The sequence below is a fragment of the Pseudooceanicola nanhaiensis DSM 18065 genome, assembly GCF_000688295.1.
In the GTDB taxonomy this organism is placed as follows: Bacteria; Pseudomonadota; Alphaproteobacteria; order Rhodobacterales; family Rhodobacteraceae; genus Pseudooceanicola; species Pseudooceanicola nanhaiensis.
In genome coordinates, this window is the sequence record NZ_JHZF01000011.1 from 394,130 (window position 1) to 504,271 (window position 110,142).

Consider the following 110,142-nt stretch of genomic DNA (forward strand, 5'->3'; position numbering starts at 1 on the left):
CAGGGACATCTCCTCCTCGGTCCCGCGGGCGCGGATCAGGCAGCGCAGCCGCGAGAGCAGCAGCGCCTCGGGCTGGGTGCGCGCGAAGAGGTCGTCGGCCCCGGCCGCCAGCAGCCGCGAGCGCTTGGACCGGCCCGCGTCCTGCACCATGACGACCAGCATCGATTGCGCGGTGGCGGGCGCCTCGCGCAGGCGGCGGCAGAGGTCCTCGGTTGCGACGTCGGGCAGGGAATCGGACAGCATGATGAGGTCGGGCCGTTCGCGCACGGCGATGTCCAGCGCCTCCTGCCCCGATGCGGCGAGATACGCCTTGGGGAAGGATGACGACAGCTGCACTTTCATAACGATCCTGCTGGTCGCTGCTTCGTCGACCACGAGGATTTTGCCGGTCATCGCGGAGGGGCTTTCGTCTGCTGTGAACGATGGCATCATACTTTATTCGGAATGGTTAAGGATTCCTTTAATTGTGTCAGCCAGAAAGGCCGGAGCGACATGAAACAGGACCATGCGGAGACGATCGCGCTGGAATGCCTCGCCTGGCTGGCGGGAGAGGACGACCTGATGCCGGTCTTCCTGGGATCCTCGGGCGCCACGGAGGCCGATATCCGGGTGCGCGCGGGTGAGTCGGATTTCCTGACCTCCGTGCTGGAGTTCATCACCATGGACGACCAGTGGGTCGTCCGCTGCTGCGACGCGCGGGGCCTGCGCTACGAAGAGCCGATGATGGCCATGGCGCGGCTGCAGGGGGCGGGACGGACGCACTGGACGTGACCTCCCGGGCTCAGAGGCGCTTCAGCGCCTTCTTCTCGGCGTTCATGAGCTTGTCGAGCAGGGACTTGAGCATCGTGTATTCCTCGGACGAGAGCTGGTCCGCCATGGCCGCGGCATTGCGCCGGGCGATCGGCGTTCCGGCCTCGAGCGCCTGCTGACCGGCCTCGGTCAGGCTGACGCGACGGGTGCGGCGGTCGTCCCGGCCCGAGGCGCGGCCGATCAGCCCGTCGGTCTCCATCTGGCGCAGGGCGCGCGAGGTGGCGGTGCGGTCTATGCCCACGAATTGCGCGATCTCGGAGGGCTGGGTCAGGTCCTCGTTGCCGATCGCCAGCAGCACGCACCAGGTGATCCGGGTCAGCCCGAGGCTGCGGAGCCCTTCGTCGAGCCGCCGCTCCTGCTGGCGTGACGCGACCGAAAGGCGATAGCCGAGGGATTCGTGCAGGCGGTAGGGGCTGTCCGTCATGCCGCCATCGCTGCAAGCGGCCGCGCCGATGTCAATCCGGATCGCGCCCCGATGTGGCTTGCGGCGCAACTCTGTCCGGTCCAAGTTGCGCCCGTGCCGCAGGGGCGCGGCGACAGACGGGGGCGTGCATGCAGCTGGACGGGATTCTCTTCGACAAGGACGGCACGCTGTTCGACTTCGCACGCACCTGGAACAGCTGGGCGGGCGAGCTGATCGCCGAGACCTGCCGGGGCGAGCCCGAACGCGCCGAGCGCCTGGCCGCGGCGCTGCGCTACGACCTCGGCGCGCAGGCCTTCCGCCCGGACAGCCCGGTGATCGCGGGCACCAACCGGGAGGCAGCCGAGCTTGCGGTCTCGGCCCTGCCGGAGTGGACCGTCGAGGACATGGAGGTCCATCTGATGGAAAGCGCGGCGCGGCTGGTTCAGGTGCCGGCCACGGATCTCGCGCCGCTTCTGGAGGCGCTCAGGCGCGCGGGGCTGAAGCTGGGCGTGATGACGAACGACACCGAATACGCGGCCCGCGCGCATCTCGACCAGGCGGGCGTGACGGAGTTCTTCGACATGGTCATCGGCTTCGACAGCGGCTACGGCGCCAAGCCCGACCCGGAGCCTCTGCTCGCCTTCGCGACGGCGCAGGGCCTCGCGCCCGAGCGGGTGGCGATGGTGGGCGACAGCACCCACGACCTGATCGCGGGGCGCGCGGCCGGCATGGTCTGCATCGCCGTCCTGACGGGCACCGCACTGGAACACGAGCTTGCGCCCTTCGCCGACCACGTCTTTCCGGACATCGGCCACCTGACCGGCTGGCTCGCCGCCGCCTGAGGGCCTCCGGCCCCGGCCCGTCGGCCCGAAAGCGACAGTTTCCGTCGCTTCTGGTGGCGAAAGCGGCGCGGTCCGTCCGTTCAGTTGAAGCGGCAGACCAGGAGGCCGCGATGACCGAACATCCCAGACGCAGGCGCGGCGGCGGCCGCGCGGGCCATGCCGCCCGCCGGGGTCCGACGGTGATCGAGCAGCGGCCGTGGCAGCTGACCGTCAACCGTGACCGCCCGACCGAGCCGCTGGACGAGGCCGGCATCGAGGCGATCCACGAGACCGCGATGACCATCCTCGAGGAGATCGGCGTCGCCATGCTGAACCCCGAGGCGGTGGCGATCCTCGCCGAGGCCGGCTGCCGGGTCGAGGAGGACGAGATCGTCCATTTCGACCGGCATTTCGTGATGGAGATGGTCGGCAAGGCGCCGTCGCGCTTCACCATCACGCCGCGCAACCCGGACCGGCAGATCGTCGTCGGAGCGGACCGGATCCTCTTCGGCAACGTCTCCTCGCCGCCGAACTACTGGGATCTCGAGCTCGGACGGAAGATCCCCGGCACGCGCGAGCATTGCGCGAACCTGCTGCGGCTGACCCAGTATTTCAACTGCATCCATTTCGCGGGCGGCTACCCGGTCGAGCCGGTCGACGTGCATCCCTCGATCCGCCACCTCGACGTGCTCTTCGACAAGCTCACGCTCACCGACAAGGTGCCGCACGCCTATTCGCTGGGGCCGGAGCGGGTCGAGGACGTGATGGAGATGGTGCGCATCGCCGCCGGGCTCAGCCGCGAGGCGTTCGAGGCCAGCCCGCGGATGTTCACCAACATCAACTCCACCTCGCCGCTCAAGCACGACTGGCCGATGCTGGACGGCTGGATGCGGCTGGCGCGGCGGGGGCAGGGGCTGATCGTCTCGCCCTTCACGCTGGCGGGCGCGATGGCGCCGGTGACGATGGCGGGCGCGGTGGCACAATCGCTGGCCGAGGCGCTGAGCGCCGTCGCGCTGGCGCAATACATCAACCCCGGCGTGCCCTGCGCCATCGGGACCTTCACCTCGAACGTCGACATGAAGTCGGGCGCGCCGGCCTTCGGCACCCCGGAATACATGCGCGCGACGCAGATGACCGGGCAGATGGTGCGCCGCTACGGGCTGCCGATGCGCTCTTCCGGGGCCTGCGCGGCGAACGTGCCGGACGGGCAGGCGATGTGGGAGACGAGCAATTCGCTCTGGGCCGCGGTGCAGTCGGGGACGAACGTCGTCTACCACGCGGCGGGCTGGCTCGAGGGCGGGCTGATCGCGAGCCCCGAGAAGTTCGTCATGGATTGCGAGGTGATCCAGCAGATCCAGCGCTACATGGACCCCGAGACCTTCGCGACGACGCCCGACGACCTCGCGCTCTCGGCGATCCGCGAGGTCCGGCATCAGGGCCATTTCTTCGGCACCCAACACACGCAGGAGCGCTACACCACCGCCTTCTACCAGCCCTTCCTGTCCGACTGGCGCAATTTCGAGGCCTGGCAGGCCGAGGGCGGGATCTGGACCGCCGAACGCGCGCACCATCTCTACAAGCGCATCCTCGCCGAATTCGAGCCGCCGCCGATGGACGACGGCATCCGCCAGGAGCTTGCCGAATTCGTCGAACGGCGCAAGCTGGAGGGCGGCGCGCCCACGGATTTCTGAGCTCGGTCAGGGCTCTGGCAGCGCCCCGCCGACCGCGCTAGGTTCGCCGCAGGCAAGGCAGGGAGCGGGTCATGGACGGTGCGGCGGAAGACGAGAAGGCAGTCACGCTCGACCGGCTGTCGATGGCCGCACTCGGGGCGCTGGCGGGCTTTGCCACCTGGGCGCTGGCGGAGCGGTTCGACGGCACCCGGTTCGCGCTCTTCCTCATCGTCTTCGTGATCGGCGCCTTCGCCGTCTTCTTCGCGCTCTCGGGGCCGGCCCGGCGCCTGCACGCGGGCCTCGCGGCCATCGCGCTGGTGCTGCCCGCCTCGGGGCTGCTGGTCTGGGCGAGCTTCCGCTACGAGGGGGTGGAGGGGTTCCTCGGCAGCCCGCAGGCGATCACCGCCTTCATCGCCATCGTCACGCTCGGCACGCCCTTCACCGCCGCGGCGCTGCGCCGCCCCGGGGGCTGGCGCGACTACGCCGCGCTCTTCGACCTGTCCTGGATGATCGTGGTCCGCTACGGGCTGTCCTGGGCCTTCACCGGCCTGTTCTGGCTGCTGCTCTTCCTGTCGGACGCGCTTCTGGGCATCGTCGGCATCGGCGTCATCGGCGACGTCATCGGGATCGACCCGGTGCCCTTCGCGCTGACCGGCGCGGTGCTGGGAACGGCGCTGGCGGTCATCCACCAGTACCGCAGCTACGTGTCGCCCTTCCTTCTTCTGCGGCTCCTGCGCCTGCTCCTGCCGCCGGTGCTCGCGGTGGTGCTGATCTTCCTGATCGCGCTGCCGGTGCGCGGGCTCTCGGGCCTGTTCGGCGGGCTTTCGGCCGCGGGCACGCTGATGGCGGTTGCGGTGGCGATCCTGACGCTCGTGACCTCGGTCGTCGACCGCGACGAGAGCGCGGCGGCGCGGTCGGGCTTCATGCTGATCAGTGCCCGGATCGCCGCCGCGCTGACCCCGGGGCTGGCCGCGCTGGCGCTGATCGCCGTGTTCCTGCGGGTGGAACAATACGGCTGGACGCCCGACCGGGTGACCGCCGGGCTCGCGGCGCTGGTGCTGGTCCTCTACGGGCTGGCCTATCTCTTCGCCGTGCTGGGTGGGCGTCGCTGGGCCCGGCGCCTGCGCGAGGCGAACCTCTGGATGGCGCTCGTGGTGATCGGGATCTCGGCGCTCTGGCTGACGCCGGTGCTGAACGCGGAGCGAATCTCGACCGAGAGCCAGATCGCGCGCTACGAGAACGGCACGATACCCGCCGAGGACCTGCCGCTCTACGAGATGGCCAACGACTGGGGCCGCGCCGGCAAGGCGGGCCTTGCGGAACTGGCGGCGATGGAGGGCCGCGAGGATGCCGCACAGCTGACGCAGCTCATCGAGAAGGCCCGGAGCGCGCGCTACCGCGAGGAATACCGCCGCGACGTGACCCGGGCGGACCGACCCGAGCGGCTCGACCGGCTCGCGGCATCCCTGCCGATCCGCCCCGAGGGCGCGACGCTCGGCCGCGCGGCGCTGGACGGGCTCGACGAATATTTCGTCGACCGGATCCTGCAGGCCTGCGACCGGAGCCTGCCCGACGGGCGGCCCGGCTGCGTCCTCGTGCGCGATGCCTTCTTCCCGAACGAGACCGACCCGCAGGGGATCCTCCTGCTGCTCGAGGAGGACGGCTCGGTCACGGCGCAATACGTCGCCTTCGACAGCGGCCAGCCGCGCGTGCGCTCGCTCTTCGACGTGGAGGCGAACGTCTGGCCGCAGGTCGACCGCGAGGACCTGATCCGCGTGCTCGACGGCGATTTCACGGTCGGGCCGTCCAGCCTGCGGGCGCTGACCATCGGCGACAAGGAAATCATTCCGGACAATTGAAGGTGTTCGTCCTCCCTTAATCCCGCGCGGCGATGCTGGGGCCAGCGGGTCGGATGGACGGCATGATACACGGATTGTTCAACAAGGCGTTGCAACGCTTTGCCAGCGACACCTACGGCGCGTCGCTCTGGGTGCGGGTCGCGGCGGGCGCGGGCCTGCCGCAACCGGATGTCGAGGCGATGATGCCCGCCGACCAGGCCAGCACCGAAGCGCTGCTGCGCGGTCTGTCGGATGCGCTCGACCGTCCCCGCGACGCGGTGCTCGAAGACGTGGGGATCTACCTCGTCTCGCACCCCTCGAGCGCCGGCATCCGGCGGCTCCTGCGGTTCTGCGGCGCCGGGTTCGAGGAGTTCCTGCATTCGCTCGACGATCTGCCGGACCGCGCGCGGCTGGCGGTGGCCGAACTGGACCTGCCAGCGCTGGAACTGCGCCAATGCGGGCCGGACCGCTACAGCCTCTCCTGCCGGCCGCACATGCGGGGCTTGGGGCACGTCCTCGTCGGCCTGCTGCGCGCCATGGCCGACGATTACGGCGCGCTGGTGACGCTCGAGCACCGCGAGGCCGGGCAGGGGCGCGAGGTGATCGAGATCGCGCTGGTCCTCGCCGCCTTCACCGAGGGGCGCGAGTTCGACCTCGGCGCACGGGCGGGATGATGTCCGCCGCTCCGCCTCCGGCGCTCGACGTGCTCTGCCCGATGCACCTTCGGCTGGGGCCGCGCGGGCATATCCTGCACGCCGGCCCGACGCTGCGCCGTCTGCACGGCGCCCCGCTCGACGGGACGCGGTTTCTCGAAGCGTTCGAACCGCTGCGCCCGCGCGCGCTCGGCGGCATGGAGGATCTGCGCGCCCATGCCGGGGCAAGGCTGCGGTTCCGCCTGCGGTCCGGGCCGCGCACGGTGCTGACCGGGGTGCTCGCGCCGGAGGCGGATGGCGGCGCGCTCGTGAACCTCGGCTTCGGGATCGGCGTCGTGGACGCGGTGCGCGACCACGCGCTGACGACCGCCGATTTCGCGCCCACCGACCTCGCGGTCGAGATGCTCTTCCTCGTCGAGGCGAAGTCGACCGCGATGGAGGCGCTGCGCCAGACATCGCTCCGGTTCAACGGGGCGCGGGTCGCGGCCGAGGCGCAGGCGCTGACCGATCCGGTGACCGGGCTCAGGAACCGGCGCGCGCTGGAACTGGCGCTTGGCCACACCATCGCGGGCGGGCAGGAATTCGCGCTGATGCACCTCGATCTGGATCGGTTCAAGCAGGTCAACGACAGCCATGGCCATGCGGCAGGCGACACCGTGCTGGTCACATTGGCCCGCCGCATGACCGAAGAGCTGCGCGACGACGACACCGTGGCGCGGGTCGGCGGGGATGAATTCGTGCTGATGTTCGACCGCCTCTGCGACCCGGGCCGGCTGGCCGAGATCGCGCAGCGCCTGATCGCGCGTCTGGAAGAGCCGGTGCCGTGGCAGGGGACGGAATGCCGGGTCTCGGCCAGCCTCGGCATCACCATCTCGACCGATTACGCGCGCCCGGACGCCGCCGGGCTGGTGGCCGATGCCGACCATGCTCTCTATGCCGCCAAGCGGGGCGGGCGGGGGCGGTTCATCTTCCACCGGGACCTCGCGCCGCCACCCCACGGCCCCTGAACAGGCCCCCCTCGGCGCGGCCCGAAAGAACCGCGCCACGGTCCATGGACCTCGGCCCCCGCTTCGGTTAAGCCTTGCGCGGCTTCAAAAAGGGCTTGGAAACTATGGCTGAACCGAACACCCCCGATATCGTGTATACCAAGGTGGACGAAGCGCCGGAGCTGGCATCCGCGTCGCTCCTGCCGATCATCCGGACCTTCGCGGCGGCTGCCGGGGTCTCGGTGGGCACCAAGGACATCTCTCTCGCCGGGCGCATCATCGCGACCTTCCCCGAGCATCTGACCGAGGCGCAGCGCCAGCCGGACGACCTGGCCGAGCTGGGCGAACTGGTCAAGACGCCGGAAGCGAACGTCATCAAGCTGCCGAACATCTCGGCCTCGGTCCCGCAGCTCGTCGCCGCGGTGAAGGAGCTCCAGGCGCAGGGCTACGCGCTGCCGGACTACCCCGAGAGCCCCTCGACCGACGAGGAGAAGGCCATCCGCGCCAGGTACGACGGGATCAAGGGTTCGGCCGTGAACCCGGTCCTGCGCGAGGGCAACTCCGACCGCCGCGCCGCGGTGGCGGTGAAGAACTACGCGATGGCCAACCCGCACCGGATGGGCGAGTGGACCTCGGACAGCAAGACCCGCGTCGCCTCGATGTCAAAGGGCGACTTCTTCTCGAACGAGGTTTCGGCCACGCTCGACGGGGCGGCCAAGGCGAAGATCGTGCTGGAGACGGCGGACGGCGAGACCGTGCTGAAAGAGGGTGTTTCCTACCCCGCAGGCACCGTGGTCGACGCGACCTTCATGAGCGCCCGGGCGCTCGACGCCTTCCTCGCGGACGAGATCGAGAAGACCAAGGCGGAAGGCACGCTCTTCTCGCTGCACATGAAGGCCACGATGATGAAGGTCTCCGACCCGATCATCTTCGGCCACGCGGTCAAGGAATGGCTGAAGCCCGTCTTCGAGCAATATGGCGACAAGCTGAAGGAGCTGGGCGTGAACCCCGCCTCCGGCATGGGTGACCTGCTGGAGCGCGTGAAGGGCGAGCCCGAGATCGTGAAGGCGATCGAGGCATGCCGCGACCAGCGCCCGCCGATGTACATGGTGAATTCCGACAAGGGCATCACCAACCTGCACGTGCCCTCCGACGTCATCATCGACGCCTCGATGCCCGCGCTGATCCGCGACGGCGGCAAGGGCTGGGGCCCGGACAACAAGCAGCACGACACCAACTGCGTCATCCCCGACAGCTCCTACGCGCCGGTCTATGACGAGGCGATCGCGTTCTTCAAGGCGAACGGCAAGCTGAACCCGGCCACCGCCGGCACGGTCCAGAACCTCGGGCTGATGGCGCAGAAGGCCGAGGAATACGGCTCCCACCCGACCACCTTCGAGATCCCGGCGGACGGCACCGTGAAGATGGTGCTCGACGACGGCACGGTCCTGCACGAGCACAAGGTGGAGAAGGGCGACATCTGGCGCTCGGCCTCGGCCCGCAAGGCGCCGATCGAGGATTGGGTGAACCTCGCCATCGAGCGGCAGAAGGCCACCGGATTCCGGTCGATCTTCTGGCTGGACGAGACGCGCGCCCATGACGCCGAGCTGATCAAGATGGTGAAGCCGATCCTCGAAGCCAAGGGCGTCGCCGACAAGTTCGAGATCATGGCGCCCCGCGAGGCCACCCGCGCCTCGCTCGAGACGATCACCAAGGGCGAGAACACCATCGCGATCACCGGCAACGTGCTGCGCGACTACCTGACCGACCTCTTCCCGATCCTCGAGCTGGCGACGTCGGCCAAGATGCTCTCGATCGTGAAGCTGATGAACGGCGGCGGGCTGTTCGAGACCGGGGCAGGCGGCTCCGCGCCGAAGCATGTGCAGCAGCTGATGGAGGAAAACCACCTCCGCTGGGATTCGCTGGGCGAGTTCTGCGCGCTTGGCGAAAGCCTCCAGTTCCTGGCCGACGCCCGGAACAACGAGAAGGCGCGCGTGCTGGGCAAGGCCGTGGATGCGGCCACGCAGGGCATCCTCGACCACGACCGCAGCCCGTCCCGCAAGGTGGGTGAGCCCGACAACCGCGACAGCCATTACTGGTTCGCCCGCTACTGGGCGCAGGCGCTGGCCGACCAGTCGGACGACGCCGATCTTGCCGCGCATTTCGCCCCGATCGCCAGGGCGCTGGCCGAAAGCGAGGCGGCGATCACCGGAGAGCTGGCGGCCGTGCAGGGCAGGCCCGCGGACCTCGGCGGCTATTACCACACCGATGCCGACAAGACGGCGGCGGTGATGCGCCCCTCCGAGACGCTGAACGCGATCATCGGCTGAGGCCGGACAGGGAACGCACGGGGAAGGGCGCGGCGCTGGCCGCGCCCTTTTGCGTGAGCGGAAACCGATCAGAAGATCACACGGTTCGGCCAGTCCTCAAAACGGGCGAGCGGGACAGGTCTCAGGACCTTCCTGAACCGGTGGACGCTCGGCTCTGCGCCGGTCGTCGCGACTGGATATTCAGGGGCAATGCCTGGGCCGAGGAAAGGGCGCCGGGCCCTTCGTCACAGCCACGATCGATTGGGAAGAAGTGGCAGCCCGTAGGGGAATCGAACCCCTCTTTCCAGGTTGAAAACCTGGCGTCCTAACCGATAGACGAACGGGCCATCGCCGGGGCGCTGGCTATGTCTCACGGCCCGTGACCGTGTCCCTGCCGGGGGAGTGGCAGCCCGTAGGGGAATCGAACCCCTCTTTCCAGGTTGAAAACCTGGCGTCCTAACCGATAGACGAACGGGCCATCGCCGTGGCGTGAGCGGGGTTCTAGGGAAAGCCTCGGATCACTGCAAGCGGATTTTTTGCCCGCCGTCCAGATTTTCGGCCCCGTCCGGAGGTGACGTCGCGATGCCCCGCGCGGCCCGGTTCCGGCCCCTCAGGACGGGCTCAGCGGCCGTCCGCGGGGGCCGCGTCGTCGAGCCTGAGCTGCACCGACTGGCGCCCGCCCCAATCGTTGATCTCGAGCCGTCCGGCGAGGTGGAAGCGCCGGCCGTTGTGGCCTGCGAGCGCGGGGCCGAGGGGGCCGTCGAAGGCGCCGAAGCTGATCGCGTCGATCCGCGCGCCGAGGCCGTCGCCGAAGGAGACCTTCAGGTGGCTGTCGCCGACCTGTTTCGCGAAGGAGATCGCGACGTCCGGGAAGGCGAAGCGCGGGGCGGGGGCGCCGGCGCCGAAGGGACCGGCATCCTCGATCCGGCGGATCAGCTCGACCGTGGCGCCGCCCGGCATCAGCACCCCGTCGAGCCGCAGGTCCGCCGCGCCGCCAAGGCCCGCGCCCTGTTTCGCCAGGAGCTCGCCCAGCCGGTCCATCGCGGCCTCCAGCCGGTCACGGGCGACGGTGAGCCCGGCCGCCATCTTGTGCCCGCCGCCCTTGATCAGGAGGCCCTCGGCCGCCAGCCGCTGGATGCTGGCGCCAAGGTCGACGCCCGCGACGGACCGGCCCGAGCCCTTGCCCTCGTCCCCGTCCAGCCCGATCACGATCGCGGGGCGGTTGGTCTGCTCCTTCAGCCGCGAGGCGACGATGCCGACGACCCCGGGATGCCAGCCCTCGCCCGCCGCCCAGGCGAGCGGGCCGTCGAGGCCGCGCGCCTCGGCCTGCGCCAGGGCGGCGGCCTGCACCTCGGCCTCGATCGCGCGCCGTTCGGCGTTGAACTGGTCCAGACGTTCGGCCATCGCCTGCGCCTCGTGCGGGTCGGTGGTCGACAGAAGCCGCGCCCCGAGATCGGCGCGCCCGACCCGCCCGCCGGCATTGATCCGGGGGCCGAGCACGTAGCCCAGGTGATAGGACGAGGGCGCCGTCGTCAGCCGCCCGATGTCGGCGAGCGCGGCCAGCCCCGGCCTCTCGCGCCGGGCCATCACCCTCAGCCCCTGCCGCACGAGCGCCCGGTTCACCCCGATCAGCGGCGCCACGTCGGCCACCGTGGCCAGCGCCACGAGGTCGAGCATCCCCATCAGGTCCGGTCCCTTCACGCCGCGCTCGCGGAGCTGGCGGTTCGCCTCCACCAGCATCAGGAAGACCACCGCGGCGGCGCAGAGATGGGCCAGCGCGCCGCTTTCGTCCTGACGGTTCGGGTTCACGCAGGCGACGCAGTCGGGCAGGGTCTCGCCGCCGAGGTGGTGATCGAGGATCACCACGTCGCAGCCCGCCGCCGCCACCGGCTCGTGGCTGAGCGTGCCGCAGTCGACGCAGATGATGAGGTCGTGCTCGGCCCCGAGCGCCTGCATGGCGGGGACGTTGGGTCCATAGCCCTCGTCGATCCGGTCGGGCACGTAGAGTGTCGCCTGGCGCCCCATCTGCCGCAGCCAGTCGAGCAGCAGCGCGGCCGAGGATCCGCCGTCCACGTCGTAATCGGCGAAGATCGCGATCCGCTCGCGCCTCTCGACGGCACGGAGGAAGCGCGCGGCCGCGGTCTCCATGTCCCGGAGCGAGCGGGGATCGGGCAGCAGGTCGCGGAGGGCCGGGGCGAGGTAGGCCTCGCAGCCCGCCGCGTCGATCCCGGCGCGGGCCAGCACCTGGCAGATCGCCCGGTCCATTCCGGTCGCCTGGGTCAGTGCTTCCGAAGCCCGGTCCATCTCGACCGAGGGTCCGAGCCAGCGCCGCCCGTTCAAAGATTGCTCGACCCCGAGATACGCCAATAATCCCTCACACGCGGTCAACGCGCGCGCCCCATGCCCCGATCAAACTGCGGCCACGGACCCGTTCCCGCGCCGTCCCCGGACTTCATCTTTCCATAAATACTCCCGCCGGAGGCTCCCGCCCTCGCCGGAAGCATGCCGTCTCACACTTCCTCGATCCGCAGCGCCACGGGATCGCCTTCGACGACCCCGGTCGCCGCCATTGCCGCGATGGCCTTGTCGAGATCGGCGCGCACGCAGCGGTGCGTGACGATCAGCACCGGCGCGGTCTGCGCCTCGTGATCGTATTGCCGCATCCGGTTGATCGAGATCCCGTGGTTGCCGAGCACGGTCGCCACCTTCGCCAGCGCGCCGGGTTTGTCCTGCAGCTCCATCCGCAGGTAGAACGCCGCGGGCGTGGCCGAGGAGGCGGGCGTCGCATCCACCAGCGAGGCGGCGGGCTGGCCGAAGACCGGCAGCCGGGTGCCGCGCGCGATGTCGCAGATGTCGCCCATCACGGCCGAGGCGGTCGGGCCTTCGCCGGCCCCCGCGCCCCGCAGCACGATCTGGCCGACCGCGTCGCCCTCGACCACCACCATGTTGGTGCCGCCCTCGAGCTGACCGAGCGGCGAGGCGGCGGGCACGAGGCAGGGCGACATGCGCTGTTCGAGCCCGCGGCCGGTCATCCGGGAGACGCCGAGCAGCTTGATCCGGTAGCCCATGTCGGCGGCCTGCCTGATGTCCTCGGTCGTGATCCGGCCGATCCCCTCGAGCTCCATCGCGTCGAAGGCGACGCGGGTGCCGAAGGCGATGGAGGCGAGGATCGCCAGCTTGTGGCCCGCGTCGATGCCGCCCACGTCGAGCTCCGGGTCGGCTTCGAGATAGCCCAGCTGGTTCGCCTCTTCGAAGACGGTCTCGTAGGGCAGGCCCGCCGATTGCATCCGGGTCAGGATGTAGTTGCAGGTGCCGTTCATCACGCCCATGACGCGGGTGAACTCGTTCCCCGCAAGCCCCTCGAGCAGCGTCTTGATCACCGGGATCCCCCCCGCGACGGCGGCCTCGTAGCGGATCTGGCGGCCCTCGGATTCGGCCAGCTCGGCCAGCGCCTGTCCGTTCACGGCCAGCATCGCCTTGTTCGCGGTCACCACGTCCTTGCCGGCCTTCAGCGCGGCCTCGGTCGCGGCCTTGGCGGGGCCGTCCGCGCCGCCCATGAGCTCGACGAAGACGTCGACGTCGTCGCGGGTGGCGAGCGTGACGGGGTCGTCCTCCCAGGCGTAGCCGTCGATCGGGACGCCGCGGTCCTTGCCGCGGGTGCGGGCGGAGACGGCGGTGACGGTGATCTTGCGCCCGGTTCGTGCGGTCAGCATCTCGGCCTGCTTGCGGATGATGCGGAGAACGCCGACGCCGACCGTTCCCAGTCCGGCGATCCCGAGGCGCAGGGGTTCACTCATGGTCTTCTCCATACTCGCGGATTTCCTACCCGGCCCGCTTAGCGCTTTGGCCGGGGCGGCGCAACGCGAAGCCGGATCGGGGAGGTGTCAGCTGCCCGCTGCGGCGGCCTTGCGGCGCAGCGCGTCGCCGCGCGCCTCGAGTGCCGCGGCATCGCCCGGCGCGATCCGGCCCTCGGGCAGAGCGTCGGTCAGCGACGCGGTCGGGGCGAGGTCGGGATAGGGCGCGGCCTGCGCCTCGGCGCTGACGGTCTGCTCGACCGGCGGCAGCTCGGTGCAGGCGGCGGCGGGGATCAGCAGGAGAAGGGCGAGGGTGCGCGGGCTCATGTGTCAGGAATGACGCATCCCGGCGGGGCCGTCCAGCGCGTGTTGTCATGAACGGGTGTTCAGATATCCTTGCGCCATGACCCGCCAGACCCGCATCCGCAGCGCCGAGACCGGCGCCCGCATCCGCGCCGCCGCCCTGCGCCTCTTCGCGCGGGACGGCTATGCGGCCGTGTCGATGCGCCAGATCGCGGGCGAGGTGGGGCTGCAGGTCGGCGCGCTCTACAACCACGTTGCGGACAAGCAGAGCCTGCTGGTCGTGCTGATGCGCGAGCACATGGAGGCGCTGCTGGCCGCGCTGGACGCCGAGGCGCTGCCCGAGGCGCCGGACGCCGCGCTGGAGGGGTTCGTCCGGTTCCACATCCGCTATCACGCGGCGCGGCCGGACGAGGTCTTCATCGCCTATATGGAGCTCAGGAACCTCGGGCCCGAGAACTTCGCCGGGATCGAGGCGCTGCGCCGCCGCTACGAGGACCGGCTGGAGGGCATGCTGGCCCGCGGCGCCGAGGCCGGGATCTTTTCGGTGCGCGATGCGCGGGTGGCCACGATGGCCGTGATCGCGATGCTCACCGGCGTGACGACCTGGTTCCGGCCGGAGGGCCGCCTGAGCCTCGACGAGGTGGAGGCGATCTACGTCGAGATGGCGCGCAAGGCGGTCGGCGCGCGCTGAGGCCCCGCCGTCAGTCCCGATCGTCCGGGGTCGTGTCGGCAACGACGGCGCCGCGCTGGCCCGCGGGCTCCGAGGGTCCAGTCGTCGTGTCGGCGTCGGTCTGGAACTCGAGCTCCGCATCCAGCTCGGCCCCGAGCAGGACGATGAAGGCCGAGAGCCAGAGCCAGGTCATCAGGATGATGACGCCTGCGAGCGCGCCGTAGGTCTCGGTATAGCTGCCGAAATTCCGCACGTAGATCGAGAAGGCCACCGAGAAGAGGATCCAGAGCACCGTCGCCGTGATCGCACCGGGAGAGAGCCAGCGCCATTTCGCGGGCGCCCGGGAGGGGCCGTAGCGGAAGACGACGCCGAGGCCGAAGACGACGAGCAGCGCGAAGATCGGCCAGCGCAGCCAGGTGAGCGCCGTGTCGAGCAGGTCGGGCAGGGGCAGCACCTGCTGGAGGATCGGGATCGCCAGCGTGACCACGACGGCGAGGATGAAACCGAAGATCAGCAGCAGTGTCAGCGCCAGCCCGGTGCCGTAGAAGGCGAGGATCGAACGCGTCTCGTCTTCCTTGTTCGCCGCGTTCAGCCCGTCCATCAGCGTCCGGATCGCGGCGGAGGCCGAGAAGAGCGACAAGGCGAGCGAGAAGACCAGGGCGATGCTGAGCGCGGTGCCGTCGTCCGAGACGACCTGTTCCACCTGATCGGTGATGATGGCGGCGGCTTCTTCGGGCAGGGCCGCGGCGTAGCTGTCGATCACCGATGCCAGCTGGGGCGGTTCGATCGCGAGGCCGGCCAGCATCACCAGCGCGGCGATGGCGGGGAAGATCGCGAACAGTGCGAAGAAGGCGATGCCCGCCGAGATGGTCGAGACGTGGTCCCGCCCGATCGAGGCCCAGACCCGCTTGAGCACGGCAAGCCAGCCCTGTTGCGGAAGGTCGGTGGGCGATTTCGCGTCAGCGCCGGGGCGGGTTTTGGTGGAACTCGTCATGAAGGTCGAAACCCGGACGCAACGGTTTGGTTCCCAAAGGAAAACCGCCGGGCTGGGCCCGGCGGTTCCGTTTTCGATCAATCGGGGCGTGTCAGCTCTTGGCGAGATCGCGCAGCACGTAGTGCAGCACGCCGCCATGCTCGACGTATTCCTTCTCGATCGCAGTATCGATCCGGCACTTCAGCGTGATCTCCTTGGTGGAGCCGTCGCCGTAGGTGATCGTGCAGGGCACCTCGGAGAGCGGCTTCAGATCGCCCTCCAGCCCGGTGATCGAGACGGTCTCGTCGCCCTTCAGCCCCAGCGAGGTGCGGGTGTCGCCGCCCGTGAACTCGAAGGGAATGACGCCCATGCCGACGAGGTTCGAGCGGTGGATGCGCTCGAAGTTCTCGGCGATCACGGCCTTGACGCCCAGAAGTGCCGTGCCCTTCGCGGCCCAGTCGCGGGACGAGCCTGCGCCGTATTGCTCACCGCCGAAGATCACGAGCGGCGTGCCCTGGTCCTGGTAGGCCATGGCCGCGTCGTAGATCGAGGTCTGTTCGCCGTCGGGACCCTTGGTGTAGCCGCCTTCGACCCCGTCCAGCATCTCGTTCTTGATGCGGATGTTGGCGAAGGTGCCGCGCATCATGACCTCGTGGTTGCCGCGGCGCGAGCCGTAGGAGTTGAACTCCCGCACCGGCACCTGGCGTTCGATGAGGTATTTCCCGGCCGGGGTGGTGTCCTTGAAGGACCCGGCGGGCGAGATGTGGTCGGTGGTGATCATGTCGCCGAGGACGGCGAGAACGCGGGCGCCCTCGATATCCTTGATGTCACCGGCCTTGGGCCCCATGCCCTGGAAGTAGGGCGGGTTCTGGATGTAGGTCGAGCTCGGCGGCCAGTCGTAGGTTTCGCCGCCCGAGACGTCCACGGCCTGCCACTTCTCGTCGCCCTTGAAGACGTCGGCGTATTTCGACTGGAACGCCTCGCGGGTGACGACCTTCTCGACCAGCTCGGCGATCTCGGCGTCGGTCGGCCAGATGTCCTTGAGGTAGACGTCCTTGCCGTCCGGCGTCTGCGCGATCGGCGAATTGGCCATGTCGATGTTCATGTCACCGGCGAGCGCATAGGCCACGACCAGCGGCGGCGAGGCGAGGTAGTTCGCGCGCACGTCCGGGCTGATCCGGCCCTCGAAGTTGCGGTTGCCCGACAGGACCGCGGTGGCGATCAGGTCGTGATCGTTGACGGCCTTCGAGATCTCGGCCTGCAGCGGACCGGAGTTGCCGATGCAGGTGGTGCATCCGTAGCCCACGAGGTTGAAGCCGACCGCGTCGAGGTCTTCCTGCAGGCCGGCGGCCTCCAGATATTCCGTGACGACCTGGGAGCCCGGTGCGAGCGAGGTCTTCACCCAGGGCTTGCGGTCGAGGCCGAGCTGGCGCGCCTTGCGGGCGACGAGGCCGGCGCCGATCATCACGTAGGGGTTCGACGTGTTGGTGCAGGAGGTGATCGAGGCGATCACGATCGAGCCGTCGTGGAGCTGGTAGCCCTCGCCTTCGGTCTTCACGAAGCCGCGCTTGTGGTGGCCTTCGTCGCCCGGGATCTCCCGCGGTTCGGGCTGGCCGCCTTCACCTTCCCAGCGGACCTCCTGGTTCTCGGAGGCGTCCTTGCCTTCGCGCTGGCCGCGGACGTACTGGGCGAAGTTTGCCGCCGCCTTGTCGAGGTCGATGTGGTCCTGCGGCCGTTTCGGGCCCGAGATCGCCGGCACAACGGTCGACATGTCGAGCGCGAGCGTGTCGGTGTAGACCGGATCGTAGCCCGGCTCGCGCCACATGCCGTTGGCCTTGGCATAGGCTTCGACCAGGGCGATCGTGTCCTTGTCGCGGCCGGTCTGGGTCAGGTAGCGCAGCGTCTCGTCGTCGATCGGGAAGAAGCCGCAGGTGGCGCCGTATTCGGGCGCCATGTTGGCGATCGTCGCACGCTGGGCGAGCGGCAGGTTGTCGAGGCCTTCGCCGTAGAATTCGACGAACTTGCCGACCACGCCCTTCTCGCGCAGCATCTCGACCACGCGCAGGACGAGGTCGGTGCCGGTGGTGCCTTCGGTCATCGCGCCGGTGAGCTTGAAGCCCACGACCTCGGGGATCAGCATCGAGATCGGCTGGCCGAGCATCGCAGCCTCGGCCTCGATCCCGCCGACGCCCCAGCCGAGCACGGCCGCGCCGTTGACCATCGTCGTGTGGCTGTCGGTGCCCACGAGCGTGTCGGGGTAGGCGACGAGCTCACCGTTCTGGTCCTTGTCGGACCAGACGGTCTTCGAGAGGTATTCGAGGTTCACCTGGTGGCAGATGCCGGTCCCCGGGGGCACGACGCGGAAGTTCTCGAACGCGGTCTGGCCCCATTTCAGGAACTGGTAGCGCTCCATGTTGCGCTCGTATTCGCGGTCCACGTTCATCTGGAAGGCGCGCGGGTTGCCGAATTCGTCGATCATGACCGAGTGGTCGATGACGAGGTCGACGGGCACCAGCGGGTTGATCTTCTTGGCGTCGCCGCCGAGGCCCACGATCCCGTCACGCATCGCGGCGAGGTCGACCACCGCGGGAACGCCGGTGAAGTCCTGCATCAGCACGCGGGCCGGGCGGTAGGCGATCTCGACGGGATTCTTGCCGCCGTTCTTGCCCCAGTCGGAGAAGGCCTTGATGTCGTCCACCGAGACGGTCTTGCCGTCTTCGAAGCGGAGCATGTTCTCCAGCACCACCTTCAGCGCGGCGGGGAGTTTCGAGAACTCGCCCAGCCCGGCCTCTTCGGCGGCGGGAATGGAGTAATAGGAGAAGGTCTTGTCGCCCACCGAGAGCGACTTGCGCGTCTTGGTGGTGTCTTGTCCGACTTGGATGGGCATGGAGTGGCCTCCCTTTCGTAGGAACAGGGGTTGTCGCTGGCCCGCTTCTGCCCCTTTTCGGGACGCCGATCAAGGGGGCGGCGCGGGTTTTGCATACATTTGCATACAGTATCTGGCGTGTCGGGCGCTTTTCGCAGGACGGGCCCGCTCGCCGGGCGCGGGCCGGCCGATCCGCGCAAGTCCGGGCCGGCGCGGGCGTGCGGTGCCGCCTCCGTGCGGGAGGGGCGGGCGGGATCCTCCCTATCTGCGCGGACCCGTTCGGTGCTAGAGGTGGTCCCGAGGCCGAAGGGCGGCGGGGTTCCGCCCCCTCCCGCTCTTGCCCCTGCGGGCCAAGGCGGGGTATGAGCGGTTTCGGAAAATTACGGGGAGAGGCAGCCCATGCGTCGAGTAGTGGTTACGGGACTTGGAATGGTCACGCCCTTGGCAAGCGGAGTCGAGGAAACCTGGTCGCGTCTTCTGGCGGGCCAATCCGGTGCGGGCACCATCACCCGGTTCGATGCGGATCACCTGGCGACGAACTACGCCTGCGAGCTTCCCTTCGGCGACGGCAGCGACGGCACCTTCAATCCCGACGACTGGATGGAGCCGAAAGAGCGCCGCAAGGTCGACGATTTCATCCTCTACGGCATGGCGGCCGCCATCCAGGCGGTGACCGACGCCGGCATCGACGCGATGTCGGAAGAGGACAAGGTCCGGACCGGCGTGATGATCGGCTCGGGCATCGGCGGGCTGAACTCGATCGCCGAGACGGCGGTGCTGATCAAGGAGCGCGGGCCTCGGCGGGTGTCGCCCTTCTTCATCCCCGGCGCGCTGATCAACCTGATCTCGGGCCAGGTGCAGATCCGCTATGGCTTCAAGGGCCCGAACCACGCGGTGGTGACCGCATGCTCGACCGGGGCGCACGCCATCGGCGACGCGGCGCGGCTGATCCAGTGGGGCGATGCGGACGTGATGCTGGCCGGCGGGGCCGAGGCCTCGATCTCGGAAATCGGCATCGCCGGGTTCAACGCCTGCAAGGCGCTCTCGACCAAGCGGCGGGACGATCCCACCAAGGCCTCGCGTCCCTATGACGCGGACCGGGACGGCTTTGTCATGGGCGAGGGCGCGGGCGTCGTGGTGCTGGAGGAATACGAGCACGCCAAGGCGCGCGGCGCGAAGATCTACGGCGAATATCTCGGCTACGGGATGTCGGGCGACGCCTATCACATCACCGCGCCTTCGGAAGACGGCGACGGCGCGTTCCGGTCGATGACCGCCGCACTCGACCGCGCGGGGCTGAAGCCTTCGGATGTGGATTACATCAACGCGCATGGCACCTCGACCATGGCGGACGTCATCGAACTGGCGGCCGTGGAGCGTCTGCTCGGCGAGGCGGCGGGCCAGGCGACCATGTCGTCCACCAAGTCGGCCACCGGGCACCTGCTGGGCGCGGCCGGCGCGATCGAGGCGATCTTCTCGATCCTCGCCCTGCGCGACCAGGTCGCGCCCCCGACCATCAACCTCGACACGCCCGCCGTGGAAACTCCGCTCGACCTCGCGCCGAACAAGAAGGTCGAGCGCAAGATCGACGTGGCGCTGTCCAATTCCTTCGGCTTCGGCGGCACCAACGCGAGCCTCGTGTTCGGAAAGGCCAACTGAATGTGGCGGGCGATCGCCTCCAATGCCCTGACGATGCTGATCGTCGCGGTCTTCCTGCTCGGGGGTCTGATCCTCTGGGGGCAGGAGGAATACCGCAGCGAGGGGCCGCTGTCCGAGGGGATCTGCCTGCGGGTCGCGAGCGGCTCCAACATGTCGCGGGTCAGCCGCGATCTGGAGGAGCAGGGCGCGATCTCGAGCGGGCCGCTGTTCCGCATCGGGGTGGATTACACCGACAAGGCGGGTGACCTGAAGGCGGGGAGCTTCCTTATCCCCGAAGGCGCCTCGATGGAGGAGATCGTCGACATCATCACCCGGGGGGGCGCCAGCACCTGCGGCACCGAGGTGGTCTATCGCATCGGCGTGACCCGCTCGCTGGTGGAGGTCCGCGAGCTCGACCCGGCGACGAACCAGTTCACGGAGACGGCCGAGTTCAACCCCGCCGACACCGAGACCCCGGTGCCCGCCGAATACGAGAAGGTGCGCGAAGAGCCCGACACCCGCTACCGCGTCTCGGTCGCCGAGGGCGTGACGAGCTGGCAGATCGTGGATTCGCTCAAGCGCTTCGACGTGATGTCGGGCGAGGTCTCGGAGGTTCCCGCGGAGGGCGCGCTCGCCCCGGACAGCTACGAGGTCTCCGACGGGGCCGACCGGGCCGAGCTCGTGGCCAAGATGCTGGCCGCGCAGGAGGAGCGCCTCGCCGCCGCATGGGCCGCGCGCAGCGACGACCTGGCCGTCGGGAGCCCGGAGGAGGCGCTGATCCTGGCCTCGATCATCGAGAAGGAGACCGGCGTTCCGGAAGAGCGCGGGCTTGTCGCCAGCGTCTTCACCAACCGCCTGAAGCAGGGCATGCGGCTGCAGACGGACCCGACGGTGATCTACGGCATCACCGAAGGCAAGGGCGTGCTGGGCCGCGGGCTGCGGCAGAGCGAGCTGCGGCGCGAGACGCCCTACAACACCTATGTCATCGACGGGCTGCCGCCGACGCCGATCGCCAACCCGGGGGTCAAGAGCCTCGAGGCGGCGGTGAACCCGCCGGAGAGCGATTACCTGTTCTTCGTGGCCGACGGCACCGGCGGCCATGCCTTCGCCGAGACGCTGGACGAGCACAACGCCAACGTCGCCAAGTGGCGCAAGATCGAGGCGGAGCGGGCGAACCAGTAGGCCGCCCGCCCCGCGTATTCTTAAGAAAAGGTAAAGATACCGGACGGTTACGCCGGGTGGTTAACCTTTGATTTCTTGACTTTGCGCACGGTCCGGAGTATTCATTCGGCCATGCTGGAGGAGATGGGCAAACGGCCCGGGGTTCATACCCCGAGGCCGTTTTTTCATGTCCGTCGTGCGGGGGCCAACCAGCGAGAGGGCGTGGCAATGACAACGGAGACAGAGACCAACTGGCTCGACGAGGAAGTCGGGATCGTGACGGCGCAGCTTCGGGATCTGAAGGCCGAGATGGTGCGGCTGCAGGCGCGGGCGCGGAACGGGGACATGGCGGCGGCCAAGGAGGCGCAGAAGACGGTGGCAGAGGTGCGCACCTTCCTTGCGCGGGCCGCGGAAACGGAGGCGAGACTTGCGGAAATCAACGGAAGACACGGGGGCGCGCGGGGATACGCGCTCGATCTCGACGGGGCCCGGGTTGCGATCCGGTGCCGCCTGGATCGCCTCCGCCGATGTCACGGTGCAGGATGAATTCCTGGATGGTCTGGAGGAGGGAGAGCTCATGGCTCTCCCTTTTCTGTTCGAGTTCTGGGCGCTGGAGCATCAATTGCCGCCCGAAGGGGCGTGGCGGTCCTGGGTGATCCTGGGCGGGCGCGGCGCGGGGAAGACGCGGGCCGGGGCCGAATGGGTGCGGACGCAGGTCGAGGGGGCGCGGCCGGGGGATCCGGGGCTGTGCCGCCGCGTGGCGCTGGTGGCCGAGACGATCGAGCAGGCGCGCGACGTGATGGTCTTCGGGGACAGCGGGATCATGGCCTGTTCCCCGCCCGACCGGCGGCCGGTCTGGGAGGCGACGAAGAAGCGGCTCGTGTGGCCCAATGGGGCGGAGGCGCGGGTCTTTTCGGCGCATGATCCGGAGAGCCTGCGGGGGCCGCAGTTCGACTGCGCCTGGGCCGATGAGCTGGCGAAATGGCGGCGGGGGCAGGATGCCTGGGACATGTTGCAGTTCGCGCTGCGTCTGGGTGAGGACCCGCGGGTCTGCGTGACCACCACGCCGCGGAACGTGCGGGTGCTGAAGATGCTGCTGGAGAGTCCCTCGACCGTGGTGACGAACGCGCCGACCGAGGCCAACCGGGCGAACCTGGCGGATTCGTTCCTCGCGGAGGTGAAGGCGCGCTACGACGGGACCCGGCTGGGGCGGCAGGAGCTGGAGGGGCTCTTGCTCGACGATGTGGAGGGGGCGCTCTGGACGCCCTCGGCGCTGGAGCGCGCCTCGGTCGACATCCTGCCGGAGATGGACCGGGTGGTGGTCGCGGTGGACCCGCCGGTGACGGGGCACAAGGGCTCGGACGAATGCGGGATCGTGGTGGCGGGCGTGACCATGCGCGGGGATGTCCGGGACTGGCGGGCCTATGTGATCGAGGATGCGAGCGTCTCGGCCGCCTCTCCGTCGCAATGGGCGGCGGCGGCGATTGCCGCCTTGCGGCGCCATGGCGGGGAACGGCTGGTGGCGGAGGTGAACCAGGGGGGCGACCTCGTGGAGAGCGTGATCCGGCAGGTCGATCCGATGGTGCCGTTCCGGAAGGTGCATGCGACCCGCGGGAAGGCGGCGCGGGCCGAGCCGGTGGCGGCGCTCTACGAACAGGGGCGGGTGTTCCATGCGCGCGGGCTCGGGGCGCTGGAGGAGCAGATGTGCGCGATGGCCATGGCGGGATACGAGGGGAAGGGGTCGCCCGACCGGCTGGATGCGCTCGTCTGGGCGCTGCACGAGCTGATGATCGTGCCGGGGGGCAACTGGATGCGGCCGCAGGTGCGGGCGCTGTGAGCGGCGCGCAACGGGCAGCGGCCGGTCTGGCGGGGTAGCGTTAACCGGAAGGGGGGATAACCCTCTCCACGCAATCTTCGGATGGCGCAGACGGAGGGAAAGGTGCGGGGGCTTCGGCCCTCGCCCATATCGGGAGAGGCCCATGGGTGTGATCGACTATTTCCGGCGTGAGGCACAGGCGCCCGAGGTGAAGGCGAGCGCGACGGGCAAGGTCGTCGCCTGGCATTCCTCGGGCCGCGTGGCCTGGAGCCCGCGGGACGTCGCCACGCTGACGCGGACGGGGTTCGCGGGCAACCCGGTGGGCTTCCGCGCGGTGAAGATGATCGCCGAGGCCGCGGCCGCCCTGCCGCTGGTGCTGCAGGACGGGGCGCGGCGGTTCGAGACGCACCCGGTGCTGGACCTGGTGCGCGCGCCGAACCCGGTGCAGGGGCGGGCGGAGCTGTTCGAGGCGTTCTACGGTCAGCTCCTGCTGACCGGGAACGGGTATCTCGAGGCGGTCGCGGGCGAGGACGGCGCACCGGTGGAGCTGCATGTGCTGCGGTCGGACCGGATGAGCCTCGTGCCGGGGGCGGACGGCTGGCCGGTGGCCTATGAGTACAGCGTCGGCGGGCGGAAGCATCGCTTCGACGTGAGCGGGGGGCGGCCGCCGGTCTGTCACGTGAAGGCGTTCCACCCGCAGGACGATCATTACGGGCTGAGCCCGTTGCAGGCGGCGGCGCAGGCGGTGGACGTGCACAATTCCGCGTCGCGCTGGTCGAAGGCGCTGCTGGACAATGCGGCGCGGCCCTCTGGCGCCATCGTCTATCGCGGCGCGGAGGGCCAGGGGGTGATGTCCCCGGACCAGTACGACCGGCTGGTGGCGGAGATGGAGAGCCATCACCAGGGCGCGCGGAACGCCGGGCGGCCGATGCTGCTGGAGGGCGGGCTCGACTGGAAGCCGATGGGGTTCTCTCCCTCCGACATGGAGTTCCAGAAGACCAAGGAGGCGGCAGCGCGGGAGATCGCGCTGGCCTTCGGGGTGCCGCCGATGCTCATGGGGATCCCCGGGGAGGCGACCTACGCGAATTACCAGGAGGCGCATCGGGCATTCTATCGCCTGACGGTGCTGCCCTTGGCCGCACGGGTGACGGCGCGGGTGGCGGAGTGGATGTCCGGGTTCGTGGGCGAGGCGCTGGAGCTGAAGCCCGACCTCGACCAGGTTCCCGCGTTGGCGGCGGAGCGGGACGCGCAGTGGAGCCGGGTCTCGGCCGCGGATTTCCTGACGAAGCGCGAGAAGCGGGTCATGCTGGGGCTGCCGGTGGATGAGGCGGATGGGTGAGGCGCGCGCCATAAGCGACTGGGAGGGCGTGCCTTTCGAATGTGCGCCGGGGCTGAGGCTCCAGGCCCATGAACGGCTGAGCGAGGTCCGGCTGGAGGCGCTGACGCGTCGGGTCGACAAGCTCGAGGAGATGGTGGAGCGGCTGGAACGGCGGCTCTGGGTGACGGTCTACGGGGTGGTCGGCGTGATCCTCGCGCAGGCCTTCCAGTCGGTGCTGCTGCCGTGAGGGGGATGGAGATGGAACTGGAACGGAAATACGTGGCGCTCGGGTCGGCGCTGACGGTCACGGACGGGCATGTGATCGAGGGCTATGCCTCGCTCTTCGGGGCGGCGGACCAGGGCGGCGACGTGGTGCAGGCGGGGGCCTATGCCGGTTCGCTGGCGGCGCTGGCGCGCGAGGGGCGGCGGGTGAAGATGCTCTGGCAGCATGACCCGGCGCAGCCCATCGGGGTCTGGGACGAGATCCGGGAGGACGGGCGCGGGCTGCATGTGAAGGGCCGGGTGCTGGAGAGCGTCGCGAAGGGGCGCGAGGCGGTGGCGCTCCTGCAGGCGGGGGCGATCGACGGGCTGTCGATCGGATACCGGACGAAGCGCGCGGTGAAGGATGACGGGGGCCGGCGGCTCCTGACCGAACTGGAGCTTTGGGAGGTGTCGCTGGTGACCTTCCCGATGCTGCCCAGTGCGCGGGTGGCGGCCAAGGGCGATGACCCGGGCGCCGCGATCTGGCGCGAGCTGGCGGCGGGGCTGAGGGCCCTGCGGCTTGACGAGACGGGCCGCTAGGGCTCGGCAAGACACCCATCGAGGGGACAATCCGATGACTTCAACCGAGAGCGCGTCTCGGACCGGGGAGGCTTTGTCCCCGGAGCAGGGCGCGAAGGCCGCGGTGGCCGAGTTCATCCGGGAGTTCAAGGGCTTCCGGGACGACATTCAGACACGACTTGACCAACAGGAGGGCCGCATGAGCACGCTGGACCGCAAATCCCACCGGGCCACGCGCCCTGTCCTGGCCTCGGCCGCCGAGGCGGAGGCGCCGCACCAGAAGGCCTTCGGCGCCTATGTGCGCTCGGGCGAGGATGACGGCCTCCGCGGGCTGGAGCTCGAGGGCAAGGCGATGAGCACCGCGATGGCGGGCGACGGCGGGTATCTCGTCGATCCCGAGACCTCGGGGCGGATCCAGTCGACGCTGTCGGGCGGTGCCTCGATCCGGCAGATCGCCAATGTGGTCACGGTGGAGGCGACCTCCTACGACGTGCTGATCGACCACACCGACGTGGGCTCGGGCTGGTCGGGCGAGACGAGCGTGTCCGAGACCGGGACGCCGACGATCGACCGCATCTCGATCCCGCTCTACGAGCTTTCCGCCCTGCCGAAGATCAGCCAGCGGCTGCTCGACGACAGCGCCTTCGACATCGAGGGTTGGCTGGCGGGCCGGATCGCCGACAAGTTCCTGCGGGCCGAGGCCTCGGCCTTCGTGACGGGCAACGGCTCGGACAAACCCACGGGCTTCCTGACGCACTCCAAGGTGGCCGATGGCGCCTGGGCCTGGGACAGCCTCGGCTACATCGTGACCGGGATGGACGGCGGCTTCGCCTCGGACGCGGGCGACGCGGTGATCGACCTCGTCTACGCGCTCGGCGCGCGGTATCGCGCGAACGGCACCTTCGTGATGAACTCGAAGACCGCGGGTGCGCTGCGCAAGCTGAAGGATGCGGACGGGCGCTACATGTGGTCCGATGGCCTCCAGGCCGGGGAGCCGGCGCGTCTGCTCGGCTATCCGGTTCTGATCGCCGAGGACATGCCCGACATCGCGACGAACAGCTACTCGGTGGCCTTCGGCGATTTCAACGCGGGCTACACCATCGCCGAGCGTCCGGACCTGCGCGTGCTGCGCGATCCGTTCAGCGCCAAGCCGCATGTCCTGTTCTACGCGACCAAGCGCGTCGGCGGCGACGTGAGCGATTTCGCGGCGATCAAGCTGCTGAAATTCGGCACCGCGTAAGCGGGGTCGATGGGGCGGGCCTGACGGCCCGTCCCGGCGCGTGTCACCGACAGGCGTTGTCCAGCTGCTCCCTCCGTCGAGCAACGCGGGTGGCACGCGCCATCCGTCGGGGAGGGTCATCCGGTGAGAGGTCGAGATGCTGAAAGAAGACACTGACATTCCCCTGGCCTCGCTTCCGGTCGAGGCGTTCAAGAGCCACCTCCGGCTGGGCACCGGCTTCGCCTCGGACGTGGTGCAGGACGAGGTGCTGGAGAGCTTCCTGCGCGCGGCCATGGCGGCCGTCGAGGCGCGGACCGGCAAGGCACTGATCGCGCGGGATTTCACCTGGCGGATCGTGGGCTGGCGGCGGGGGGATGTGCAGGTGCTCCCCCTGGGGCCGGTGAGCGCGGTGAGCGCGGTGCGGCGGGTCTATGGCGACGGGAGCGAGGCGGTCGTGGAGGCCGGGCTCTACCGGCTGGTGCAGGATCTGCACGTGCCGCGGATCGAGAGCGCAGGCGCGATGCTGCCGACGATTCCGACGGGTGGGGCGGTGGAGATCGCCTTTACCGCGGGCTTCGGGGCCTGGGACGCGGTGCCCGCGGACCTCAGGCAGGCGGTGATGCTGCTGGCGGCGCATTACTACGAATTCCGGGGCGAGACCGGGCTGGGCGAGGGGTGCATGCCGTTCGGCGTGTCTTCGCTGCTGGCGCGATACCGGAACCTCCGGTTGGGGATGGGGCAATGATGCCGCGTCTGAACCGGAAGCTGGCGCTCGAGGCGCCCGTCAGGGTCGCAGACGGGGCGGGCGGGTTCGTCGAGACCTGGGTGGCGCTCGGCGAGGTCTGGGCCGAGGTCATCGCCCGGTCGGGCCGGGTGCATGACGGCGGCGGGCTGCCGCTGGCGCAGACCAGCTACAAGGTGACCGTGCGCTCGGCCCCCGTGGGATCGGACGCGCGGCCCCTGCCGCAGCAGCGGTTCCGGGAGGGCGCGCGGGTGTTCCGGATCGAGACGGTGGCGGACCGCGACCTCGCGGGGGCCTATCTCACCTGCTTCGTGCGCGAGGAGGCGCTGACATGAGCTACGCGGTATCCTCGGCCTTGCAGAAGGCGGTTTTCACGACGCTCACGGGGGATGCGGCGCTGGCCGCGCTCGTGGGCACGGCGATCTTCGACGCGCCGCCCTCGGGGACGGTGCCGACCACCTACGTGACGCTCGGTCCGGAGGAGGTGCGGGACCTCTCGGACAAGTCGGGACATGGGGCACGGCACGATTTCTCGGTTTCGGTGGTGACCGATGCGGACGGGTTCCAGGCGGCGAAGGACGTGGCGGGCGCCGTGTCGGACGCGCTGATGGCGGGCCTTCCGGCGCTGGAGCGCGGGCGGGTGATCACGCTGAATTTCCTCAAGGCACGCGCCCGGCGCGAGGAGGCGGGACAGATCCGGCGGATCGACCTGACCTTCCGCGCGCGGGTGCATGACGACTGATAGCTAGGAGCAGGCAGATGGCGGCACAGAACGGCAAGGATCTGTTGATCAAGGTGGACATGAACGATGCCGGGTCCTTCGAGACCCTCGCGGGGCTTCGCGCCACGCGGATCTCGTTCAACGCGGAGAGCGTGGACGTGACGAGCCTCGAGAGCCAGGGGGGCTGGCGGGAGCTGCTGGCGGGCGCGGGCGTGCGCTCGGCCGCGATCTCGGGGGCGGGGGTGTTCAAGGACGCCTCGAGCGACGAGCGGGCGCGGCAGATCTTCTTCGACGGGGACTGCCCGGATTTCCAGGTGATCATCCCGGATTTCGGCGTGGTCGAGGGGAAGTTCCAGGTGACGGCGATCGAATACGCGGGCGCGCATGACGGGGAGGCGACCTACGAGATGTCGATGGCGTCGGCCGGCGCGCTGACCTTCACGGCGCTCTGATGGGCAATCCGTATCACGGCGAGGTGGCGCTGGTGCTGAACGGCGAGCGGGTCGTGATGCGGCTGACGCTCGGCGCGCTGGCGGAGCTGGAGGCGACGCTCGGGGAGGACACGCTGGTGGCGCTGGTCGAGCGGTTCGAGAGCGGCTCGTTCTCCTCGCGCGACGTGATGGCCTTGATCGTGGCGGGCCTCAGGGGCGGCGGCTGGCGGGGCCGGGCGGAGGACCTGCTGAGCGCCGAGATCGAGGGCGGGCCGATGGCGGCGGCGCGGGCGGCGGCGGAGCTTCTGGCGCGCGCCTTTGCGGTGCCGGGATGAGCCGGTTCGACTGGCCGGTGCTGATGGCGGCAGGCATCCGCGGGCTGGGGCTCAGGCCGGAGGAGTTCTGGCGGCTGACGCCGGCCGAGCTGCGGCTGATGCTGGGCGAGGGCGGGCAGGGCGCGCCGATGCGGCGGGCGGGGCTGGACGCGCTGCTCGCGGCCTATCCGGACAAGGAGACGGGTGATGGATGAGATCGGGAACCTCGAGGCGCTGGAGACCCAGGCGGAGGCCTTGACGCTGACGCTGGGGGCGAGCGCCGACATGGCGGCGAGCTTCGACGCGGAGTTGCGGCGGGTCCGCGCCTCGATGGGCGAGGCGGGGAAGGATGTCGCGACGCTGGAGCGCGGGTTGAGCCGGGGGCTCAGGCGGGCGTTCGACGGGGTGATGTTCGACGGAATGAAGCTGTCGGATGCGCTCCGGACGATGGCGCGGAGCATGGTGGGCACGGCCTATTCCGCCGCCGCCCGGCCCGTGGCACGGCATTTCGGCGGGCTGATCGCGGGCGGTGTCGGGGCGATGGTGCAGGAGGTTCTGCCCTTCGCGCACGGGGCGCCGTTTTCTCAGGGGCGGGTGATGCCGTTTGCCAATGGCGGGATCGTCAGCGGCCCGGTGCGGTTCCCGATGCGGGGTGGCACGGGGCTCATGGGCGAGGCCGGGCCGGAGGCGATCATGCCGCTGTCACGCGGCCCGGACGGGCGGCTCGGGGTGCGCTCGAAGGGCGGGCGCGCGGTGAGCGTGGTGATGCATGTGCAGACACCCGACGTGCAGGGCTTCCAACGGTCGCAGAGCCAGATCGCGGCGCAGATGGGGCGGGCGCTCTCGCGCGGGCAGCGGAACCGGTAGGAGGCAGCGATGAATTTTCACGAGGTGCGGTTTCCGGCGAGCCTGTCCTTCGGCTCGGTCGGCGGGCCGGAGCGGCGGACGGACGTGGTGACGCTCGCGAACGGGTTCGAGGAGCGGAACACGCCCTGGGCCCATTCGCGCAGGCGCTACGATGCCGGGGTGGCGATGCGCTCGCTCGATGATGTGGAGGCGCTGATCGCCTTCTTCGAGGCGCGGCAGGGGCAGCTCTACGGGTTCCGCTGGAAGGACTGGTCGGATTTCAAATCCTGCCGGGCGACGGCGGAGGTGGCCTTCGACGACCAGGTGATCGCGACCGGGGACGGGGCGACGGACGAATGGCAGCTCGCCAAGCGCTACCGGTCGGGCGAACAGACCTACCTGCGGCCGGTGACGAAGCCGGTGGCGGGGACGGTACGCGTGGGCGTCGGTGGCGACGAGCTGCAGGAGGGGCTGCATTACGAGGTCGACAGCGCGACCGGGCTGATCGTCTTCGCCGAGGTGCCGGCGGAGGGGGACGAGATCACCGCGGGGTTCGAGTTCGACGTGCCGGTGCGCTTCGACACGGACCTGATCCAGGTCTCCGTGGCCTCGTTCCGGGCGGGCGACGTGCCGAGCGTGCCGATCGTGGAGGTGCGGGTATGAGCTTCGATGCGGGGCTGAAGGCGCATCTGGCGACGGGGGCGACCTCGGTCTGCCATGCCTGGCGGATCGCGCGGGGCGACGGGGTGGTGATGGGGTTCACCGACCATGACCGGGAGCTGCGGTTCGATGGCGTTGTGTTCCGCGCCGACAGCGGGCTGAGCGCGCTGGCGCTGCAGCAGGGCACGGGGCTTTCGGTCGACAACACCGAGGCGGTCGGCGCGCTTTCGGACGGGGCGATCCGCGAGACCGACATCGAGGCCGGGCGGTTCGACGGGGCCGAGCTGACGGCGTGGCTGGTGAACTGGGCGGCGGTGGACGAGCGGCAGGTGGTCTTCCGCGGCACGCTGGGCGAGATCCGGCGGGCCGGCGGTGCATTCCGGGCGGAGCTGCGCGGGCTGACGGAGGCGCTGAACCGGCCCGCGGGGCGGGTGTATCAGAAGCCGTGCCCGGCGGTGCTGGGGGATGGGGCCTGCAAGGTGGACCTGTCGCAGCCCGGCTATGTGGCCGAGCGGGCGCTCGAGGCGGTCGAGGACGGGCAGAAATTCACCTTCGACGCGCTGGCCGGGTTCGATTTCGGCTGGTTCCAGCGTGGCCGTCTGACGGTGCTGAGCGGAGCGGCCGCGGGGCTGGTCGGGACGGTGAAGCGGGACCGGTTCCTCGAGGGCGGTCGGGTGGTCGAGCTCTGGGAGCCGCTGCGCGCGCCGATCGTGGCGGGCGACATCGTCCGGCTGGAGGCCGGGTGCGACAAGCGCTTCGAGACCTGCCGACTGAAGTTCGACAACGTGCTGAATTTCCGGGGTTTCCCGGACATCCCCGGCGAGGACTGGCAGATGGCGCTGCCGGTCCGTTCGGGCGAGACATCCGGGGGGAGCCGGCGATGACGGGCGAAAGGATCGCGCATGCGGCGCGCGGCTGGATCGGGACGCCCTACCGGCACCAGGCCTCGGTCAAGGGGGCGGGGACGGATTGCCTCGGACTTCTGAGGGGGGTCTGGCGCGAGGTGCTGGGCGCGGAGCCCGAGCCGGTCCCCGCCTACACCTGCGACTGGGCCGAACCCGGACGCGAGGAGCTTCTGTGGGAGGCGGCGCTGAGGCATCTCGTGGTGAAGCCGCGAGCGGCCGAGGCGCCCGGCGACGTGCTGCTCTTCCGGATGCGGGACGGCGGGGTCGCGAAGCACCTCGGGCTTGCCGGACGTGTCGGGGCGGGGGCGAGCTTCATCCACGCCTATTCCGGGCACGCGGTGGTCGAAAGCCCGCTGAGCCTGCCCTGGCGCCGGCGGATCGTGGCCCGGTTCGCCTTTCCGCCGATTGATTGATCCCGGAGGATTCAGATGGCAACGATCATACTCTCCGCGGTCGGGGCGGCCGTGGGTTCATCCATCGGCGGCTCCGTCGTGGGGCTTTCGACGGCGGCGGTCGGGCGTTTCGCAGGGGCGACGCTGGGGCGGCTCATCGACCAGCGGCTGCTCGGCCAGGGGTCGGACGTGGTCGAGAGCGGGCGGGTCGACCGCTTCCGCCTGACCGGCGCCGGAGAGGGCGACCCGGTGGCGCGGCTCTATGGGCGGATGCGGCTGCCGGGACAGGTGATCTGGGCCTCGCAATTCGAGGAGATCGTGACCGTCTCGGGCGGCGGCAAGGGCGGGCCGCGGGCGCCCGAGACGCGCAGCCATGCCTACCGGGTGAGCCTGGCCGTGGCGCTCTGCGAGGGCGCGATCTCGGGCATCGGGCGGATCTGGGCGGACGGCGTCGAGATCGCGCAGGATACGCTCGGCCTGCGGGTCTACCATGGCACGGAGGATCAGCTGCCCGATCCGAAGATCGAGGCGGTGGAGGGCGCGGGCCGGGCGCCGGCCTACCGCGGCACGGCCTATGTCGTCTTCGAGGACCTGGCGCTTGCGCCCTTCGGCAACCGTGTGCCGCAATTCGCGATCGAGACGATCCGGCCCGCGCCCGCGGACGAGCCCGTCGGGGCCTTCTCGCCCGCGCGGGCGGTGCGGGCGGTCGCGATGCTGCCGGGCTGCGGGGAATACGCGCTGGCCACGACGCCGGTCAGCTTCGACGAGGGCCACGGGCGGGTGCGGATGGCGAATGTCCACACCGCCTCGGGCAAGAGCGATTTCACGACGGCGCTGGACCAGATGGACGCGAGCCTTGTCGCCTGCGAGGGCGTCTCGCTGGTGGTGAGCTGGTTCGGCAATGATCTGCGCTGCGGGGCCTGCGAGGTCCGGCCGCGGGTGGAGCAGACGCTGGCCGACGGACGCGGGATGCCCTGGCAGGTCGCCGGGCTGAGCCGTGCGGCGGCGGGCGAGGTCGGCCGCGACGGGGACGACCGCCCGGTCTATGGCGGCACGCCCGCCGATGCCTCGGTGATCGAGGCGATCCGCGAGCTGAATGCGCGCGGCAAGAGGGTGATGTTCTATCCCTTCGTGCTGATGGAGCAGATGGCGGGCAACGGCCTGCCCGACCCGTGGAGCGCGGCAGGCAACCAGCCGGTCCTGCCGTGGCGCGGGCGGATCACCTGCTCGGTCGCGCCGGGGCGGGAGGGCTCTCCGGACGGGACCGCGACGGCGGCGGCGGAGGTGGCGGCCTTCTTCGGCACGGCGGCGGCCGCGGATTTCAGCCTTGCGGGCGGCGTCGGCTACACCGGCCCGGCGGAGTGGCGATTCCGCCGGTTCATCCTGCATTGCGCGGCGCTCTGCGCGGCGGCGGGCGGAGTGGATGCGTTCTGCATCGGCTCGGAGATGCGGGGGCTCACCCAGGTCCGGGGGCCGGGGAACAGCTTCCCGGCGGTGGCCGCGCTGCGCGATCTGGCGGCGGAGGTCCGCGCGCTGCTGCCGGATGCGAAGATCGGCTATGCCGCGGATTGGAGCGAGTATTTCGGCCATCACCCGCAGGACGGGTCGGGCGATGTGTTCTTCCATCTCGATCCGCTCTGGGCCGACGACACGATCGATTTCGTGGGGATCGACAATTACATGCCGCTGTCGGACTGGCGCGAGGGGGACGATCACGCCGATGCGGCCTGGGGCTCGGTCTACGACCCCGATTACCTGGCCTCGAACGTGGAGGGCGGAGAGGGCTACGCGTGGTATTATCACTCGCCCGAGGCGGAAGCGGCGCAGATCCGCACGCCCATCGAGGATGGGGCCCATGGCGAGGATTGGGTCTTCCGCTACAAGGACGTGCGCAACTGGTGGGCCAATGCGCATCACGACCGGATCGGCGGCGTGCGGCAGGCCGGGGCGACGGACTGGATGCCGGGCATGAAGCCCGTCTGGTTCACGGAACTGGGCTGCCCCGCGGTCGACAAGGGCACCAACCAGCCCAACGTCTTCCACGATCCCAAATCCTCGGAGAGCTTCCTGCCGCGCCATTCGACCGGCCGACGGGACGAGGTGATCCAAGCGCGCTATCTCGAGGTGATGCACCGCTACTGGAGCGATCCGGCGCACAACCCGGTGTCTCCGGTCTATGGCGGCCGGATGCTGGACCTCGACCGGATGCATGTCTGGGCCTGGGATGCGCGACCGTTTCCCGCCTTCCCCAGCACCGAGGAGGCCTGGAGCGACGGGGCGAACTACCGCGTCGGGCACTGGATCACGGGGCGTGCCTCGGGGCGCGGGCTCGATTCGCTGGTCTCGGAGATCTGCCGGGAGGCGGGGCTGGAGGACGTGGACGTCTCGGACCTGCACGGCCATGTCAGCGGCTACGCGGTGGAGGAGGTCGGCGCGGCGCGGGGCGCGCTTCAGCCGCTGATGCTGCGCCATGGTTTCGACGCGGTGGAACGCGACGGCGCGCTGCGCTTCGTGATGCGGGACGGGCGGGCGGATGCGGATCTGGGCGAGGCCGACCTGGCCGTGACCGATGAGCTCGAGGGAAGGATCGAGGAGACCCGCGCCGGGCAGGCCGAGATGGCGGGACGGGTGCGGCTGCGTTTCGTGCAGGCGGATGCGGAATTCGCGGTGGTCGCGGAAGAGGCGGTGATGCCCGACCAGGCGAGCCGCGGCGTGGCGACCTCCGAGATGGCTCTGGCGATGACGCGGGGCGAGGGGCGGCAGGTGCTGGAGCGCTGGCTGACCGAGGCGCGGGTGGCGCGGGACACGGTGCGGCTGGCCCTGCCGCCGTCGCGGCGGGACCTGGGCGCGGGGGACGTCCTGAGGCTTCCGGTGGCGGATGGCGCGGGGCTCTTCCGGGTGGACGGGGTGGAGCAGGCAGCGCATCAGATCGTCGAGGCCGTGCGGATCGAACCCGAGACCTACCGGCCCGTCGACATGGCGGAGGACGAGGTCGCGCTCAGCCGCTTCGTTCCGCCGGTGCCGGTTCTGCCGGTCTTCATGGATCTGCCGCTGATCACCGGCGAGGAGGTGCCGCATGCGCCGCATGTCGCGGTCACGGCGAAGCCCTGGCCGGGGGCCGTGGCGGTTTATGCCGCGGACGAGGACGCGGGCTACCGGCTGAACACCGAGATCACGCGCCGGGCCACCGTCGGGGTGACGGAGTCCGCGCTGGCCGCAGGCCCGGTTGGGCTTGTCGACCGGGGCGAGGGGCTGTCGGTGCGGCTGACCTCGGGCGCGCTGGCTTCGGTCAGCGACCGGGCGCTGCTCGGCGGGGCGAACCTGGCGGCGATCGGGGACGGGACGCCCGGCAACTGGGAGCTCTTCCAGTTCCGCGATGCGGTGATGACGGGGCCGGACACCTGGCTCCTGTCGCAGCGGCTGCGCGGGCAGCTCGGTTCGGACGCGCTGATGCCCGCGCTCTGGCCGGTCGGCAGCCGTTTCGTGCTGCTGGACCGGGCGCCCGAGCAGATCGGGCTGACGCTCGGCCAGCGGAGGCTGGCGCGGCATTACCGCTACGGCCCGGCGCTGCGGCCGGTGGACGATCCGGCCTACGGGCATGCGGTGCTCGCCTTCGACGGCAACGGGCTGAGACCCTATGCGCCGGTGCATCTGCGCGGGGCATGGACGGGGGGCGATCTGTCGGTCGGCTGGATCCGCCGCACCCGGATCGGCGGCGACGGATGGGACGGCGTGGAGGTGCCGCTGGCCGAGGAGGCGGAGCTCTACCTTGTCCGCGTCATGCAGGCGGGCGGGCTGCTGCGCGAGGCCCAGACAGGCGCGCCCGGCTGGGTCTACACGGCGGCGATGCAGGCGGCGGACGGGCTCACGCCGGGACTTTTCGAGGTGCAGGTCGCGCAGGTCTCGGCGCTCTACGGGGCGGGGCCGTTCCGGGGGCTGAGCCTGTCCGCCTGATCGGGGCGCCCATCTCGGCGGGAAATCCCGGCCATCACCGCTTTGCGTTTTCGCCCCGACCGCCTATCTGGTATTCTTGAGCGATCAGCGCGAGGAACGGTCATGGCCGAGACGAGAACCAAACTGGCAAAGCTGGACCCGGTCTGGGCCCGGATCACCCACGAGGCCGAGCAGGCGATCCGCGACGAACCGCTTCTTGGCGGGCTCGTTCATTCCTCCGTGCTGCACCATCCGACGCTGGAACGGGCGCTGGCCTACCGGATCTCGGCCAAGCTCGCGAACCACGAGATGTCGGCGCAGATCCTGCGCGAGATCTGCGACGAGGCCTATGGCAGCGACGTCTGGCTGGCCGATGCGGCCCGGGCCGACATCGCCGCCGTCTTCGACCGCGACCCGGCCTGCCACCGCTTCCTGCAGCCGGTGCTGTTCTTCAAGGGCTTCCAGGCGCTGCAGGCGCATCGCGTGGCGCATTGGCTCTACGGCGAGGGGCGGCACGATCTGGCCTATTACTTCCAGATGCGGGTGAGCGAGATCTTCGGCGTCGACATCCATCCCCATGCCCGCCTGGGCAAGGGGATCATGATCGACCACGCCCATTCCATCGTCATCGGCGAGACGGCGGTGGTGGGCGACAACGTCTCCATGCTGCATTCGGTGACGCTGGGCGGGACCGGCAAGGAGGACGAGGACCGGCATCCCAAGATCGGCAACGGCGTGCTGATCGGGGCCGGGGCGAAGGTGCTGGGGAATATCCACATCGGCCATTGCTCCCGGATCGCGGCGGGTTCGGTGGTGCTGAACGAGGTGCCGCCCTGCAAGACCGTGGCCGGCGTGCCCGCGAAGATCGTGGGCGAGGCCGGGTGCGACCAGCCCTCGGTCAGCATGGACCAGCTGATCGGGATGTGAGGCCGGAAAGGGCCGGAGTTTCGGAGCGCCGCGCGATGGAGATCGCGCGGCGCTTTTGCTTGACGGTGAAGCTGGGAGGGCGGATCGCGCCCGGCGTCGAGGGCAGCGTCCGCTTCTGTCCGGCGCGGGTCTACCGCGTGCCCGCGGGGCGCACGTCCGGCAGGGTGATGTTCGCCACCTGCTCGGCGATCGGATCGACCGAGAGCGGATGCGTCTCCTTGTCGTAATCGGCCGGGTCGCGCATCTTCTGCCACTTGCCGTCGACGTAGAGCTCGAGCCCCGAGAACCGCGCCTTGTAGCCCATCTTGGGCGAGCCCGGCACCCAGTAGCCGAGATAGACGTAAGGCAGCCCCGCCTCGCGCGCGATCTCGACATGGTCGAGGATCAGGTAGGTCCCGAGGCTGTCCTTCTGCCGGGTCGGATCGTAGAAGGAATAGACCATCGACAGCCCGTCATCGAGCACGTCGGTCAGGGCCACGGCGATCAACCCCTCCTCGGGGTGCTGGTATTCGACGACGCGCGACCGGATCGGGGTCTCCTCGATCATGGCGGCGAATTCGAAGACGTCCATGTCGGCCATCCCGCCATCCGCGTGCCGGCTGTCGAGGTAGTCGCGGAAGAGGTCGTACTGCTCTTCGGTCGCCCAGGGCGAGGTCGCGGTCCGTTTCAGCGCGGCATTGCGGTTGACCGTGCGGCGCTGGCTGCGGGAGGGCGCGAAGTCCTTGACCGAGATCCGGGCCGAGAGGCAGGCCGCGCAATCGGCGCAGGAAGGCCGGTAGAGCACGTTCTGCGAGCGCCGGAAGCCCTGCTTGGACAGGCAGTCGTTGAGCCGACCCGCACTGTCGCCCTGCAATGCCGTGAACAGCTTCCGTTCCATCCGCCCCTCGAGATAGGGGCAGGGCTGCGGAGCCGTCACGTAGAATTGCGGGGCGAGCGGTAGGGTGTGGCGCATGAACTAAGGTCGGCTGAATTGCAGGACGGACGATAACAGCGACAAACCTGCACGCCAAGCCAAGAGTTCCCCTGCGCAAGCTCCCGGCCCGAAGTCGCCTGTTGCGGCGGGCTGCCGGCGCGGAGGGAGACGGGCGAGAAGGCCGGATTCCCCCGGCGCCGAGGTCGGTGACGATGTGGCCGCCCGCGGGGCGCTCCCTTCACGGCAAAAGCCTGCAACGCGGGGCTGCAGGCTTCACCCGGAAAGCGAGGCCGCGGGTCAGCCCGCGCGGTTCACCGCGGTGGTGCCGAGCAGGTAGTCGCTGACACCCTGGCCGCGGTAGGAGGTCGCCATCAGCACCATGGAGACGAACTGCACGAGGAAGAAGGCCATCGAGAGCGAATAGCCGAGCGTGTGCATGAAGGCCGTGCCGCCGTCGAGCCTTTCACCGTCGAGGCGGCGCAGCTCGATCGACATCAGCCGCATGCCCCAGGTCGAGGATCCGCCCGCGAGCGTCGCCCAGCGATAGAGGAAGCCCGTGACCAGCATCAGGAGCGGGAAGAAGAACAGGCCGGTGAAGGCGGTGAAGGGCAGGATCAGCAGGCAGAGCAGCAGGATGAGGAGCGCGTCCACCACCCAGGCGAGGAAGCGCTTGACCGGCACGCCCGCGTAGAATTCGGGCTGGGCGTCGGGGTCGGGCAGGCTCAGGGCGTCGTAATACATCGTCGTCGTCTCGGGTCCGGTGGGGTCCATGAGGAACCGGCCCCCGGGGATCGGGGGCCGGGCGAGGGAAGGGCTCAGGCCTCTTCGCGATCGTCCTGGGGCTCGCGCTCGGCACGGCGGGCGCGGTCCTCCATGAACTGGTCGAACTCGGCCTTATCCTTGGCGTCGCGCAGGCGCTGCAGGAAGGATTCGAAGGCTTCCTGTTCCTGTTCGAGGCGCTGCAGCGTCTCGGCCTTGTAGGCGTCGAAGGCGTGGTTGCCGCTCGATCTCATCGCGGCATAGCCCGAACGGCGCATTTCGTGACGGTGGCCGCGGCGGCGGCTGCAGGATTTCGAGAACATCCGTTTGCTCCAGATCATGTAGGCGAGAAGGGCGAGGCCGACGGGCCAGACAAAGATGAAGCCAAGGATCATCAGTGCGATCCAGGCACCCTTGCCCTTGTCGTCGAGCCAGGCCTCGGCTTTGGCCAGCCAGCCCATCGGGCGTTCGTAGGTCTGGGCCGTTGCAGTGGCGGGGGTCATCGTGTGTCTCTCCGTGTTCGTGTGGATGTGAATGTCTTTCACATTATCGAAGATGGAGGTCGCGCGCCCCTCTCGCAAGGGGTCATGTGAAAGTTTTTAACATGCGGCCGGTTCAGGCAGTGAAATCAGCCGTTTGCGCGCCGGTCAGCCGGGGCAGCTCCGCCGGGTCGAGGGCGAAGACGTGGTGCGGCGTGCCGGCGGCGGCCCAGATGACGTCGAATTCCATCAGGCGCGGGTCGAGGAAGGCGCGGATCGGGGTCAGGTGCCCGACAGGCGCGACGCCGCCGATCGCAAAGCCCGTCTGCGCCCGGATCAGCGCCGCGTCCGCCTTGCCGAGCGGCTCTCCGGCGATGGCGCTGGCCTTGAGGTCGTCCACCCGGTTGCCGCCCGCGGTCAGAAACAGGATGGCCGCGCCGCTTTCCTCGCCGCGGAAGATGATCGACTTGGCGATCTGGTCCAGCTCGCAGCCGACCCCGTCGGCCGCCATCTGCGCGGTCTTGGCCTCTGTCAGCTCGACGATCTCCGCCTCGATCCCCGCCGCTTCCAGCGCGCGGATCACCCGGGTCTTGCTCTTGCTCATCCTGCCCTCCGGCTGCCGTGATGCGCGGTTTGTGCCAGCCTGCGTGCGGATTGACCAGACCGGGCGCGGGGATATGGTGCGCGCATGACAATCGCCTCACGCATGACCCGCAGCCCGCGCCCCTTCGACCCTGACCGGGGGAGGGAGGCGCTGGAGCATCTGCCGGACCTCACCGGCCCGGCCGCGGACCTTGTCCGGGGCGCGGCCGGCTGCAGCCCCTACCTCTGCGGCCTGATCGGCAAGGAGGCGGGCTGGCTCGCCGGGGCGCTGGACGATCCGGAGGCCGCCTTCGACGCCGAGATGGCGCGGATCGGCGCGCTCGAGGAGGATCTCGCGCCGGAGCTGCGGCGCGGCAAGCGGCGCGTGGCCCTGCTGGCGGGGCTGGCCGATCTGGGCGGGGTCTGGCCGCTGGAGGAGGTCACCGGCCGGCTGACCGATTTCGCCGATCTCGCCGTCGCCCGCGCGATGCGGGCCGCGCTGGCCCACGAGCTGCGGCGCGGCAAGCTGCCGGGCATGGGCGAGGACGCGCTCGAGACCGGGGCGGGCATGGTGGCCTTCGCCATGGGCAAGATGGGGGCGGGCGAGCTCAACTATTCGTCCGACATCGACCTGATCGTGCTCTTCGACGAGACCCGCTTCGACGCGGACGCCTTCCTCGAGGCGCGGCCCGCCTATATCCGGGCGACCCGGAAATGGGCGGCGACGCTCTCGGATCTGACCGGGGAGGGCTATGTCTTCCGCACCGACCTCCGGCTGCGTCCCGATCCCTCCGTCACGCCCGTCTGCCTCGGGATGGAGGCGGCGGAGCGGTATTACGAGAGCCTCGGCCGGACCTGGGAGCGCGCGGCCTGGATCAAGGCCAGGCCCTGCGCGGGCGACATCGCGGGGGGCGAACGCTTCCGGGCGGAACTGCGTCCCTTCGTCTGGCGCCGCCACCTCGATTACGCGGCGATCCAGGACGCCCATGACATGCGGCGCAAGATCCGCGATCACAAGGGGCTGCATGGCCGGATCGAGCTGCCGGGCTTCGATCTCAAGCAGGGCGAGGGCGGCATCCGCGCGATCGAGTTCTTCGCGCAGTTCCACCAGATCGTGGCGGGCGGCCGCGACCCGGACCTGCGGGTGCGCGGCACGGTGCCCGCGCTCGAGGTGCTCTCGGCCAAGGGCTGGATCCCCGGCGAGCTGGCCGCCACCCTGACCGATGCCTACCGCGCGCATCGCGAGGTCGAGCACCGGGTGCAGATGGTGAACGACGCGCAGACCCACGCCCTGCCGCAATCGGAAGAGGGCTTTGACCGTCTCGCCTGCTTCATGGACCGCGACGCGGCGGAGCTGCGGGCCGAGATCCGCGCCCGGCTGGAAGAGGTGCGCGACCTCACCGACGGGTTCTTCGCCCGCGACGATCGCGACCGCCCCGAGCCGGTGCCGGAGCCCGAGGTCGCCTTCGACGCCTCGGTCACCTCGCGCTGGCATTCCTACCCGGCGCTGCGGTCCGAACGCGCCCGGGTGATCTTCGACCGGCTCCGGCCCGAGATGCTCTCGCGCCTGTCGCGCGCCGCGAAACCCGAGGAGGCGCTGGTCGCCTTCGACCGGTTCCTCGCCGGGCTTCCGGCGGGCGTGCAGCTCTTCTCGCTCTTCGAGGCCAACCCGCAGCTGATCGACCTGCTGGGCGACATCGTCGGCACCGCGCCCGAACTGGCGAGTTACCTCGGCCGCAACGCCGGGGTCTTCGACGCGGTGATCGGGGGGGATTTCTTCGCGAAATGGCCGGGGGGCGAGGCGCTTTGCAAGGACCTCGCCGGCGTCCTGCAAACCGAGGCGGATTACGAGACCAGGCTCGACGCCGCACGGCGCTGGCAGAAGGACTGGCATTTCCGCATCGGCGTGCACCACCTGCGCGGGCTGATCGACGCCAGGACGGCCGGCGCGGAATATGCCGAGCTGGCCGAGGCGGTCCTGCGGGTGATCTTCCCCGTCGTCGCCACCGAATTCGCCCGCAAGCACGGCGATCTGCCGGGTCGCGGCGCGGTGGTGCTGGGCATGGGCTCTCTCGGCGCCGGGCGGCTCAACGCGCGGTCCGACCTGGACCTGATCGTGATCTACGACGCGGGCGAGGCCGAGCAGTCGGACGGCCGGCGGCCCCTCAATGTGCGGACCTATTACGCACGGCTGACGCAGGCGCTGGTGACGGCGCTCAGCGCGCAGATGTCGGAAGGCCGCCTCTACGAGGCCGACATGCGGCTGCGCCCCTCGGGCAACCAGGGGCCGGTCGCGACCTCGTGGCCTGCCTTCCGCAACTACCAGTCCGAACAGGCCTGGGTCTGGGAGCACCTTGCCATGACGCGCGCCCGGATCGTGGCCGAGGTCGGCGCCGAGGGCGCGGCGCTCGGGCATGATGTAACGTCGTTCCGGGACGCGCTGCAGGAACGGGGCCGCGACAAGGATGAGATCCTGAGCGCCGTGGCCGAGATGCGGGCACGGATCGCCCGGGCCGGACGCGCCCCCGACGCGTGGGAGGTAAAGACGGGCCCCGGCCGGAACCAGGAGATCGAGCTGATCGCCCAGGCCGGCGCGCTGATCGGGCGGGTGCCTTCGGGGCCGCTCGTCACCGGGCTCGACGGTGCGGTCGCGGATGGCTGGCTCTCGGAGGAGGACCGCGCGGCGCTGCTCGAGGCCTACGACCTCTGCTGGCAGCTGGGCCAGGTGGCCAAGCTGCTGAGCGACCAGCCGCTCGACCCCGACCGGATCGGGCAGGGCGGCCGCGACATGCTCCTGCGCGAGACCGGGGCAAAGGACATCGCCGCGCTGGAGGCGCGGTACCAGGAGGCAACGGCCCGGGCGGCGGCGGTGATCGACCGCGCGCTCGCCGGATACGAGGAGGACGCATGATGGTGCGGGATGCGGTGGACCCCAAGGGGGTGATCGGCGAAAGCTACCGGATCGAGGGCATCCGGGTGGAGGAATGTCGCTCGATCTTCATGGACTGGGCGCTGAGCCTGCCCGACGGGGCGGACACGCCCGGCGCGCTCGACGTGCTGATCGCGCGGCACGCGGAAACCGAACCGGACCATCCGATGAGCGGGATCCTGCGGGACGGGCGCAAGGGCATGGCGACCCCGACGCGCCGCGGCGGCCGGCGCGGGCGGGTGATGTAGTCCCGCGCTCCGAGGCCATGGGGCCCCGGAGCGGCCGCGCTGCTGCGCACACCGGCGCTCGGACCATCAGCCTGCCGCAGGGGGCGTGCTGGCATGCACCGCCCCTCGAACATCGAAGCGCCGTTCCGAGGACGGGCATCCCGGGTCGCGCCCGCCCCGGGGCGCCCCCCCTTCCGCAGGCCGGGCTTCGGCCCGGCCCCGCGCCCGGGTCAGCTCAGCGCCGCACAGAACCGCTGGATCCGCTCGCAGGCGTCCTTCAGCTCCGCATCCGAGGTGGCGTAGGAGATCCGGAAGTTCGGCGAGAGCCCGAAGGCCGCGCCGAAGACCACCGCAACCCCGGTCTCTTCCAGAAGCGCCGTCGCGAAGGCCTCGTCGTCGACGATCTTCGTGCCCTTGGCCGAGGTCTTGCCGATCAGCCCGCCGATCGAGGGATAGACGTAGAACGCGCCCTCGGGCGTGGGGCAGGTCATGCCCTCGATCTCGTTCAGCATCGACACGACGAGGTCGCGGCGCCGCTTGAAGACCTCGTTGTTGGTCGCGATGTAATCCTGCGTGCCGTTCAGCGCCTCGACCGCGGCCCACTGGCTGACCGAGGAGGGGTTTGAGGTCGATTGCGACTGGATCTTGCGCATCGCGCCGATCAGCTCCTTCGGCCCGGCGGCGTAGCCGATCCGCCAGCCGGTCATCGCGTAGGCCTTCGAGACGCCGTTCACCGTGAGGGTGCGGTCATAGAGCCGGGGCTCCACCTCGGCAGGCGTGCAGAATTCGAAACCGTCGTAGGCGAGGTGCTCGTACATGTCGTCGGTCATCACCCAGACATGGGGGTGCCGCATCAGCACGTCGGTCAGGCCCTTGAGCTCCTCGCGCGAATAGCCCGCGCCCGTGGGATTCGAGGGCGAGTTGAAGATCAGCCACTTGGTCTTGTCGGTGATCGCCGCCTCGAGCTGCTCGGGCGTGAGCTTGTAGCCGGTCTGAAGCTGCGCTTCGGCCACCACCGGCGTGCCGCCGGCCAGCAGCACCATGTCGGGATAGCTCACCCAGTAGGGCGCGGGGATCACCACCTCGTCGCCGGGGTTCAGCGTCGCCATCAGCGCGTTGTAGAGCACCTGCTTGCCGCCCCCCGAGACGCTGACCTGATCGGGCGTGTAGTCGAGATTGTTGTCGCGCTTGAACTTGGCGCAGATCGCCTGTTTCAGCTCGGCGATCCCGTCCACGGCGGTGTATTTCGTTTTCCCGGCCTCGATTGCCGCAATCGCGGCATCCTTGATGTTCTGCGGCGTGTCAAAGTCCGGCTCACCGGCGCCGAGGCCGATCACGTCCTCGCCGGCCGCCTTGAGCTCCTGCGCCTTGTTGCTGACGGCGATCGTGGGCGAGGGTTTCACGCGGGAGAGCGTGTCGGAAAGGAAGGGCATGGCGTGACCTGGGTTTGTTTTACGGGCAGCCTTGTCTTACTACAGGGAAAGGGCCGTTCAAGCGGGAACGGCGGAAAGGGCAGAGACAGATGACGGATTTGGAAGAGGGCTGGTTCGACCCCGAGACCTCGACCTTCGGCGACCGGATCGCGGGCGCGCGCGAGGCGGCGGGAATGACCCAGAGCCAACTGGCGCGGCGCCTCGGCATCCAGCTGAACACGTTGCGCGGATGGGAAGACGACCGGGCAGAGCCGCGGGCCAACAAGCTCCAGATGATGGCCGGGCTGCTGAACGTCTCGCTGGTCTGGCTGCTGAACGGCGTGGGCGAGGGCGCGCCCAGCATGTCCGACCCGGCCACCCCCGACATCAACGGCATGCTCAACGAATTGCGTGACCTCCGGACCCAGATGGGGCAGATGGCGGACCGGATGGGGCTGCTGGAAAAGCGGCTCCGGCAGGCGGTGAAGGAGACCACATGAGCGAATCCCCCGAGGCACGGCTGAAGCGGCTGCACATGCGCTCCATGCGGCGCGGCATCAAGGAGATGGACATCCTGCTGTCGCGCTACGCCGAGGCGGAGCTGGCCGGGATGGACGCCGAGACGCTGGATCTCTACGACGCGCTGCTCTGGGAGAACGACCAGGACCTGCTGGTCTGGGTCACCGGCCAGCAGCCCGCGCCCGCGAAATACGCGGGCCTCGTGGACCGGATCGCCCGCGTGGCCACCCCCGGCTGAGGCGTATCGAGGGCACCGTACGGTGCCTTCACCGTTTTTAACGGAATTTTCGGGTTTCTCCGCCAATCTCCCGTCCGAGCGGTTTCGGACGGAGACGACAATGAGCATGCAAAATGCCTTGGCGGTGGATCAGGGGCAGAATGCCTACCATATGGGCTATCTGGACGCGCTGGCGTTGGTGGAGCGGCTGCACCGGCTGCTTCTCGACGTCATCAAGGACGAATTCGAACGGGTCGGCGTACTCGAGGTGAACGCGGTGCAGGCGCTTCTGCTCTTCAACATCGGCGACAACGAGGTCACCGCCGGAGAGCTGAAATCGCGCGGCTATTACCAGGGTTCGAATGTCAGCTACAATCTCAAGAAGCTGGTCGAGATGGGCTTCATGCATCACCAGCGCTGCGAGATCGACCGCCGCTCGGTTCGCGTCCGGCTGACCCGCCGCGGGCGGGAGATACGGGATCTCGTCTCGGACCTCTTCGAACGCCAGTCCGGCGGGATGGAGGAGCGGGGCGTCATCTCGCTCGACGGGCTGGACGAGATCAACGGTCAGCTGCGGCGGCTGGAACGCTTCTGGACGGACCAGATCCGCTACATCTACTGACCGCGGGGCCGTGCGGGCACGTCGCGGCCGAGGTCGGACACGGCGACGACCATCAGCTCGCGTTTCAGCTTGCGGACCATCGCGTCCTCGAAATCGTGGAAGCCGCGGGCGGTCTCGACAAAGGCGTCGGGGCCGCGGAGGATGTAGGCGCGGAAATAGGCGGACAGCTCGGGCAGCAGCACCGCGCGGTTCTCGGCCGGGTCGATCAGCTCGCCGCCGATGACGAGCGCGTTGATCATCACGTCGCCCGGCACGCTCACGTCGCGGGGATGCGGGCCGGTGTTGGACTTCCCGTCGCCCGAGATGTCGATCACCTGCCGCCAGCAGGCAGGCGCGGCGCCGAGCATCCGCGCGCCGAAGAGCATCGAGGCGCCGATCGCGGTGGAGGGATCGCTGGCCACCCGACCCGCACCGCGCAGCCGCTCGGCGGCCTCGACCACCTCCGCCGGGCCCTGCAGCAGGGTCCAGTCCACGAGGATGCGCTGAAAATCCGGCCCGCTCCATTCGTAGACGCCGAGCGCCACGCTCGCCCCGGGGGTCGAGACGATGGCGGCGATCACCTCGGGATGGGTCAGCGCATTGGCGACACCGTCGAGCTGGAGGCGGTATTCCATGACGTCGACCGAGCCCGACACATCGAGCCCGAGCGCCAGCGCCAGCCGGCACTCCGCCGCCACCGCGCTGCCCCAGAGCGCCAGCGCCGCGGCGGAGGCCAGCGCGCGCAGGCTCATCCCCGTTCGTCCGGGTAGGGCGCGTCAACTTCGCCGACCATCACGTCGTTCAGTTCCCGAAACAGCTTGCGGGTCATCGCGGCCGAGAAATCCTCGAACCCCGAGGCGGTCTCCACGAAGGCGCCGTCGCCGCGCCGGACCTCGTTGCGGTAGAAGGGCAGCACGTCGGCATCCTGGCCGAGGATCACCAGCCCGTTCACCGTCACACCGTCGAGCGGGAAGTTGCGGTAGGCGAGGTCGGGGCCGAAGCCCTCGTTGTTCACCCCGTCGCCCGACAGGTCGATGACGCGCCGCCGGCACTCGGGCGCGCGCTTCAGCAGCGTCGAGGCATAGCCCAGGGCATAGCCGATGGCGGTCGGGAAGCGGGAATAGCTGCGTTCGGCGGTGGCGATCACGGCGACCGCGGTGTCGATCGCGGCGGGGTCGTCCATGCGGGTCCAGTCCAGCACCACCTTCTGCTGGTAGCGCCCGGACCATTCGAAGACCGCAAGCGTCACGTAGCCGCCCGTGACGTTGGTCAGCGCCTCGCGCACCGGGATCGACCCGAGCGCGGCGGCGAGGCCGAGCTTCTGGAGATCGTATTCCCCCGGATCGACCGAGGAGGACACGTCGAGCGCCAGCACGAGGGCCAGCCGACACTCCGCCGCGGTCGCAGCGGCCGGCCCGAGGGCCAGCCCTGCAACCAGACCGGCGGGCCCCATGAGGCCCGCCCGGCGGAGCTGTGATCTCACCAATGCCCGGTGTTCTCCATGCTGGCCCAGGGTTCCTGTTTCGGCAGGGCGTCGCCCTCCTGCAGAAGCTCGATCGAGACGTTGTCGGGCGAGCGGACGAAGGCCATGTGGCCGTCGCGCGGCGGCCGGTTGATCGTCACGCCGGCCTTCTGGAGCTTCTCGCACATCGCGTAGATGTCATCGACGCGATAGGCGAGGTGCCCGAAATGGCGGCTGTCCGAGGGCAGCCCATCATCGCCGTCCCAATTGTAGGTCAGTTCGACCGGGCAGTCCTCCTGTCCCGGGGGCGCCATGAACACGAGGCTGAAGCGCCCCTGTTCGCTGTCCATGCGCCGGGTCTCTTTCAGGCCCAGAAGCTCATAGAAAGCCATGCTTTTTTCGAGGTCCTTCACCCGGACCATCGTATGCAGATACTTGAGCGTCATTGCCGCCTCTTTCCAGTTAACCGTCTGGAGCGAAGCTTAGCCGGATGGCGGCAAAAGTCGAGTGGCGCGGCCGGGCGGCCCGGCTCAGAAGGCCGAGCGGATGCCGAGGCCGAGAGTGATCTCCTCGGTGTCGAAGCGGCTCACGTTGGAGCGCGTGCGCCTCAGGCCGATGTCCATCGTCGGGATGAAGCCCGCGTAATCCACCCGGTCGAAATCGACCGTGACCTCGGCCGCGACGGTCCGGTCCTGCCGCCCGCCCGGCACGGCGATGAAGCCCACCCGGTAGCCCGGGAAATCGGTGTAGGAGGCGCTGATCCCGAAGGAGAGGCTGACCGGCCCGAGCGCGCGCGCCGGGGTCCAGTCGAGCGCGACCGACAGCGCGTGGTTGTCGCGGCTGCGCCCGGTGGTGTTGTCGTTCTGCGCGGTCACGCGGCCGCGCAGAACGCCGCCCGAGGGCAGGACGTGGCCGAGGCTCAGACCGATCTGGGCGATCTCCTCGGTCAGGGCCGACTGGTCGTGAAAGCGCTTTTCGGCATAGCCCGCGACCCCGAGCCGGGTGGCGGGGGCGAGGGTCTGCGACCATTCGCCCTCGATCCGGCCGAACTTGTAATACCGCGCGCCGCCGTACCAGCTTTGCCCCGCGACCAGCCCCGCGCCGATGCGCCGGCCCGCCGCGGGGGCGAACTGCGCCCGGAGCCCCGCCTGGGCGAGGCTGAAGGCGAAATCGCCGTTCCCGGCCGCGGGCGCGCGCTCGCGCGCCTCCTCCGAGAGCCGCACCTGCCGGGTGAAGAGCCGCGCGACGGCGGTGATCTGCCGGGTCGGCTGCGGGGCGCCCAGCCGGTAGCCGACGGCGAGGTCCGCGGTGGTCTCGATGCCCGACAGCGCCTGCGCCTCGGGGCTCAGAACACCCACGACCGGCACGCCGTCGATGAAGTTCAGCCGCGACTCCGAGCCGTTGTTCACGTTCGAACTGGGCGAGATCCCGAAGCTCAGCCGGAACTGGAGCGGGTTGATCGCGCGCAGGGTCCGGTAATCCCTGGCGATGGCATCGCGGGTCCGCGCGTCCCCGGCATGTTCATAGGTCCGCCGCAGCCAGAGCTGGGCCGTCGTCGTCTGCCCCCCGTCATGGGCCGCCCGGGCCGCGACCTGCGCGGCCTGGAACCGCTGCTGGTCGGTGCCGGCCAGCCGGTAGGCCTGTTTCGCGGCCTCCAGCGCGCGGGCATGACCGCCCGCCGCGGCCTCCGCCTCGGCCCAGAGGTAATAGACCTGGCCATCCGCCTTGCCGGTTCCGGCCAGCCCCTCGGCCAGCAGCCGGACGGTGCGCCGGTCGCCCCGCGCCGCCGCCGCGACGATGGCCGCGCGGACCTGGGGCAGGGTGAGCGTGACGCTCTCTCCCGCGGGCTGGGCATGCAGGGCGGGGGCGGGCGCGGCGAGCGCCAGCAGCAGGGCGAGACGGCCGAGCGTCCGCGCCGGGCGCGGGCGTCGGAGGCGCATCACTTGACGTCGTTGCAGACGGAGGCGGAGGCCCCGGCGGTGCCGCATTTCCCGATCACGAAGACGCCGTGTTCCTGCTCGGTCTCGAAGCCGAGCGCATCCTCGCCGTCGAACTGGTTGAGCGCGACGACCCCGCCGACGGCGCTCGCGTCCCGGCCGCCGAAGATGCCGGCGTAATTCCCGATCTCGGTGTCATCGAGGCCCGCATAGGCGCCGTTGGATTGCCGCAGGTCGTATTCGACACGGCCCGCGAAGGTCCCGTCCGCGTCGATCTCCGAGGCGACCAGCACGATCGACGGCAGGGCCGCGTTCGTGGGCACGAACCGGCGGTTGTAGATGTTGCCCTCGACCCGGTTGTCGGCGAAATCCGCGTTGATGAACACGTCGCCGGTGGTCTGCGCGGCCCGCGCCGGGAGGAGTTCGTCCGGCGTGGAGGGATCGGGCTCTAGGAGGATGCCCTCGCCGTAATCCCGCACCCCCGCGTTCGTCAGACCGGCATAGCGGCCCGCGTAGCTGACCATGCCCGAGGTCGCGGTGACGGCGGGCGGATCGAAATCGCCGTCACGCTCGAAATAGCCGCCCGCGAGATACCGGTTGCGCGGGCCCGGAGTGGCCGCCACCCCGGCGCGGACCCGGCCCGTGACCGCGGTGCCGTCCGATTGCAGCACCAGCGCCGTCGCATGCCGGTCGAGCGCGTCGTCCTGCGCCATGAAGACCTGGTAGCCGCCGTAATCGACGTCGCGCGCGGCCTCGCGCGTGTAGACCGCCTGGAACGGGACCTTGTCGAGGCTGACCCCGGTCACGGTCAGGGTCTGGGCGGTCGCGTCGTAGCGCATCGCGCTGACGTTGCCGGCCACTTCGGCGGGGACGGTGATCCCGGTCGTCTCCTCGCCGCTGTCGGGGTCGCTGTCGTCGCTGAACGGGTTCGTGCCGTCCCCGCTGCAGCCCGCCAGCGCCAGCATCACTGCCAGCGGGAATGCCGCCTCTTTCCACATGGTCCTGCCTCGTCTCTGCTGCGCGGCCGTTGCCCGGCCCGCCTTGGCCCGAAACTTCGGCGGACCCCGCCGTTCTGTCAATCCGCGCGGGCGCCTTTCGCCCGGGGGTGCGGCGCAAACGCACCGGACACGGGGGCCTGCATTCCCGACCGATCCACATCCCGTCCCCGGGCGTATACCCTCCAATAACCGCCGGAGGCTTCATGCAACTCGCCATACTCTATCTTTCCACCGCGGCCGTCTTCCTGATCCTCGATGCGATCATGCTGCGCAGCGTCATCAAGCCGGTCTTCGAGACCCATCTGGGGGATGCGCTGGCGCAGGACCTCCGGGTGGCGCCGGCGGCGATCTTCTATCTCTTCTACGTGGGCGCGCTCTGCTGGTTCGTCTCGCTGCCCGCGCTGCGGACGGGCGCCGCGGGGCAGGCGTTCCTGAACGGCGCGCTGATCGGGGCCATGGCCTACGGGACCTACGAGTTCACCAATTACGCGACGCTCCGGGACTGGCACTGGAAGATGGTCGCGCTCGACCTCACCTGGGGGACGCTCCTGACCGGCACCGCGGCGGCGGTCGGGGTTCTGGTCGCCTCGCGCTGGCAGTGAACGGACTGTTTCGCGTGTGCGCGTTGTAGCGCCGAGGGGGGCGTGTAGGGTGCCGTCACCGGCGCCCGCCGGCCCCGCCCTCCGGGTGCCGGTCGGGTACGCTCTCTCGGTCGCGCCGGTCCGGAGACGTTCCGGACCGGCGGACCCCCTGGCCGCAGCAGGGCGGAGCGCGATCGCCTCTCGCCGGGCCGTCATGAACCTGTTACATTGCGCCTGTCACCACGCAGCAGGCCGGCATGTTCCGCATCCTCCTTCCGATCCTCGCGCTCTCGGGCCCCGCCCATGCGGTCAGCCCGATCGCCGAGGTGATCTGCGAAGAGACGGTGCGGATGGAACAGCGGCTGAGCCGGCGCCTCGGCGCCGAGCGTCAGGCCATGGGCCTGCGCGGTCCCGAGCAGGTGATGGAGCTCTGGACCGGGGCGGACGGAGACTGGACGCTGGTCGTGACCTACGCCAGCGGAACGTCCTGCATCGTCGCCATGGGGCAGGATTGGCAGGCGGTGGCGCGGGAACCGGCCTGATCGCCTGCCTTGGCGGTCAGAGCAGCTTGAGATCGCCCGCCATCTTGCGACCGTCGCGGCCGTCAAGAAGCTCGTAGCCGACCTTCTGGTTGTCCGCGAGCCCGGTCAGCCCGGACCTCTCCACAGCAGAAATGTGCACGAAGACGTCCTTGCCGCCTTCCTCGGGCTCGATGAAACCGTAACCCTTCGTCGTGTTGAACCATTTCACGGTGCCAACCGGCATTCCGTCTCTCCTTCTGTCGTCAATCCGCTCCCCGCATCCAGAGGAACGATGTCACGCGGACGGGCCTGCGGCGCCGCGGCAAGTCCGGTGCCGGCGCCGAGTTGACCTCGTGTCACGTGATCAGGATTACAGGCCGGACATAAAAATCAAGAGAAACGAGCGTGCGGTGCAATGGAATGCCTAGTATTTCATCCCAGCCGGAGAAAGGAAAAGCGATGAAGCTCTACGGAATCAAGACCTGCGACACCTGCCGCAAGGCGTTGAAATTGCTTCCCGATGCCCAGCTCCACGACGTCCGCGCAGAGGGCTTCCCGCCCGGCCTGCTGGAGCGTGCCGAGGCTGCGTTCGGCAATGAATTGCTGAATGTGAAATCGGCCACATGGCGCGGCCTTGCCGAGGCCGAGCGCAGCCGTCCGATGCTGGATCTGATTGCCGAACACCCAACTTTGATGAAGCGGCCCCTTATCGAGCGGGGCGACGATCTCTATCTGGGGTGGAATGAAACCACACGTCGGGCGCTTGATGTCTGACATTCGGCGTATCTTGTACGGAGTAGTGATGTGCGCAGCGCGGCCCTTGTCCTGGGATTGATCGGAGGCCTGCTCGGCCTGTTCGTGGGGATGTTCAGCTATGGCTATACCGAAGCCATCGAGCATTACGGCGAAATGCCCGGGCTCTTCGAGCAGGTGGCCAACGTGGACCTGATCCGCACCGTGTCCTTCCTGTCGCCGCTTCTCGCCATCGCCGGGGCCGGGATGGCCAAGGTGCGCGCGCTCTGGGGCGGGGTGCTGCTCGTGGCGTCGGCCGTCGGCATGTTCGTGGCCTTCGGCGTGAACGTCTTCACGCTCTTCCCGATGGGCTTCTGCGCCGTTGCGGGCCTCATGGCGCTGGCCGGGGCGCAGCCGGACGAGCCGAAGGCGCATTTCCAGCGATGAGCCGGTCGGCGGAGAGCCATCCGCCACCCTTCACCACCAGCACGACCAGCAGGTAGGCCCAGAGCAGCCGCTGGTCGAGGATCACCCCGTCCGGCGCCCGGTCGAAGAGCGCGCCCAGCGTTTCGGCATGGGCGATCCCGCCGTGGCCGTAGAGGTCGGTGAGGCTCTGGACCGCGACGAAGCCGATCATGCCGAGCGCGGCGATCCGGGTGAAGAGCCCCAGCACGATCGCCAGCGGCAGCAGGAACTCCGCCCAGGTGCCCGCGGTGACGACCGCCCAGTGGAAGAGGCCGAGCTGCGCGGTGTCGTAGCCCGCGGCCTCGAACTGGCGGGGGAAGATCTGCGCATAGGCGCCGGTCGAAGGGGTGAAGAGGCCGAAGGGGCCGTCCCCGACCTTGGTGAGCGCCGAGGCCCAGAAGTAGCGCAGGAGCACGGCGGCAAAGATGATCCGGGCGAAGAGCGGCAGGCCGGGGTCGAGCCGGTCGAGCGGGGCGGCGAGGCGGGCGAAACGGGTCATTCCTGCGTCTCCACTCCGGTGATGCATCCGTCCTGCGCGAGCAGCCTCAGCAGGGCGGCGGGATCGAAGGCGGGGTCTTCGGCCGCGCCCGCCTCGAGCGCCGCGCCGAGCGTCCGGCCATCCCCGAGCGCCGCGAGGGCGGCACCGCCGCCCGGCGGCAGAAGGCGGGGCAGGGGATCGAACCCGGGCCGCGTGACCAGCACATCCTCGGCCCGCGGCGCGGGTTTCGGCGCGCCCGGTTCGTGGTTGAAGCGGTGGATCGCGTGCAGCGGCCAGCGTGAGCGTACCAGTCGGAGCGCGGGCGCGAGGGTGATCCGGATGCCCTCGAGCGCCCGTGCCGGGATCGCGGCGAGCACCTCGGGCGCGACCGGCTGCGCGTCGGCCGCGTGATAGGCCTCGCGCAGGGCAAGGTCGAGCCGGGCCACATCGGGCAGGTAGCCCCGATGCGCGAGCTGCGGGGTGCCGGCGATGAAGGCGGGGAAGGTGCCGCCGTAGAGCATCATCACCGGCGAGGCGGGAGGATGGGCCCGCAGGTAGAGCCCCGCGACCCCGCGGAAATTCTGCGGCCCGAGCAGTTTGCGGACGGTCGGGAAGCCGCTTTCCAGCGCCTCGGTCAGCGCCACCGCGACGTTGTTGCGGTAGACCGCGAAGCGCCGCCCGGCGGGGCCGCCATGGCCGTCGAGCAGCCCGTCCGGGACCGCCTGCGCGGGGTCCAGAAGGGCCGCGCGGAACGTCTCTTGCCCGGTCATGCCGCAACCCTTTCAAGCGCGGCGGCGGCGCGGGCGGCCTCGGCGGCCAGCACCGGCCAGTCCGGCACGTCGGTGTCCCATTCGATCAGCACCGGGCGCGGGCCGGACAGCGCCAGGGTCTCGTCGAGCAGCGCCCAGACCGGGTCCGCCACCGCGCGTCCGTGGCTGTCGATCAGGAGCGGGCGGCCCGCGTCGTCCGCGTCCTCGTCGTGCCCGCCGAGGTGGATCTCTCCGACCTGCTCCAGCGGAAAATCCGCGATGTAGGCCCGCGGGTCGAGCCCGAGGTTGGTGGCAGAGACGAAGACGTTGTTCACGTCGAGCAGCAGGCCGCAGCCCGTCCGTTGCGCAAGCGCGCGCAGGAAGTCCGTCTCGCTCATCGTGCTCTCGGCGAAGGAAAGATAGGAGGACGGGTTCTCGAGCAGCATCCGCCGTCCAAGCACCGCCTGCACCTCGTCGACATGGTCCGCGACGCGGGCCAGGGTGGCTTGCGTATAGGGCAGCGGCAGGAGGTCGTTCAGGAAGGCGCTGTCATGCGTCGACCAGGCGAGGTGTTCCGAGAAGCTCGCCGGATGCAGCCAGCCGCAGAGATGCTTCAGCCGGGCAAGGTGCTCCGGATCGAGCCGCCCCTCGCCGCCGATCGAGAGGCCGACGCCGTGGACCGAGACGGGGAAGCGCTCCGCCAGGTGGCGAAGCTGGGCAAGGGGGCGGCCGCCGTCGCCCATGTAGTTCTCGGCATGCATCTCGAGCCAGCCGACCGGGGCGGGATCCGCGAGGATCGACGTGTAATGCCGCGCCTTGTAGCCGACACCGGGCCGGGCGGGCAGTCCTTCGGGGGGCGTTCGGTCGAGCATGGCAAATCCTCCGGCATGGCAGGGGTGGATCGGCGCGCCCCCGGGGGCGCGGGGGGGCGCGCCGGACGGGGTCAGCTTTCCGTCGGCAGGTCGCGCTCCAGCGGCTCGGGCGAGCCCATCCGGGTGTCGCCGTTCTCCATCGCGGGAAGCTCCATGCTCTCGCAGGTGCCTTCGTCGACCAGCGTCCAGGCGTTGCCCTGGTAATCGACCTTGGAGGTCCCGGCGCAGGTGGTGCCGGGGCCCGCGGCGCAGTCGTTCTCGCCGGCGAGCGAGACGCCGTAGCATTTCACCTGTTCGGCGGCCGAGGCGGCGCCCGCGGTGGCCGCGAAGGCGGCGGCGACGGCGCTGACGAGGATGGTCTTGTTGGTCATCTTCTTCTCTCCATGTGTGGCGGCGCCTGTCCCGGCGTCCGTGCCTCTCCGTTCGGCGCCCCGCCGGCCCGCGTTACGCCGCTCACGCAGGCGTGATGAAATTGCCAAACCGGCGCGCCCGGCTGTAACGTTCGGCAAGCTGCTACGTATGGAGAGGGGCATGTCGGACCGGAACGACCGCTGGGGCGACCTGCTCCGCCGCGCGAACCGCGGCGACGGGGCGGCCTATGCGGCCTTCCTGACCGAATGCGCGCCGGTGATCCGCAACATCGTCCGGGCGCGGTCCGGCGGCGGGGACGAGGTCGAGGATGTCGTGCAGGAGGTCCTGCTTGCGATCCACGCCAAGCGCCATACATGGCGGGAGGCCGACCCGGTGACGCCCTGGCTCTACGCCATCGCCCGCTACAAGACGGTCGATCTCTGGCGCAGGCGCAAGGGCGGGACCCCGGTGCCGATCGAGGACGTGGCCGAGGTGCTGCCCGACGAGCGCAGCGGCGAGGTGATGGCGGCGCGCGATCTGGCCGGTATGCTCGACCGGATCGACGCGCGCTCGGCCGGGATCGTCCGGGCCGTCGGGATCGAGGGCGAGAGCGCCGGAGAGGTCGGCGCCCGCCTCGGCATGAGCGAAGGCGCCGTGCGCGTGGCCTATCACCGGGCGATGCAGCGGCTCAAGGAGATGGCGGCGGACGAGACCGGAAGGACGGGATGAAGACGGAAGACCTCATAGCAGAGCTGGCCGCGGCCCCGGCCGCCGCGCCCCCGACCACGCTGGAGCGGCGGGCCGCCCTCGGCGTGGGGCTGGGCGTGCTGGTGACCCTCGCGCTCTTCCTCTGGGCGCTCGGACCGCGGCCCGGGCTGGCGGCAGCGCTGGCCGATCCGGTGGTGGCGGCGAAGACCGTGCTGCCGCTGGTGCTTGGCGGGATGGCCCTGGTGCTCGCGCTCAGGGCGGCGCGCCCGGGCGTTCCGGGCGGCGCGCTCGCGCGGGTGGTCTGGGCGGTGCCGGTGGCGGTCGCGGGGCTCGTGCTGTGGGCCTTCGCGGCGACCCCGCCCGAGGCGCGGATGGCGGCGTTCATCGGTCACTCGATCGCGGTCTGCCTGCCGGCGGTGGTGATCCTGTCGCTGCCGATCTACGCCGGGCTGGTGGCGGCGCTCAGGTCGGGCGCCCCGGTGCGGCCGGCGCTGAGCGGCGCGCTTGCCGGGCTCGCGGCGGGCGGGATCGCCTGCGGGATCTACTCGACCTTCTGCGTGGAGGACACGCCGCTGTTCTACGGCGTGTGGTATTCGCTGGCGGTCTGCCTCGCGACGGGCCTCGGGGCGGTGATCGGGGCGCGGGCGCTCCGGTGGTGAGGGGAGGCGTGGGCTGAAGCCCGCCCTGCGGACAGCGTTGCCGTCGGACCGAGTGGAGATGCAGGGCGGCCTTGAGCCCGCGTTTGCCACCGGGTCCCGCGCGCACCGCAACCAATCTCCGTAGGACAGGTTTCAACCCACCGTCACCCCTCGGACCGACGCAGTAGGTCGAGCGGGGCAACCCGGATCGCGCCCGGCCCCGAGGGCGGCGTCGGACGGGGCGCTGTTGCACGCCAAAGCCCCGACCGCCAGAACGTGGCACCACCACCGCCAGATCGCGCCCGCCCTGGGGGGCGGGGTCGGGCGCGATCCGATCCGCCTGAAGGCGGATCGGGGGAACGGGTGGCAAGGGATCACTCGGAACACTCCGCCGCCAAACGAAACGGGCGGGACCAAAGCCCCGCCCGAACCGCATCCGTAGAGTGGGCCTTGGCCCGCCACCCGCTTACCGCTGGTCCGGCGCCTTCGCCTCCGCGACCAGCTCGGCCACGATCTCGTCCAGGCTCTGGACCTTCGTCTGCTTCTCGCCGAGCTTCCGGGTCGACACCGTCCGATCCTCGACCTCCTTCATGCCGCAGGCGAGGATGTAGGGCACCTTGCCGACCGAATGCTCGCGGACCTTGTAGTTGATCTTCTCGTTCCGCAGATCCGCCTCGGCCCGGATCCCCGCCGCCTTCAGCTTCTCGACCACCTCGACGCAATACGCGTCCGCATCCGACACGATCGCCGCCACGACCACCTGCCGCGGCGCGAGCCAGAGCGGCAGCTTCCCGGCGTAGTTCTCGATCAGGATCCCGATGAAGCGCTCGAAGGAGCCCACCACGGCGCGGTGCAGCATCACCGGACGATGCTTCTCGCCGTCCCGCCCGATGTAGCTCGCGTCCAGCCGCTCGGGCAGGTTCGGGTCGACCTGGAAGGTCCCGCACTGCCAGTCCCGGCCGATCGCGTCGGTCAGCACGAATTCGAGCTTGGGCCCGTAGAACGCGCCTTCGCCCTCGTTGATCGTGTAGTCGTAGCCCGCCGCCTTCGTCGCATTGCCGAGCGCGGCCTCCACGCGGTCCCATTCCTCTTCCGAGCCGATCCGCTTCTCGGGCCGGGTGGAGAGCTTCACCTTCCAGTCGGTGAAGCCGAGGTCGGCATAGATCCCCGCGAGGAATTCGATGAACTTCTGCGTCTCCGCCTCGATCTGGTCGTCCGAGCAGAAGATATGCGCGTCGTCCTGGGTAAAGCCGCGGACCCGCATGATCCCGTGCAGCGCGCCCGAAGGCTCGTAGCGCGCGCAGGAGCCGAACTCCGCCATCCGGAGCGGCAGGTCGCGATAGGACTTGAGGCCCTGGTTGAACACCTGCACGTGGCAGGGGCAGTTCATCGGCTTCAGCGCGTTGACCGTCTTCTCGCGGGCGTGCTCCTCGTCGACCTCGACGATGAACATGTGCTCCTGGTAGTTCTCCCAGTGGCCCGAGGCCTCCCAGAGGTTGCGGTTGACGACCTGCGGCGTGTTCACCTCGACATAGCCGTCCGCGTCCTGCTTGCGGCGCATGTAATCCTGCAGCGTCGTGTAGATGCGCCAGCCGTTCGGGTGCCAGAAGATCTGGCCCGGGGCCTCTTCCTGCATGTGGAAGAGCTCCATCTCGCGGCCCAGGCGCCGGTGGTCACGCTTCGCGGCCTCCTCGAGCATCGTCAGGTGCGCCTTCAGCGCCTCGCGGTTCTTGAAGGCGACGCCGTAGATCCGCTGGAGCATCGGGCGCGAGCTGTCACCGAGCCAGTAGGCCCCCGCCACGTTCATCAGCTTGAAGGCATCCGCCGGCACCTGGCCCGTGTGCTGGAGGTGCGGCCCGCGGCAGAGGTCCTGCCAGTCGCCGTGCCAGTACATCCGGATCGGCTCGTCCCCGGGGATCCGGTCGAGCAGCTCGACCTTGTAGGGCTCGTTCGTGTCGATGTAGTGCTGGCGGACGCGGTCACGGTCCCAGACCTCGGTCTTCACCACGTCGCGGGCGTTGATGATCTCCTTCATCCGCGCCTCGATCGCGCCGAGGTCCTCGGGCGTGAAGGGCTCTGCCCGGTCGAAATCGTAGAACCAGCCGTGGTCGCGCACCGGGCCGATGGTGACCTTCACGTCGGGCCAGAGCTCCTGCACCGCCCGCGCCATGATATGCGCGAGGTCGTGGCGGATCAGTTCCAGCGCCGCTTCGTCGTCCTGCATCGTGTTGATGGCGATGGAGGCGTCTTCCTCGATCGGCCAGGCCAGGTCCCAGTGCGCGCCGTTCACCTGCGCGCTGATCGCCTTCTTGGCGAGGGACTTGGAAATGCCCTCGGCAATTTCGGCCGGAGTGATCCCGGCAGGGACCTCTTTCGTATTGCCATCGGGGAAGGTGAGGGAAATCTGGGACATGTCTGTCCTCCTCGTCGGTCTGGCGCCCACGGAACGCCCGGTTGCGGGTTATGTTGCGGGCCCTAAGTGGTCCGTGGGGCGGGTCGTGTCAAGCGCCGGGGCCCGCGAACAGAAAAGGAAATCGCATGAGCGTGACCCGGACGCCGGAGCCGGCGCAGGCAACGCAGGGGCTCTTCGCCCGTATCGCCGGAGAGGCGCCCGAAGACCGCGCCGAGGCGCGCAACGGCCTGCGGCACATCTGCTCTCTCTCGCTCACCAAGATCTCGGACGGGCTGATCGACCCGAAGCTGGTGCTGAGCTGGCTGCTCTCGGCCGTCGCCGCGCCCTCGGCGCTGGTCGGGCTGCTGGTGCCGATCCGCGAGGCGGGTGCGCTGCTGCCGCAGGTCTTCCTTGCGGACCGGGCCGAGCGGATGAAGCGCCGCAAGTGGATGTGGGTCGCGGGCTCGGCGGTGCAGGGGGTGGCGGCCCTGGCCATCGCGCTTGCGGGCTGGCTGCTCGAGGGGCTGGCGGCGGGCCTTGCCATCTGCGGCGCGCTGGCGGTGCTGGCGCTGGCGCGGGCGGGGTGTTCGGTCAGCTACAAGGATGTGCTGGGCAAGACCGTGGGCGAAAGCCGGCGCGGCGCGGTGACGGGATTTGCCGGCTCCGCCGCCTCGCTGGGCGTGCTGGTCTTCGCGCTGCTGCTGGTCTCGGGGCTGATGGAGGCGAAGGCCCCGGTGCTGATCGCCATCGCGGTCGCGGGGCTGTTCTGGCTGGCGGCGGCGGCGATCTTCTCGACCATCGAGGAGGCGCCCAGCGAAGACCGCACCGGCGCCGACATGACCGCCTTCCGCGAGGTGCTGGCGGATGGCGGCCTGCGCCGGTTCATCCTGGTGCGCGGGCTGCTCGTCTCGACCGCGCTGGCGCCGCCCTATATCGTGCTCCTGGCGCAGGCGGGGGGCGACGCGCTGCTCGGCCAGCTGGGCGCGCTGGTGCTGGCCTCGGCCGCCGCCTCCTTCGTCAGCTCCTATGTCTGGGGGCGGCTCGCGGACCGCTCGTCCCGGATGGTTCTGGCGCTCTCCGGCGCGGCGGGGGCGGCGACGATGGCCGGGGCGCTGCTGCTGGCCTGGGCCGGGCTGATCGGTCAGCTCTGGGCCGGGCCCGCGGCGATCTTCGGGCTGATGGTGGCCTATCACGGGGTGCGGCAGGCGCGATCGGTCTGGCTTGTCGACTACGCGCCCGAGGCGCGCCGCGCCTCCTACACCGCGGTGGCCAATACCTCGATCGGGATCATCCTGCTGGCGGTCGGGGCCGGGGGCGGGGCGCTTTCGCTGGTCTCGCCCGCCGTGGCGGTCGCGGGCTTTGGCGCGCTGGCCCTGCTGGGCGGCCTTCTCGCGCTCGGGCTGCCGGAGGCCGAGGAGGGCTGACAATCCGGGCGCGGGGTGCCAAAAGACCCGCGGCAAGACACGGAGGGACGCATGGCGCAACCGGATTATCTCGACGCCGGTCACGGGCGGCGGATCGCCTTTCACCGGACCGAGGGCAAGGGGCCCACGGTGGTCTTCCTGGGCGGGTTCAAATCCGACATGGAAGGGACCAAGGCGATCCACCTCGAGGCCTGGGCACGGGCGCGGGGACAGGCGTTCCTGCGCTTCGACTACACCGGGCACGGCCAGAGCTCGGGCGCCTTCACCGACGGCTGCATCGGCGATTGGGCCGCGGATGCCGAGACCATCCTGACCGAGGCCGTGGACGGGCCGCTGCTGCTCGTCGGCTCCTCGATGGGCGGCTGGATCTCGCTGCTGATGACGAAGCGGCTGCCGGAGCGCATCGCGGGCCTCGTCACCATCGCCGCCGCGCCCGATTTCACCGAGGACAGCATGTGGGCCGGGTTCGACCAGGCGCAGCGGCTGGCGCTCGACATGGTGGACCAGGTCGCGCTGCCGTCGGAATACGGCGAGCCCTACATCATCACCCGGCGCCTGATCGAGGACGGCCGCGACCACCTCGTCCTGCGCGATCCGCTGCCGCTGCCGTTCCCGGTGCGCTTCCTGCAGGGCACCGCGGACGCGGATGTCACGCGCGAAACCGCGCTGCGCCTGCTCGACCGGGCCGAGGGGCCGGACATGCACCTGGAATTCGTGAAGGGCGCCGATCATCGGTTCTCGGACGGGGCCTGCCTCGCGATCCTGACGGACCGGATCGAGGAGGTCCTGGACCTCGTCGCATGAGCGCAGGGCAGGGGCCGGCGCATTTCCGCCCCTGCCGGGAGGGTCGGCTTGAATTCGCCGCCGATCCTGCCAATTTGCCGCGACCGCGCAGGGGACAGGCGCGGACAGGAGGCAGTGCATGGGCGAACCGCTGGTGCTGATACCGGGCATGGCGTGCGACGCGCGCCTGTTCGAGACCCAGATCCGGGCGCTCGGGCGCGACCGGGCGATCACCATCGCCCTGCCCACGCTCGGCGAGCGGATCGAGGAGATCGCCTCGGAACTCCTGTCGCAGCTGCCGCCGAAATTCGCCCTGCTGGGGCACGACTTCGGCGCCGTCGTCGCGATGGAGATCCTGCGGCGCGCCCCGGAGCGGGTGCTGCGCGTGGCGCTGGTCTCGTGCTCTCCGCTGGCCGACACCCCGCAACAGGCGGCCGACCGGGAGCCGCTGCTGGTCAAGCTGCGCGCCGGGCGGACCGAGGACGCGCTGCGCGCGCTGATGCCGGTGGAGCACATCGGGCCGGGCCCCGACCGGCTGGCGATCCTGAACCGCTTCCTGGCCATGGGGCTCGATCTGGGGCCGGAGCTGCTCTCGCGCCAGATCCGCGCCCTCCAGCGCCGCCGCGACCAGCAGGCGACGCTGCACAAGGTGAAGGCGTCCACGCTGATCCTGTGCGGTGAAGAGGACGGGCTGACCCCGCCGAAACGGCACGAATTCATGGCCGAGCTGATGCCGAATTCCCGCCTCGACGTGCTGCCCGGGGCCGGGCACCTTCTGCCGATCGAGGCGCCCGAGGCGATGACCGAGGCGGTGCGAGGCTGGCTGAAGGGCAGCGCGGCGCGCTAGGCGGGCGCGGTCAGTCGCGGACCGGGAAGAGCTGCTGCGCGATGCCCGCGAAGATCAGGTAGACCGAGGTCACGATCAGCCCCCAATGCGCCCAGAGCTCCGGGTGGAAGTCGAACCATGCCGCCCAGCCCGCGAAGCCCGTCCAGACCAGCGCCACCGGCAGCGACAGCGCGCGCCAGCGCTCCGTCCGCACGGGGTGGATGAACTTCAGCGGCAGGAACATCGCGATGGCCAGCAGCGTGACGAGGATCAGGATGACCCAGAAATCCGGCTTCAGCGCGAAAAGCACCAGCACCACCATGTTCCAGCATCCGGGGAAGCCCGAGAAGGAATTGTCCTTCGTCTTCATCCGGGTGTCGGCGAAGTAGACCACCGAGGCATAGGTGATCACGATGATCGCGAACCACCCCGTCCAGCCCGACAGCAGGTCCGACCGGAAAAGCGCATAGGCCGGGATGAAGACATAGGTCAGGTAGTCGATGATGAGGTCCATCAGGACCCCGTCGAATTCCGGCGCGTTCTCCTTCACCGCGTATCTCCGCGCCAGCGGCCCGTCGATCCCGTCGACGAAGAAGGCCACGACGAGCCACAGGAACATCAGGTCCCATTTCTCGTCCACCGCCGCGAGCATGGCGAGCATGGCGAAGACGGCGCCGGTGGCGGTGAGGAGATGGACGGCGAGGGCCTTGGCGCGAGTGCTCATGGGCCCCTGATGCCGGAAAAAGCGGCCCCGATCAATGCGCCGCGTCACGGGCCCGTATCGGCGCGAGGGATCGGGCGCCGCGATCAGGCGCGCGGATGCGAGGCCGCGTAGACCTCCATCAGCCGCGCGGTGTCGACGGCGGTGTAGGCCTGCGTGGTGGAGAGGCTGGCATGGCCGAGCAGCTCCTGGATCGCGCGCAGGTCCCCGCCGGCGTTCAGCAGGTGCGTGGCGAAGGAATGCCTGAGCGCATGCGGCGTGGCCGAGGCCGGCAGGCCCAGCTGGTTGCGCGCCGCTTCCATCGTCTTCTGGATCGTCCGGGCCGAGAGCGGCTTCGCCCGAACCGAGCGGAAGACCGGATCGCCGCGCTCGCAGGGGTAGGGGCAAAGCGCGAGATAGGCCTCGACCGCCTCGCGCGCGGGACGGATCAGCGGCACCACGCGTTCCTTGCCGCCCTTGCCGGTGATCCGGAGCGTGCCGCCGAGCGGCAGGTCGGCCCCGGTCAGCGACAGCGCCTCCGAGATCCGCAGCCCGCAGCCGTAGAGCAGCGTCAGCACCGCCACGTCGCGGGCCTGCACCCAGGGCTCGGTCGATTGCAGCGCCATCGTCTCGATCATGCGGATCGCGGCATCCTCGGGCAGGGGGCGCGGCAGCTTGCGCTGGTATTTCGGCGCGCGGGCCGACAGCACGGCGGTCGGATCGAACCCCTCGCGTTCGGCCAGCCAGCGGTAGAAGCTCTTGACCGCGGAAAGCTTGCGCGCGAGCGAGCGGGCGCCGACCCCGTGCCCGCGGGTATGCGCCATCCAGGCCCGCATGTCGGTGACGCCCACCTCCTTCAGCGGCCCCAGCCCCTGCGCCGCGCCCTTGTGCGCACCCATGAACGACAGGAAATCGGCGAGGTCGCGGGAATAGGCGGTGACGGTGTTCTCGCTCGCCGCCTTGAGCGCGCGCTCATGCTCGAGAAACCCCTGCAGGGCGTCGCGGGCGGCGGGCGAGATCAGGCTCATTGCAGCCAGCGGCGCATCGTGCGCTCGAAGGAGCCGGCGAAGAAGGACAGAAGGTCGGTCCCCTGCTGCGGCGTGAAGAGATGCGGATCCTCCGATCCCAGCACCAGCATGCCGGGCATGCGGCCGGGTCCGAAGTCGAGCCGCAGGCAGGCCTCGGAGCGGACCCATTCGGCGTTGCTGCCATAGACCTCGGTCGTGCCCCGGCTGACCTGGCGCAGCACGATCTGCCGCGCCGGCGCGTTGCGCTCGCGTTCGGCATAGGCCGAGACGAATCCCGGCGGGACCACCCGCAGCACCTGGCCGAGGCGACGGACGGTCGGATCCTCGTCCTCCTGCTGGGTCTCGAGCACCAGGTGGGCGAAGTCGACGCCGAGGATCTCGGCCACCTCGCCGCCGAGATCGCGCAGGAAGGTCTCGAAATCCATCGGGTCGAGCATCCGGAGCACCGCGCGGTGCACCTGGTTCATCCCGGCGAGGTTCTCGTAGGCCGCCGCGATCACCGACCGGTGCGTGTCCTCGAGCCGGTCGAGCCGCGCCTCCAGCCGCTCCATCGCAATGCCGCGCAGGTCGACCACGTTGGCGCCCATGCTGCGTTCGTTGGCGGCCACGAGGGCGCGCATCAGGTCGTGATCGTTCAGGATGACATCGGGCTGCTCGATGATCCGCTCGCGCAGATCACCCTCGATCTTCGGTGTGTTCATTGCCTGCCTGCTCTTGTTTTGCCGGCACCGTAACAAAGCCCCGCGGCAAGATCCCGGCAAAATCGGGGCGCGCGGGCGGGTCCGGGCGAAGTGTTGCCTCCGGGTCCTCCCCGGATGAGGCGAGGGGCCGGGGGCGGCCCGGCGGTATAGCCGCAGCTTATGGGCGGGGCCGGGTTTTGGAATTGCCGGGGCTGGCCTGCCCGTGACAGGCTCCGCGGCGGGACGACAGGAGGAGGGACCCATGGCCGACAGGACCGCGCTCGTCATTTCCGCCCATGCCGCCGATTTCGTCTGGCGCTGCGGCGGCGCCATCGCGCTGCATGCCGAGAAGGGCTATGACGTCACCGTCCTCTGCCTGTCCTTCGGCGAACGCGGCGAGAGCGCGAAGCTCTGGAAGCAGGCGGGCATGACGCTCGACAAGGTGAAGGATGCCCGCCGGAGAGAGGCCGAGGCGGCCGGCGCGGCGCTCGGCGTGCACGACCTCGTCTGCCTCGACATGGGGGATTACCCGCTCGATTTCAGCCGCGAGAACAAGGAGCGGATCGTCGACGTCATCCGCAAGGTCCAGCCCGCCTTCATGCTGAGCCATTCGAAATACGACCCCTACAATACGGACCACATGTACACGACGCAGGTGGCGCTGGAGTGCCGGATGATCGCGCAGGCCTGGGGGCACAACCCCGGCGAGACGGTGCTCGGCGCGCCGCAGCTCTACCTCTTCGAGCCGCACCAGACCGAGCAGATGGGCTGGAAACCGGATACCTTCCTCGACATCACGCCGGTGTGGGACCGCAAGCGCGCGGCGATCGAATGCATGCAGGGGCAGGAACATCTCTGGGAATATTACACCCGCGTCGCGCAGCAGCGGGCGAACCATTTCAAACGCAACTCCGGCGGCCAGTCCGGCGGGCGCGACTGCAAATATGCGGAGGGCTTCGAGTCGGTCTTCCCGCGCACCGTGGACGAGCTGTGAGGGGGCAGGGATGAACGCTCCGACGAACCCGAGCTTCGACGTGGCCCACCTGGGGCATGTGGAGATCTTCACCGACCGCTTCGAGGAGAGCCTCGATTTCTTCACCCGGGTCTACGGGCTGAAATGCTCCGCGCAGGAGGGTGACAGCGCCTATCTCCGGGCCTGGGACGATTACGAGTTCCATTCGATGAAGCTCACCCGTGCCGAGCGGACGGGGATCGGGCACGTGGGCTATCGCGTCGCCTCGCCGGAGGCGCTCGAGCGGCGGGTGGCGGCGATCGAGGCGAGCCGGTTCAAGAGCCTCGGCTGGGTCGATGGCGACAGGGGGCACGGGCGGGCCTACCGGTTCGAGGACCCGTTCGGGCATGTGTTCGAGCTCTACTGGGAGACCGTGCGCTACGAGGCGCCCGAGGCGGACCGTTCGGCGCTGAAGAACCTCGCGAGCCGCTTCACCGGGAACGGGGTGAACACCCGGCGGATCGACCATGTGAACCTGCTGGGCGAGGACGTGTCGGAATTCCGGGATTTCGCGGAGGTCTGCCTCGGATCCCGGGTGACGGAATACATCCAGCTCGACAACGGCCGGCTCGGCGGCGTGTGGTTCTCGGTCAACAACAAGACCTATGATCTGGTCTGCACGGAGGAGCGCGGGAAGGGGCACGGGCGGCTGCATCACGTGACCTACGCGACGGACACGCGGGAGGACATCCTGAAGGCCGCGGACATCTATCTGGAAAACGGGGTCTTCATCGAGACCGGGCCGCACAAGCACGCGATCCAGGGGTCGTTCTTCCTCTATGCCTGGGAACCCGCGGGCAACCGGGTGGAGCTCGCGAATGCGGGCGCGCGGCTCATCCTCGCGCCGGACTGGGAGCCGGTCTGCTGGACGGAAGCCGACCGGAAGAAGGGGCAGGCCTGGGGGCTGAAGACGATCCCGACGTTCCACACGCACGGGACGCCGCCGGTGGAGGAGTAGGGCACAATCACGTCAGGATGAGGCGGGGACCCGTCCACCTGTCGCCCCGATCTGCCTACGGCAGATCGGATCGCGCCCGATCCCCATGGGAGCGCCATTGGTTCGAGCACCCATGGCGACGCCACCGGGGCGGGCGCGATCCGGAGCGCCTGGCGGAGAGGCTTGCGCAAGGGGCCTCCGGGGAGAGGGCGGGAAGGCGGACCTTCGGAAAACGCTCTGGTACAGGGTCTTTCGGAAATGCGGTCAGGGAGAGAGGAGCAGGACAATGCACATCGTGAAACAGACCATCGAGCGGGCCGACCCGGCCACCATCGAGGCCCTCGGCCAGGCCGGGGTCGCCACCGTGCACGAGGCGCAGGGGCGGACCGGCTGCCTCGCCTCCTACATGCGCCCGATCTATTCGGGGGCGCGGATCGCGGGCTCTGCCGTCACCATCAGCGCGCCGCCGGGCGACAACTGGATGCTCCACGTCGCCATCGAGCAGCTCCGGGAGGGTGACATCCTCGTCCTCGCCCCGACTTCGCCCTGCGACGCGGGCTATTTCGGCGACCTGCTGGCGACCTCGGCCATGGCGCGCGGCTGCCGCGGGCTGGTGATCGACGCGGGGGTCAGGGACGTGCGGGACCTTACCGCCATGGGCTTTCCGGTCTGGTCCAGGGCGATCTCGGCGCAGGGGACGGTGAAGGAGACGCTGGGCTCGGTCAACGTGCCGGTGGTCTGCGCGGGCCGGAGCATCGAGCCCGGCGACGTGATCGTCGCCGACGACGACGGGGTCTGCGTGGTGCGCCGGGCCGCGGCGGCCGCGGTACTGGAGAAGGCCGCGGCGCGGCTGGCGGCGGAGGAGGCGAAGCGGGCGCGGCTGGCCGCGGGGGAGCTGGGGCTCGACATCTACGACATGCGGGCACGGCTGGCCGAAAAGGGGTTGCGGTACGTCTGAGCGGAGGGGTCGGAGCGGGGGCTCTGCCCCCGCACCCCCGGGATATTTGCGGCAAGAGGAAGTCGGGACCGATGGGTTACGAGACCGAGGGCATTCCCTGCATCTGGATGCGGGGCGGGACGTCGAAGGGGGCGTATTTCCTGGCAGGCGACCTGCCGGCGGAGCCGGCCGCGCGGGATGATCTGCTGCTCAGGATCATGGGCTCGCCCGATCCGACCCAGATCGACGGGATCGGCGGGGCGGATCCGCTGACCTCGAAGGTGGCGGTGCTGGCGCCGCCGTCGCGGGCGGACGCGGATGTCGATTACCTCTTCCTGCAGGTCTTCGTGGACCGGGCGCTGGTCTCGGACGCGCAGGGCTGCGGCAATATCCTCGCGGGCGTGGGCCCCGCCGCGATCGAAGGCGGGCTGGTCGCGGTCGCGGGAGAGGAGACCCCGGTGCGGATCCACATGGTGAACACCGGCGAGATCGCCACCGCCCGGATCGCCACGCCGGGCGGCCGGGTCAGCTATGCCGGCGCGGCGCGGATCGACGGGGTGCCGGGCCGCCACGCCGCGGTGCCGCTGATGTTCGGCGACACGGCGGGGTCGATGTGCGGGGCGCTGCTGCCCACGGGGCGCGTGGTTGACGAGATCGAGGGCATCGCCTGCACGCTGATCGACAACGGCATGCCCTGCGTCGTGCTCAGGGCGGCTGACGTGGGCATCACCGGCACCGAAAGCCGCGAGGCGCTGGACGCCGACACCGCGCTCAAGGCGCGGCTCGAGGCGATCCGGCTGAAGGCCGGGCCGATGATGGGCCTCGGTGACGTGGCGGAGAAATCGGTGCCCAAGATGACCCTCGTCTCGGCCCCGCAGGCGGGGGGCGTGATCGCCACACGCTCGTTCATCCCGCACCGCTGCCATGCCACGATCGGGGTCTTTGCCGCGGTCAGCGTCGCCACCGCCTGCACGCTGGACGGCGCGCCCGCCGCCGGGCTTGCCGTGCTGCCCGCGGGCGAGACCTTCGCCATCGAACACCCGACCGGCGCCGCGGAGGTGCTGATCGAGCGCGACGCGCAGGGCCGCGTCATCAGGGCGGGCACGTTGCGGACGGCGCGCAAGCTCTTCGAGGGGCGGGTCTTTCCGCGGTCCTGAACGGCGCCCCCGACCGGGGCGGCGTTGCAGGCCGGAGGGGCGCCTTGCGCTCCTGTGCCCGCCTGTATACGACTGGATGCATGGAAGAGACACAGCCCGCAGACACGCCTTCGACGGAGACCGCCAGCCGGCCGCTGCACGGCGACAGCGTGCATGAGCGGCTCCGCGAGGAGATCCGGTCGGGCGCGCTCCCGCCGGGCGCGCGGCTGACCGAGACCGAGCTGGCCGCGCGGCTCGCCGTCAGCCGGACGCCGGTGCGGGAGGCGATCCGGCGGCTCGAGGCGGAGGGGCTCGTCGATCACCAGCCGCGCCTCGGCGCCGTGGTCCGCAGCATGGATTATCCCGAGATCATGGAGCTCTACGAGATGCGCACGGTGCTCGAGGGCACCGCCGCGCGGCTGGCGGCGCGGGCGGCCTCTCCGATGGAGCTGGAGGAGCTTCGCGCGATCAACGCGGACATGGCGGCGGCGGGGGCCTCGGCGGCGCTCGCCCGGCTCAACCGGCAGTTCCATGCGCGTCTGCTGGACGCGGCGCGCAACCGGTTCCTGGTGCGCTCGATGGCCTCGGTCGAGGCGGCGCTGCTGATCCTCGGACCCTCGGCGATGGAGCGGCCGGACCGGGCGGCGGAGGCGGTGGAGGAACACCGCGCCGTGCTGGAGGCGATGGCGGCCCGCGACGGCGCGGCGGCGGAGGCCGCGATGCGGGCGCATATGGAGCGGGCGCAGCTGACCCGCCTGCGCATCCTCCGGCAGGAGGGCGGGGCATGAGCGAGGCCATCGCGCGCGCGTCGGAGACCTGGGACATCATCATCGCGGGCGGCGGCAACGCCGCGCTCTGCGCCGCGATCGAGGCGGCGGAGCGGGGCGCGAAGGTGCTGATCCTCGAAGGCGCGCCGAAGCCCTACCGGGGCGGCAATTCCCGCCACACCCGCAACTTCCGCTGCATGCATCACGGCGATCTGGGCCCGCTGGTCGAGACCTATGACGAGGCGGAGTTCTTCGACGACCTGATCCGCGTCACCAAGGGCGAGACCGACGAGGCGCTGGCGCGGATGTGCATCCGCAGCTCCGAGGATTGCCTGCCGTGGATGCAGGCGCATGGCGTCCGCTTCCAGCCCTCGCTCGCGGGGACCCTGTCGCTCGACCGGACGAACGCCTTCTTCCTCGGCGGCGGCAAGGCGCTGGTGAACGCCTATTACCTGACGGCGCAGGACCTGGGGGTGAAGGTGCTCTACGAGGCGCAGGTGCGCCATGTCGGCATCGAGGGCGCGCGGGCGACCCATCTGGAGGTCGAGGTCGACGGCGTGACCCGCCATTTCCACGCGCGGGCCTTCGTGCTGGCCTCGGGCGGGTTCCAGGGGGACATCGACTGGCTTGCGCGGGCCTGGGGCGAGAGCGCGCGGAACTTCCTGATCCGCGGCACGCCCTACAATCGCGGCGTCGTGCTGAAGGACATGCTGGACCAGGGCGCCCGGTCGGTCGGCGATCCGACCCAGTGCCACGCGGTGGCGATCGACGGGCGCGCGCCGAAATACGACGGCGGGATCGTGACCCGGCTGGATTGCGTGCCCTTCTCGGTGGTGGTGAACCGCAACGCGGAGCGCTTCTATGACGAAGGCGAGGACGTCTGGCCGAAGCGCTACGCAATCTGGGGACGGCTGGTGGCCGCCCAGCCCGGGCAGGTGGCCTATTCGATCATCGACGCCCGCTCGATCGACCTTTTCATGCCCTCGGTCTATCCGCCGATCGCGGCCGGGAGCATTGCCGAACTGGCCGCGAAGCTGGAGCTGCCGGCCGAGAGGCTCCGCACCACCATCGCCGCTTTCAACGCCGCCTGCCGCCCCGGGGACTTCCACCCGCAGCGGCTCGACGGCCTCGCGACCGGGGGGCTGGAGCCGCCCAAGACGAACTGGGCGCGGCCCATCGAAGAGCCCCCGTTCTATGCCTATTCCCTGCGTCCCGGCGTGACCTTCACCTATCTCGGGCTGAAGGTGGACGACCGCGCGCGGGTCGCCGGGCCCGATGGTCCCTACGAGAACCTCTGGAGCGCGGGCGAGATGATGGCGGGCTCGATCCTCGGGCAGGGCTACCTCGCCGGCTTCGGCATGACCATCGGCACCGTCTTCGGACGCATCGCGGGACAGGAGGCCGCCGCCCATGTCGCTTGACGTCACCCTTCAGACCGATCCCGGCGCGATCTCTTCCGATCCGGTCGCCGAGGCCCGCCGGCAGGTCGAGATCTGCAACGCCTGCCGCTATTGCGAAGGCTTCTGCGCGGTCTTCCCGGCGATCACCCGCCAGAAGGTTTTTGCCGATGGCGACATCACCCAGCTGGCCAACCTCTGCCACAACTGCCGGGGCTGCTATTACGCCTGCCAGTACACCGCGCCGCATGCGTTCGACCTGAACCTGCCCGCGGCGCTCGGTGCGGCGCGGGCCGAAAGCTGGGAGCGTTTCGCATGGCCCGGCGGTCTGGCGGCGCTCTTCCAGCGGCGCGGCACCGCGCTGGCCGCGGCGCTGGTGCTCGCCTGCGCGCTGATGTTCCTGGCCGTGGCGGCGCTGCCGGGCGGGGGCGAGGGGTTCTACGCCTATCTCGGGCACGGCGCCATGGTGCTGATCTTCCTGCCGGCCTTCCTGCTCCCGCTCGCCGCGCTTGGCATCGGCCTGCGCCGCTACTGGTCCGAAACCGGCGGCGGCGCGGTGACGCTGGCGGACATCGGTGCGGCCGCCCGCTCCGCCGCGACGCTCGGGAACCTGGGCGGCGGGCAGGGGCAGGGCTGCAACTTCGAGGCCGAAGAGCGCTTTTCGGACGAGCGGCGCATGGCCCATCACGCGGTCATGTGGGGCTTCCTGCTCTGCTTCGCCTCGACCGTCTCGGGGACGATCCTGCATTACGCCTTTGCCAGCCCCGCGCCCTACGGCTTCTTCTCGGCGCCGAAACTGCTGGGGGTGCCGGGCGGCGTGCTGCTGACCCTGGGCTGCGCCGGGATGCTGGTCCTGAAGGGCAAGGCCGATCCGGCGCTCGGCACGCCGGGGCGCGCCTCGGGGGAATGGGCCTTCGTCTGGCTTCTGGGCGGTGTCGGGCTGTCGGGTCTGCTGCTCTATGGGTTGCGCGAGAGCGTGCTGACCGGGCCGCTGCTGGCCCTGCATCTGGGCAGCGTGCTGACGCTCTTCCTGCTGACGCCCTATTCCAAGATGGCGCACGGCTTCTACCGCTTCGCCGCGCTGCTGCGCGAGGCGCAGGCCGGGCGCCGCTAGAGCGCGCGCGCCGTCCGCCGCAGGGTGTCGAGCAGCAGCGCCTGCGCGGGGGTCGGCACCCAGCCCTCGCGCAGGGTGATCCCGATCGGCCGCCCGGGCCAGTCCACCTCGACGTCGAGCCGCAGGAGCAGGCCCTTGGCGATCTCGGCCTCGGCCTGCGCGGCCGAGATGCAGCCGAGCGCGTCGCCGCGGTTGAGGTATTCGCGCATGAAGAGGATCGAGCCCGCTTCGATCAGCCGCGCCGGCGCCCTGCCGCCCGGGGCGAAGATCGCGTCGAACTGGATGCGCGAGGGCGTGCCGCTGCGGGGGACCACCCATTCCTGGTCCGAGAGGTCGGCCGGAGCGAGCCCGCCGCGGCGCGCCAGAGGATGTCCGTTCCGGGCGACCACGGCCAGCCGGTCCTCGAAAAGCGCCTCCTGCACCACGTCGCCGATCGGCACCGGATGACGCAGCGCGCCGAGCACGAGGTCGATGTCGCCGCGCCGGAGGCCCGAGAGCAGGTCGCTGTAGAGCCCGTCGATCACCCGGATCGGCGTCGTGGGCCGGGCGCGGCGGAAGTCCGACAGCGCCTGCGGCAGCAGGACGGACCGGGCCAGCGGCAGGGCGCCGACGACGATCTGCCCGACTTCGCGCCCGTCCAGCGCGGCGATCTCGGCCTCGGCCTGCTCGAGCTCGGAAAACGCCAGCCGGGCGGCCTGCGCCAGGGCGACGGCGGCCCGGGTCGGGACCAGCCCGTGCGGGCGCCGCTCGAAGAGGGGGGCCTGCGCCTCGGTCTCGATCTGGGTGACGGCGCGGTGCACGGTGGGCTGGGCGAGGTTCAGACGCCGCGCGGCGAGGGTGAAGTTCTCGGCGTCGCAGACCGCGACGAAGGCCGAGAGCTGGGCGCTCGAGGCGGTCAGCGGCAGGCGGGGCGAGAGATCGGCCAGCGCCGCGTCGAGCCGCGCGAAGGCCCGTCCGGCGCGCGCCTGCAGCAGGCGGCCGCGGTCGGTGGGATACATGCCCTGGCGGGTCCGCTCGAACAGCGCGCCGCCCGCGGCCGCCTCGAGCTTGCGCAGCGCCTGGGTTCCGGCCGGCTGGGAAACGTTGCCGCGGGCCGAGGCCTGCGTGAGCGATCCCAGCTCGCACACGGCGAGGAAGACCCGCAGGTGTCGCAGGTTGCGCGAGATCATCGCGCAACCGGGGGGATCGGGAAGGGAGCGGCGCCCATCCGGTCCGGGGTCAGAGGATCTTCTGACCCGTCTTCGCCCAATCCTTCATGAAGGCGTCGAGCCCCTTGTCGGTCAGGACGTGGTTCGCCATCTGGTGGATCACCGACGGCGGGGCGGTCGCCACGTCGGCGCCGATCCGGGCGGCGTCCGTCATGTGGTTCACCGAGCGGATCGAGGCCGCGAGGATCTGGGTCTCGAAGCCGTAATTGTCATAGATGATCCGGATGTCCTGGATCAGGTCCATCCCGTCGAGGTTGATGTCGTCGAGCCGCCCGATGAAGGGCGAGATGAAGGTCGCGCCCGCCTTCGCCGCCAGCAGCGCCTGGTTCGCGCTGAAGCAGAGCGTCACGTTGACCATCCGGCCCTCGTCGCTCAGCACCTTGCAGGCGCGCAGCCCGTCCCAGGTGAGCGGCACCTTGATGGTGATGTTGTCGGCGATCTTGGCCAGCTCGCGACCCTCGGCGATCATGCCCTCGGCATCGAGCGCGACGGTCTCGGCCGAGACGGGGCCCTCGACGAGCTCGCAGATCTCCCTGGTGACTTCCTTGATGTCACGGCCGGATTTCATGATCAGCGACGGGTTGGTGGTGACGCCGTCCACCATGCCGAGCGCATGGAGTTCACGGATCGCCTCGATCTCGGCGGTGTCGACGAAGAATTTCATGTGAGGGGTCCTCTGCCGGGTTGGACTTTGGCCGCTTGTTATCCGATAAGACGGGCCTCCGAAAGCAGGAAGGCGCGATCGAGCGTAATGGCGAGCGTGAGGGAACCCGGGTATTTCGACGAAGGCGCGCTGGTGTCGGTGCTGACGACTCAGCCGCTGGACCGGACGCTCGATTACCGCGCGCCCGAGGGAGGCTGCGTGGAGGGGGCCTTCGTGCAGGTGCCGCTCGGGCCACGGCAGGTGATGGGCGTCGTCTGGGGGCCGGGACGCGGGGATTTCGACATCTCCAGGGTCCGCCCCGTGACGCGGGTGCTGAACGTCGCCCCGATGCGCGAGGAGATGCGCGAGTTCCTGACGCGGGCAGCCGCCTACACGCTGACGCCGATGGCCGCGATGCTGCGGCTTGCCACACGCGCGCCGGGGCTGACCGATCCGCCCTCGATGCGCAAGATCTACCGGCTGGGCGATGCAGAGCCCGCGCGGATGACCGATGCCCGGACCCGCGTGCTGGACGTGCTCGCATCGCATGGCGGGGCGGGGTTCACGCTGAAGGAGCTCTGCGACGAGGCGGGGACCTCCTCCTCGGTCGTGAAGGGGCTGGTGCAGGCGGGCGCCGTCCGGGAAGAGGCCGCGCCCCGCGACGTCGCCTTCCCCCGGCTCGACAGCCACCGGCCCGGCAAGGCGCTGACCGAGGACCAGCAGAGCGCCGCCGACCGGATCGCGGAAGGCGTGCGGACGGAGCGCTACGGGACGACGCTGCTGCGCGGCGTGACCGGCTCTGGCAAGACCGAAGTCTATCTGGAGGCGGTCGCGCAATGCCTGAGGAAAGGGCGGCAGGCGCTTGTTCTGCTTCCGGAAATCGCCCTGACCGCAGAGTTCCTGAACCGCGTCGAACAGCGCTTCGGCGCGCGCCCCGCCGAGTGGCACCACGGTGTCACCATGACCGAGCGGCGGCGCATCTGGAAGATGGTCGGCCAGGGTGGCGCAGAGCTGGTGGTGGGTGCGCGATCGGCGCTCTTCCTGCCGTTCCGCGATCTCGGGCTGATCGTCATCGACGAGGAACACGACGGCTCCTACAAGCAGGAGGACGGGGTTCTCTACAACGCCCGCGACATGAGCGTGCTGCGCGCCTCGCTCTGCGGGGCGCAGGTTGTGCTGGCCTCGGCCACGCCCTCGCTCGAAAGCTGGGCGAATGCCGAAGCGGGCAAATACGCCCGCGTCGATCTCGAGAGCCGTTTCGGGGACTCGCTCCTGCCGGAGATGAAGGCCATCGACATGCGGAAGGAGCGTCTGGAAACGGGGCGCTGGGTCTCGCCCACACTTCGCGCGCAGGTCGAAGAACGCCTTGCAAATGGCGAGCAATCCTTGCTTTTCATCAACCGGCGGGGCTATGCGCCGGTGACGCTCTGCCGGGCCTGCGGTGAGCAGATCAACTGCGAACATTGTGACGCCGCGATGGTCGAGCACCGCTTCCTGAAGCGCCTCGTCTGCCACCAATGCGGCGAGACGCGCCCGATGCCGGACAAGTGCCCCTCCTGCGAGGCCGAGGGCCGGCTTGCGCCGATCGGTCCCGGCGTCGAGCGCCTGACCGAAGAGGCGCAGGCGGTCTTCCCGGACGCCCGGATCGCGACGCTGTCGTCGGACCTCTTCTCCTCCGCCCGGGCCCTGAAGGAGCGGATCGAGACCATTGCGGCCGGGGGCGCCGACCTCATCATCGGCACGCAACTCGTTGCAAAGGGGCACAATTTCCCGCTTCTCACCCTCGTCGGCGTGATCGATGCGGACCTCGGACTGCAAGGCTCCGACCTTCGCGCGGCCGAGCGCACCTTCCAGCTCATGCGGCAGGTCTCGGGCCGCGCGGGCCGCGCCGACCGGCCGGGCACCGCGCTCCTGCAGACGCATCAGCCAGACCACCCGGTGATCCGCGCGATCCTGACCGGGAACGAGGAAACCTTCTGGCAGGCCGAGGCCGAGACCCGCCGCGCCATGGAAATGCCGCCCTATGGACGGCTTGCGGGCCTCGTGCTCAGCTCCACCGACGCGGCCGAGGCGATGCGGATCGGCACCGAGCTCGCCCGCCACGACGGCGCGATCCGGGCCATCGGCGCGCAGGTCTTCGGACCCGCGCCCGCGCCGATCGCCCGGATCCGCGGCCGCCACAGGGTCCGCCTGCTGGTGAAGGCGCCGAAGGGCGCGCCGGTGCAGGACGCGATCGCCAGGTGGCTGGGCCCGCTGGCCCTGCCCAAGGATTTCCGGCTCTCGGTCGACATCGACCCGCAGAGCTTCTTCTGAAGGAGAGAAAGATGGACGCACAGACCGGAACCTGCCGCTGCGGCGCCGTGACCCTCACGGTGACGCAGCCGCCTTTCATGACCACCGCCTGCCATTGCACCGGCTGCCGGAAGATGTCCTCGAGCGCCTTCTCGCTGACCGCCATGGTCCCGCAAGACGCTCTGGAGGTGGAAGGCGAGACCGTGCGGGGTGGCATCGGGGCGCCGCCGCTCGACCATCGTTTCTGCCCCAGGTGCCTGACATGGCTCTTCACCCGGATCGAGGGGCAGGAATTCGTCAACATCCGCCCGACCATGTTCGACGTCCCGGAATGGAGCCGCCCCTACATGGAAACGATGACCGCCGAGAAGCTGCCGTGGGCGCAGACCCCGGCCGAGCATGCCTTCCCCGGCTTCCCCGATCCCGACGCGTATCCCGCGCTGATCGCAGGTTTCGCCGCCCGGGGCTGATCTGGAACCGGGGAGACATTCCCCCTTCCCAAGCGGCAGGTTCCGGTCTATCAGGCGGTCCATGATCACACGGACCGCCCTCAACGCCTCCATCCGACGCCGACGCACCCGCGCCTGACGTCCCGTGATCCCGTGCGCCTGCCGCACCCCCGACAAAACCCTCCGCAACATTGACTTGGTCCCGAGCCTCATGCTCTGTCATGGCTCTTCCATATCCGAGGTATCCACATGATCCCCTCCGTCCTGCCGACCTATTCCCGCGCGCCGCTTCACTTCGTGAAGGGCGAAGGCTCCTGGCTGATCGAGGAGGACGGGCGCCGATTCCTCGACCTCGGGTCGGGCATCGCGGTGAACGTGCTGGGACATGCGAACCCGAAGCTGGTCGCGGCGCTGACCGAGCAGGCGAACAAGGTCTGGCACCTCTCGAACCTCTACGAGATCCCCGAGCAGAAGGCGCTGGCCGACAAGCTGGTCGAGAACACCTTCGCCGACACCGTCTTCTTCACCAACTCGGGCACCGAGGCCTGCGAGCTTGCCGTGAAGATGGCGCGGAAATACCATTACGAAGCGGGCGCCGACCGGACCGAGATCCTCACCTTCCACGGGGCTTTCCACGGGCGCTCCTCGGCGGCCATCGCCGCGGTGAACACCGAGAAGATGGTGAAGGGTTTCGGGCCTCTCCTGCCGGGGTTCAAGCAGCTTCCCTTCGGCGATATCGAGGCGGTCCGCGCCGCGATGTCCGACAAGACCTGCGCGGTGATGATCGAGCCGGTGCAGGGCGAGGGCGGCATCAACGTGGCCACCGACGAGTTCCTGAAGACGCTGCGCGCCTTCTGCGACGAGACCGGCACGCTCCTGATCTTCGACGAGGTGCAATGCGGCGTGGCCCGGACGGGACGGCTCTTTGCCCATGAATGGGCGGGCGTGACGCCCGACATCATGATGGTCGCCAAGGGCATCGGCGGGGGCTTCCCGCTGGGTGCCGTGCTGGCCACCGAGAAGGCCGCGGCAGGCATGACGGCCGGCACCCATGGCTCGACCTATGGCGGCAACCCGCTGGGCTGCGCCGTCGGGCTCGCGGTGATGGAGACGGTGACCGATCCCGATTTCCTCGCGCAGGTGAACCGCAAGGCCTCGCTCTTCCGCCAGAAGCTCGAAGGGCTGGTCGCGACCCATCCCGGCGTCTTCGCCGAGGTCCGGGGCCAGGGTCTCATGCTCGGGCTCAAATGCGTCGCCCCGAACGCGGACGTGGTGAAGGCGGGCTACGAGGCCGAGGTCATCACGGTGCCGGCCGCGGACAACGTCATCCGCCTGCTGCCGCCGCTCACCATCACCGAGGACGAGATCGCCGAGGCGATCGCCCGGCTCGACCACGCGGCCATCGCCGTCGCGGCGGGCTGACAGCTCCTTCCCTGACACCGGCGCCGTCCCCCGGGCGGCGCCCTTTTTACCGACAGACAGATGAACCATTTCCTTGACATCCACACCACCGACGCCGCCGATCTGCGGCACATGATCGACCACGCCCAGGGCATGAAGCAGGCCCGCCTCGGCCGCCCGCGCGGCGCGCCCGACGACGAGCAGCCGCTCGCGGGCCACATGGTCGCGCTGATCTTCGAGAAGCCCTCGACCCGGACCCGCGTCTCCTTCGACGTGGGCGTGCGCCAGATGGGCGGCGAGACGATGGTGCTTTCGGGGCAGGACATGCAGCTGGGCCACGGCGAGACGATCGGCGACACGGCGCGGGTGCTGTCGCGCTATGTCGATCTGATCATGATCCGGACCTTCGACGAGACGGTGCTCCAGGAGATGGCGGAATGCGCCAGCGTGCCGGTCATCAACGGGCTGACGGACCGCTCGCACCCCTGCCAGATCATGGCCGACATGATGACCTTCGAGGAGCGGCGGGGGCCGATCAAGGGCAAGAAGGTGGTCTGGGTCGGTGACGGCAACAACGTCTTCGCCTCCTTCCTGCACGCGGCCGAGCAGTTCGACTTCTCGCTGACATTCTCCGGCCCGCAGCAGCTCGACCCCGACCGGGATTACGTCGACCGGGCGCGCGAGAAGGGCGTCGACTTCACCATCCAGCGCGACCCCTGGCGGGCGGTCGAGGGCGCGGACCTGATCGTGGCGGACACCTGGGTCTCGATGCACGACGCGCAATCGACGCGGGAGCGGCGGCACAACCTGCTGCGCGCCTACCAGGTGAACGACGACCTGATGGCGGCGGCGGGGGACGAGGCGCTGTTCATGCACTGCCTGCCCGCGCATCGGGGCGAGGAGGTCACCTCCTCGGTCATGGACGGCCCGCAATCGGTGGTCTTCGACGAGGCCGAGAACCGGCTCCACGCCCAGAAGGCCATCATGCGCTGGTGCCTCGGGGTCTGATCCGGCGGAGCGGCCCGCGGCGCGGGCCGCACTTGACGCCTTGCGATCCGGCCATGGCCGGATCGCGCGGGGGCCCTGGCGCAGAGGCGGTGGTGGCGGGACGGGCCCGGCCGGACGGGGTCGCGCGTGCCGGCGCGCAGGGCGCAGCCTGGCGCTTCGCCCCCTGCGGCCCCTCTACCGTCGCGGTTTCGCCCTGAGCGTCGGATCGGCCTGCGTCGGATCCTCGGGCCAGGGGTGCCTGGGGTAGCGTCCGCGCATGTCCTTCCGGACATCGGCGTAGGAGCTCGCCCAGAATCCGGGCAGGTCCATCGTGACCTGCACCGGCCGCCCCGCCGGGGAGAGGAGCGAGACGCGCAGCGGCTGGCCGGCGACGCTCGGGTGGGTGGTCTGGCCGAAGAGTTCCTGCAGCCGCAGTTCGATCGCGGGGACCTCGCCGGAATAATCGATGGGGATCTCGCGCCCAAGAGGCGTCGTGAACCGCGCCGGCACGGCCCGGTCGAGCGCCTGCTGCCGGTCCCAGTCGAGCATGCCGCGCAGCGCGGGCATCAGATCGAAGCTCTTCCATTGCGCGACCGTCTTCACGCCGGTGAGGTGCGGGAGCAGCCAGTCCTCGAGGGTCGCCATCAGCGCGTCCTCCGACATGTCGGGCAGGGCGAGCCCGCCCGCGCGGGCGAGAGCGACCCGGGCGCGGAACAGCCGCGCGGCCTCCTGCTGGGGCAGGCCCAGTTCGCGCACGCCCTCGAGCATGGCGCGGGCCACGGCCTGCGCCGGGGCGTCCGTCCAGCTGCGGTCGTCGAGCGCGATGGCCCCGAAGCGCTCCTGCCGCCGGGCCACGACGCGGCGCTCGCGGCGGGACCATTCGCAGATGTCCACCCAGGCGATCTGGTCCGGAAACAGCCCCCGCAGCGCGCTTTCGCTGATCGCCGCGGCCTGGCGGACCCTGGCCTCGCGCGGGTCGCCGTCGAGGTCGGTGGCGACGATCAGCCGGGCCGAGGCGAGCGGGTCGCCCGCGTCGATCACCGCGCCCTTGCCGCCCGAGAGCAGGAAGCGCGGCGCCTCGCCGGGGCGGCGCAGGCCGATGCGGTCGGGGTAGGCGAGGGCGGCGAGCTCCGCGGTGCCGAGGCCCTGCGCCGGGCCGGCGCTGGCGCGGAGGCGTTTCGCCTCCTGCTTCACGCGTTCCAGCGTGGCGCGGTGCACCGCGAATCCGCGGTCGCGCTGGAAGCGGGCGGGGTCCCGGGCGGCCTCGACGCGGAGCGTGAGGTCCCGGGGCGCTTCGCGCGGGAGGATGTCGCGCTCGGCCATGAGGGCCGCCAGCAGGGCGGCGTCGGGACCGCCGAGCTGGAGCATGTGGGCGAGGCGGGGGTGGAGCGGAAGCGCCGCCAGGGCCCGGCCATGGTCGGTGATGAGACCGCCCGCGTCGAGCGCGCCCAGCATGTGCAGCAGCGCCTGCGCCTCGGCATAGGCGCCGGGGTTCGGCTGGGTGAGAAAGGGCATCGCCGCGGGTTCGGCGCCCCAGAGCGCGAGGTCGAGGGCGAGGGGCGCGAGGTCCTCGGCCTCGATCCCCGCGGGCGGGAAGGCGGCGAGCGCGCCCTCCTCGCCGCGGGTCCAGAGGCGGTAGCAGGTGCCCTCCGCCACGCGCCCCGCGCGGCCGCGGCGCTGCTCGGCCTCGGCGCGGGTGACGCGCTCGGTGACGAGCCGCGCCATGCCGGAGCCGGGATCGAAGCGGGCGCGGCGGGCGAGGCCCGCATCGACCACGACGCGGATGTCCTCGATGGTGAGCGAGGTTTCCGCGATGGAGGTGGCAAGGACGATCTTGCGGCCCGCGGTCTCGGTACGGATCGCGGCGCGCTGCGCGGCGAAATCCATCGCGCCGAAGAGGGGGCGGATGTGGTGGTCCCCGGGCAGGCGGTCCCTGAGGAGGGCCTCGGTGCGCCGGATCTCGCCCTCGCCGGGAAGGAAGACGAGGATCCCGCCCGTGGTTTCGCCCGCGGCCTGAAGGACGAGATCGGCGAGGGCGGGTTCCATGCGCGCGCCGCGCCCGAGGGGGCGGTCGAGCCAGCGGGTCTCGACCGGGAACATGCGGCCTTCGGAGGTGACGAGCGGCGCGTCCATCAGGGCGGCCACCGGGCCCGCGTCGAGCGTTGCGGACATGGCGAGGAGGAGGAGGTCCTCGCGCAGTGCACCGGCGATCTCGAGGCAGAGGGCGAGGCCGAGATCGGCGTTCAGCGAGCGTTCGTGGAACTCGTCGAAGATCACCGCGCCGATGCCCGTGAGCTCCGGGTCGGACTGGATCATGCGGGTCAGGATGCCCTCGGTGACGACCTCGATGCGGGTCGCCCCGGAGACCTTCGCCTCGCCGCGAATGCGGTAGCCGACGGTCTCTCCGGGCGCCTCGCCCAGCGTCTCGGCCATCCGCGCGGCGGCGGCGCGGGCGGCGAGGCGGCGCGGCTCCAGCATCAGGATGCGGCCGCGGGCGAGCCCCGCCTCGAGCATCGCCAGGGGCACCTTCGTCGTCTTGCCGGCGCCGGGCGGGGCCTGCAGCACCGCGCGGCCCCGGTCCCGCAGGGCCGCGATCAGGGCGGGGAGGGCATCGTCGATGGGCAGGCGGGGCGTCGTCATGGGGCGGTTTATGGGGCAGGGCGGGCGCGGCGTCCATGCGGCTCTGGACTTGGGGGCCGGGGGCAGGCATTCAGGCCCCTGCAGCAGACCGGGGGTGGCATGGATATCGCGCAACTGGCCGAGAAGGTGATCGCGGGCGACCGTCGGGCGCTGGCGCGCGCCGTGACATTGGTGGAGAGCCGGCGGGCGGACCATCGCGCGATGACCGCCGAGCTGATGGAGCGGCTTCGGGGCGCCGGGCGCGAGGCGGTGCGGATCGGGCTCTCGGGCACGCCGGGCGTGGGCAAGTCGACCTTCATCGAGAGCTTCGGGATGATGCTGACGGGGCAGGGGCTGCGCGTCGCAGTGCTGGCGGTGGACCCTTCCTCGGCGCGCTCGGGCGGTTCGATCCTGGGCGACAAGACGCGGATGGAGCGGCTCTCGCGCGATCCGAAGGCCTTCATCCGTCCGTCTCCGGCGCAATCGCAGCTCGGGGGCGTTGCGCGGCGCTCGCGCGAGGCGGTGGCGCTCTGCGAGGCCGCCGGGTTCGACGTCGTGCTGGTGGAGACCGTGGGCGTCGGGCAGTCCGAGACCGTGGTGGCCGAGATGACCGACCTCTTCGTCCTGCTGCTGGCGCCCGCGGGCGGGGACGAGCTGCAGGGGGTGAAGCGCGGGATCATGGAGATGGCCGACCTGATCCTCGTCAACAAGGCCGATGGCGCGCTGAGGGAGACCGCCACGCGGACCCGCGCCGATTACGCGGGGGCGCTGCGGCTGCTGCGCAAGCGGCCGCAGGACCCGGAGGGCTTCCCGAAGGCGATGACGGTCTCGGCGGTGGAGGAGGCGGGCCTGCCGGAGGCCTGGGAGACCATGACGGAGCTGGTCGGCTGGCGCCGGGCGCAGGGTCATTTCGCGCGCAACCGGGCCGACCAGGCGCGCTACTGGTTCCGCGAGGAGGTCCGCCACGGGCTGCTCGCCCGGTTGGACGAGCCCGATGCGAAGGCCCGGATGGCGGCGCTGGCGGACCGGGTGGCGCAGGGCGAGGCGGCCCCCGCCGCCGCCGCGCAGGAGATGCTGGAGAGCCTCGGGAAGGGATGAGGCGCGCAGCCCGCCGGCCGGGTCCCGTGCCGGTCCGACGTCCGGCCCGCGGGCCGTGGTGCGGGGGGTGCGTCCGGGAAAGGTTTGCGCCGGGCGAAGCCCGTCGCGCCGGAGGGGGGCTGTCTGCCCCCCTCTTGGCCTGCGGCCAATTCACCCCCCGAGGATACATGGACCAGAGGAAGGTGGGCGAAGCCCGGCCCGCGCGCGGCCTGCCCGGCGGTCCCTGATCCGGCGCGAGACCCCTTGCCCCCGCCGCCCGCCGGGTTCATACCCGGCCCATGCGCATACTCTTCCTCGGAGACGTCATGGGCCGCGCCGGGCGCGCCGCCGTGGCAGAGACCCTTCCCCGGCTGCGCCGGGACTGGCGGCTCGATTTCGTCGTGGTCAACGGCGAGAATGCCTCGAACGGGGCGGGGCTGACGGGCGATCACGCGAAGCTCATCCTCGAGGCGGGCGCCGACGTGGTGACCCTGGGCGATCATGCCTTCGACCAGAAGGACATGCTCCAGTTCATCGAGACCGAGCCCCGGGTGATCCGGCCCGTCAACTTCGCCAAGGGCGCGCCGGGCCGCGGGCACGGCGTCTTCCCGGCGACGCAGGGGCGCAAGGTGCTGGTGACCCAGGTGCTGGGACAGGTCTTCATGAAGCGCGCCTTCGAGGATCCGTTCAGCCAGATCGAGGGCGTGCTGAAGGCGCATCCCCCCGGCGGCATGGTGCAGGCGAGCCTCGTCGACGTGCATTGCGAGGCGACCTCGGAGAAGATGGCGCTCGGGCATTGGTGCGACGGGCGGGCCTCGATGGTGGTGGGCACGCATACCCATGTGCCGACGGGCGACGCGATGATCTTGCCCAAGGGCACCGCCTACCTGACCGATGCGGGGATGTGCGGCGATTACGACAGCGTCATCGGCATGGACAAGGAAGAGCCGATGCGGCGCTTCGTGACCGGGATGACGAGGGGGCGCTTCAGCCCGGCGGCGGGCGAGGCGACGCTCTCGGGCCTCTATGTCGAGACCGACGACCGCACCGGCAAGGCGACGCGGGTCGAGATGGTGCGCCAGGGCGGGCGGCTGACGCAGGCCGGCCCGGCCTGAGCCGCGCGGGGCGGCGGCCGCGGTTCGGCAGGCCGGCGGACCGCATGAAGGCCGCGCCGCGCTTGCCCCGTCGCGGCCGCTTCGGATAAATGGCCCGACGCAGAGGCAGGGACCGACGGCACAGATGCAATTCCTGGACATCCCCCAGACCGGTCAGGCGCTGCTCGCGCTGGCCGTCGTGGTGATCATGTTCCTCATGTTCATCCGCGAGATCTATCCCACCGAGGTGGTCGCGATCGGCGGCGCCTGCCTGATGATGCTGCTGGGTCTTCTGCCCTACGACCGCGCGCTCGAGGTGCTGTCGAACCCGGCGCCCTGGACCATCGCGGCGATGTTCATCGTGATGGGGGCCCTGGTGCGCACCGGGGCGCTCGAGACCTTCACCAAGACCGCCGAGAAACGCGCGGTCGACAGCCCGAAGACCGCCATCGTCGCGCTGCTGGCCTTCGTGGTGGTCTGCTCGGCCTTCGTGAACAACACGCCGGTCGTGGTGGTGATGATCCCGGTCTTCGTGCAGATCTCGCGCCGGCTAGGGGTGGCCGCCTCGAAACTGCTGATCCCGCTCAGCTACGGGGCGATCATGGGCGGCACGCTGACCCTGATCGGCACCTCGACGAACCTGCTGGTCGACGGGGTCGCCCGGGCCGGCGGGATCGAGCCGTTCACGATCTTCGAGGTCACGCCGCTCGGCATCGTGGTGGTCGCCTGGGGGATGCTCTACCTCGCCGTCGTCGGGCGCTGGCTGCTGCCCGAACGGGCGAGCATGGCGAACCTGTTGTCGGACCGCTCGCGGATGAAGTTCTTCACCGAGGCGGTGATCCCGCCCGAGTCGAACCTGATCGGGCGCGAGGTCACCGGCGTCCAGCTCTTCAAGCGCGAGGGCGTGCGGCTGATCGACGTGGTCCGCGGCGACGTCTCGCTCCGGCGCAACCTGAAGGGGGTCGAGCTGCAGGTCGGCGACCGGGTCGTGCTGAGGACCCAGATGACGGAACTCCTGTCGCTGCAGCGGGACAAGAGCCTCAAGCGGGTCGACCAGATCTCGGCGGTCGAGACGACGACGGTCGAGGTCCTGATCTCGCCCGACTGCAAGATGGTGGGCCGGTCGCTGGGCTCCATGCGGCTCAGGCGGCGTTACGGGGTCTATCCGCTGGCGGTGCACCGGCGGAACCAGAACATCGGGCGTCAGCTCGACGACCTGGTCGTGCGGGTCGGCGACACGCTGCTGCTCGAGGGCGCGCCCGAGGACATCCGTCGCCTCGCGGCCGAGATGAACCTCGTCGACGTCTCGCAGCCGCAGGCGCGGGCCTTCCGCCGGGATCACGCGCCGATCGCCGTGGTCGCGCTCTTCGGGGTGGTGATCCTCGCCGCGTTCGGGGTGGCGCCGATCCTGCTGCTCTCGGGCTTCGCGGTGGCCGTGGTCCTGCTGACCCGCTGCATCGACAGCGACGAGGCCTTCGCGCAGGTCGACCTCAGCCTCCTGGCGCTGATTTTCTCGATGCTCGCCGTCGGCGCGGCGCTCGAGGAATCGGGCGCGGTGGCGCTGATCGTCGACGCGGTGACGCCCTGGCTGATGGGGCTGCCGGGCTTCTTCGTGATCTGGGCGATCTACCTGCTGACCTCGATCCTGACCGAGCTGGTGTCGAACAATGCCGTCGCCGTGGTGGTGACGCCGATCGCCATCGGCCTCGGCGCCGCCATGGGGGTCGATCCGCGGCCGCTCGTGGTCGCGGTCATGGTCGCGGCCTCGGCAAGCTTCGCGACCCCGATCGGCTACCAGACCAACATGCTGGTCTACGGCCCGGGGGGCTACAAGTTCACCGACTTCCTGCGCGTCGGCATCCCGCTGAACTTGACCACCGGGCTCATCGCCTCGGCGGTCATCCCGCTGATCTGGCCGCTGTGATGGACAACGGGTGGGAGGCCTCGGCCGGGCCCTGGATCGAGAGCCTCGGCGCGGCCGGCGATTTCGGCCGGGAACATGTCCTCGACGCGCCGATGCTGGCGCGGGTCGGGCACGGGCGCTTCGAGCGCATGCTGGACGTGGGCTGCGGCGAGGGGCGCTTCTGCCGGATGACCGCCCCGCGCGTCCGCGAGCGTGTCGGGATCGATCCGACCCGGGCGCTGCTCGACGCCGCCCGCGCGCGCGATCCGGAGGGCCGCTACATCGAGGCGCGCGCCGAGGCGCTGCCCTTCGCCGACGCCAGCTTCGATCTCGTCGTGAGCTACCTCAGCCTGATCGACATTCCCGACATCGACGCCGCGATCCCCGAGATGGCCCGCGTCCTCGCGCCCGGCGGCACGCTCCTGGTCGCCAATCTCAACCCCTTCGCCACCGCGGCCGTGCCCGATCACCGGATCACCGACGCGGCCGGCCGCGACCAGCTGGTCGTCGACCGCTACTTCGACGAGCGCGGCGCATGGACCGCATGGCGCGGCATCCGCATCGTGAATTACCACCGCCCGCTGTCGCGCTACATGAACGCCTTTCTCGCCGCCGGGCTGCAGCTCACCGCGTTCGAGGAACCGCAGCCCTCGGGCGGCGATCCGGCCCGCGTCGCGCGCTACAGCGCCGCGCCCTGGTTCCACCTGATGGCCTGGGGCAGGCCCGTCCCCTGAGACCGCGCCCCTCTTTCCTCTGGTCCATGTATCCCGGGGGGACTCGGCCGCAGGCCGAGGGGGGGCTGGCCCCCCGCCGCCCTCAGGGCAGTTCCAGCGGCCAGAACAGGGGCACCAGCAGCACCGTCACCAGTCCCACGATCAGGTTCATCGGCACGCCCACCTTCAGGAAGTCGGCAAAGCGATACCCCCCGGCGCTGTAGACCAGCGTGTTGGTCTGGTAGCCGATCGGCGTCGCGAAGCTTGCCGAGGCCGCGAACATCACCGCCACGACGAAGGGCCGCGGGTCATAGCCGAGCGCCACCGCCAGCGCGGCGATGAAGGGCGTCATGACCACCGCCACCGCGTTGTTGGTCACGCTCTCGGTAAGCACCGAGGTCACGGCATAGACCACCGCCAGCACCAGGAGCGGCGGGGCGCTTTCGACGAGCGGCCGCAGCGCCTCGACGATGAGCCCGAGCGCACCGGTGCTCTCGAGGCTGCCGCCGATCACCAGCATCGAGACGATCAGCAGCAGGAGCCGGCCGTCGATCGCGCCGATGCCCTCGCGGGCCGAGACGCAGCCCAGCACCAGCGCCAGCGCCGCCGCGACGATGGCGAGCGGCAGGATGGGGGCCACCTCCAGCGCGGCCAGCACCACCACGCCGACCAGCAGCCCGACCGAGAGCAGCGCCTTGTCGCGCCGGAACGCCTCGGCGCGCGAGGGGGCGAGCGGGATCAGCCGCATCTCCTCGACCAGCCGGGCGATGTCCTCGGCGGAGCCGTCGAGCAGCAGCGTGTCGCCGATGGCGAGATGCGCGTCCGAGAACCGGTCGGTGATCTGCGCGCCGCGCCGGTGCACGGCCAGCGGGTAGACCCCGTAGCGCCGCCGCCAGCGCAGGCGGCCCAGCGTCCGGCCCAGCACCGCGCTGTCGGGGCCGACGATGACCTCGACCGCGTCGCTCTTGCGGGCGCGCGCCGCCTCCAGCCCCGGGATCGCGAGCCCGCGGGCGCGACCCTCGCGGAAGCCCATGACCTCCACGTCGCGGGTGCGCACGACGAGCGTGTCGCCGGCCTCGAGCAGGGTATCGGCGATCTGCCCGCGCAGCGAGACGTCGCCGCGGATCAGGTCCATCACCCGGCTGCCGCCGCGCGACAGGTCGGTGACATCGCCCGCCCGCACGCCGATCAGCGGCGATTCCGGCGGGATGAAGAGCTCGGCCAGCCACGCCCGGTCGGGCCCGGCGAGACCCGCCACCGCCGGGCCGCGATCGGGCAGGAGCCGCGCGCCGAAGAGCGCGAGGAAGCCGCCGCCGACCAGCGCCACGCAGAGGCCGAGCGGCGCGATCTCGAACAGGCCGAAAGGCGCCAGCCCGAGGTCGCGGGCGACGCCGTCGACCAGGAGGTTGGTCGAGGTCCCGATCATCGTGCAGGTCCCGCCGAGGATCACGACATAGGACAGCGGGATCAGCAGCCGCGAGGGCGCCACGCCCATCGGTTTCGACAGGCCCAGCACCACGGGGATCAGCACCATGACCACGGGCGTGTTGTTCATGAAGGCCGAGGCCGCGCCGGCGGCGACGAAGAAACCGCCCATGGCCAGCACCGGCCGCCGCGCGGCCAGCCCCGAGAGCCGGCTCACCGCGGCCTCCAGCGCACCCGAGCGCACGAGCGCGGCCGAGAGGATGAACATCGCGCCGATCGTCGCGGGCGCCGAGTTCGACAGCGCGCCCAGCACGTCATCGGTGCTCACCAGCCCGAGGGCGAGGGCAAGCGCCGCGCCCGCGAAGGCGGTGACCTCGGGCGGCCGGATCTCCAGCACGAAGGCCACGAAGACCAGGGCCACGAGCACGAGCGCGGCCCAGGCGGCGATCTCGGGCGGCAGGGTCCAGATCATGCGGCGGCTCCCGCGGCGCGCGGGGCCCGGGCGGGGGAGGGGTTCGTCATGTGGGGCAGGGGCGGGCGAAGGACCGGCTGGTCCATGGCGGCGCGGATCTCCGGGGGCGGAGCCGCGGGCGCGCGACTCGTGAAACGCCCGGTGGGCAATCTAGCGGCAGCGCGGGCGGGGGCAAGCGGCGCCTGCGCCGGCCGCCCCGGGGCCCTCAGCTCTCGCCTGTGGCCAGCGCCAGCCCGTCCACCACCGCGGTGAAGGCCTCCGACATCCGCATCCCCGCCGTCGGGCAGAGCGCCTGCATCTCCTCCGACACGAGCCGCATCAGGCTCGACCCGCCGACCAGCACCACGGTCCCGACCTGTCCGGGCGCCACGCCCGCCAGCGCCAGCGTCTCGGCCGCCGCCTCGCGCAGCGCGTCGCGGTAGCGCGCCAGCGCCGCGTCGAGGCTCGCCTCGGTGACGGGCGCGGCCAGTCCCGTCTCGATCAGGCCCATGGCGATCCGCCCCTCGGCGCCCGCGCCATTGGCCTCGATCTTGCCACGCTCCACCGCGAAGGCGAGGTCGTGGCCCAGCTCGTCCTCCAGCACCGTGGCGAGGCGCGCCATCGCACGGACATCGGTGGCGAGCCGCTGCATCGCGGCCACCTGCCGCCGGGTCTCGGGCGCATAGACGAAGGGGATGCGCGCCCAGGTGGCGAGGTCCGCATAGATCGCGTTCGGCACCGGCAGCAGCCCCTCGCCCATCTCCCGCCGGAGCGTGCCGCCGTAACCCAGGAGCGGCATCGCGTGGCTCATCGAGACGGCATGATCGAAATCCGTGCCACCGAGGCGGATGCCATGGCTCGCGAGGATCTCGAGCCGCCCGCCCTCGGCCCGGAAGAGCGAGAAGTCCGACGTGCCGCCGCCGATGTCGACGATCAGGCCCAGCTCGCCCGCGCGCCCCAGCCCATGCGCCGCACGCGCCGCGGCCTCGGGTTCGAACATGAAATCCACCTCGGCGAAGCCCGCCGCGGCATAGCAGGCCCGCAGGTCCGCCTCCGCCTGCGCGTCGCGCACGGCATCGCGGGTGTGGAAATGCACCGGCCGGCCCGAGAGCGCGCGCGTCAGGCGCAGGCCGGTCCGCGCCTCCGCCGCCTCGCGCACCGCGACGAGGAAGGCGGTCACCACCTCCGAGAGCGTGCGCCGCCTGCCCTCGATCAGGCGGGATTCGTGCAGGAGCGGATCGCCCAGCACCGATTTCAGCGCGCGCATGTAGCGGCCTTCCTCGCCCGCCGTCAGCGCGCGCGCGGCGGCCGTGCCGATCCGCATCCGGCCCTTGTCGGCGGGAAAGAACACCGCGGTCGGCAGGGTCTCGGCGCCCGCTTCGACGGGCAGGCGCCAGGGCGCGCCGTTCACCAGCAGCGCGGCGGCGGAGTTCGAGGTCCCGAAATCGATGGCGAGTGTCTGGCTCTGCACGGCGTCGCTCCCGTCGGCTGCGAAAGGGCGCGCGGATATCCCGCGCCCGCGCGGGGCGCAAGATCAAAAGCGGCCCGCCGGGCCCCCTCTGCGCCCTGTCGGCGCCCTCTCCGCCACCCGCGGCGCGCAGAGCCCGGTCAGAGCGGCCAGAACACCAGGATCGCCGGGATCGACACCGCGATCACGAGGATCTCGAGCGGCAGCCCCATGCGCCAGTAATCCCCGAAGCGATAGCCCCCGGGCCCCAGCACCAGCGTGTTGTTCTTGTGCCCGATCGGCGTCAGGAAGGCCGAGGAGGCCGCCACCGCAACCGCCATCAGGAAGGGATCGGGCGAGACATCCAGCGTCTGCGCCATCTGCACCCCGATCGGCGCCGCGACGATCGCCGTCGCCGTGTTGTTCAGCACGTCCGAAAGCGTCATCGTCACCACCATCAGCGCGGTCAGGATGGCCCAGGCCGGCCAGCCGTCGGTCGCCCAGACCAGGCTGTCGGCGATCAGCGAGGTGCCGCCCGAGCTTTCCAGCGCCGCGCCGAGCGGGATCATCGACCCCAGCAGGACGACCACGGGCCATTCGATGTGTTCGTAGAGCTCCTGCAGCGGCAGGATGCGGAAGAGCACGTAGCCCACCACCACGATCCCGAGCGCCACGGGCAGGTAGATCAGCCCCAGCGAGGCCGCGAGCACGGCGGCGGCGAAGAGCCCGATGGCGAGCCAGGTCTTGGTGTTCTCGGTCACCGTCAGCCCGCGGTCGGCCAGCGGCAGGCAGCCCATCCATTCGGCGACGTCGGGCCCGGTGTCCTTGGGCACCAGCAAGAGCAGGATGTCGCCCGCCTCGATCGAGGTGCGCCGGATCTGCGACCGGATCCGCTGGCCCTGCCGCGACAGGCCCAGCAGGACCGCGCGCTGGCGCCAGGACAGGCCGATCGACTGGGCCGAACGGCCGACGAGGCGGCTCTCGGTCGGGACCACGACCTCGAGGATGTCAAGCCCTTCGCCCGCCGCGGTCAGCAGCCCCTCGCGCTTCTCGTCCGAGAAGGCGAGGTTCAGCGCCGAGCGGAATTCGTCCAGCGCCTCGGGGGTGGCCTCGAGCACGATGGCGTCGCCCGCCTGCAGGATGTTGTTGCGCGCGTTGCCGTAGAGCCTCCGGCCGTCGCGGGTCAGCCCGATGATGGCGACGTCGGCCTTCTCGGCCTCCTGCCAGAGCTCGCCGAGCCGCTTGCCGACGTGATCGCTGTCTTCCGGCACGTTCAGCTCGGCCACGTATTGCGCCAGGTCGGCGGCCCGGATCACCCCATCCTCGCGCTGCGGGATCAGCCGCCAGCCGATCAGCGCGACGAAGGCGAGCCCGGCGATGGCCGCGATGCCGCCCACGGGGGCGAAGTCGAACATCCGGTAGGGCGCGCCGAGCGCATCGGCCCGGAAGGTCGCGATGATGATGTTGGGCGGCGTGCCGATCAGCGTGGCCATGCCTCCGAGGATCGTCGCGAAGGAGAGCGGCATCAGCGACAGCCCCGGCGCCCGGCCCGCCTTGCGCGCGGTCTGCACGTCCACCGGCATCAAGAGCGCCAGCGCCGCCACGTTGTTCATGAAGGCCGAGAGCACGCCGCCGATCCCGCCCATGATCGCGATATGGGTGCCGAGCCGGCGCGAACTGTCCACCAGCGTCCGGGTGATCAGGTAGACCGCGCCCGAGCGCACCAGCCCCGCCGAGACGACGAGCACCAGCGCCACCACCAGCGTCGCCGGATGGCCGAAGCCGGAAAACGCCGCGTCCGCGGGCACCACGCCCAGCACCACCGCCACCATCAGGGCCGAGAAGGCCACGACGTCATAGCGCCACCTCCCCCAGAGCAGCAGGGCGAAGACGGCGACGAAGAGGGTGAAGAGGACGGCCTGATCGAATTGCATGTCAGAGACTTAGCGTGTTTGAATGTGCCGGGCACGTAATTTCTTCCGCGCCGCCGGCAAGGTCTTCCCCTGCTTCCTCTTGCCATAAATATCCCCGCCGGAGGCAAGGGGCCGACCGGGCTCGATGCCCGGTCGGACCCTCCCCCCGGGCGACGCCCCATGGGCGGCGCAACACCGCTCCGGGGCCCGGACGCGCCCTTTCGCCCGCGATTCCGCCGCAAACCGCACCGAAACCACCCCGGCGACGGCGCCGGCACCCTTGCGAGCCGGGGCGCGCCTGTCATATAGAGGCGCCCGACAGATCACCCCCAGAACGACCCGGAGACCGAGCGCCATGGCAGGCCATTCCAAGTGGGCAAACATCCAGCACCGCAAGGGGCGGCAGGATGCGGCCCGTTCCAAGCTGTTTTCCAAACTCTCCAAGGAGATCACCGTCGCCGCCAAGATGGGCGACCCCGATCCCGACAAGAACCCGCGCCTGCGGCTCGCGGTCAAGGAAGCCAAGTCGAACTCGGTCCCCAAGGACGTGATCGACCGCGCGATCAAGAAGTCGCAGGCCGGCGAGGGCGACGATTACGAGGAAATCCGCTACGAGGGCTACGGCCCGAACGGCGTCGCCGTCATCGTCGAGGCGATGACCGACAACCGCAACCGGACCGCCTCGAACGTGCGCTCCACCTTCGGCAAGAACGGCGGCAACCTGGGCGAGACGGGCTCCGTCGGCTTCATGTTCGAGCGCAAGGGCGAGGTCGTCTACGGCGCCGGCGTGGGTGATGCGGACACCGTGATGATGGCCGCGATCGAGGCCGGCGCCGAGGACGTGGAAAGCTCCGAGGACGGCCACGTCATCTACTGCGCCGACACCGACCTGGCCGAGGTCGCCTCCGCGCTCGAGGCGGAGCTGGGCGAGAGCGAGTCGACCAAGCTCGTCTGGAAGCCGGTGACCACGACCGAGCTCGACCTCGAGGGGATGCAGAAGCTGATGAAGCTGATCGACGCGCTCGAGGACGACGACGACGTCCAGCGCGTGACGACCAATTTCGAAGCCTCCGACGAGGTGATGGAGGCGCTCTGACGCCGCGCGTCAGGCGGCGTGCAGCAGGCGCGCCGCCCGCTGCCGCACCGCGCGGGTGAGCGCGGCCAGCGCCGGGGCCATCCGCCGCGACACCTGCCAGTAGAGCGGCGTGTCGAGCGGCGCGTCGGCAAGAAGCGGCACCAGCCGCCCGGCCGCGAGCGCCTCGCGGACCAGGGGCTCGGGGTTCATGCCCCAGCCCAGCCCCGCCTCCGCCCCGTCGATGAAGGCCTGCGTCGAGGGCAGGAAATGCGACGGCGGCGCGGGGACCTCTCCGAAATTCTCCGCCAGCCACTGCGATTGCAGCCGGTCCTTCCGGTCGAAGGTCATGCAGGGCGCCCGTGCCAGCGCCTCGGCCGTGACGCCGTGCGGGAAATGCCGCGCCATGAAGCCGGGGGAGGCGGTGGCGTGGTAGCGCAGCCGCCCGAGCGGGATCGCGTCGCAGCCATGCGGCGGGGCGGCGGTGGCGGTGACCGCGGCCACCACCTCGCCGCGCCTTAGCCAGTCGGCGGAATGGTCCTGGTCGTCCACCGTCACGTCGAAGGCCAGATGCGGCGCGGCCGCCTGCGCCTCGGCGAGCGCCGGGATCAGCCAGGCGGCGAGGCTGTCGGCATTGGCCGCGATCCGCAGCGGGTGGCGGCCGGGCGCGGGGGCGAGGCCGATCTCGCCCGTCGCCTCGGCCTCCAGCAGCGCCACGTCCTCGGCGTGCCGGGCGAGGCGGCGGCCGGCCTCGGTCCCGGTGCAGGGGGTGCCGCGCAGGACCAGCGGCTGGCCGACCCGCTCCTCCAGCGCGCGGATGCGCTGCGAGACCGCCGATTGCGTCACGCCGAGCTGCGCGGCCGCCGCCTCGAAGGAGCCGCGGCGCAGGATGGCGGCGAGCGCGGCGAGCTGGTTGTGATCGAGCATGGATAAGCGCTCCTTATGCCGGATCAGGATTATGCGTTTTCCTGATGCGGCGCCACCGGCTAGACGGGGCCTTCGGACAGGAGGGCCCAGATGGACCAGACACAGATCGCCGCGGCCGGCGCCGGCTTCGCCCTCGGGCTTTCGCTGATCGTGGCCATCGGCGCACAGAACGCCTTCGTGCTGCGGCAGGGGCTGCGGCGCGAGCATGTCGGCGCGGTGGTCGCCGTCTGCGCCGTCTCGGACGCGCTCCTGATCTCGGCCGGGGTGCTGGGCTTCGGGCGCCTCGCCGAGGTCGCGCCGTGGTTCGCGCCGGCGATGCGCTGGTTCGGCGCGGCCTTCCTGCTGGTCTACGGAGCGATGGCCCTGCGCAGCGCGTGGCGCGGCGGCGCGACGCTCGAGGCCGGGCCGGGCGCGGGGCATTCGCTCGGCCGGGCGCTGGCGGTCTGCCTGACGCTGACATGGGCCAACCCGCATGTCTATCTCGACACCGTGGTCCTGATGGGCGCCGTCTCGGCCGAATGGCAGGCCAGGGGCGCCTTCGCCCTCGGCGGCATGACGGCGAGCCTGTGCTTCTTCGTGGCCCTCGGCTACGGCGCGCGGCTGCTGGCGCCGCTCTTCCGGCGGCCGGGGGCGTGGCGGGGGCTCGACCTCGGGGTGGGGATCGTCATGTGGACGATCGCCCTGCGGCTGATCCTGGCCGGATAGCGGGCATCCGGGCGACCGATGCATTTCGCAAACATGCCGATGTCATGCAATCGCTTGTCCCCGCCCGGGTTCCATGGTTCTTGGGCGCATGACTGACGCGCCGGTGAACCGGCCCGTCGCCGGTATCCTCTGGATGGTGGCGTCCGGGCTTCTCTTTGTCTTCGTGAATGCCGGGGTGAAGTATCTCGGCCCCCGCGTGCCCGCACCCGAGGCCGCCTTCCTGCGCTATGCCCTCGGCATCGTGCTGCTTCTGCCCACCATCCGCCCGATCATCCGGGCCCGGCTGACGCGCCGGCAATGGGGCATGATCTCGGCCCGGGGCGTCCTGCATGCGCTCGGCGTGGGGACATGGTTCTACGCGATGGCGCAGATCCCGATCGCGGACGTGACCGCGATCAACTACCTCTCGCCGATCTTCGTGGCGATCGGTGCCGCGGTCTTCATGGGCGAGAAGCTCGCCGCCCGCCGGATCGCGGCGATCGCGATCGGCCTGCTGGGTGCCCTCGTCATCCTGCGCCCCGGCGCGCGCGAGATCGAGGCGGGGCACATGGCGATGGTCGTCACGGCGCTGTTCTTCGCCGTCTCCTACATGATCGCCAAGCGGCTGTCGGACGAGCTGCCGCCGATGGTGGTGGTGTCGCTGCTGTCGATCAGCGTGGCCGTGGCGCTGGCCCCGGTGGCCATCTCGGTCTGGGTGCCGCCGGACCTCGAGACGCTGATCATCCTCTTCGGGGTCGCGGTGGTGGCGACGACGGGGCATTACTGCATGACCCTGGGGCTGAGGGCCGCGCCGATCACGCTCACGCAGCCCGTCACCTTCCTGCAACTGGTCTGGGCGGTCTCGCTGGGCTATTTCGCCTTTGACGAGGCGGTGGACCCTTACGTGATCCTCGGCGGCGGCATGATCATCGCGGCGGTGAGCTTCATCACCTGGCGCGAGGCCAAGCTGAAGCGCCGGGCGGTGATACCCCCGCCGCAGGCGACGAAGGTATAGGCATATGGACCTCGAACTGGAACGGCGCACGGGCCTGCCCGAGCATCTGCGCGTGCTGGCCGACCTCTACCCGCGCGAGACATGGCAGGGGCATCGGAACTTCTCGGGGCTCACCGCCTTCTGGCTTGAGCGGCACCTGATGTTCCGCGAGCTGATGGCGCGGCTGGTCGAGGGCGCCGAGCGCCACCTCGACGCGGCCGACCCGCGCTTCGCGGCCGAGATGAGCCGGACGACCGGGTTCTTCCTGAACCAGCTCCACGGCCACCACATGATCGAGGACCAGCATTACTTTCCGCAGTTCATCCCGCTGGATGCGCGGCTGGAGCCCGCCTTCGAGCTGCTCGACCGGGACCACCACGCGCTCGACGGGCATATCCACGGGCTGGCGGAGCGGTCGAACGACGTGCTCAAGCTGATGGCGGCGGGCGAGGACGAGAAGAAGGCGGTGGACCTTCTGGCGGCCACGCAGCGGGATTTCCGGAGCTTCCTGCACCGCCACCTCGAGGACGAGGAGGAAATCATCGTGCCCGTGGTGCTGGAATACGGCGCCGACATGGAGTGACCCGGGGCGCGCGCGGCGGTACGTGGGGTCAACCGGGGTTGATCCCCAGGGCGCGCGGTGCAGGATAGGGCGCGACGCAACGGAGCCCCCATGAAGATCATCACCGAATTCCCGCGCGCGGTCGAGGAGACCCCCGATCTCCGCATCGCGCTCTCCGACGGCTGCACCCTGTCCGCAAGGGTCTGGATGCCCGAGGACGCGGGCGAGGACCCGGTGCCCGCGATCCTGGAATTCCTGCCCTACCGCAAGCGCGACGGGACCGCCGTCCGGGACGCGCTGACCCATCCCTATTTCGCCGGCCACGGCTATGCCTGCCTGCGCGTCGACATGCGCGGCAACGGCGACAGCGACGGGCTGATGGAGGACGAATATTCCGCGCAGGAGCTTTCCGACGCCTGCGAGGTCATCGCCTGGGCCGCGGCGCAGGGCTGGTGCAACGGGCGCGTCGGGATGATGGGGATCAGCTGGGGCGGGTTCAACGGATTGCAGGTCGCGGCGCTGGCTCCGCCCGCGCTGAAGGCGGTGGTGACGCTCTGCTCGACGGTGGACCGCTACGCCGACGACATCCACTACAAGGGCGGGTGCCTTCTGAACGAGAACCTCGGCTGGGGCGCGACGATGTGGGCCTATTCCTCGCGCCCGCCCGATCCGGCGCTGAGGAACGACTGGCGGGAGCTCTGGCACGCGCGGCTCGAGGCCGAGCCGTTCCTGCCCGAGACCTGGCTGCGCCACCAGAGCCGCGACGATTTCTGGAAGCACGGGTCGGTCTGCGAGGATTACGCGGCGCTGAAGGCCAAGGTGATGGCCGTCGGGGGGTGGGGCGATAGCTACAAGAACGCCGTGCCGCAGATCGTGGAAAACCTGCCGGGCGCGCGGGGGATCGTGGGCCCCTGGGTCCACAAGTATCCGCATTTCGCCGTCCCCGAGCCGCGGATCGGCTTCCTGCAGGAGGCGCTGCGGTGGTGGGACCGCTGGCTGAAGGACGTCGACACCGGCGTCGAGGACGATCCCGCCTACGCGATGTACCTGATGGACGGCGTGCGGCCCGCAAGCTGGTATGCCGAGCGTCCCGGCCGCTGGATCGCCGAAGCGCGCTGGCCTTCGCCGCGGATTTCCGAGGTCGAGATGCCGCTCGGGGCGGGGACCTTGCACGCGCCCGAGACCGGCGCCGTCGTGCGGCCCGATTTCGAGGTTCCGCTCGCCTCGCCGCAGCATTGCGGCGCCGAGGGCGGCGAGTTCTGCGCGATCTGGCTGGGCCCCGAGATGCCGGGCGACCAGCGGACGGACGACGCCTTCTCGGCCTGTTTCGACACCGCGCCGATGGCGGCGACCGATATCGTGGGCGCGCCGGTCCTGAAGCTCCGGATCGCCAGCGACCGGCCGCAGGCACAGCTTGCGGTCCGGTTGAACCATGTCCACCCGGACGGCGCCTCCACCCGGATCACCTGGGGCGTGCTGAACCTGTCCCGCCGCAACTCGATGGCCGCGCCCGAGCCGCTGGTTCCCGGCGATCCGGTGGAGGTCGAGGTTCCGCTCGACCATATCGCCTATCGCCTGCCCGAGGGGCACCGGCTGCGGGTCGCGGTGTCGACCGCCTACTGGCCGATGATCTGGCCCGCGCCCGAGGCCGTGTCGGTCACCATCACCGGCGGCGCGCTCTCGCTCCCGGTGCGGGCGGCGACGGGGCAGGGGGACGAGGTCACCTTCCCCGGTCCCGAAAGCGCCAAGCCGCTCGAGCAGCGCGAGATCCGCCCCGCGGCCCATGTGCGCCGGACCGAAACCGACCGCCGGACGGGCACCGTGACGCTGGTGATCGAGGACGATTTCGGCGAGGCCGAGAACCTCGACCACGGGCTGATCTCGGGCGGGGTGGCGCGCGAACGCTGGTCGATCCATCCCGACGATCCGCTGTCCGCGCGGGGCGAAACGCACTGGACCGAGGTGGTCGAACGCGACGGCCTGCGGCTCAGGACCGAGACCTTTGCCGAGATGTCGTGCGACGTTGCCACATTCTTCCTGCGTGGTAGGCTGGAAGCATGGGAAGGAGACAGGCTGGTCTACGAACGCGAGTTCGACGAGGCCGTGCCACGCGATTTCATGTGAGGCGAGCGCCGGACGTGTCCGGCAGCTTTCGGTTGCGCCGCCCCGCGCGGTACCCTGATACCCCGCACGGGATGTGGCGGTCTCTGGGCAAAAGCCCTGAAAACGGGCAAAAAATCTTCAAAGGGCTTGCCATAAGGGGGCCCCTCCGGGTTAATTGACCCATCAATCAATAAAAGACCGGGCGCGCCCCGGGTCAACGGGAGAAGACCGAGATGAGTGACGAACTTCGTTATTACCTGAATCGTACCGTGCTGGGCCGCATGCCGCGGCGGGCCTTCCTCGGCCGGGCGATGGCCCTCGGCCTCACCGCGGCGGGCGCAAACACCATGCTGGCCTCGGGCCTGCGCGCGCAGGAGCCCGTGAAGGGCGGCACGATGAAGCTCGGGATGCAGGGCGGCGGCTCGACCGACAGCCTCGATCCGGGCCTCGCGTCGAACCAGGTCACCTTCCAGATCTGCAAGCTGATCGGCGACCCGCTGGTCGAGCTCGATCCGAACGGCGGCCCGGTCATCCCGCGCCTTGCCGAAGAGGTGACGAGCGACGACACCGCGACCGTCTGGACCTTCAGGATCCGCAAGGGCGTGAAGTTCCATAACGGCGCCACCATGACGCCGGCCGACGTGGTCGCCACGGTCGAGCGCCATTCGGACGAGGAATCGAAGTCCGGCGCGCTCGGGGTGGTGAAGGGCATCAAGGAGATGAAGGTCGACGGCGACAATGTCGTGATGACCCTGGAGGCGCCGAACGCCGACTTCCCCTACCTGATGGCCGATTATCACCTCGTGGTGCAGCCTAACGGCGGCAAGGACGATCCGACCAGCGGCATCGGCACGGGCGCCTACAAGATCGTCGTGAACGAGCCCGGCGTGCGCCATGTCTTCGAGAAGTTCGACGAATATTTCGACGAGTCGATGGGCCACGTGGACACGGTCGAGATCACCGTCATCAACGACAACACCGCGCGGACCTCGGCGCTGCAGTCGGGGCAGGTGCATTACATCAACCGGATCGACCCGAAGGTCGCGGGCCTGCTGGACCGGGCGCCCACCGTCACCGTCACCCAGGCCTCGGGCAAGGGGCATTACGTGTTCATCATGCATTGCGACACGGCGCCCTTCGACAACAACGACCTGCGGCTGGCGCTGAAATACGCGATCAACCGCGAGGAGATGGTCGAGAAGATCCTCCGCGGCTACGGCTCGGTCGGCAACGACTTCCCGATCAACGCGGCCTATCCGCTCTTCCCCGAAGGGATCGAGCAGCGGACCTACGACCCCGACAAGGCGAAATTCCACTACGAGAAGTCCGGCCATTCCGGCCCGATCACGCTGCGGACCTCGGACGTCGCCTTCTCGGGCGCGCTCGACGCCACCGCGCTCTTCCAGCAATCGGCGGCCGCGGCCGGCATCGAGCTGGAGATCAAGCGCGAGCCGGGTGACGGCTACTGGACGGACGTCTGGAACGTGCAGCCCTTCTGCGCCTCCTACTGGGGCGGCCGCCCGGTGCAGGACCAGATGTATTCCACCGCCTACATGTCGACGGCGGACTGGAACGACACCCGGTTCAAGGACCCGGCCTTCGACAAGCTGCTGCAGGAAGCCAAGGGCGAGCTGGACGAGGCCAAGCGGAAGGAGATGTACCGCGAGATGGCGATGATGGTCCGCGACGAGGGCGGGTTGATCTGCCCGATGTTCAACGACTTCGTCTCGGCCCATTCGGAAAACCTCCAGGGCTGGATCGACGATCCGAACCAGGACAACATGAACGGGTACGTGGCGCACAAGTGCTGGATCTCCTGAGGGCGATCCGGTGCACCCAATCGTGAAATTCGTGGCCCAGCGTATCCTGCTGGGCCTCGTTCTCCTCTTCGCGGCGTCGATCATGATCTTCGCCGGCACCCAGATTCTCCCGGGTGATGTGGCACAGTCCATCCTTGGCCAGAGCGCGACCGAACAGGCGCTCGCCAACCTCCGGGCAGAGCTCGGCCTGAACGATCCTCTCGTCACACGCTACCTCGACTGGCTGACCGCGGCGCTGCAGGGCGACCTCGGCACGGCCCTGACCAATGGTCAGGACATCGCCACGTCGATGGGCCAGCGGCTCGGCAACACGCTCTTCCTCGCGGGCTGGGCGGCGCTGATCTCGATCCCGCTGGCGATCACGCTGGGGCTGATCGCGGTGCGCTATGCCGGCAAGTGGCCGGACAAGCTGATCTCGGCGGTGACGCTCACGACCGTCTCGATCCCCGAATTCCTCCTGGGCTACATCGTGATGTTCTACTTCGCGGTGCAGTGGCGGCTCTTCCCGAGCGTTTCGACCGTCTATGACGGCATGCCGCTGCTCGACAAGCTGAACGCCATCGCGCTGCCGGTCATGGTCCTTGTCATGGTGGTCCTCGGACACATGATGCGGATGACCCGCGCGGCGATCCTGAACGTGATGCAATCGGCCTATATCGAGACGGCCGAGCTGAAGGGCCTGCGTCCCTTCACCATCATCCGCAAGCACGCCTTCCCGAACGCCATCGCGCCGATCGTCAACGTGGTCATGCTGAACATGGCCTACCTCGTCGTCGGTGTCGTCGTGGTCGAGGTGGTCTTCGTCTATCCCGGGATGGGCCAATACCTCGTCGACCATGTCGCCAAGCGGGACGTGCCGGTGGTGCAGGCCTGCGGGCTGGTCTTCGCGGCGGTCTACATCGGGCTCAACATGCTGGCGGACGTGATCGCGATCCTGGCCAACCCGCGGCTGAGGCATCCGAAATGAGAATACCTCCCTCTGCCGCCATCGGCCTCATCATCACCGTCACCTACTTCCTCGGCGCGATCTTCGCGGACTGGCTCGCCCCCTACAGCTATTTCGAGGTGGTGGGCGAGGTCTGGGAGCCGTCCTCCTCGGAATTCCTGCTCGGCACCGATTCCATCGGCCGGGACCTCTTGTCGCGCATGATCTACGGCGGGCGGATCACCATCTTCGTGGCCACCGCCGCGACAATCCTCGCCTTCGTCACCGGCGCGCTGCTCGGCTTCACCGCCGCCGTGGCCGGCGGCTGGGTCGACCAGATGCTGAGCCGGCTCGTCGATCTCATCATGTCGATCCCGGCGCTGATCTTCGCGCTTGTCGTGCTCTCGGTCATGCCGGTCACCATGCCGGTGCTGATCCTCGTCATGGGGCTGATCGAATCCACGCGGGTCTTCCGCCTCTCGCGGGCCGTCGCCTCGGACATCGTGGTGATGGATTACGTGGAGGCGGCGCGGCTGCGCGGTGAAGGCGCGGCCTACGTGATCTTCAAGGAGATCCTGCCCAACTCGCTCAGCCCGCTCGTCGCCGAGGCCGGGCTGCGCTTCATCTTCATGGTGCTCTTCATCTCGACACTCTCCTTCCTCGGCCTCGGCGTGCAGCCGCCGCTCGCGGATTGGGGCGGCATCGTGAAGGAGAACAAGGAGGGCATCGTCTACGGCATCCCTGCCGCGCTCTACCCGGCGGTGGCCATCGCCACCCTCGCGATCTCGGTCAACCTCGTGGCGGACTGGATCCTGAACCGGACGAGCAGCCTGAAAGGAGGTCGCGGATGAGCGACGAGGACGAGCTGGTTCCGGTGGACCATGTCCCCGAGGGCGCGGAGCTTCTGAAGATCCGGAACCTGAAGATCGAGGCGACCGCCTATCCGCCCGGAGAGCCGCCGCAGGACATCGTGATCGTCGACGGCATCTCGCTGACGCTGCCCAAGGGGCGCGTCATGGGGCTGATCGGGGAATCCGGCGCGGGCAAGTCGACCATCGGGCTCTCGGCCATGTCCTACGGGCGGGGCGGGGTGCGGCTGACGCAGGGCGAGGTTCTGCTGAACGGCGCCGAGATCCGGGAGGCGAAACCCGGGGCGCTGCGTCGCCTGCGCGGCAAGATCGTGACCTATGTGGCGCAATCCGCCGCCGCCAGCTTCAACCCGGCGCGCAAGCTGATGGACCAGGTGACCGAGACCACCGTCAGCGCGCGCGGCGTCGCCCGCGCGGAGGCCGAGCGGCGGGCGGTCGCGCTCTTCACCAAGCTGGGCCTGCCGGACCCCGAGACCATCGGCAACCGCTACCCGCACCAGGTTTCGGGCGGGCAGCTTCAGCGGGTGATGACCGCGATGGCGCTCTGCCCCGAGCCCGAACTCGTGATCTTCGACGAGCCCACCACGGCGCTCGACGTGACCACGCAGATCGACGTGCTGGCGGCGATCAAGGACGCGATCCGGGACACCGGGGTGGCGGCGCTCTACATCACCCACGACCTTGCCGTCGTGGCGCAGGTGGCCGACGACATCATGGTGCTGAAGGCCGGCAAGACGGTCGAGGTCGGCACCACCGACCAGATCATCAACAACCCCACCGAGCAATACACCCGCGACCTGGTCAGCGTCCGCTCCATCGACCACGAGGAGAAGGCGCCGACCGCCGATCCGGTGCTGAGGGTCGAACATGTCACCGCGCGCTATTCGGGGCTGAAGCGCGACGTGCTCTCGAACGTCTCGGTCGCGCTGCATCCGGGCCAGACGCTGGCCGTCGTGGGCGAGAGCGGGTCGGGCAAGTCGACGCTCGCGCGTGTCATCACCGGGCTCCTGCCGCCCTCCAAGGGCCGCGTGACCTTCGCCGGTCGCACGCTCTCGAACGAGCTGGCGGGGCGCTCGCGCGACGACCTGCGCGAGCTGCAGATGATCTACCAGATGGCCGACGTGGCGATGAACCCGCGCCAGACGGTGCGCAGGATCATCGGGCGGCCGCTCGAGTTCTACTTCGGCCTGCGGGGCCGGGAACGCGATGCCCGTGTGGACGCGCTTCTCGACGAGATCGAGCTGGGCCAGGGCTTTGCCGACCGTTACCCGGCCGAGCTTTCGGGCGGCCAGAAACAGCGCGTCTGCATCGCGCGGGCGCTGGCGGCGGACCCCAAGGTCATCATCTGCGACGAGGTGACGAGCGCGCTCGACCCGCTGGTGGCGGACGGGATCCTCAAGCTCCTGCTGAAGCTCCAGAAGGAGGAGGACGTGGCCTTCCTCTTCATCACCCATGACCTCGCGACGGTGAAGGCGATCGCGGATTCAATCGCCGTGATGTACCAGGGCAAGGTGGTCCGCTACGGGCCGAAGAGCGAGGTCCTTTCGCCGCCCTTCGACGATTACACCGACCTGCTGCTCTCCTCGGTGCCCGAGATGCGCCTCGGCTGGCTGGAAGAGGTGATCGAGCACCGGCGGATGGAAAGCGCCGGACACTGACCGGCGTCGCACCGGCGTCGCATGAATGTTCCCGAAACGACGAAGCCCGGGGTGCCGCCCCGGGCTTCGCCCCTTCGGGCGATGCCGGCGGTTGATCCGGATCAAGGTGGCGGTGTGCCGGGCGCCCTAGGGTCGAGCTGACCCTTCTGAGGAGACCGGAGATGACCCACAGACCCCACGACCTGCCCGCCGAATTCCCGGACATGGCCGCGAACATCGCGAGGCTGAAGCACGCCGATGCCCATTTCGCCCGTCTTGCGACCGAGTATGACGAGGTGAACGACATGATCCACCGGGCCGAGACGAACATCGCGCCGGTCGACGATCTGGCGATGATCGGGCTGCGCAAGCAGCGCGGCCACCTGAAGGACGAGATCTACGCGCTGCTGAAGGCGGCTCAGCCGACCTCGTAGGGCAGCACGCCCCGTTCGTCCGGGTCGATCACCAGCCGCCGCTCCAGCGGCGGCACCGAGCGCTGGTGGCAGTTCACGCGGTCGCAGATCCGGCAGGAGATCCCGATCGGCTCGAAGGCCTTCGGGTTCGTCAGGTCCAGATCGTCCGCATAGACCAGCGCGTCGGCATGGGCGACCTCGCATCCGAGCGCGATGGCGAAGCGGCGGACCGGCGCGCCGAAGGCGCCGCCGAGCTTGCTGACGTCGCGGGCGAGCAGGATGTAGCGCACCCCGTCCGGCGTCTCGGCCTGCTGGCGCAGGAAGCGGCTCGGCGTTTCGAAGGCGCGGTGCACGTTCCAGAGCGGGCAGGCGCCGCCGAAGCGGGCGAATTGCAGCCGCGTCGCGGAATGGCGCTTGGTGATCGTGCCGGCCTGATCGACGCGCACGAAGAAGAAGGGCACGCCCTTCGCACCGGGTCGCTGCAGCGTCGAGAGCCGGTGCGCGACCTGCTCGATCGAGGCGCCGAAGCGGTTCGCCATCAGCTCGAGATCGTGCCGCGTCTCCTGCGCGGCGGCGAGGAAGGCGGTGTAGGGCATCAGCGCCGCGCCCGCGAAGTAGTTCGCGAGCCCGATCTTGGCGATGGAGCGTGCGGTGTCCGACTGGAACCGGGCGAGGTCGAGCGTCGCCTCCAGCAGCTTGTCCTGGGTCAGAAGCGCGACCTGGAGCAGCAGCTGGAAGCTCTGCGTCTCGGGCGCGGCGCGGCGCGAGAGGGTCAGCCGCCCGGCGGTGCGGTCGAAGTGGCGCAGATGGTGGGTGTCGCGGAACTCGACCTCGATCCCGTGATGGCCCAGCTCGGCCACCGCCTTGACGCGGATGTTGTTCTCGTCCCGGACGGGCTGGGCGAAGCGTTCGGCGGCGCGGTCCACGGCGTCGATGTAATTGTCGCAGTAATGGAAGAAGTCGCGCACCTCGTCCCAGGGCGACGGCTGGGTGCGGCTGTCCTCGCGTCCGAGCGCCTCGTCGAGCGAGGCGAGCCGTTCCTGCGTCTGCCGGTAGGCCTGGTGCAGGTGCAGGAAGGCCCGCGCCAGCGCCGGGGCGTTCGAGGCGGTGAGCCGCAGGTCGGCCATCGGCGGCGCCATCTCGGCCAGCACCGGATCGGCCATCGCCTCGCGCATGTCCGAGACGAGCCGCTCGCTGTCGCCGGTCGACAGCTCGGTCACGTCGAAGCCGAATTCCTGCGCGAGCGAGAGCACCACGGCGGTCGAGACCGGGCGGTTGTTGTTCTCCATCTGGTTCAGATAGGGCAGGGAGACGCCCAGCTTGCCGGCGAATTCCTTCTGGGTCAGGGCAAGCTTCTGCCGCGTCTCGCGCAGCTTCGCACCGGCATAGAGTTTCTGGACCATGCGACCCCCGACTTTGCAAATTTGCCGATTCCTTCGGTAACTTTGCAAATCGAGCTTAACAAGCGATTATCGGCTCAGGAGAGCGTCAGCCCCAGCTTCTTCTCGCGCCGGACGACGATCAGGATCGCCACCAGCCCGCAGAGCGCGGTGGTGAACATCAGCAGCAGGAGGGGCGTCTCGTCGCTGCCCGGCCCGAGGATCAGACCGGCCACGACCGAGAGCGCGGCGCCGCCGCCGATCTGCATCGTGCCCCCGAGGCCCGAGGCGGTGCCGGCAAGATGCGGGCGGACCGAGAGCATGCCCGAGGTGGCAGACGGGATCGTCATGCCGTTGCCGATGCCCACGAAGATCATCGCGCCGAAGAAGACCTCGGGCCCGCCGAAGCCCAGCCAGCCGAGGATCAGCGCGCCGGCCATGCCGCATGCCAGCGTAAGCGATCCGGCCATCACCATCCGGTTCACGCCGACGCGGGCGGCAATGAGCCCGGTCAGGAAATTGCCGAGGAAGTAGCCGATGCCGGGCAGGGCGGCCCAGATGCCGAACTCGGCCGGGGTCATGCCGAAGACCTCGGATCCGACGTAGGGCGCGCCGCCGAGGAAGGCGAAGAAGGCCCCCGACGAGAAGGCGCAGGCCAGGCAATAGCCCCAGAAGCGGGGCGAGGTCAGAAGTTCCGGGTATTCCCGGAACTGTCCCAGGACCGTGCGGTCGCTTTTCCGTGCGGTCTCGCCGAGGTCGGCCCAGACCAGCACGAGGATCAGCACCCCGAGGATCAGCATCAGCCAGAAGGAGGCGCGCCAGCCCAGCGTCTCGTCGATCAGCCCGCCGACGGCGGGCGCGACCATGGGCACGAGCGACATGCCCATCGTGACGTAGCCCATCATCGAGGCGGCCTTGTCCGGCGGGAACATGTCGCGCACCACGGCGCGGGACAGGGCGAAGCCGACGGCGACCGCGGCCTGCATCATCCGGAAGAAGAGGAAGACATAGACGTTTTCGGCCAGCAGGCAGCCCACCGTCGCGAGGCAGAAGACGAGGACCCCGGCCAGGATCATCGGGCGCCGTCCGAACTTGTCCGAGAGCGGGCCGATGAAGATCTGCATCACCGCGTTGGTGGCGAGGAAGCCCGCGACCGTCAGCTGCATCAGCGCATAGGGCGCGGCATACCATTCCGCCATCTTCGGCAGCGAGGGCAGGAAGACGTTCATCGCCAGCGCGCCCAGCCCGGTGAGCAACACGAGGGTCGCGATATGCGGGGGCGTGCTCCGGTCGAGGAAGCGGATCGGCGCGTGGGTCATTGATCTGCGGTATGTCCGGCGGCCGGGAAAGTCCATGTGGATCGCATCTAAATTTGCAGCTTTGCAATTTGCAATCCAGGTTCTGCGAAGACTTTGCAAATTTGCCCGATGCGGCTTGTTCCCTCCGCGATTTCGCATATGGTCGCCGCCAAATCTGACCGGTCACAGGGAAGGCGGCAATGAAGGATATTCTTCAGGAACTGGACAGTCGGCGCGAGATCGCCCGGCTTGGCGGTGGCGAGAAGCGGATCGAGGCACAGCACGCCAAGGGCAAGCTGACTGCGCGGGAACGGATCGAGCTGCTGCTCGACGCCGACAGTTTCGAAGAATTCGACATGTTCGTCAGTCACCGCTGCACCGATTTCGGCATGGAAGAACAGCGCCCCTACGGCGACGGCGTGGTCACCGGCTGGGGCACGATCAACGGCAGGATGGTCTATGTCTTCAGCCAGGACTTCACCGTCTTCGGCGGCTCGCTGTCCGAGACCCACGCCCAGAAGATCTGCAAGATCATGGACATGGCCGTCCAGAACGGCGCCCCGGTCATCGGCCTGAACGACTCGGGCGGTGCCCGCATCCAGGAGGGCGTCGCCTCGCTCGCCGGCTACGCGGATGTCTTCCAGCGCAATATCATGGCCAGCGGTGTCGTGCCGCAGATCTCGGTGATCATGGGCCCCTGCGCGGGCGGGGCGGTCTATTCCCCGGCGATGACCGACTTCATCTTCATGGTGAAGGACAGCTCCTACATGTTCGTCACCGGCCCGGACGTGGTGAAGACCGTGACCAACGAGGTCGTCACCGCCGAGGAGCTTGGCGGCGCCAGCACGCATACGAAGAAATCCTCGGTCGCCGACGGCGCCTTCGAGAACGACGTCGAGGCAATGGCCGAGGTCCGCCGCCTCGTCGATTTCCTGCCGCTGAACAACCGCGAGAAACCGCCGGTGCGTCCCTTCTTCGACAGCCCCGACCGGATCGAGAAAAGCCTCGACACCTTGGTGCCGGACAACGCCAACACGCCCTACGACATGAAGGAGCTGATCCTGAAGGTTGCGGACGAGGGCGATTTCTACGAGATCCAGGAGGATTTCGCGAAGAACATCATCACCGGCTTCATCCGGCTCGAAGGCCAGACCGTCGGCGTGGTGGCGAACCAGCCGATGGTGCTGGCCGGCTGCCTCGACATCGACAGCTCGCGCAAGGCCGCGCGCTTCGTGCGGTTCTGCGACTGTTTCGAGATCCCGATCCTGACCTTCGTCGACGTGCCGGGCTTCCTGCCGGGGACCGGGCAGGAATACGGCGGCGTCATCAAGCACGGGGCGAAGCTGCTCTTCGCCTATGGCGAGGCGACGGTGCCGAAGGTGACGGTCATCACCCGCAAGGCCTATGGCGGCGCCTATGACGTGATGAGCTCCAAGCATATCCGCGGCGATTTCAACTACGCCTGGCCCACGGCCGAGATCGCGGTGATGGGGGCCAAGGGCGCGACCGAGATCCTCTATCGCTCGGAACTGGGCGATCCCGAGAAGATCGCCAAGCGCGCGCAGGATTACGAGGACCGCTTCGCGAACCCCTTCGTGGCGGCCGAGCGCGGCTTCATCGACGAGGTGATCCAGCCCCGTTCGACCCGCCGCCGGGTGGCGCGGGCCTTTGCGAGCCTGCGGAACAAGAAGCTCCAGAACCCCTGGAAGAAGCACGACAACATTCCGCTCTGATGCGCGGGAGGATGCCATGAAGGCCATCGCAAGGAATTTCGTCGCGGCAGGAGGGGCCCTTCTCGGGGCCGCGACCACGGCAGCGGGGCAGGAGGAGCCCCCGTCCGTGCCCTCCGGCATCCCGCTCACGCTGCAGGAGATCCTGCTGGAGCAGGGGCCCGACGCGGTCTCCATGGCGCGTTTCCGCTATGTCGCGGCGGGGCTCGAGGGTTTCGGTTTCGCGGGCGTCGAGGGGGATTTTCCGGTCCTCTGTTCCGACGTCGTCCTGCCCTGGGCCGCGGTGCAGGGCGAACCGGTCGGCCGCGTCGTGATCTCGATGGCCTCGGCGGCGACGGAATTCGGCACGGCGGCACCCGATGTCGTCCAGTTTTTCGAGGTCTTCCGGCTGGAACCCTCAGCCTGCATCTGGGAAGGGCTTTGAGCATGCCACAACATCTTGCGGACCGACGCGCGCGTCCCGCGCTTTCTGAGGCTTTCGAGTCACAAGGCCGGCGGCGCGGGCTGGCCCCATGTCCTTCGCGTTCTAACTTCTGTATCCTGAGCCAGGGAAGCCGTCCGGCGGCCCTTTTCATGCAGGCCGCAAACCGGACCGGGACAAGGCCGGGGGCGACCTGCGAACGAGACAGGAGAAGCAGATGTCCAAGAGCGTTCGTGGTATCCTCGCGCTCGGCCTCGTCGTCTTTGTGGCGGCCTGTGCGCAGCAAGAGGAAGAATACGTCGTGGTCGATCCCCAGCCGATCACGACCGAGCCCGTCTACACCGGCAAGTACAAGTAAGCCGGTCACACGTGTTTTCGGGGGCGCGGCCGCCTGGCCGGCCCCCTTCCGCCGCACCTGCCTGCAAGGGGAGTCGCGGCCATGCTGAAGCATCGCGGTTTTCCCGGCCGCCTTCCCGGCACCGATCTCCAGTTCACCATCCGTCGCGCGAACCCCAAGGGGGTGACACCGCTCACCCGGCGCGAGCGCTTCCGTGACCGCAAGGCCGTCGACCGGAAGGCGGACGAGCTTTTCCTGCTCGCCCTCTGGGAGCATTTCGGTGAAGAGCCGTTCGAGCGCGGCAACCTCGACGCAGGGCGGCTGAGCTGGCTCTTCGGGCGCGAGGTCCTGCCGGCGGAAGATCCCTTCGACCCCGAGAGCTACGAGGCGCTCCTGGTGCTCGACCCGGCCGCGATCCAGGCGTCGTTTCCGGACGTGATCGACGAGGGGTCGGCATGATCTTGCCGTATGGTCAGTCTTTCAGGCCGGTTGTCGCCGATGCTCGCCTATCGCGTGTGTTTGCGTTTGCGCCGACCGAACTTTCAGAGAAGACTGAACGTGTTGGATCGATCGGCAACATGCTGTCCGATCCGGCGTGTCTATACCGTTACCCTTCCCCTAGAGGGCGGTCTGACCCCCCCAACGGTCGGCCGCCCGCCTTTTTCGCGGGACGGGAAAATGACGGGCTGATGTGCGCCGCGCGCAACACTTCCCCGCAAATGGCTGAAAGCCGGCGAGAAATTGCCATGGTCGGCAAGGCTTCGGCGCCTTTGCGCGCAGCGGTCCGCAGGCCATTGCAGGAACCCGCACACTGGCAGAGAGTTCGCCCCGGCAGTCAACCAAAAGTCAGGGGAACCGACACATGCTATTCAGGAAGATCCTCGTCGCCGCGGCGCTCATGGGCAGCCTTGCGGCCTGCGGACAATCATTCGGCGAGCAGGCCGTCATCGGCGCCGGCGGCGGCGCAGCCACTTCGGCCGTGCTTGGCGGCAGTGTCGGCACCGGCGCGCTGGTCGGCGCAGCGGCGAACGTCGCCTATTGCCAGAATTACCCGAGCCGCTGCTGACGCAGCGCGCGCGGCCGCCCGGCCGCAGCTTTCGGACGTGACACCGGCCACCGTGGCGACCCGCCGCGGTGGCCTTTTCTTTGGCATCGAACCGGCGGCGCGAGCGATCGCCGGAGGGGAAAGGGACCGTAGATGTTCAACAAGATCCTGATCGCGAACCGGGGCGAGATCGCCTGCCGCGTCATCAAGACCGCGCGCAAGATGGGCATTTCGACCGTGGCGATCTATTCCGACGCCGACCGCAACGCGCTGCATGTCGAGATGGCGGACGAGGCGATCCACATCGGCCCGCCGCCCGCGAACCAGTCCTACATCGTGATCGACAAGGTCATGGCCGCGGTCAGGGAGAGCGGTGCGCAGGCGGTGCATCCGGGCTACGGCTTCCTGTCCGAGAACGCGAAGTTCGCCGAGGCGCTGGAGGCCGCGGGCGTGGCCTTCGTCGGCCCGCCGGTGAAGGCGATCGAGGCCATGGGCGACAAGATCACCTCGAAGAAGATCGCGCAGGAGGCGGGCGTCTCGACCGTGCCCGGCTACATGGGGCTCATCGAGGATGCCGAGGAGGCGGTGAAGATCTCGAACGAGATCGGCTACCCGGTGATGATCAAGGCCTCCGCCGGCGGCGGCGGCAAGGGGATGCGGATCGCCTGGACCGACACCGAGGCGCGCGAGGGCTTCCAGTCGTCCAAGAACGAGGCCGCGAATTCCTTCGGCGACGACCGGATCTTCATCGAGAAGTTCGTCACCCAGCCCCGGCATATCGAGATCCAGGTGCTCTGCGACGCGCATGGCAACGGCATCTACCTGGGCGAGCGGGAATGTTCGATCCAGCGCCGGAACCAGAAGGTGGTGGAGGAAGCGCCGAGCCCCTTCCTCGACGAGGCGACCCGCAAGGCCATGGGCGAGCAGGCGGTGGCCCTTGCGAAGGCCGTCGGCTACACCTCGGCCGGGACCGTGGAATTCATCGTCGATGGTGAGAAGAACTTCTACTTCCTCGAGATGAACACCCGCCTTCAGGTGGAGCACCCGGTCACCGAGCTGATCACCGGCATCGACCTTGTCGAACAGATGATCCGCGTGGCCAACGGCGAGGCGCTGAGCATCAGCCAGGACGATGTGAAACTCACCGGCTGGGCCATCGAGAACCGGCTCTATGCCGAGGATCCCTATCGCAACTTCCTGCCCTCGATCGGGCGGCTGACGGCCTATTCCCCGCCCGCCGAGGTGGCCGCGGGCCCGCTGGTGACGAACGGCAAATGGCAGGGCGACGCGCCCGAGGGCGCGACGGCCGTGCGCAATGACACCGGCGTCTACGAGGGCGGCGAGATCTCGATGTATTACGACCCGATGATCGCCAAGCTCTGCACCTGGGCGCCGACCCGGGCCGAGGCGATCGAGGCGATGCGCGTGGCGCTCGACAGTTTCGAGGTCGAGGGGATCGGGCACAACCTGCCGTTCCTGTCCGCCGTGATGGACCATCCGAAGTTCGTCAGCGGCGAGATGACCACCGCCTTCATCGCCGAGGAATGGCCCGAGGGCTTCGAGGGGGTCGAGCTGCCGCAGGACGCGCTCCGCCGGATCGCCGCCGCCTGCGCGGCGATGAACCGGGTGAGCGAGATCCGCCGCGCCCGCGTCTCGGGCCGGATGGACAACCACGAGCGCAAGGTGGGCGACGACTGGGTCGTGACGCTGCAGGGGACGGATTTCCCGCTGACGGTGCAGGCCGACCGCGAGGGTGCGACGATCCGCTTCGAGGACGGCGCGAGCCTGAGGGTCGAGGGCAGGTGGACCCCCGGCATGACACTGGCGACGATGAGCGTCGACGGCACGCCGCTGGTGCTGAAGGTCGGCAAGATCTCGGGCGGGTTCCGGATCCGGGCGCGCGGGGCCGACATCAAGGTGCACGTCCGCAACCCCCGGCAGGCCGAGCTCGCGAAGCTGATGCCCGAGAAGCTGCCGCCGGACACGTCGAAGCTGCTGCTCTGCCCTATGCCGGGCCTCGTCGTGAAGATCGACGTGGAAGAGGGGCAGGAGGTGCAGGAGGGCCAGCCGCTCTGCACCATCGAGGCGATGAAGATGGAGAACATCCTGCGCGCCGAGAAACGTGCCGTGGTGTCGAAGATC

108 protein-coding genes and 2 tRNA genes (2 of these 110 only partly in view) are annotated in these 110,142 nt (G+C 69.9%); 73 read left to right on the forward strand and 37 right to left on the reverse strand.

All coding sequences use genetic code 11. The features are described from left to right. A protein-coding gene (locus tag Q344_RS0102800; protein WP_028285321.1) for a diguanylate cyclase crosses the window boundary here: on the reverse strand, positions 1-393 show its beginning. 1,005 nt of this gene lie to the left of the window's left edge; only the first 393 of its 1,398 coding nucleotides appear in the window; the start codon lies at positions 391-393; its stop codon lies off the left edge, out of view. Positions 394-492: 99 nt separating this feature from the next. Between Q344_RS0102800 and Q344_RS0102805 the strand changes: the two genes are divergently transcribed. Next, on the forward strand, positions 493-771 hold the full coding sequence (locus tag Q344_RS0102805) for a DUF3572 domain-containing protein (protein ID WP_028285322.1): 279 nt from the start codon (positions 493-495) through the stop codon (positions 769-771). 10 nt (positions 772-781) lie between these two features. Here the strand turns inward: Q344_RS0102805 and Q344_RS0102810 are convergent, their stop codons facing one another. Further along, positions 782-1,234: a MarR family winged helix-turn-helix transcriptional regulator gene (locus tag Q344_RS0102810; protein ID WP_028285323.1), complete on the reverse strand. Its 453-nt coding sequence runs from the start codon at positions 1,232-1,234 to the stop codon at positions 782-784. 128 nt (positions 1,235-1,362) lie between these two features. On the opposite strand from Q344_RS0102810, the gene Q344_RS0102815 reads away from it, so the two are divergent. The 6 genes from Q344_RS0102815 (at position 1,363) to Q344_RS0102840 (ending at position 9,511) form a co-directional block, all read left to right on the forward strand. Beyond that, positions 1,363-2,055, forward strand: a complete 693-nt coding sequence (locus tag Q344_RS0102815) for an HAD family hydrolase (protein ID WP_028285324.1) — start codon at positions 1,363-1,365, stop codon at positions 2,053-2,055. Between the two features lie 110 nt (positions 2,056-2,165). Continuing rightward, positions 2,166-3,725 (forward strand): trimethylamine methyltransferase family protein, encoded by a 1,560-nt coding sequence (locus tag Q344_RS0102820; RefSeq protein ID WP_028285325.1) that lies wholly within the window; start codon positions 2,166-2,168, stop codon positions 3,723-3,725. A 71-nt stretch (positions 3,726-3,796) separates the two neighbouring features. After that, positions 3,797-5,563 carry a DUF4153 domain-containing protein gene (locus tag Q344_RS0102825; RefSeq protein ID WP_028285326.1) on the forward strand — a complete coding sequence of 589 codons (1,767 nt, stop codon included), beginning with the start codon at positions 3,797-3,799 and terminating at the stop codon, positions 5,561-5,563. A gap of 65 nt (positions 5,564-5,628) precedes the next feature. Further along, positions 5,629-6,216, forward strand: coding sequence for a heme NO-binding domain-containing protein (locus tag Q344_RS0102830; RefSeq protein WP_028285327.1), 588 nt, complete (start codon positions 5,629-5,631; stop codon positions 6,214-6,216). Then, a complete protein-coding gene (locus Q344_RS0102835; RefSeq protein WP_084178280.1) occupies positions 6,216-7,202 on the forward strand; it encodes a GGDEF domain-containing protein in 987 nt (328 codons plus the stop codon). The genes Q344_RS0102830 and Q344_RS0102835 overlap by 1 nt, the downstream gene beginning before the upstream one ends. 104 nt (positions 7,203-7,306) lie before the next feature. After that, positions 7,307-9,511: an NADP-dependent isocitrate dehydrogenase gene (locus tag Q344_RS0102840; protein WP_028285329.1), complete on the forward strand. Its 2,205-nt coding sequence runs from the start codon at positions 7,307-7,309 to the stop codon at positions 9,509-9,511. A gap of 251 nt (positions 9,512-9,762) precedes the next feature. On the opposite strand, the gene Q344_RS0102845 is transcribed toward Q344_RS0102840, so the two are convergent. The 5 genes from Q344_RS0102845 to Q344_RS22965 form a co-directional block, all read right to left on the reverse strand. Beyond that, a tRNA-Glu gene (locus Q344_RS0102845) sits at positions 9,763-9,837 on the reverse strand. Between the two features lie 56 nt (positions 9,838-9,893). Then, positions 9,894-9,968: transfer RNA gene (locus Q344_RS0102850), tRNA-Glu, on the reverse strand. A gap of 143 nt (positions 9,969-10,111) precedes the next feature. After that, the gene (gene recJ / locus Q344_RS0102855) at positions 10,112-11,857 is read right to left on the reverse strand and encodes a single-stranded-DNA-specific exonuclease RecJ (protein ID WP_028285330.1); all 1,746 of its coding nucleotides are present in this window, start codon (positions 11,855-11,857) and stop codon (positions 10,112-10,114) included. Positions 11,858-12,000: 143 nt separating this feature from the next. Beyond that, a complete protein-coding gene (locus Q344_RS0102860; protein ID WP_028285331.1) occupies positions 12,001-13,287 on the reverse strand; it encodes a homoserine dehydrogenase in 1,287 nt (428 codons plus the stop codon). Positions 13,288-13,374: 87 nt separating this feature from the next. Further along, entirely contained in the window at positions 13,375-13,611 is a 237-nt protein-coding gene (locus Q344_RS22965; RefSeq protein ID WP_036538229.1) for a hypothetical protein, read from the reverse strand. 76 nt (positions 13,612-13,687) lie between these two features. Between Q344_RS22965 and Q344_RS0102870 the strand changes: the two genes are divergently transcribed. Continuing rightward, positions 13,688-14,278 carry a TetR/AcrR family transcriptional regulator gene (locus tag Q344_RS0102870; RefSeq protein ID WP_028285332.1) on the forward strand — a complete coding sequence of 197 codons (591 nt, stop codon included), beginning with the start codon at positions 13,688-13,690 and terminating at the stop codon, positions 14,276-14,278. Positions 14,279-14,288: 10 nt separating this feature from the next. Here the strand turns inward: Q344_RS0102870 and Q344_RS0102875 are convergent, their stop codons facing one another. Both Q344_RS0102875 and acnA read right to left on the reverse strand, forming a co-directional pair. Then, positions 14,289-15,251: a YihY/virulence factor BrkB family protein gene (locus Q344_RS0102875; RefSeq protein WP_028285333.1), complete on the reverse strand. Its 963-nt coding sequence runs from the start codon at positions 15,249-15,251 to the stop codon at positions 14,289-14,291. A 91-nt stretch (positions 15,252-15,342) separates the two neighbouring features. Further along, on the reverse strand, positions 15,343-18,117 hold the full coding sequence (gene acnA, locus Q344_RS0102880; protein WP_028285334.1) for an aconitate hydratase AcnA: 2,775 nt from the start codon (positions 18,115-18,117) through the stop codon (positions 15,343-15,345). 378 nt (positions 18,118-18,495) lie between these two features. On the opposite strand from acnA, the gene fabF reads away from it, so the two are divergent. From fabF to cysE, 20 genes are all read left to right on the forward strand, one after another. After that, complete coding sequence (gene fabF / locus Q344_RS0102885) at positions 18,496-19,755, forward strand: beta-ketoacyl-ACP synthase II (RefSeq protein ID WP_028285335.1); 1,260 nt, start codon at positions 18,496-18,498, stop codon at positions 19,753-19,755. Continuing rightward, complete coding sequence (mltG, locus tag Q344_RS0102890; protein WP_028285336.1) at positions 19,756-20,916, forward strand: endolytic transglycosylase MltG; 1,161 nt, start codon at positions 19,756-19,758, stop codon at positions 20,914-20,916. A 207-nt stretch (positions 20,917-21,123) separates the two neighbouring features. Continuing rightward, the gene (locus tag Q344_RS22970; RefSeq protein WP_051630226.1) at positions 21,124-21,441 is read left to right on the forward strand and encodes a hypothetical protein; all 318 of its coding nucleotides are present in this window, start codon (positions 21,124-21,126) and stop codon (positions 21,439-21,441) included. A 31-nt stretch (positions 21,442-21,472) separates the two neighbouring features. Beyond that, positions 21,473-22,732, forward strand: coding sequence for a DNA-packaging protein (locus tag Q344_RS0102900; RefSeq protein WP_051630227.1), 1,260 nt, complete (start codon positions 21,473-21,475; stop codon positions 22,730-22,732). Positions 22,733-22,874: 142 nt separating this feature from the next. Further along, positions 22,875-24,050 (forward strand): phage portal protein, encoded by a 1,176-nt coding sequence (locus tag Q344_RS0102905; RefSeq protein ID WP_028285338.1) that lies wholly within the window; start codon positions 22,875-22,877, stop codon positions 24,048-24,050. Then, positions 24,043-24,276, forward strand: coding sequence for a GTA head formation protein, RCAP_rcc01685 family (locus Q344_RS0102910; protein WP_084178282.1), 234 nt, complete (start codon positions 24,043-24,045; stop codon positions 24,274-24,276). The genes Q344_RS0102905 and Q344_RS0102910 overlap by 8 nt, the downstream gene beginning before the upstream one ends. Positions 24,277-24,287: 11 nt before the next feature. Beyond that, positions 24,288-24,830 (forward strand): HK97 family phage prohead protease, encoded by a 543-nt coding sequence (locus tag Q344_RS0102915; protein ID WP_084178357.1) that lies wholly within the window; start codon positions 24,288-24,290, stop codon positions 24,828-24,830. A 34-nt stretch (positions 24,831-24,864) separates the two neighbouring features. Further along, positions 24,865-26,049: a phage major capsid protein gene (locus tag Q344_RS0102920; RefSeq protein WP_028285341.1), complete on the forward strand. Its 1,185-nt coding sequence runs from the start codon at positions 24,865-24,867 to the stop codon at positions 26,047-26,049. Positions 26,050-26,185: 136 nt separating this feature from the next. Next, positions 26,186-26,773: a head-tail connector protein gene (locus Q344_RS0102925; protein WP_028285342.1), complete on the forward strand. Its 588-nt coding sequence runs from the start codon at positions 26,186-26,188 to the stop codon at positions 26,771-26,773. Continuing rightward, positions 26,770-27,105, forward strand: coding sequence for a head-tail adaptor protein (locus Q344_RS0102930; RefSeq protein WP_028285343.1), 336 nt, complete (start codon positions 26,770-26,772; stop codon positions 27,103-27,105). Before Q344_RS0102925 ends, Q344_RS0102930 begins: the two co-directional genes overlap by 4 nt. Then, complete coding sequence (locus Q344_RS0102935) at positions 27,102-27,512, forward strand: DUF3168 domain-containing protein (RefSeq protein ID WP_028285344.1); 411 nt, start codon at positions 27,102-27,104, stop codon at positions 27,510-27,512. The genes Q344_RS0102930 and Q344_RS0102935 overlap by 4 nt, the downstream gene beginning before the upstream one ends. Positions 27,513-27,529: 17 nt before the next feature. Beyond that, the gene (locus Q344_RS0102940) at positions 27,530-27,943 is read left to right on the forward strand and encodes a phage major tail protein, TP901-1 family (RefSeq protein ID WP_028285345.1); all 414 of its coding nucleotides are present in this window, start codon (positions 27,530-27,532) and stop codon (positions 27,941-27,943) included. Continuing rightward, positions 27,943-28,257, forward strand: a complete 315-nt coding sequence (locus Q344_RS0102945) for a gene transfer agent family protein (RefSeq protein ID WP_028285346.1) — start codon at positions 27,943-27,945, stop codon at positions 28,255-28,257. Before Q344_RS0102940 ends, Q344_RS0102945 begins: the two co-directional genes overlap by 1 nt. Then, positions 28,254-28,451 carry a rcc01693 family protein gene (locus Q344_RS0102950; RefSeq protein ID WP_028285347.1) on the forward strand — a complete coding sequence of 66 codons (198 nt, stop codon included), beginning with the start codon at positions 28,254-28,256 and terminating at the stop codon, positions 28,449-28,451. The genes Q344_RS0102945 and Q344_RS0102950 overlap by 4 nt, the downstream gene beginning before the upstream one ends. Beyond that, a complete protein-coding gene (locus Q344_RS0102955) occupies positions 28,444-29,103 on the forward strand; it encodes a phage tail tape measure protein (protein WP_028285348.1) in 660 nt (219 codons plus the stop codon). Before Q344_RS0102950 ends, Q344_RS0102955 begins: the two co-directional genes overlap by 8 nt. 9 nt (positions 29,104-29,112) lie before the next feature. Further along, positions 29,113-29,745, forward strand: a complete 633-nt coding sequence (locus Q344_RS0102960; RefSeq protein WP_028285349.1) for a DUF2460 domain-containing protein — start codon at positions 29,113-29,115, stop codon at positions 29,743-29,745. Further along, complete coding sequence (locus Q344_RS0102965; protein ID WP_028285350.1) at positions 29,742-30,626, forward strand: DUF2163 domain-containing protein; 885 nt, start codon at positions 29,742-29,744, stop codon at positions 30,624-30,626. Before Q344_RS0102960 ends, Q344_RS0102965 begins: the two co-directional genes overlap by 4 nt. Continuing rightward, positions 30,623-31,060, forward strand: coding sequence for an NlpC/P60 family protein (locus tag Q344_RS0102970; protein ID WP_028285351.1), 438 nt, complete (start codon positions 30,623-30,625; stop codon positions 31,058-31,060). The genes Q344_RS0102965 and Q344_RS0102970 overlap by 4 nt, the downstream gene beginning before the upstream one ends. Before the next feature lie 15 nt (positions 31,061-31,075). Further along, positions 31,076-34,993 carry a baseplate multidomain protein megatron gene (locus Q344_RS0102975; protein WP_028285352.1) on the forward strand — a complete coding sequence of 1,306 codons (3,918 nt, stop codon included), beginning with the start codon at positions 31,076-31,078 and terminating at the stop codon, positions 34,991-34,993. A 102-nt stretch (positions 34,994-35,095) separates the two neighbouring features. After that, a complete protein-coding gene (gene cysE, locus Q344_RS0102980; RefSeq protein ID WP_028285353.1) occupies positions 35,096-35,899 on the forward strand; it encodes a serine O-acetyltransferase in 804 nt (267 codons plus the stop codon). Between the two features lie 130 nt (positions 35,900-36,029). Here the strand turns inward: cysE and Q344_RS0102985 are convergent, their stop codons facing one another. The 4 genes from Q344_RS0102985 to Q344_RS0103000 all read right to left on the reverse strand — a co-directional run bounded on the left by Q344_RS0102985 (position 36,030) and on the right by Q344_RS0103000 (position 38,654). After that, positions 36,030-36,851, reverse strand: a complete 822-nt coding sequence (locus Q344_RS0102985; RefSeq protein ID WP_028285354.1) for an arginyltransferase — start codon at positions 36,849-36,851, stop codon at positions 36,030-36,032. 258 nt (positions 36,852-37,109) lie between these two features. Beyond that, on the reverse strand, positions 37,110-37,583 hold the full coding sequence (locus tag Q344_RS0102990) for an RDD family protein (RefSeq protein ID WP_229669125.1): 474 nt from the start codon (positions 37,581-37,583) through the stop codon (positions 37,110-37,112). 44 nt (positions 37,584-37,627) lie between these two features. Further along, complete coding sequence (locus Q344_RS0102995) at positions 37,628-38,074, reverse strand: DUF2852 domain-containing protein (protein WP_028285356.1); 447 nt, start codon at positions 38,072-38,074, stop codon at positions 37,628-37,630. 112 nt (positions 38,075-38,186) lie between these two features. Continuing rightward, positions 38,187-38,654: a YbaK/EbsC family protein gene (locus Q344_RS0103000; RefSeq protein ID WP_028285357.1), complete on the reverse strand. Its 468-nt coding sequence runs from the start codon at positions 38,652-38,654 to the stop codon at positions 38,187-38,189. 84 nt (positions 38,655-38,738) lie between these two features. Between Q344_RS0103000 and Q344_RS0103005 the strand changes: the two genes are divergently transcribed. Both Q344_RS0103005 and Q344_RS0103010 read left to right on the forward strand, forming a co-directional pair. Then, the gene (locus Q344_RS0103005) at positions 38,739-41,543 is read left to right on the forward strand and encodes a [protein-PII] uridylyltransferase family protein (RefSeq protein ID WP_028285358.1); all 2,805 of its coding nucleotides are present in this window, start codon (positions 38,739-38,741) and stop codon (positions 41,541-41,543) included. Further along, positions 41,540-41,809 carry a hypothetical protein gene (locus tag Q344_RS0103010; protein WP_028285359.1) on the forward strand — a complete coding sequence of 90 codons (270 nt, stop codon included), beginning with the start codon at positions 41,540-41,542 and terminating at the stop codon, positions 41,807-41,809. Before Q344_RS0103005 ends, Q344_RS0103010 begins: the two co-directional genes overlap by 4 nt. A 209-nt stretch (positions 41,810-42,018) precedes the next feature. Here the strand turns inward: Q344_RS0103010 and Q344_RS0103015 are convergent, their stop codons facing one another. Continuing rightward, entirely contained in the window at positions 42,019-43,221 is a 1,203-nt protein-coding gene (locus Q344_RS0103015; protein ID WP_028285360.1) for a pyridoxal phosphate-dependent aminotransferase, read from the reverse strand. Positions 43,222-43,310: 89 nt separating this feature from the next. On the opposite strand from Q344_RS0103015, the gene Q344_RS0103020 reads away from it, so the two are divergent. The 3 genes from Q344_RS0103020 (at position 43,311) to Q344_RS0103030 (ending at position 44,558) form a co-directional block, all read left to right on the forward strand. Beyond that, complete coding sequence (locus Q344_RS0103020) at positions 43,311-43,700, forward strand: helix-turn-helix domain-containing protein (RefSeq protein WP_028285361.1); 390 nt, start codon at positions 43,311-43,313, stop codon at positions 43,698-43,700. Further along, entirely contained in the window at positions 43,697-43,957 is a 261-nt protein-coding gene (locus Q344_RS0103025; RefSeq protein WP_028285362.1) for an FAD assembly factor SdhE, read from the forward strand. The genes Q344_RS0103020 and Q344_RS0103025 overlap by 4 nt, the downstream gene beginning before the upstream one ends. A 100-nt stretch (positions 43,958-44,057) precedes the next feature. Next, the gene (locus Q344_RS0103030) at positions 44,058-44,558 is read left to right on the forward strand and encodes a MarR family winged helix-turn-helix transcriptional regulator (RefSeq protein ID WP_028285363.1); all 501 of its coding nucleotides are present in this window, start codon (positions 44,058-44,060) and stop codon (positions 44,556-44,558) included. Here the strand turns inward: Q344_RS0103030 and Q344_RS0103035 are convergent. The 5 genes from Q344_RS0103035 to Q344_RS0103055 form a co-directional block, all read right to left on the reverse strand. Then, entirely contained in the window at positions 44,552-45,289 is a 738-nt protein-coding gene (locus Q344_RS0103035; RefSeq protein ID WP_028285364.1) for a DUF1194 domain-containing protein, read from the reverse strand. The genes Q344_RS0103030 and Q344_RS0103035 overlap by 7 nt on opposite strands. Further along, the gene (locus Q344_RS0103040; protein ID WP_229669126.1) at positions 45,286-46,020 is read right to left on the reverse strand and encodes a DUF1194 domain-containing protein; all 735 of its coding nucleotides are present in this window, start codon (positions 46,018-46,020) and stop codon (positions 45,286-45,288) included. Before Q344_RS0103040 ends, Q344_RS0103035 begins: the two co-directional genes overlap by 4 nt. Further along, positions 46,017-46,445: a VOC family protein gene (locus tag Q344_RS0103045; RefSeq protein ID WP_028285366.1), complete on the reverse strand. Its 429-nt coding sequence runs from the start codon at positions 46,443-46,445 to the stop codon at positions 46,017-46,019. Before Q344_RS0103045 ends, Q344_RS0103040 begins: the two co-directional genes overlap by 4 nt. A gap of 84 nt (positions 46,446-46,529) precedes the next feature. Then, the gene (locus Q344_RS0103050; protein WP_028285367.1) at positions 46,530-47,939 is read right to left on the reverse strand and encodes a porin family protein; all 1,410 of its coding nucleotides are present in this window, start codon (positions 47,937-47,939) and stop codon (positions 46,530-46,532) included. Continuing rightward, positions 47,939-48,934 (reverse strand): KOW domain-containing RNA-binding protein, encoded by a 996-nt coding sequence (locus tag Q344_RS0103055; protein ID WP_051630229.1) that lies wholly within the window; start codon positions 48,932-48,934, stop codon positions 47,939-47,941. The genes Q344_RS0103050 and Q344_RS0103055 overlap by 1 nt, the downstream gene beginning before the upstream one ends. Positions 48,935-49,137: 203 nt before the next feature. Here Q344_RS0103055 and Q344_RS0103060 point away from each other — a divergent pair, with 203 nt between their 5' ends. Beyond that, positions 49,138-49,536, forward strand: a complete 399-nt coding sequence (locus Q344_RS0103060; RefSeq protein WP_028285369.1) for a DUF2177 family protein — start codon at positions 49,138-49,140, stop codon at positions 49,534-49,536. A gap of 236 nt (positions 49,537-49,772) precedes the next feature. After that, positions 49,773-50,057, forward strand: coding sequence for a hypothetical protein (locus tag Q344_RS0103065; protein WP_028285370.1), 285 nt, complete (start codon positions 49,773-49,775; stop codon positions 50,055-50,057). A 16-nt stretch (positions 50,058-50,073) separates the two neighbouring features. Here Q344_RS0103065 and Q344_RS0103070 read toward each other — a convergent pair whose 3' ends face one another. Further along, a complete protein-coding gene (locus Q344_RS0103070) occupies positions 50,074-50,280 on the reverse strand; it encodes a cold-shock protein (RefSeq protein WP_028285371.1) in 207 nt (68 codons plus the stop codon). Positions 50,281-50,495: 215 nt separating this feature from the next. Between Q344_RS0103070 and Q344_RS0103075 the strand changes: the two genes are divergently transcribed. Further along, complete coding sequence (locus tag Q344_RS0103075) at positions 50,496-50,810, forward strand: ArsC/Spx/MgsR family protein (protein WP_028285372.1); 315 nt, start codon at positions 50,496-50,498, stop codon at positions 50,808-50,810. Positions 50,811-50,840: 30 nt separating this feature from the next. After that, on the forward strand, positions 50,841-51,215 hold the full coding sequence (locus Q344_RS0103080) for a hypothetical protein (RefSeq protein WP_028285373.1): 375 nt from the start codon (positions 50,841-50,843) through the stop codon (positions 51,213-51,215). Here Q344_RS0103080 and Q344_RS0103085 read toward each other — a convergent pair. The 4 genes from Q344_RS0103085 to Q344_RS0103100 all read right to left on the reverse strand — a co-directional run bounded on the left by Q344_RS0103085 (position 51,160) and on the right by Q344_RS0103100 (position 53,703). After that, positions 51,160-51,732, reverse strand: a complete 573-nt coding sequence (locus tag Q344_RS0103085; protein ID WP_028285374.1) for a DoxX family protein — start codon at positions 51,730-51,732, stop codon at positions 51,160-51,162. The genes Q344_RS0103080 and Q344_RS0103085 overlap by 56 nt on opposite strands. Continuing rightward, positions 51,729-52,481 carry an HvfC/BufC N-terminal domain-containing protein gene (locus tag Q344_RS0103090; protein WP_028285375.1) on the reverse strand — a complete coding sequence of 251 codons (753 nt, stop codon included), beginning with the start codon at positions 52,479-52,481 and terminating at the stop codon, positions 51,729-51,731. The genes Q344_RS0103085 and Q344_RS0103090 overlap by 4 nt, the downstream gene beginning before the upstream one ends. After that, positions 52,478-53,332, reverse strand: a complete 855-nt coding sequence (gene bufB / locus Q344_RS0103095) for an MNIO family bufferin maturase (protein WP_028285376.1) — start codon at positions 53,330-53,332, stop codon at positions 52,478-52,480. The genes Q344_RS0103090 and bufB overlap by 4 nt, the downstream gene beginning before the upstream one ends. Positions 53,333-53,403: 71 nt before the next feature. After that, positions 53,404-53,703, reverse strand: a complete 300-nt coding sequence (locus Q344_RS0103100) for a BufA1 family periplasmic bufferin-type metallophore (RefSeq protein ID WP_028285377.1) — start codon at positions 53,701-53,703, stop codon at positions 53,404-53,406. A 160-nt stretch (positions 53,704-53,863) separates the two neighbouring features. Between Q344_RS0103100 and Q344_RS0103105 the strand changes: the two genes are divergently transcribed. Together Q344_RS0103105 and Q344_RS0103110 are read left to right on the forward strand one after the other, a co-directional pair. Further along, positions 53,864-54,412 carry a sigma-70 family RNA polymerase sigma factor gene (locus Q344_RS0103105; protein ID WP_028285378.1) on the forward strand — a complete coding sequence of 183 codons (549 nt, stop codon included), beginning with the start codon at positions 53,864-53,866 and terminating at the stop codon, positions 54,410-54,412. Beyond that, the gene (locus Q344_RS0103110) at positions 54,409-55,050 is read left to right on the forward strand and encodes an NrsF family protein (RefSeq protein ID WP_028285379.1); all 642 of its coding nucleotides are present in this window, start codon (positions 54,409-54,411) and stop codon (positions 55,048-55,050) included. Before Q344_RS0103105 ends, Q344_RS0103110 begins: the two co-directional genes overlap by 4 nt. Positions 55,051-55,495: 445 nt before the next feature. Here the strand turns inward: Q344_RS0103110 and thrS are convergent, their stop codons facing one another. After that, positions 55,496-57,442, reverse strand: coding sequence for a threonine--tRNA ligase (thrS, locus tag Q344_RS0103115; RefSeq protein WP_028285380.1), 1,947 nt, complete (start codon positions 57,440-57,442; stop codon positions 55,496-55,498). Positions 57,443-57,567: 125 nt separating this feature from the next. On the opposite strand from thrS, the gene Q344_RS0103120 reads away from it, so the two are divergent. The 3 genes from Q344_RS0103120 to Q344_RS0103130 all read left to right on the forward strand — a co-directional run bounded on the left by Q344_RS0103120 (position 57,568) and on the right by Q344_RS0103130 (position 60,475). Then, the gene (locus Q344_RS0103120) at positions 57,568-58,845 is read left to right on the forward strand and encodes an MFS transporter (protein ID WP_036538237.1); all 1,278 of its coding nucleotides are present in this window, start codon (positions 57,568-57,570) and stop codon (positions 58,843-58,845) included. A 51-nt stretch (positions 58,846-58,896) separates the two neighbouring features. Continuing rightward, positions 58,897-59,649 (forward strand): alpha/beta fold hydrolase, encoded by a 753-nt coding sequence (locus Q344_RS0103125; RefSeq protein ID WP_028285382.1) that lies wholly within the window; start codon positions 58,897-58,899, stop codon positions 59,647-59,649. 118 nt (positions 59,650-59,767) lie between these two features. Continuing rightward, on the forward strand, positions 59,768-60,475 hold the full coding sequence (locus Q344_RS0103130) for an alpha/beta fold hydrolase (RefSeq protein ID WP_028285383.1): 708 nt from the start codon (positions 59,768-59,770) through the stop codon (positions 60,473-60,475). 10 nt (positions 60,476-60,485) lie between these two features. Here Q344_RS0103130 and Q344_RS0103135 read toward each other — a convergent pair whose 3' ends face one another. The 3 genes from Q344_RS0103135 to Q344_RS0103145 all read right to left on the reverse strand — a co-directional run bounded on the left by Q344_RS0103135 (position 60,486) and on the right by Q344_RS0103145 (position 62,883). Further along, a complete protein-coding gene (locus tag Q344_RS0103135; protein WP_028285384.1) occupies positions 60,486-61,178 on the reverse strand; it encodes a CDP-alcohol phosphatidyltransferase family protein in 693 nt (230 codons plus the stop codon). 83 nt (positions 61,179-61,261) lie between these two features. Continuing rightward, positions 61,262-62,182, reverse strand: coding sequence for a tyrosine recombinase XerC (locus Q344_RS0103140; protein ID WP_028285385.1), 921 nt, complete (start codon positions 62,180-62,182; stop codon positions 61,262-61,264). After that, positions 62,179-62,883, reverse strand: a complete 705-nt coding sequence (locus Q344_RS0103145) for a DUF484 family protein (RefSeq protein WP_028285386.1) — start codon at positions 62,881-62,883, stop codon at positions 62,179-62,181. The genes Q344_RS0103140 and Q344_RS0103145 overlap by 4 nt, the downstream gene beginning before the upstream one ends. A gap of 241 nt (positions 62,884-63,124) precedes the next feature. On the opposite strand from Q344_RS0103145, the gene Q344_RS0103150 reads away from it, so the two are divergent. From Q344_RS0103150 to tcuB, 7 genes are all read left to right on the forward strand, one after another. Next, positions 63,125-63,856 carry a PIG-L deacetylase family protein gene (locus Q344_RS0103150; protein WP_028285387.1) on the forward strand — a complete coding sequence of 244 codons (732 nt, stop codon included), beginning with the start codon at positions 63,125-63,127 and terminating at the stop codon, positions 63,854-63,856. 10 nt (positions 63,857-63,866) lie between these two features. Further along, positions 63,867-64,832, forward strand: a complete 966-nt coding sequence (locus Q344_RS0103155) for a VOC family protein (protein ID WP_028285388.1) — start codon at positions 63,867-63,869, stop codon at positions 64,830-64,832. A gap of 265 nt (positions 64,833-65,097) precedes the next feature. Beyond that, positions 65,098-65,769, forward strand: coding sequence for a 4-carboxy-4-hydroxy-2-oxoadipate aldolase/oxaloacetate decarboxylase (locus tag Q344_RS0103160; RefSeq protein ID WP_028285389.1), 672 nt, complete (start codon positions 65,098-65,100; stop codon positions 65,767-65,769). 71 nt (positions 65,770-65,840) lie between these two features. Next, the gene (locus Q344_RS0103165) at positions 65,841-66,905 is read left to right on the forward strand and encodes a 4-oxalomesaconate tautomerase (RefSeq protein WP_036538239.1); all 1,065 of its coding nucleotides are present in this window, start codon (positions 65,841-65,843) and stop codon (positions 66,903-66,905) included. Positions 66,906-66,985: 80 nt separating this feature from the next. Further along, positions 66,986-67,672 (forward strand): GntR family transcriptional regulator, encoded by a 687-nt coding sequence (locus tag Q344_RS0103170; protein ID WP_051630231.1) that lies wholly within the window; start codon positions 66,986-66,988, stop codon positions 67,670-67,672. Continuing rightward, a complete protein-coding gene (tcuA, locus tag Q344_RS0103175; RefSeq protein WP_036538242.1) occupies positions 67,669-69,072 on the forward strand; it encodes an FAD-dependent tricarballylate dehydrogenase TcuA in 1,404 nt (467 codons plus the stop codon). The genes Q344_RS0103170 and tcuA overlap by 4 nt, the downstream gene beginning before the upstream one ends. After that, entirely contained in the window at positions 69,062-70,162 is a 1,101-nt protein-coding gene (gene tcuB, locus Q344_RS0103180) for a tricarballylate utilization 4Fe-4S protein TcuB (protein ID WP_028285393.1), read from the forward strand. Before tcuA ends, tcuB begins: the two co-directional genes overlap by 11 nt. On the opposite strand, the gene Q344_RS0103185 is transcribed toward tcuB, so the two are convergent. Together Q344_RS0103185 and fsa are read right to left on the reverse strand one after the other, a co-directional pair. After that, positions 70,159-71,331: a LysR family transcriptional regulator gene (locus Q344_RS0103185; protein ID WP_028285394.1), complete on the reverse strand. Its 1,173-nt coding sequence runs from the start codon at positions 71,329-71,331 to the stop codon at positions 70,159-70,161. The genes tcuB and Q344_RS0103185 overlap by 4 nt on opposite strands. A gap of 49 nt (positions 71,332-71,380) precedes the next feature. Beyond that, on the reverse strand, positions 71,381-72,034 hold the full coding sequence (fsa, locus tag Q344_RS0103190) for a fructose-6-phosphate aldolase (protein ID WP_028285395.1): 654 nt from the start codon (positions 72,032-72,034) through the stop codon (positions 71,381-71,383). Positions 72,035-72,121: 87 nt separating this feature from the next. Here fsa and Q344_RS0103195 point away from each other — a divergent pair, with 87 nt between their 5' ends. The 4 genes from Q344_RS0103195 to argF all read left to right on the forward strand — a co-directional run bounded on the left by Q344_RS0103195 (position 72,122) and on the right by argF (position 77,163). Beyond that, on the forward strand, positions 72,122-74,326 hold the full coding sequence (locus Q344_RS0103195; RefSeq protein ID WP_036538245.1) for a primosomal protein N': 2,205 nt from the start codon (positions 72,122-72,124) through the stop codon (positions 74,324-74,326). A gap of 11 nt (positions 74,327-74,337) precedes the next feature. Beyond that, positions 74,338-74,775 carry a GFA family protein gene (locus Q344_RS0103200; RefSeq protein ID WP_028285397.1) on the forward strand — a complete coding sequence of 146 codons (438 nt, stop codon included), beginning with the start codon at positions 74,338-74,340 and terminating at the stop codon, positions 74,773-74,775. A 228-nt stretch (positions 74,776-75,003) separates the two neighbouring features. Then, on the forward strand, positions 75,004-76,176 hold the full coding sequence (locus Q344_RS0103205) for an aspartate aminotransferase family protein (RefSeq protein ID WP_028285398.1): 1,173 nt from the start codon (positions 75,004-75,006) through the stop codon (positions 76,174-76,176). 60 nt (positions 76,177-76,236) lie between these two features. Then, complete coding sequence (gene argF, locus Q344_RS0103210; protein ID WP_028285399.1) at positions 76,237-77,163, forward strand: ornithine carbamoyltransferase; 927 nt, start codon at positions 76,237-76,239, stop codon at positions 77,161-77,163. 174 nt (positions 77,164-77,337) lie between these two features. On the opposite strand, the gene hrpB is transcribed toward argF, so the two are convergent. After that, positions 77,338-79,782 carry an ATP-dependent helicase HrpB gene (gene hrpB, locus Q344_RS0103215; protein WP_036538248.1) on the reverse strand — a complete coding sequence of 815 codons (2,445 nt, stop codon included), beginning with the start codon at positions 79,780-79,782 and terminating at the stop codon, positions 77,338-77,340. A gap of 99 nt (positions 79,783-79,881) precedes the next feature. Between hrpB and meaB the strand changes: the two genes are divergently transcribed. From meaB to Q344_RS0103235, 4 genes are all read left to right on the forward strand, one after another. Continuing rightward, complete coding sequence (gene meaB / locus Q344_RS0103220) at positions 79,882-80,859, forward strand: methylmalonyl Co-A mutase-associated GTPase MeaB (RefSeq protein ID WP_028286599.1); 978 nt, start codon at positions 79,882-79,884, stop codon at positions 80,857-80,859. 278 nt (positions 80,860-81,137) lie between these two features. Continuing rightward, entirely contained in the window at positions 81,138-81,953 is an 816-nt protein-coding gene (locus Q344_RS0103225) for a TIGR00282 family metallophosphoesterase (RefSeq protein ID WP_028285401.1), read from the forward strand. 124 nt (positions 81,954-82,077) lie between these two features. Continuing rightward, complete coding sequence (locus Q344_RS0103230) at positions 82,078-83,856, forward strand: SLC13 family permease (protein ID WP_028285402.1); 1,779 nt, start codon at positions 82,078-82,080, stop codon at positions 83,854-83,856. Next, entirely contained in the window at positions 83,856-84,569 is a 714-nt protein-coding gene (locus tag Q344_RS0103235) for a class I SAM-dependent methyltransferase (RefSeq protein WP_028285403.1), read from the forward strand. Before Q344_RS0103230 ends, Q344_RS0103235 begins: the two co-directional genes overlap by 1 nt. Positions 84,570-84,651: 82 nt before the next feature. On the opposite strand, the gene Q344_RS0103240 is transcribed toward Q344_RS0103235, so the two are convergent. From Q344_RS0103240 to Q344_RS0103250, 3 genes are all read right to left on the reverse strand, one after another. Then, the gene (locus tag Q344_RS0103240) at positions 84,652-86,445 is read right to left on the reverse strand and encodes an SLC13 family permease (RefSeq protein ID WP_028285404.1); all 1,794 of its coding nucleotides are present in this window, start codon (positions 86,443-86,445) and stop codon (positions 84,652-84,654) included. A gap of 205 nt (positions 86,446-86,650) precedes the next feature. Next, on the reverse strand, positions 86,651-87,895 hold the full coding sequence (locus tag Q344_RS0103245; RefSeq protein WP_028285405.1) for an Hsp70 family protein: 1,245 nt from the start codon (positions 87,893-87,895) through the stop codon (positions 86,651-86,653). A 137-nt stretch (positions 87,896-88,032) separates the two neighbouring features. After that, positions 88,033-89,805, reverse strand: coding sequence for an SLC13 family permease (locus Q344_RS0103250; RefSeq protein ID WP_028285406.1), 1,773 nt, complete (start codon positions 89,803-89,805; stop codon positions 88,033-88,035). Between the two features lie 334 nt (positions 89,806-90,139). Between Q344_RS0103250 and Q344_RS0103255 the strand changes: the two genes are divergently transcribed. Beyond that, complete coding sequence (locus Q344_RS0103255; protein WP_028285407.1) at positions 90,140-90,880, forward strand: YebC/PmpR family DNA-binding transcriptional regulator; 741 nt, start codon at positions 90,140-90,142, stop codon at positions 90,878-90,880. 9 nt (positions 90,881-90,889) lie between these two features. Here the strand turns inward: Q344_RS0103255 and Q344_RS0103260 are convergent, their stop codons facing one another. Next, complete coding sequence (locus tag Q344_RS0103260) at positions 90,890-91,783, reverse strand: LysR family transcriptional regulator ArgP (RefSeq protein WP_028285408.1); 894 nt, start codon at positions 91,781-91,783, stop codon at positions 90,890-90,892. Between the two features lie 105 nt (positions 91,784-91,888). Here Q344_RS0103260 and Q344_RS0103265 point away from each other — a divergent pair, with 105 nt between their 5' ends. The 9 genes from Q344_RS0103265 (at position 91,889) to Q344_RS0103305 (ending at position 101,811) form a co-directional block, all read left to right on the forward strand. Further along, on the forward strand, positions 91,889-92,488 hold the full coding sequence (locus tag Q344_RS0103265; protein ID WP_028285409.1) for a LysE/ArgO family amino acid transporter: 600 nt from the start codon (positions 91,889-91,891) through the stop codon (positions 92,486-92,488). 88 nt (positions 92,489-92,576) lie between these two features. Beyond that, a complete protein-coding gene (locus Q344_RS0103270) occupies positions 92,577-93,482 on the forward strand; it encodes a DMT family transporter (protein ID WP_028285410.1) in 906 nt (301 codons plus the stop codon). A 4-nt stretch (positions 93,483-93,486) separates the two neighbouring features. Further along, the gene (locus Q344_RS0103275) at positions 93,487-94,044 is read left to right on the forward strand and encodes a hemerythrin domain-containing protein (protein ID WP_028285411.1); all 558 of its coding nucleotides are present in this window, start codon (positions 93,487-93,489) and stop codon (positions 94,042-94,044) included. 90 nt (positions 94,045-94,134) lie between these two features. Then, positions 94,135-96,147, forward strand: a complete 2,013-nt coding sequence (locus Q344_RS0103280) for a CocE/NonD family hydrolase (protein ID WP_028285412.1) — start codon at positions 94,135-94,137, stop codon at positions 96,145-96,147. 212 nt (positions 96,148-96,359) lie between these two features. Continuing rightward, a complete protein-coding gene (locus Q344_RS0103285; protein WP_028285413.1) occupies positions 96,360-97,946 on the forward strand; it encodes an ABC transporter substrate-binding protein in 1,587 nt (528 codons plus the stop codon). A gap of 10 nt (positions 97,947-97,956) precedes the next feature. Continuing rightward, positions 97,957-98,913: an ABC transporter permease gene (locus tag Q344_RS0103290; protein ID WP_028285414.1), complete on the forward strand. Its 957-nt coding sequence runs from the start codon at positions 97,957-97,959 to the stop codon at positions 98,911-98,913. Continuing rightward, the gene (locus Q344_RS0103295; protein ID WP_028285415.1) at positions 98,910-99,722 is read left to right on the forward strand and encodes an ABC transporter permease; all 813 of its coding nucleotides are present in this window, start codon (positions 98,910-98,912) and stop codon (positions 99,720-99,722) included. The genes Q344_RS0103290 and Q344_RS0103295 overlap by 4 nt, the downstream gene beginning before the upstream one ends. Continuing rightward, entirely contained in the window at positions 99,719-101,398 is a 1,680-nt protein-coding gene (locus Q344_RS0103300; RefSeq protein ID WP_051630233.1) for an ABC transporter ATP-binding protein, read from the forward strand. Before Q344_RS0103295 ends, Q344_RS0103300 begins: the two co-directional genes overlap by 4 nt. A 161-nt stretch (positions 101,399-101,559) precedes the next feature. Then, positions 101,560-101,811, forward strand: a complete 252-nt coding sequence (locus Q344_RS0103305) for an HP1242/YdcH family protein (protein WP_028285417.1) — start codon at positions 101,560-101,562, stop codon at positions 101,809-101,811. On the opposite strand, the gene Q344_RS0103310 is transcribed toward Q344_RS0103305, so the two are convergent. Continuing rightward, complete coding sequence (locus tag Q344_RS0103310) at positions 101,796-103,193, reverse strand: helix-turn-helix domain-containing protein (RefSeq protein ID WP_028285418.1); 1,398 nt, start codon at positions 103,191-103,193, stop codon at positions 101,796-101,798. The two genes, Q344_RS0103305 and Q344_RS0103310, sit on opposite strands and share 16 nt — an antisense overlap. 74 nt (positions 103,194-103,267) lie before the next feature. Continuing rightward, positions 103,268-104,488 carry a multidrug effflux MFS transporter gene (locus Q344_RS0103315; RefSeq protein ID WP_028285419.1) on the reverse strand — a complete coding sequence of 407 codons (1,221 nt, stop codon included), beginning with the start codon at positions 104,486-104,488 and terminating at the stop codon, positions 103,268-103,270. Between the two features lie 179 nt (positions 104,489-104,667). Here Q344_RS0103315 and Q344_RS0103320 point away from each other — a divergent pair, with 179 nt between their 5' ends. From Q344_RS0103320 to Q344_RS0103345, 6 genes are all read left to right on the forward strand, one after another. Then, positions 104,668-106,200 (forward strand): acyl-CoA carboxylase subunit beta, encoded by a 1,533-nt coding sequence (locus tag Q344_RS0103320; RefSeq protein WP_028285420.1) that lies wholly within the window; start codon positions 104,668-104,670, stop codon positions 106,198-106,200. Between the two features lie 16 nt (positions 106,201-106,216). Then, positions 106,217-106,621, forward strand: coding sequence for a DUF6497 family protein (locus Q344_RS0103325; RefSeq protein WP_051630235.1), 405 nt, complete (start codon positions 106,217-106,219; stop codon positions 106,619-106,621). Between the two features lie 214 nt (positions 106,622-106,835). Then, positions 106,836-106,976, forward strand: a complete 141-nt coding sequence (locus tag Q344_RS26305; RefSeq protein WP_169739172.1) for a hypothetical protein — start codon at positions 106,836-106,838, stop codon at positions 106,974-106,976. A gap of 81 nt (positions 106,977-107,057) precedes the next feature. After that, positions 107,058-107,414 carry a hypothetical protein gene (locus Q344_RS0103335; RefSeq protein WP_028285422.1) on the forward strand — a complete coding sequence of 119 codons (357 nt, stop codon included), beginning with the start codon at positions 107,058-107,060 and terminating at the stop codon, positions 107,412-107,414. A gap of 403 nt (positions 107,415-107,817) precedes the next feature. Beyond that, entirely contained in the window at positions 107,818-108,021 is a 204-nt protein-coding gene (locus tag Q344_RS0103340; RefSeq protein ID WP_028285423.1) for a hypothetical protein, read from the forward strand. A gap of 132 nt (positions 108,022-108,153) precedes the next feature. Further along, on the forward strand, positions 108,154-110,142 hold the 5' portion of the coding sequence (locus tag Q344_RS0103345) for an acetyl-CoA carboxylase biotin carboxylase subunit (protein ID WP_028285424.1). The gene runs 57 nt beyond the window's last position; 1,989 of the gene's 2,046 nt are visible here — the first part of the coding sequence; the start codon lies at positions 108,154-108,156; its stop codon lies beyond the right edge, outside the window.

What these genes read in the sequence shown, in the direction of transcription:
- Q344_RS0102805 (WP_028285322.1), top strand. Translation starts at nt 493, where the DNA reads ATGAAACAGGACCATGCGGAGACGATCGCGCTGGAATGCCTCGCCTGG.
- Q344_RS0102810 (WP_028285323.1), bottom strand. Translation starts at nt 1,234, where the DNA reads ATGACGGACAGCCCCTACCGCCTGCACGAATCCCTCGGCTATCGCCTT.
- Q344_RS0102815 (WP_028285324.1), top strand. Translation starts at nt 1,363, where the DNA reads ATGCAGCTGGACGGGATTCTCTTCGACAAGGACGGCACGCTGTTCGAC.
- Q344_RS0102820 (WP_028285325.1), top strand. Translation starts at nt 2,166, where the DNA reads ATGACCGAACATCCCAGACGCAGGCGCGGCGGCGGCCGCGCGGGCCAT.
- Q344_RS0102825 (WP_028285326.1), top strand. Translation starts at nt 3,797, where the DNA reads ATGGACGGTGCGGCGGAAGACGAGAAGGCAGTCACGCTCGACCGGCTG.
- Q344_RS0102835 (WP_084178280.1), top strand. Translation starts at nt 6,216, where the DNA reads ATGTCCGCCGCTCCGCCTCCGGCGCTCGACGTGCTCTGCCCGATGCAC.
- Q344_RS0102840 (WP_028285329.1), top strand. Translation starts at nt 7,307, where the DNA reads ATGGCTGAACCGAACACCCCCGATATCGTGTATACCAAGGTGGACGAA.
- Q344_RS0102860 (WP_028285331.1), bottom strand. Translation starts at nt 13,287, where the DNA reads ATGAGTGAACCCCTGCGCCTCGGGATCGCCGGACTGGGAACGGTCGGC.
- Q344_RS22965 (WP_036538229.1), bottom strand. Translation starts at nt 13,611, where the DNA reads ATGAGCCCGCGCACCCTCGCCCTTCTCCTGCTGATCCCCGCCGCCGCC.
- Q344_RS0102870 (WP_028285332.1), top strand. Translation starts at nt 13,688, where the DNA reads ATGACCCGCCAGACCCGCATCCGCAGCGCCGAGACCGGCGCCCGCATC.
- Q344_RS0102875 (WP_028285333.1), bottom strand. Translation starts at nt 15,251, where the DNA reads ATGACGAGTTCCACCAAAACCCGCCCCGGCGCTGACGCGAAATCGCCC.
- acnA (WP_028285334.1), bottom strand. Translation starts at nt 18,117, where the DNA reads ATGCCCATCCAAGTCGGACAAGACACCACCAAGACGCGCAAGTCGCTC.
- fabF (WP_028285335.1), top strand. Translation starts at nt 18,496, where the DNA reads ATGCGTCGAGTAGTGGTTACGGGACTTGGAATGGTCACGCCCTTGGCA.
- mltG (WP_028285336.1), top strand. Translation starts at nt 19,756, where the DNA reads ATGTGGCGGGCGATCGCCTCCAATGCCCTGACGATGCTGATCGTCGCG.
- Q344_RS22970 (WP_051630226.1), top strand. Translation starts at nt 21,124, where the DNA reads ATGACAACGGAGACAGAGACCAACTGGCTCGACGAGGAAGTCGGGATC.
- Q344_RS0102900 (WP_051630227.1), top strand. Translation starts at nt 21,473, where the DNA reads ATGGCTCTCCCTTTTCTGTTCGAGTTCTGGGCGCTGGAGCATCAATTG.
- Q344_RS0102905 (WP_028285338.1), top strand. Translation starts at nt 22,875, where the DNA reads ATGGGTGTGATCGACTATTTCCGGCGTGAGGCACAGGCGCCCGAGGTG.
- Q344_RS0102910 (WP_084178282.1), top strand. Translation starts at nt 24,043, where the DNA reads ATGGGTGAGGCGCGCGCCATAAGCGACTGGGAGGGCGTGCCTTTCGAA.
- Q344_RS0102915 (WP_084178357.1), top strand. Translation starts at nt 24,288, where the DNA reads ATGGAACTGGAACGGAAATACGTGGCGCTCGGGTCGGCGCTGACGGTC.
- Q344_RS0102920 (WP_028285341.1), top strand. Translation starts at nt 24,865, where the DNA reads ATGACTTCAACCGAGAGCGCGTCTCGGACCGGGGAGGCTTTGTCCCCG.
- Q344_RS0102925 (WP_028285342.1), top strand. Translation starts at nt 26,186, where the DNA reads ATGCTGAAAGAAGACACTGACATTCCCCTGGCCTCGCTTCCGGTCGAG.
- Q344_RS0102930 (WP_028285343.1), top strand. Translation starts at nt 26,770, where the DNA reads ATGATGCCGCGTCTGAACCGGAAGCTGGCGCTCGAGGCGCCCGTCAGG.
- Q344_RS0102935 (WP_028285344.1), top strand. Translation starts at nt 27,102, where the DNA reads ATGAGCTACGCGGTATCCTCGGCCTTGCAGAAGGCGGTTTTCACGACG.
- Q344_RS0102940 (WP_028285345.1), top strand. Translation starts at nt 27,530, where the DNA reads ATGGCGGCACAGAACGGCAAGGATCTGTTGATCAAGGTGGACATGAAC.
- Q344_RS0102945 (WP_028285346.1), top strand. Translation starts at nt 27,943, where the DNA reads ATGGGCAATCCGTATCACGGCGAGGTGGCGCTGGTGCTGAACGGCGAG.
- Q344_RS0102950 (WP_028285347.1), top strand. Translation starts at nt 28,254, where the DNA reads ATGAGCCGGTTCGACTGGCCGGTGCTGATGGCGGCAGGCATCCGCGGG.
- Q344_RS0102955 (WP_028285348.1), top strand. Translation starts at nt 28,444, where the DNA reads ATGGATGAGATCGGGAACCTCGAGGCGCTGGAGACCCAGGCGGAGGCC.
- Q344_RS0102960 (WP_028285349.1), top strand. Translation starts at nt 29,113, where the DNA reads ATGAATTTTCACGAGGTGCGGTTTCCGGCGAGCCTGTCCTTCGGCTCG.
- Q344_RS0102965 (WP_028285350.1), top strand. Translation starts at nt 29,742, where the DNA reads ATGAGCTTCGATGCGGGGCTGAAGGCGCATCTGGCGACGGGGGCGACC.
- Q344_RS0102970 (WP_028285351.1), top strand. Translation starts at nt 30,623, where the DNA reads ATGACGGGCGAAAGGATCGCGCATGCGGCGCGCGGCTGGATCGGGACG.
- Q344_RS0102975 (WP_028285352.1), top strand. Translation starts at nt 31,076, where the DNA reads ATGGCAACGATCATACTCTCCGCGGTCGGGGCGGCCGTGGGTTCATCC.
- cysE (WP_028285353.1), top strand. Translation starts at nt 35,096, where the DNA reads ATGGCCGAGACGAGAACCAAACTGGCAAAGCTGGACCCGGTCTGGGCC.
- Q344_RS0102985 (WP_028285354.1), bottom strand. Translation starts at nt 36,851, where the DNA reads ATGCGCCACACCCTACCGCTCGCCCCGCAATTCTACGTGACGGCTCCG.
- Q344_RS0102990 (WP_229669125.1), bottom strand. Translation starts at nt 37,583, where the DNA reads ATGGACCCCACCGGACCCGAGACGACGACGATGTATTACGACGCCCTG.
- Q344_RS0102995 (WP_028285356.1), bottom strand. Translation starts at nt 38,074, where the DNA reads ATGACCCCCGCCACTGCAACGGCCCAGACCTACGAACGCCCGATGGGC.
- Q344_RS0103000 (WP_028285357.1), bottom strand. Translation starts at nt 38,654, where the DNA reads ATGAGCAAGAGCAAGACCCGGGTGATCCGCGCGCTGGAAGCGGCGGGG.
- Q344_RS0103005 (WP_028285358.1), top strand. Translation starts at nt 38,739, where the DNA reads ATGACAATCGCCTCACGCATGACCCGCAGCCCGCGCCCCTTCGACCCT.
- Q344_RS0103010 (WP_028285359.1), top strand. Translation starts at nt 41,540, where the DNA reads ATGATGGTGCGGGATGCGGTGGACCCCAAGGGGGTGATCGGCGAAAGC.
- Q344_RS0103015 (WP_028285360.1), bottom strand. Translation starts at nt 43,221, where the DNA reads ATGCCCTTCCTTTCCGACACGCTCTCCCGCGTGAAACCCTCGCCCACG.
- Q344_RS0103020 (WP_028285361.1), top strand. Translation starts at nt 43,311, where the DNA reads ATGACGGATTTGGAAGAGGGCTGGTTCGACCCCGAGACCTCGACCTTC.
- Q344_RS0103025 (WP_028285362.1), top strand. Translation starts at nt 43,697, where the DNA reads ATGAGCGAATCCCCCGAGGCACGGCTGAAGCGGCTGCACATGCGCTCC.
- Q344_RS0103030 (WP_028285363.1), top strand. Translation starts at nt 44,058, where the DNA reads ATGAGCATGCAAAATGCCTTGGCGGTGGATCAGGGGCAGAATGCCTAC.
- Q344_RS0103035 (WP_028285364.1), bottom strand. Translation starts at nt 45,289, where the DNA reads ATGAGCCTGCGCGCGCTGGCCTCCGCCGCGGCGCTGGCGCTCTGGGGC.
- Q344_RS0103045 (WP_028285366.1), bottom strand. Translation starts at nt 46,445, where the DNA reads ATGACGCTCAAGTATCTGCATACGATGGTCCGGGTGAAGGACCTCGAA.
- Q344_RS0103050 (WP_028285367.1), bottom strand. Translation starts at nt 47,939, where the DNA reads ATGCGCCTCCGACGCCCGCGCCCGGCGCGGACGCTCGGCCGTCTCGCC.
- Q344_RS0103055 (WP_051630229.1), bottom strand. Translation starts at nt 48,934, where the DNA reads ATGTGGAAAGAGGCGGCATTCCCGCTGGCAGTGATGCTGGCGCTGGCG.
- Q344_RS0103060 (WP_028285369.1), top strand. Translation starts at nt 49,138, where the DNA reads ATGCAACTCGCCATACTCTATCTTTCCACCGCGGCCGTCTTCCTGATC.
- Q344_RS0103065 (WP_028285370.1), top strand. Translation starts at nt 49,773, where the DNA reads ATGTTCCGCATCCTCCTTCCGATCCTCGCGCTCTCGGGCCCCGCCCAT.
- Q344_RS0103070 (WP_028285371.1), bottom strand. Translation starts at nt 50,280, where the DNA reads ATGCCGGTTGGCACCGTGAAATGGTTCAACACGACGAAGGGTTACGGT.
- Q344_RS0103075 (WP_028285372.1), top strand. Translation starts at nt 50,496, where the DNA reads ATGAAGCTCTACGGAATCAAGACCTGCGACACCTGCCGCAAGGCGTTG.
- Q344_RS0103085 (WP_028285374.1), bottom strand. Translation starts at nt 51,732, where the DNA reads ATGACCCGTTTCGCCCGCCTCGCCGCCCCGCTCGACCGGCTCGACCCC.
- Q344_RS0103090 (WP_028285375.1), bottom strand. Translation starts at nt 52,481, where the DNA reads ATGACCGGGCAAGAGACGTTCCGCGCGGCCCTTCTGGACCCCGCGCAG.
- bufB (WP_028285376.1), bottom strand. Translation starts at nt 53,332, where the DNA reads ATGCTCGACCGAACGCCCCCCGAAGGACTGCCCGCCCGGCCCGGTGTC.
- Q344_RS0103100 (WP_028285377.1), bottom strand. Translation starts at nt 53,703, where the DNA reads ATGACCAACAAGACCATCCTCGTCAGCGCCGTCGCCGCCGCCTTCGCG.
- Q344_RS0103105 (WP_028285378.1), top strand. Translation starts at nt 53,864, where the DNA reads ATGTCGGACCGGAACGACCGCTGGGGCGACCTGCTCCGCCGCGCGAAC.
- Q344_RS0103110 (WP_028285379.1), top strand. Translation starts at nt 54,409, where the DNA reads ATGAAGACGGAAGACCTCATAGCAGAGCTGGCCGCGGCCCCGGCCGCC.
- thrS (WP_028285380.1), bottom strand. Translation starts at nt 57,442, where the DNA reads ATGTCCCAGATTTCCCTCACCTTCCCCGATGGCAATACGAAAGAGGTC.
- Q344_RS0103120 (WP_036538237.1), top strand. Translation starts at nt 57,568, where the DNA reads ATGAGCGTGACCCGGACGCCGGAGCCGGCGCAGGCAACGCAGGGGCTC.
- Q344_RS0103125 (WP_028285382.1), top strand. Translation starts at nt 58,897, where the DNA reads ATGGCGCAACCGGATTATCTCGACGCCGGTCACGGGCGGCGGATCGCC.
- Q344_RS0103130 (WP_028285383.1), top strand. Translation starts at nt 59,768, where the DNA reads ATGGGCGAACCGCTGGTGCTGATACCGGGCATGGCGTGCGACGCGCGC.
- Q344_RS0103135 (WP_028285384.1), bottom strand. Translation starts at nt 61,178, where the DNA reads ATGAGCACTCGCGCCAAGGCCCTCGCCGTCCATCTCCTCACCGCCACC.
- Q344_RS0103140 (WP_028285385.1), bottom strand. Translation starts at nt 62,182, where the DNA reads ATGAGCCTGATCTCGCCCGCCGCCCGCGACGCCCTGCAGGGGTTTCTC.
- Q344_RS0103145 (WP_028285386.1), bottom strand. Translation starts at nt 62,883, where the DNA reads ATGAACACACCGAAGATCGAGGGTGATCTGCGCGAGCGGATCATCGAG.
- Q344_RS0103150 (WP_028285387.1), top strand. Translation starts at nt 63,125, where the DNA reads ATGGCCGACAGGACCGCGCTCGTCATTTCCGCCCATGCCGCCGATTTC.
- Q344_RS0103155 (WP_028285388.1), top strand. Translation starts at nt 63,867, where the DNA reads ATGAACGCTCCGACGAACCCGAGCTTCGACGTGGCCCACCTGGGGCAT.
- Q344_RS0103160 (WP_028285389.1), top strand. Translation starts at nt 65,098, where the DNA reads ATGCACATCGTGAAACAGACCATCGAGCGGGCCGACCCGGCCACCATC.
- Q344_RS0103165 (WP_036538239.1), top strand. Translation starts at nt 65,841, where the DNA reads ATGGGTTACGAGACCGAGGGCATTCCCTGCATCTGGATGCGGGGCGGG.
- Q344_RS0103170 (WP_051630231.1), top strand. Translation starts at nt 66,986, where the DNA reads ATGGAAGAGACACAGCCCGCAGACACGCCTTCGACGGAGACCGCCAGC.
- tcuA (WP_036538242.1), top strand. Translation starts at nt 67,669, where the DNA reads ATGAGCGAGGCCATCGCGCGCGCGTCGGAGACCTGGGACATCATCATC.
- tcuB (WP_028285393.1), top strand. Translation starts at nt 69,062, where the DNA reads ATGTCGCTTGACGTCACCCTTCAGACCGATCCCGGCGCGATCTCTTCC.
- Q344_RS0103185 (WP_028285394.1), bottom strand. Translation starts at nt 71,331, where the DNA reads ATGATCTCGCGCAACCTGCGACACCTGCGGGTCTTCCTCGCCGTGTGC.
- fsa (WP_028285395.1), bottom strand. Translation starts at nt 72,034, where the DNA reads ATGAAATTCTTCGTCGACACCGCCGAGATCGAGGCGATCCGTGAACTC.
- Q344_RS0103195 (WP_036538245.1), top strand. Translation starts at nt 72,122, where the DNA reads ATGGCGAGCGTGAGGGAACCCGGGTATTTCGACGAAGGCGCGCTGGTG.
- Q344_RS0103200 (WP_028285397.1), top strand. Translation starts at nt 74,338, where the DNA reads ATGGACGCACAGACCGGAACCTGCCGCTGCGGCGCCGTGACCCTCACG.
- Q344_RS0103205 (WP_028285398.1), top strand. Translation starts at nt 75,004, where the DNA reads ATGATCCCCTCCGTCCTGCCGACCTATTCCCGCGCGCCGCTTCACTTC.
- argF (WP_028285399.1), top strand. Translation starts at nt 76,237, where the DNA reads ATGAACCATTTCCTTGACATCCACACCACCGACGCCGCCGATCTGCGG.
- hrpB (WP_036538248.1), bottom strand. Translation starts at nt 79,782, where the DNA reads ATGACGACGCCCCGCCTGCCCATCGACGATGCCCTCCCCGCCCTGATC.
- meaB (WP_028286599.1), top strand. Translation starts at nt 79,882, where the DNA reads ATGGATATCGCGCAACTGGCCGAGAAGGTGATCGCGGGCGACCGTCGG.
- Q344_RS0103225 (WP_028285401.1), top strand. Translation starts at nt 81,138, where the DNA reads ATGCGCATACTCTTCCTCGGAGACGTCATGGGCCGCGCCGGGCGCGCC.
- Q344_RS0103230 (WP_028285402.1), top strand. Translation starts at nt 82,078, where the DNA reads ATGCAATTCCTGGACATCCCCCAGACCGGTCAGGCGCTGCTCGCGCTG.
- Q344_RS0103235 (WP_028285403.1), top strand. Translation starts at nt 83,856, where the DNA reads ATGGACAACGGGTGGGAGGCCTCGGCCGGGCCCTGGATCGAGAGCCTC.
- Q344_RS0103240 (WP_028285404.1), bottom strand. Translation starts at nt 86,445, where the DNA reads ATGATCTGGACCCTGCCGCCCGAGATCGCCGCCTGGGCCGCGCTCGTG.
- Q344_RS0103250 (WP_028285406.1), bottom strand. Translation starts at nt 89,805, where the DNA reads ATGCAATTCGATCAGGCCGTCCTCTTCACCCTCTTCGTCGCCGTCTTC.
- Q344_RS0103255 (WP_028285407.1), top strand. Translation starts at nt 90,140, where the DNA reads ATGGCAGGCCATTCCAAGTGGGCAAACATCCAGCACCGCAAGGGGCGG.
- Q344_RS0103260 (WP_028285408.1), bottom strand. Translation starts at nt 91,783, where the DNA reads ATGCTCGATCACAACCAGCTCGCCGCGCTCGCCGCCATCCTGCGCCGC.
- Q344_RS0103270 (WP_028285410.1), top strand. Translation starts at nt 92,577, where the DNA reads ATGACTGACGCGCCGGTGAACCGGCCCGTCGCCGGTATCCTCTGGATG.
- Q344_RS0103275 (WP_028285411.1), top strand. Translation starts at nt 93,487, where the DNA reads ATGGACCTCGAACTGGAACGGCGCACGGGCCTGCCCGAGCATCTGCGC.
- Q344_RS0103280 (WP_028285412.1), top strand. Translation starts at nt 94,135, where the DNA reads ATGAAGATCATCACCGAATTCCCGCGCGCGGTCGAGGAGACCCCCGAT.
- Q344_RS0103285 (WP_028285413.1), top strand. Translation starts at nt 96,360, where the DNA reads ATGAGTGACGAACTTCGTTATTACCTGAATCGTACCGTGCTGGGCCGC.
- Q344_RS0103295 (WP_028285415.1), top strand. Translation starts at nt 98,910, where the DNA reads ATGAGAATACCTCCCTCTGCCGCCATCGGCCTCATCATCACCGTCACC.
- Q344_RS0103300 (WP_051630233.1), top strand. Translation starts at nt 99,719, where the DNA reads ATGAGCGACGAGGACGAGCTGGTTCCGGTGGACCATGTCCCCGAGGGC.
- Q344_RS0103305 (WP_028285417.1), top strand. Translation starts at nt 101,560, where the DNA reads ATGACCCACAGACCCCACGACCTGCCCGCCGAATTCCCGGACATGGCC.
- Q344_RS0103310 (WP_028285418.1), bottom strand. Translation starts at nt 103,193, where the DNA reads ATGGTCCAGAAACTCTATGCCGGTGCGAAGCTGCGCGAGACGCGGCAG.
- Q344_RS0103315 (WP_028285419.1), bottom strand. Translation starts at nt 104,488, where the DNA reads ATGACCCACGCGCCGATCCGCTTCCTCGACCGGAGCACGCCCCCGCAT.
- Q344_RS0103320 (WP_028285420.1), top strand. Translation starts at nt 104,668, where the DNA reads ATGAAGGATATTCTTCAGGAACTGGACAGTCGGCGCGAGATCGCCCGG.
- Q344_RS0103325 (WP_051630235.1), top strand. Translation starts at nt 106,217, where the DNA reads ATGAAGGCCATCGCAAGGAATTTCGTCGCGGCAGGAGGGGCCCTTCTC.
- Q344_RS26305 (WP_169739172.1), top strand. Translation starts at nt 106,836, where the DNA reads ATGTCCAAGAGCGTTCGTGGTATCCTCGCGCTCGGCCTCGTCGTCTTT.
- Q344_RS0103335 (WP_028285422.1), top strand. Translation starts at nt 107,058, where the DNA reads ATGCTGAAGCATCGCGGTTTTCCCGGCCGCCTTCCCGGCACCGATCTC.
- Q344_RS0103340 (WP_028285423.1), top strand. Translation starts at nt 107,818, where the DNA reads ATGCTATTCAGGAAGATCCTCGTCGCCGCGGCGCTCATGGGCAGCCTT.